The following is a 115,343-nucleotide window of genomic DNA, read 5'->3' on the forward strand; positions in this document are numbered from 1 at the left end:
CTGGCATCCGGGGCCCGGCGTGGTGCTATCCGGGGAGAGCGCCACGGAACGCAGAGACTGGAAGTTCTATCGCGAAGTCGTTGACGAGTCGACCGGCGAGCGCGGCTACACGGTGGACCTCGAGGCGTTTGCGCAAACCCGCACGGAGGCGATCCGGTTCGCCAACATCATCCTGGCCGGAACAGCCACCCGAGCGGCCAATTTCGCATGCTTCGGCCTGCACGAATGGGCCATGGCCTACAAATCGGCCGACAACGGGATCAGGCACGAATACCTGCCCCTGCGCCTGGGTTCGGCGGGAACCGATGCGGTGGTCCAGGAGCACAAGATCCGCTGCACCCACTTCGATGCGTTCAGGTTCTACACCCCCGAGGCCGTGCCGCTCAACGAACTGCAGCCAACCCGTGAAACCCAGCGGGACCTCGAGCAGCCCGGGTGCCTACACGCCAACATGGACCTGTACAAGTGGGCGTACAAGCTGACCCCCGCGGTGCCGAGCGACCTGGTCATGGACTGCTTCGAACTGGCGTGGGACATCCGCACCATGGATATGCAGGCCTCTCCCTACGACCTGGCCGACTGGGGCCACCGGCCCATCGCCATCGAGACTCCCGCGGGCAAGGCCGAGTACGTTCGCTTGCAGAAGGACTTTGCCGATCGGGCGCAGGTGCTGCGCGAGCGCCTACTGGCCGTTGCCCAATCACTGCCGTTGCCACAGACTTAGAGGTACCGGCCGCCACCGGCGGCCGACGCATGATTGGAGGGCAACTCCATGCGGCACATGAACCATTCGCTTCTCCCCGCGCTGCTCCTTGGTGCCGTCGCGTTGCTTTCCGGGTGCGCCGGCGGCGGCGGAACCGGCGGATCGCCGAGCGCGTCGACTTCCAGCCAGGGGCAGGGCCAGGACACCGACCTGCAGATCTCGATCCGGGCCGACGGAAACGCTGAAAGCGCGCACTTCCACCTATTGTGCGACGGGCCCGTCGCCCTGGAACGGAGCAACCACCCGCGGGCCGCTGCGGCCTGCGCGCTGGTGGATGCCCACCCGCAGCTGCTCACCGAGCCCGCGGCGGGCGCCACGCGGATGTGCACCCAGCAATACGGCGGTCCGGCCATCGCACGGGTGACGGGCACGCGGGACGGGCAGGCGGTGGAGCGCACCTTCGACCTGCATGACGGCTGCGCGATTTCCGACTGGACCGCCGCCTTGGCGCTACTGGTCGACCAACCTTCAGGGCAACTGCAATAGGGAGGGGGCCTCAGCCCTGCACCAGGTAGCGGTGTTCGGGCCTGCCCCGGCTGCCATAGGCCAGCTCCAGGCGCAGCGATCCGGCCTGCACCAGGTTGGCCAGGTAGCGCTGGGCCGTGGCGCGGGAAATCCCCACGGCGGTGACCACCTGCATGACGGTGGCAGGTTCCCCCGCGGCGGCAACCGCGGCGAGCACCGCCTGCTCGGTGGGCGTAGCCACGGCCGTGCCACCTTCCTCACCGGCCAGCAGCGTGCGCTGCGCCCGGTCGATGGCCTGTTGGTCCAGCCCGGTTGCGGTGTCCAGTTGCCGGCGGTAGCGGGCGTAGGCCCGAAGGCGCGAGGCAAGGACCTTCGGGTCGAACGGCTTGACCAGGTATCCCAGCGCGCCGCGCCGGATGGCGGTGCGCACCGCATCGACCTCGGTGGCAGCCGAGAGCACGAAGGCGTCCACGTCGAGGGTGGCCAGCAGGTCCAGGCCCGAGCCCTGGGGCAGGTAGACGTCCAGCAGCAGCAAATCCGGCTGCTGCTCGGCCACGGCGCGCGGCACCATGCGGGCATCGTGCACCGGCGCCAGGGCGCGGAAGCCCGGCACCGAATCGACGTAGCCGGCGTGTAGCGCCGCCACCCGGAAATCGTCGTCGACGACCAGGACCTTGTAGTCGGTTGTCTCGGTCATGGTGCTTCGGTCCTTTCGGGAGATCCTGATTCGGTGGACAGCACCCCGGGCAGGCGTGCGGCGAAGACCGCTCCCGCCGCCGGGTGTGCGTTGCTTTCGGGTGCCGCAGGCTCCTGGCGGCCACCGGGATCCGCGATCCAGACCTCGCCGCCGCGGGTGCGCGCCAGGCGGCGCACCAGCGGCAGCCCCACGCCCTGCCCGCGCTCCGGGGAGCCCGGCAGCGCCCCGGTGCTGACCCCTTCGGCGAAGACGTCGAGCCCGGGTTCGACCCCGGTCCCGGAATCTGCGACGGCCAGGTGCAGCGTGGAGCCCTCGGACAGCAGGTCGACCTCGACCCAGCGCGGGGCCGGGCCCTCCACCGCCGCACGCAGCGCGTTGTCGATCAGGTTTCCCAGCACCGCGGTGGCGTCCTGGGCGTCGATGAGGCTTCCGTAGAGCGCGCTGGCATCCCCCACGCGCAGCACCACGCCGCGCTCGTACGCCTGGACGCCCTTGGCCCCGAGGAAGGCCCGCAGGTAGGTGTCCTCGATGGCCTCGAGGTTCTGCACCGGCTCGCGCACCGGCCCGGACTCGATGACCTCGCCGAGGTAGTCGCGGGCCTCGTCCACGTCCCCGTGGTGCAGCAGCCCGGAGATGGTGTGCAGCCGGTTGGCGAATTCGTGGCGCTGGGCGCGCAATGCCGAGGCCATGGTCTCCACCGCGTCCAGCCGCGAGCCCAGGGTCTCGATGGTGGTGACATCGCGCAGCAACACCACCTGGCCCAGGTCGGTGCCGTCGCGTCGCACCGGGTGGACGGTGGCGACCAGCGCTGCGCGCTCGGTTTCCAGGCGAAGCGTTGCACCGTCGCAGGTGGCGATGGCGGCAACCAACGGCGCGGGCAACTTCGCCTCGGTATAGGGCAGCCCGATGATGTCGGAGGATTCGTGGCGGTGCGGCAGCCCCAGCATGATCCGCGCCGCCCGGTTGCGCACGCTCACCCGTCCGTCGGGGCCGATGCCGATGACGCCGTCGGCCACGCCGTAGAGCACTGCGTCGCGGTCCCGCAGCAGCTGCGCCATTTCGGCTGGTTCCAGCCCCAGGGTCTGGGCCTTGAGCCGGCGCACCAGCCAGCGCGTCGACGCCGCGGAAAGGCCCAGTGCGGCGAGCCCCAGCCCCAACACCCAGAAGCCGGCCACGCGCAGCCGGGCCGCCAATTCCTGGATCCCGACCCCGACGCTGACCTCCCCGACCACCGTGTCCGAAGCGGGCGCGAAGACCGGCACTTTGGCGCGCACCGATTCGCCCAGGGTCCCGTGCTCGCGGGACACCGATTCCTGGCCCGACAGCGCGACGGGATCGGTGGAGACCCTTTGGCCCAACAGGGATTCGGTGGGGTGCGCCAGCCGGATCCCGCGGTCCTCGGTGACCACCACGAAGAAGGCCCCGGTGCGCGTGCGCGCCGCCTCCGCCGCACGCTGCACGTACCCGGCGCGCAGGGCCGCGGCGTCGAGCGAGTTGTCGTCGTCGGCATGGCCCTTCACCTGTGCCCGGATCTCAGGGTCGGCGGCGAGCGTGCGGGCGATGGCCAGGGCGCGCTCCTGGGCCTGCTCGTTGACGCGTTCCACGGTCACCCACATGGCGCCGGCGGCAGCGGCGAGGATCATCATTCCCACCACCGCAAATTGCAGGCCCATGATCCGGGCGGCGAAACCGCGGGAGGGCTTTGGCTCTTGGGGCATGAAACCAGTTTAGGACCTTCGTGGGCTTTATGAGCAAAAAAGGATTTAGGGGAAGAAGGGTGCTTTGTGGGCACAACCACACTGGCGTGATGCGCACCACGTAGCGTGTATATCCGCGGTGCATCGGGCGGCCAACGCTTCCGGCCCCCACAGGCACCGACTCCCATCACTCGCGTAGAAATACGCACCATCTTTAGAAGGAGACCCCCCCATGCTGGTAGCACTCGGGTTCCTGATGGTCGCCACGTTCATGGCGCTCATCATGACCAAGCGCATGACCCCGTTGTTGGCGCTGATCATCGTGCCAACCGTCTTCGGCCTCTTTGCCGGCGCCGGCCTGGGGCTCGGCGACATGGTCATGGACGCCGTGAAGTCCATGTCCGGAACCGCCGCACTGCTGATGTTCGCCATCATGTACTTCGGCATCATGATCGATGTGGGGCTCTTCGACAAGCTGGTCGACGGCATCCTGAAGCTGGTCGGCAACGACCCGGCCAAAGTCGTCATGGGCACCGCGCTGCTCACCGGCCTGATTTCCCTGGACGGCGACGGCTCCACCACCTTCATCGTGGTCACCGCGGCGCTGCTGCCGATCTACCTGCGCCTGGGCATGAGCCCGGTGGTGCTGACCTGTGTTGCCGGTTTGACCAACGGCACGCTGAACATCGTCCCCTGGGGCGGTCCGACCGCCCGCGCCGCGGCCGCCCTGCACGTGGACGCCTCGGCAGTGTTCGTCCCGATGATCCCGGCACTGGCAGTCGGCCTGGTTGTCGTCTTCGGCTTCGCCTGGGCCATGGGCATCTCCGAGCGCAAGCGCCTGCAGCGCGAAGACCCGCTGCGCTGGGGCCCGGGTTCGGTCATGACCGGCGGCACGTCCGGCTCCTCCGACTCCGGAAACACCAAGACCCCTGCAGGCGGCCGCGGCGTCGCCCTGCTGGAAAAGGTTGCAGTGCGCGGTGACGGCACCGAAACCGCCACCATGAACGGCACGGTCCTGGACCCGACCCGCGAGACCCTGCGCCCGAAGCTGTTCTGGTTCAACCTCTCGATGACCGTGGCCATCTTCGTGCTGCTGATCCTGGACCTGATGCCGCTGTCCTACCTGTTCATGGTCGGCACCGCCGTCGCCCTGCTGGTGAACTTCCCGAAGATCTCCGACCAGGCCAAGATGATTGCCTCCCACGCCTCCTCGGTGATCGCCGTGGTCTCCATGGTGCTTGCCGCCGCAGTGCTCACCGGCGTGCTCTCGGGCACCGGCATGGTCGACGCGATGAGCGCCTGGCTGGTCGACGTCATCCCCACCTCGATGGGCCCGTACCTGGCGATCCTCACCGGCATCATCTCGATCCCCGCCACGTTCTTCATGAGCAACGACGCGTTCTACTTCGGCATCCTGCCGGTGCTCACCGAGGCGGGAGCCCACTACGGCATCCCCGCCGTGGACATGGCCCGCGCCTCGATCACCGGCCAGCCGGTCCACATGCAGTCGCCGCTGGTTCCCGCGATCCTGCTGCTGGTCTCGATGGCCAAGGTCGACCTGGGCGACCACCACAAGAAGGTCCTCTGGCGCGCACTGGTCGTCTCCCTGGTGATGCTCGCCGTCGGCGTGCTCACCGGCGCCATCGGCATCGGCTAGGAAGCACCTCACGCCGACACGGGAACACACCGCGCCAGAGGGGGCGGAGGACGGGAAACCGACCTCCGCCCCCTCTGTCTGCGTGCGGTGACACAGGTGGCGCTTAACCTCGCCGAAACCGACGTGTGAAAAGCTTAGGGATACGCGAAAGAGTGAGGCGACACCCATGGAATTCCTGCTGCTGTTGGTCGGCCTGCTGTTCGGGACGGTGCTGGTGGTCGGGCTGGGCGAACGAATGCGCCTGCCCTACCCCATCCTGATGCTGCTCTTCTCCGCCGGGGCGGCGTTCCTGCCGTTCATCCCCGAGGTCCACATCAACCCGGAACTCATCCTTCCGCTCTTCCTGCCGCCGCTGCTCTACGCTGCTGCCCAGCGCAGTTCCTGGTCGATCTTCCGGCTGCGGTGGCGCTCGCTGGTGCTGCTGGCCGTGCTGCTGGTCCTCGCGACCACCGCCGCCGTGGCGGGTGTCGCCTGGCTCATGGTTTCGTCCATGGCCTTGCCGCTGGCCATCGCACTGGGCGCCATCGTGGCCCCGCCCGATCCCGTCGCGGTGGAGGCCATCGCCAGCAAGGTCAAGATGCGCCGCCGCCTCATCACCGTTCTGCAGACCGAGGGCCTGTTCAACGACGCCATGGCCATCGTGATCTTCCAGGCGGCCGTTGCCGCTGCCATGAGCGGAGGCGAGGTCGGTTGGAACGTCGTGCCGAAGTTCCTCATCGGCGCGGCCGGCGCCATCGTCCTGGGCCTGGCCATGGCCTGGCTGATCGGCACCCTGAACCGCTTCGTCCCGAACCTGGTGGCCCGCTCGGCCGCGACGCTGGTGGCGCCCTACGCGGTGTACCTGCTGGCCGAGGAAGTCCACTTCTCCGGCGTCGTTGCGGTGGTGGTCACGGCCCTGGAACTGGGGCGCAGGGCCCGCCCGCAGGACTCCGAGGAACGCCTGACCCGGACCGCCTTCTGGGACGTGGTGGAGCTGTTGACCACCGGCGTCGCCTTCGGACTGGTGGGCATCGAGATGCGCTACATCATCCAGGACGAGGGCAAGAACCTGCTGACCTTCATCCCCGGCATCGCGGCCATCTGCGCCACCGTCGTGCTGGTGCGCTTCGGCTGGATGATGGCCATGTACAAGATCGGCGGGACCGAACGCAAGAACAAGACTCCCGGATCGCTCAAGGAAGTCCTGGTGCTCTCCTGGTGCGGGATGCGTGGGCTGGCCACACTGGCGCTGGCACTGGCCCTCCCCTCGACCATGGCCGATGGACAACCGCTCGAGGGGCGCAACTTCGTGGTGGCAACGGCCTGCACGGTGCTGATCGTGACGCTGGTTTTGCCTGGCCTGACGCTTCCGGCCCTGATGCGGGCGCTCAAGCTTCCCAATGACCACGCCGTCGAAGAGCGGACCCAGCGTGCACTGGCCCGGCGGGCGGAGAAGGTCGCGCTGGAAACCATGAAGCGCTCGAAGGCCGCCGCGGCCCTTCCTGCCGAACGCCGCCAGTCCCTGGCCCGGCGCATGTCCTCGCTGCACACCATTCTCGAGGCCGACTTCGAGAAGGACCCGGAAAAGATGCTGCGCCTGAAGCAGATCCTCACCATCATGGACGATGTCCAGCGCGAGGCACTTGATGCCGCACGCGAGGAAATGCTCAAGGCCCGCAACGAACCGGGCAATGACCCCGAACTGGTGGACAGGGTGCTGCGCCGCTTGGACCTGCGCACCGTCACGCTGGACCACTGACAGCTCGTCGGGTCCCACCCTCCAAAGGATCGGGTGCAAGGGACGGCGCACGGTTGAGTGCAAGGTCGATGAAGGCAGGGGCTCGCCCGGGCAGCCGGCTGCCTTCCAGCCATCCAATCGTGGCTTCCGCTGAAATCGGACTGGGCTCCATCTTCAGGGGCTTTACCGGGAGGCCTTCGTAGCTCATGGGAGGGGGGGTCAAGGTCGGTGGTTGCCGGAACAACGAGTACCCGACTCCACGCGCGGCCATTGAACGGATCAGTTCGACGTGCGAAGACCTCAACCCGATCCGGGGAACAAGCCCCCTGCCGGGAAAGGTCGACGAGGATGTCCTCGCCCATACTCCGCCCAGCGAAAAGGGATGGTTGCCGGCGCCAGAGAAGAAAAACAGCCGGCGGCCACCCGGCATTCCGCCAATCAGGCCCCGCGCACGGCCACGAGCAGGGCTCGGGCACGCCCCGCAACATCGGCATCGCGCATGGATAGCACCGAGACCAGGTATTCGAGCTTGTGGATCTGCGCCGTGTAATCCGGGCCGAAGCGCTGGGCCAGCGGGCGGGCGGCGAGTTCCTCGGCCATGCGCCAGGCCACGGCCAGCGCACTTTCGAAGAGTCGTTGGTCGCCGGAGGCCGCCAGCGGGACCGAGCCGCGATCGACCATGAACACCGCATTGAGCCGCGAATCGTCCAACCCCATGGTCAGGGCCTCAAGTTCCCGGCGCACGGTGCGCAACCTGGCAGCGCCCTTGCCGAAGCGGCCCAGGCGCATGGACATGCTGCCGCCGTAGCGAAGCACCTGGTAACCGATGACCAGAACAAGCCCATTGGTCGGGAACAGCAACCAGAACAGGGGATCCAAATTGGAGTCCAGCTCCCGCTGGCCGTTCAGCGGCAGAACCCTCGCCAGGCGATCCAGGGTATTGGACACCGCCCACTCGGGTGACATCTCGGGGGTGAAACGGTTGGTATTCCAGTCGAACCTGCCCAGCGCGGCAGTTACGCCGGTTGCGACCGCCGAGGTCAACCACGCGGGCGCCGTGGTGGATCCGTCATCAAAGAACCACACGGGCAGCACCACCTGTCCGGGGAGCAGTTCCCCGCTGCCCTCGTCAACCAAGTGGGGGTATTGGGCCTTGATCGTCCACATGGATTCCACCAGCAGCTGGGGGTCGAAACGGGTATATGCGAAAGGGTCGGAGGGGTCGTAAATCTTCGCTCGGGCCTCGGGGTCCATGGTGAGCTCCAGCTCATCCTCAGCGTCCCGGGCAACCACCGTCACCACGAGGTCTTCGGTGAAATCGACCGGGAGGCCGCGGCGGATTTCATCCACGTCGAATTTGCTGTCGTCGGGCTCAAAGCGCAATGTCTGCAATGGCCGGTTTCCGGTCGGCACGGCTTCGGCCACGTCTTCGATACCGACGATGACCATCGAGCTCAGCATGGCCGAGGCCAGCACCAGGACGATTCCGGCGAGCACCTTGGCGCTCCGGCGGACGCCCGTGCGGAGTGAGGGATGCAGCGGGGTCTTGCCGCGTGCGGGTTCCGCGGCGTCATCGAATTCAGGGAGCCTGCCGAACGCTTCGCGGGCCATGGCATTCACCTCGTCCACCGCGTTCAGGGACAGCCGCGAACCCTGGGGGGTCAAGCCAAGGCTCGTACGCAACACGCCCAGGTCTTCGGCGGGCCTCGGGGCCGCCAACGGGCGTCGCCGAAGCATGCGGCGCAACCTCCGCGGGCGGCCCAACTTCCGGGAGAGCGCATGCGCCTGGCGCTTGAGTACACGCTCCGCTTGGTCCCAGGCGCGCACGGCATGTTCGGACCCGCCCGCCTTGCCGGTGCTTGCCGCAAGCAGGGCGTCCAATGCGGATTCAAGGTCGGTGACGGCCCGCGGATCGATCGCGCCGGCCGGGGCGGCGCGCAGGCGCGCCAATAGTTCCCTGGTGGCGAATGCCAGCGGTGCGGTCAACCGCTGGAAGGTGTTTTCGCCGCCGCGGAAGCGTCCAATGACGGCACCGGCACCCATCACGGCGTCGGCCGATGCGGCCAATTGCGACACCAGGGATTCGAAACTTTCGAGCTTTCGGGCGGTTTCCGGTGTCATGCCGCTGCCGCGCGCATGCACCGCTGCGACGACCTTTTCCTCGGTTCGCGCCAAGTCCAGCGACGCCTTGCGCACCTTGGCCCAAGCGGCAGTGAACCCGCGGGGGCGTTGCCCCGGGTCGACGGCGAGGTAGGTCACCTCGAGGGCTTCGAGCTCCAGGACCACGCCTGCAAGTTGGCGCTGCGCGGCGGTGAGCCGGCGGAAGCGGGCCTCCCACCGGGAACGGCGGCGTTGTGCCTTGGAGAGGGCGAACGCCGTCAGCGCCAGGCCCAGCGCGGTGGCCATGATCCAGGGCCAGTACGAAGGCGGAGACCCGTGGTCGAGGTGCCGGGATGCTTCTTGTGCCGCGGCGATGACTGCCAGTGGCCCGTGGCCGATTCCGACATTGGCCTGGTATGCATCGTGGATACCCTGGCCGACGGCGAGGTTTTGGGCCGGATCCTCGAAGAAGGGGCGGATTGCCACCTTGTCGCGGGCTTGGGCTCGCCTGATCGAGCCGTCGTAGTTATCGATCGTTGCGGCTTTCGGGAGCTTGGTGCTCAGCAGGATATCGGTGCCCGGGGCGAGGTTTCCCTGCTGTTCCTCGAGACTCAGCGTCCGGTCGGTGACCGTGAGGGTGAGCGGTTGCCAGGAAGCGACGGGTCGGTCCAGTGCGGCTTCGACCGTTTCCCGGGAGATGTTCCACTGCTGCTGGCCCTCAATGACGATCCGGACCTCGGAATCCGGTTGGGTGGCGATGTTCACGAGCCCGGTGGTTCCGAAAACCACGGTGACAGCCCCGAGAAGGATGGATATCCAGGGGAGGCCGAAATTCGGTTTGTTGCCGGAACGGGCGGGCGGTCTGGCTTTGCGGCTCATGGACTCAATCAGGCGTATGCGGGCGTGAACCAGCCAATTCTAACGAAAATTGAATAAATGTCTGGCCGCGGAATACCCGGCCCTACGCTTTTGGAAAACATCAGAACCAGGCGAGCCAACCGCGAAACCCGTGAGCATAAACAACTTTGTGCTGGCGGGAGTCAATATTGCAGAACGAGCCCACCAACATGGACAGGCCAAACGCTGCGGGGTTGGTTCCTCGAGGTGGTCCGGTGCGAACGCGACCGGGCGGTGGTGAATGGCGGAATCGAACATGGTGGCTTCCGTATGGGTGGATCAGTCTTGGAGGACCGAACCACTCAACAGGAGCCACTCCTTTCTGCCCTGGCGACGAACCGACTTGACGTCATGCTCAGAATCTCAACCGAACGGCATGGGGCCCAGCCGCCGTTGCCGGCGGTTATTCCTCGCCGTCGAGGTAGTACCAGCGTCCGCCCTCGCGCGTGAAATTGCTGACCTCTCGCTGGGAACCCGGCTGGTTCAGCAGGCGGTAGTGCGCCTCGAACTCGACGATGCCGCGGGTGTCGAACGGCCCTCCTGCTTCGGTGCGGATGATGGCCAGGTCGCCCCAGACGATCGCTTCGTCCAGCACCAGCTCCGCAGGGCGCGTGTCCGGGTGCCAGGTTGCCAGCAGGAATTCCGGAAGTCCTAGGGCGAAGGCACTGAAGCGCGACCGCATCAGCGACACCGCGGTTCCGGGCCAAGCGGGGGCATTCGAATCTTCGTATCCCCGGTGATATCGGCCACAGCAGGATTCGTAGGTTTCCCCGGAATTGCAGGGGCAACGCGCATCTTTTTCCATTGAACCAGCCTAAGGGCAGTCGGATCGACGGAATAACGGCGGCCAGCCTGCGCTCCGGGACCCCTGCAACCCGACACAAAACCAGAGGAACGACCCCGTGCCGGTAGACTGGGCAGGCAAGCTCGCGGAGCGCCCCCACCCTTGGCGTGAGACGGCACGTCCGCGGGCGATTAACCACCCCTCGCGCACAGGAGAACCCGGATGCCCCGGATCGTTGTTGATGTTATGCCCAAGCCCGAAATCCTTGACCCGCAGGGCAAGGCCATCGTCGGCGCACTTCCCCGCCTTGGCTTTACCGCTTTCAGCCAGGTTCGCCAGGGCAAGCGCTTCGAACTGACCGTGGACGGCGAGGTCACCGAGGAAATCCTCGAGCAGGCCCGCAACGCCGCCGAGAAGCTGCTCTCGAACCCGGTCATCGAAGACGTTGTCAACGTCGAGGTAGTCGCAGACTAATGAGCGCAACCGAACTTCCCCTGATCGGCGACTATTCGACGCCCGTCGCAGCGCTGTCCGGCGCCCGCATCGGCGTCGTTACCTTCCCGGGCACCCTCGATGACCGCGATGCTGCCCGCGCAGTGCGACTGGCCGGCGCCGAGGCAGTGTCCCTGTGGCACGCCGATGCCGAGCTTCAGGACGTCGACGCCGTGGTCATTCCCGGCGGATTCTCCTACGGCGACTACCTGCGCGCCGGCGCGATCTCCCGCTTCGCACCGATGATGGGCAAGATCATCGACGCCGCGAACTCGGATGCCAAGCTGCCGGTCCTGGGCATTTGCAACGGCTTCCAGATCCTGACCGAATCGCACCTGTTGCCGGGCTCCATGATCAAGAACGATCATTTGAAGTTCCTGTGCCGCGACCAGGTCCTGCGCGTGGAAAACAACAACACCGCCTGGTCCAACCAGTACGCGCAAGGTGAGGAAATCACCATCGTGCTCAAGAACCAGGACGGCCAGTACGTGGCCGACGAAAAGACCCTCGACGCCCTTGAGGCCGAGGGCCGCGTGGCCTTCAGCTACGTGGGCTGGAACCCCAACGGTTCGCGCCGCAACATCGCGGGCATCACCAATGCCGCGGGCAACGTCGTGGGCCTCATGCCTCACCCGGAGCACGCAGTAGAGGCCGGATTCGGCCCCGACCACACCGGAACCGACGGGCTGGGTTTCTTCACCTCCGTCCTGACCCACCTTGTTGGAGGCCAGAAGTGAGCGCCGCAGAGCAGACCACCGAGCAGAAGAAGTTCAACATGGACACCGTGGCCAACGCCGCGGCCACCCCGGAGACCGAACTGCCCTGGGCCGAGCTCGGCCTGAAGCAGAACGAGTTCGACGAGGTCGTCAAGGTCCTGGGCCGCCGCCCCACCGCCGCGGAACTGGCCATGTACTCGGTCATGTGGTCCGAGCACTGCTCCTACAAGTCCTCCAAGAACCACCTGCGCCAGTTCGGCGACAAGGTCAGCGAGGAAATGAAGAAGGACATGCTCGTTGGCATCGGCGAAAACGCCGGCGTGACCAACCTGGGCGACGGCTGGGCCGTGACCTTCAAGATCGAGTCGCACAACTCCCCCACGATGATCGAGCCGTACCAAGGTGCTGCCACCGGCATCGGCGGCATCGTGCGCGACATCATTTCCATGGGCGCCCGCCCGGTGGCCGTGATGGACCCGTTGCGCTTCGGTGCGATCGACCACCCGGACACCGCACGCGTGATCCACGGCGCGGTCGCCGGCATCGGCGGCTACGGCAACTCCCTGGGCCTGCCGAACATCGGCGGCGAAATGGTCTTCGACTCCGTCTACCAGGGCAATCCGCTGGTCAACGCGCTGGCAGTGGGCGTGATGCGCCACGAGGACATCCGCCTGGCCAACGCGTCGGGCAAGGGCAACAAGGTCGTGCTCTTCGGTGCACGCACCGGCGGCGACGGCATCGGCGGCGCCTCGATCCTTTCCTCGGAGTCCTTCGACGACACCAAGCCCTCCAAGCGCCCCGCCGTCCAGGTGGGTGACCCGTTCGCCGAAAAGGTGCTCATCGAGTGCTGCCTCGAGCTGTTCAAGGGATCCCTCGTTGAAGGCATCCAGGACCTCGGCGCCGCGGGCATCTCCTGCGCCACCTCGGAACTGGCCTCCAACGGCGACGGCGGCATGGAGGTCGAACTGACCTCCGTCCTGCTGCGCGACCCGTCCCTGACCCCGGGCGAGATCCTGATGTCCGAATCCCAGGAACGCATGATGGCGGTGGTCTCCCCGGAGAACATCGAAGCCTTCGAAGCGACCATGGACAAGTGGGCCGTGGAGTACTCCTGGCTTGGCGAGGTCACCGACACCGGCCGCCTGATCATCAAGTGGGACGGCGAAGTCATCGTCGACGTCGACCCGCGCACCGTCGCCCACGACGGCCCGCTCTACGACCGCCCGTACGCCCGCCCCGAGTGGCAGGATGCGCTGCAGGCCGACACCTTCAAGTCCTCGGAGGCCGGCGCCAACCTGCCGGCCACCGGGGATGAGCTGAAGGCCGCACTGGTTGAGCTGATGGCTTCGCCGAACATGTGCGACAAGTCCTGGATCACCAACCAGTACGACCGCTACGTCGGCGGCAACACCGCGCTGGCCTCCCCGGACGACGCCGGCGTGATCCGCGTCGACGAGGAAACCGGCCTGGGCGTTGCCCTGGCCACCGACGCCAACGGCCGCTACACCTTCCTGGACCCGTACCACGGCGCGCAGCTGGCCCTGGCCGAGTCCTACCGCAACGTCGCGACCTCCGGCGCCGTGCCGATGGCCGTCTCCGACTGCCTGAACTTCGGCTCCCCCGAGGACCCGGATGTCATGTGGCAGCTCGCCGAGGCCATTCGCGGCCTCTCGGATGCCTGCCTGGAGCTCGGCGTGCCGGTCACCGGCGGCAACGTCTCGCTGTACAACCAGACCGGGTCAACTCCGATCCACCCGACCCCGGTCGTGGCGATGCTGGGCAAGTTCGACGACGTCGAGCGCCGCACCCCCTCGGGCTGGCGCGCGGATGCCGACGGCCAGGCCATCTACCTGCTGGGCACCACCTTCGACGAGCTGGACGGCTCGGAGTTCGCGAACATCCGCGGACACCTCGGCGGCCTGCCGCCGAAGGTCGACCTGGCAGCGGAGAAAACCCTGGGCGCGATCCTGATCAACGCCTCGCGCGACGGCATGATCGACTCGGCCCACGACCTCTCCGAGGGCGGCCTCGGCGCAGCCTTGGGCGAGATGGCCCTGCGCTACGGCGTCGGTGCCCGCGTGGCACTGGATGACCTGTGCGAGCGCGACGGGGTGGATGCGTTCACCGCGCTCTTCTCCGAGTCGCAGGCCCGCGCGATCGTCGCTGTTCCGCGTTCCGAGGAGGTCCGCTTCAACGACATGGCCACCGCGCGCCGGTTCCCGGTGGTTCGCCTCGGCGTGGTTGACGCCGCGAGCACCTCGCTGGAGGTCCAGGGCCAGTTCGACCTGGACCTGGCCGAGCTGCGCGAGGCCCACGAGGCGACGCTGCCGAAGTACTTCGGCTAGGCACGTCTGGCCACTGCGGGGCGTCGGGGATTTTTCCCCGGCGCCCCGCCGATGTTTAACTTCATCTTCACCTTTTCGGCCAAGTCAGATTGAGTTCACCGTGCGAGAGATCTGCTTGCGAGCATCTCATAATCGAGCAAAGCGAACTTCAAGCTAGTTTCAAGGTCAAATTTGAACTTGAAACTAGCTTGAAGTTCGAGCTCGACCTATTTTGCCCGAAAGCTTATTGATCAGTTGCGGCGTTGGACGCCAAAGATACGACCTACCTACCTTTTGTTTTGTCAGGTAGCCATGTTTGGTGAGATCGTTAAGATCAGCGCGCGCAGTTTCGTGTGACACCCTGAAGCGATCCCGATACTGCCTCACCGAAACCCGCTCATTCTCATCACGAGCCAACTTCTCCAAAATTTCCGCTTGCCGGAAATTAAACTCAACAGTTTTGCTCGCGAGGGCAGAGCGTATATCGGCGGCCTCCTGGACCTTCGCCTGCAAGTGGTCATCTAGCTCGTCAAGCGCTCGGATAAAAACGTCCAGCTGGTAGTGGATGAAGTAGGTGAGGTCGCGTTCGTCGTCCTCAGTTAGCAAATAGGCAGTTGAGTATCGCGACGGTGCTTTCTTGAAAATCTTGGAGATCGCGACATACTCACTGAGCCAGTATTCTTGCTTGAGCATGCACCAATAGAAGAGAGCTCGAGCGGTTCGCCCGTTACCGTCAGCAAAATAATGGTCGTAGCCAACCATAAAATCGACAATTACCGCCCGCACTACTGGTGGAATGTACGCCCCTTCCGGGGTATCACCGTTGGCAAAATCGCATAACGCCTGCAGTCGCTGGGGAAGTTGGTCTGCACTCGGTGGCTCGTGAACACAAATTTCGTTATCCCATACGGCAACTCGTTGATGATCGAGAGTTTCCAAACGACCTGCGTCGCTAGGGTCTTCCAATGTCCCATCGGTCAGGATGCGATGTAGTTCAATGACGAATTCTGTTGTCAACGGCTCCGCGAGCGAAGTTCGAATCCTCTCCATAGCCTGATAATTGTTGTATATCATGAGCTCAGACTTGTTGCGTGGATCCCGCTTTGAGTCAAGCATCTCGATGGCGACTCGTCGCGACGTCGAAGCCCCCTCCAGCTGGCTCGAAGTAATCGCCTCTTCTACAAGCGATCGCACAATGTACTGATTTCGACCAGTTGTCCCAAAAACGTCGTCCGGCGTTCGAATCTGACCACTTGCGCGACGCGTAATTTGCTCACTCTGCTTGAGCAGGCGATCAGTCATAGTGAATTGAAAGGCCTGACCGTTCTTGTCGGACAAATCAACGGCACGATACTGGCTGCGGCGAGCAAACTTAAGCGACAACCACCATTCCTCAAGAGTCATCGCCTCAGGCGGCGTCTTATAACGAAGCTCGTCCCAATGCATATACCGTGAATCGTCAGGGTGAGCACTCATGAGTTCAAACAGGCGATTAGGTTGAACGGAATAGATCTTTTGCATCGCTGCTTCGATGTTGGGCGCGGACATTGGCAGCTTCATTGGACCTCGCTTCATTCAGATCTACTTCAAATGGGCATCAAAATTTGAAGTTAGATGCAGTCGAGCGAACTTCAAGCTATCTTCAAATCCAAATTTGAACTTGAAGATAGCTTGAAGTTCTCTCCGCGCCAGCACGAATGCTCGACGGGCGAAACTGGTTGAAGTGGATGGCTCCGCGCGAGGAAACCATCAACTCCCGATTTACATCCATACTTCAGTCGCCACGCATCTCGAGGAATCCACAAAGCGATAGGCCTCACGCTCATTTCCGGCCAATCGCCGGAGCGTCCGTACGCAACCGATCGCACACCCAAGCGTCAGACGGCACGCGCATTTCCCGCGCCTCCGCCACCCGCACTTGTGACCCACAACGCCTTGCCGTAGAGTTCTACATCACAGGCCAAAGTTCGACTATAGAATCCAGTGTTCGACTATAGAACACCATGCGGCGGCCGCAGACAGAACTCGACGAAGTGAGGAAAGCCCGTGCAGTTCCACCACCACGGTTACGTATCCGGTGACCCGCGTATCAAGCCAGCAGCCGGCGTCGGCATCAACCGTCCGGAGGAGCTGCCCGAGAACATCGACGTGCTCATCGTGGGCTCCGGCCCCGCCGGCATGCTCACCGCCGCCCAGCTCTCCCAGTTCCCCGACATCACCACCCGCATCGTGGAACGACGCGGCGGCCGCCTGGAAATCGGCCAGGCCGACGGCATCCAGGCCCGCAGCGTCGAGACCTTCCAGGCCTTCGGCTTCGCCGAAGCCATCACAGCCGAGGCCTACCGGATCACCGAGATGGCGTTCTGGCGCCCGGACACCGAGAACCCCAAGAACATCATCCGCGGCGGCCGCGCCCTGGACGACACCGTGGGCATCAGCGAGTTCCCCCACCTGATCGTGAACCAGGCACGAGTGCTCGACTACTTCGCCGAGGTCGCCAAGAACTCCCCCACCCGCCTGGTCCCCGACTTCGGCTGGGACTTCCAGGGTCTCGAGGTGGCGGAAAGCGGCGATTACCCCGTCAAGGTCACCCTGGTGCGCAGCGCGGGCAAGGATGAGGGCACCACGCGCATCGTGAACGCCAAGTACGTCGTTGGCGCCGACGGCGCACGCTCCAAGGTCCGAGCCTCCATCGGCTGCACCATGGCCGGGGACCAGGCCAACCACGCCTGGGGCGTCATGGACGTGCTGGCATCCACCGACTTCCCGGATATCCGCCTCAAGTGCGCCATCCAGTCCCACGACGGCGGCTCCATCCTGCTGATCCCGCGCGAAGGCGGGCACCTCTTCCGCATGTACGTCGACCTGGGCGTGGTGCCCGAGGGCGACAACGGCGCGGTACGCAAGACCAGCATCGAGCACATCATCGAGCAGGCCAACGCGATCATCCACCCCTACACGCTCGAGGTTCGCAACGTCGCCTGGAGCAGCGTCTACGAGGTCGGCCATCGCCTCACCGATCGCTTCGACGACGTATTGCCGGAGGACCGCGGCACCCGCAACCCGCGCGTATTCATCACCGGGGACGCCTGCCACACGCACAGCGCCAAGGCCGGACAGGGCATGAACGTCTCCATGCAGGACGGCTTCAACATCGGCTGGAAGCTGGCCCATGTGCTTGAGGGCCGCAGCCCCGAGTCGCTGCTGGCCACCTACTCGGCCGAGCGCCAGGTGGTGGCGAAGAACCTCATCGACTTCGACAAGGAATGGTCGACACTGATGGCCAAGAAGCCCGAGGAATTCGAGAATCCCTCGGACCTCGAGGACTTCTACGTGCGCACCGCCGAATTTCCCGCGGGCTTCATGACCGAGTACGCGCCCTCCATGCTCACCGGCGAGGCCGTGCACCAGGAGCTGGCCACCGGGTTCCCGGTGGGCAAGCGCTTCAAGTCGGCCATGGCATCGCGCGTCTGCGACACCAACCCGATGCAGCTGGGCCACCACGCCACCGCCGATGGCCGCTGGCGCATCTACGTCTTCGCCGATCCCTCGGCCCCCGGGGCCGATTCCCCGGTGGGCGAGCTGGCGCAGTGGCTATCCACCGCGCCCGAGTCGCCGCTGGCGGCCACCCCGGCGGGCCTGGACATCGACGCTTGGTTCGACGTGAAGGTCATCTACCAGCAGAAGCACGAGGACATCGACATCAACGCCGTCCCCGCTGTTTTCAAGCCGGAGGTCGGCCCGTTCAAGCTCACCGAGTACGAAAAGGTCTACGGCACAGTTCCCGGCAACGACATCTTTGATGTACGCGGACTCTCCCGCGACGGCGTCATTGTGGTGGTCCGCCCGGACCAGTACGTGGCCAATGTGCTGCCGCTGGGCGCGACCGACGAGCTCGGCGAGTTCTTCGCCCGGATCCACTCGGGCGCGCGCGTCTAGCCACAACCCGAACCGAACCACCCGATTCGCGCCAGCGGATCACCAGAGGTAGTGCCCGCGGCCGATGGCCGCGGGCACTACCTGTTTTGCAGGGGGCACGTCTGATCGTCGACGGCGCCAGCCCGCTTTGGCGGCGCCGACGTCTGCCGGCAAACAGTCCCTTCCCCAAAACCCTTCATTCGATCTGCCGAAAGCCGCAGACCCGGCATGGTTCCGCGATACGTTGGAAGCAGCGCGAACCGGCCTGGACTCGCATCGCCGGACGAGCAGGAATAATCCGCAAATTACATGTGTTTGCATGAATACTGGCGGACACAACCGCTGGACCCACTGAAAGGAAGCACCCATGCAGAGGTTTGAAGGCAAGTCAGTCATCATCACCGGCGCAGGCTCCGGCCTGGGACGTGCCGCGGCCATCCAGATTGCCAAGGAGAAGGGCAAGCTGGCGCTGGTCGACCTGAACGCCGCCGGGCTGCAGGAAACCGAGCGGGAGATCCGGGACATCGCACCGGACGCAGAGATCATCTCGGTGACCGCAAACGTCGCCAACGAGTCCGAGGTGCAGAACTACGTCGCCGAAACCCTCAAGAACTTCGGGACCATCGACGGATTCTTCAACAACGCCGGCATCGAAGGCAAGCAAAACCCCACCGAGGACTTCGGCTCGGACGAATTCGGCAAGGTCCTGTCCATCAACCTCACCGGCGTCTTCTACGGGCTCAAGCACGTCCTGAAGGTCATGAGGGAGCAAGGTTCCGGCGCCGTCGTGAACACTGCGTCGGTCGGCGGCATCCGCGGCGTGGGCAACCAGTCCGGTTATGCTGCCGCCAAGCACGGAGTGGTCGGCCTGACCCGCAACTCCGCCATCGAATACGGCCAGTACGGCGTGCAGATCAACGCCATCGCCCCGGGCGCCATCATGACCCCCATGGTCGAGGGATCACTCAAGCAGATCGACCCGGAGAACTGGGAAGCCGTGGGCCAGGCCTTTGTCGAGCCGAACCCCATGAAGCGCTTCGGCAAGCCGGAAGAGGTCGGCCAGCTGGTCGCCTTCCTGCTTTCGGGCGACGCCGGGTTCATCAATGCGGCGGTCATCCCGATCGACGGCGGCCAGTCCTACAAGTACTGAGTCCCAAGACCGGATCCCCGGCAGGCCCCGCGGTGATGTCACCGCGGGGCCGTGCCGTGCCCGCGGTCCCACAGCCCGTGCTCAAGGGCGAAGAGCGTGGCCGAGACGCGATTTGATGCCCCGATTTTCAGGTAGATATGTTCCACGTGGTTGCGTGCGGTCTTCGGGGCGATGACCAGCGCCGCGGCAATCCGCCGGTTGTCCATGCCGCGGCAGAGCAGGCGCAACACCTCGATTTCCCGACCGGTCAGGCCCGCCGGACCGGCGGAGCGCCGCCGGTGTGCCAAGGGCGTGCCGGCCGCGGCGAGCACGGCATCAACGGCCGACGCATCGAGCCTGCCTGCCGCGGCCTCGGAGCGAAGCCGCTCACCGGCCGCCCGCGGGCCCAGCGCCTCCCGGTGCGGCCGCGGCTCGAGGTAGGTCTGGTGGGCCTCGGCGGCGGCGAGCAGTCGCTGGGTCGGATCCAGCTCGGACCCGGTCCTCCCCTGCGGATAGCCCGAGCCGTCGAGCCGCTCCCGGTGGGCGCCGGCCACCTCGGCCACCCGGCGCATGCCGGGCACCCGCGCCAGGATCCGTTCGGTGAGGAACGGGTACATGGCCAGGTGCTCCAGTTCCACCGCCGAGAGCGGCCCCGGCTTGTCCCAGACCGCGTTGGACACCCCCATCCGGCCCAGGTCGTGGACCCAGCCCGATCGGCGCAGCACCACTGTCTCGACCGGGTCCAGGCCAAGGCGTCCTGCGGCCGCGGCGGCGAGCGTGGCCACCGCCCGCGAGTGTCCCGTCGTCCACGGGGATTTCAGGTCGGCAAAATCACCCATGGCCTCCAGCACGGAATCGAGCCCGGCGGCATCCAGCGGTTCATCGGCCGGGGCGGAGGCCAGCACCGCGGGCCAGGGATCGCCCAGCATCAGGCCCCGGGACAATTCCGGGGCGCGTGCGCAAAAAAGGTCGGCGATCTCCGGGTCGAACTGGGTGCCGCGGCGTGCTGCGACCATGGCCACCGCCGCGTCGATGCCGCCGGAGCGCAGGAAGACCTCGGCCGCGTCGGCGAGCTGTGCGATGCGCATCTCCAGCGGGATCTGTGTCCCGGATTTCCCCGCGGGAAGTCCCAGGCCGTCCCAGCGCTCAAAGGTGTGGGCAAGGATCGAGGGCAGGTCCCCGTCCAGCCCCACCCGCGCCGCCAGCTGGCCGGCCGAGGTGCAATGCGAGGCAATGAGGTCCCTGACCGCTGTCTTCGCCCCGAGAGCGAACCGCGCTCGTTCCAGGACCCGCCGCCCGCCGGCATGTTGCGAACCGGTGTGGCGCAGCATCAGCGAGAGCATGGGCAAGCCCTGTGCATCGATGAGGTAGTAGTCGGAGCGGAAGGCGATGTCGTCGTCGAAGAGCGCCGCAAGTTCGAAGGAATCCGCGTGGCAGCCGATCCAGGCCAAGAGGTTCGCGTGGTAGATGCGCTCGCGCGCCGGCTTGTCGACGCCCAGCTGTTCAGCGATCCGCAGGCCCAGCAGCGTCGCGCGCATCATGTGTTCCATGGGCTGGCCGAGCCCCAGGTCGATGGCCAGTGAGAGTGCGGCGAGCAGTTCGCTGCGGCGCGGGGCGCCCGCCCCGGCCCGCGCGGCCGAACCCGCGGACCCCGTGACCGCGGGGATCCGGTCGAAGCCGCGCGCGCCCTGATCCGCCACGCCTTCATTCTACGGCCGCAACCCGCCTCGGGGCCGTGGAGGGGAAGACGAGACTGGTGTCGGCCACGAACACGCCGCGCTGCGGCAGCCAGGCGTCGGCGAGATGCTCCTGGACGGGGAGCGGCTGCGGGATCCCGGCGTCTACTCCGTCGACGGTGGCGACCGAGGCGCGAACCATCCACACCCGCATCGGGCGAGCGCGGAAGGACTGCCCGTTGGGCACGCGCCCGGCCAGCCCCATTCTCCCGGCGCGCAACACCGGTCCCATGACCCTGCCCATGGCGCCGAGCATGGCATCGCTGCGCCACAGCGCGTCGGGCATGGCACCGGCCACCGCACCGAGCATCTTCGTGGCCGGGGTCGAGGCCAGGTCCAGCTGCCAGTCCAGCACTCCGGGAACCGAGACCTCCAGGCGTGCGGGCCCCGTCCAGCGGGCGGATACCGGTGCGAGCACCGTCTCGTCCACGGCCGCCCCGAAGAAGCGGGCGCAACTGGTCTCCGGCGGGGCGTCGGCGTATATGCTCCAGGACCCGCCCGGCCGGCGCAGCCACACCGACCGATAACCGGGGCCGAAGGAACTGCGCGGGAAACGCCGGTAGGCCAGGTAGTGGCCGCTGCTGAAAGGCAGGCCCATGAGCGCATAACCTGCCAGGCGTTCGGCGTCCCCGGGCGGCAGCGTCGCTGCGGTTTCGGCGCGGTGCGCGTAGTGCTGCGGTGTCTTGTCTTTCACGGCGGTCTCCTTGGCTTGTTTTCACAGCCTAGAAATTCCGCGCCCGCGGCGCATGGGGCCGCTGCCCCATGTTTTGGGCGGGCGCTCAGCCTTCCTTGCGGCGAACCATCTCGTTGATCCAGGCCGGCGCGAAGGGCGAGGTGCAGTTCGGCGGCGTCGGGTAGTCCTTGAGCACCTCGAGGCGTTCGCCGATCCGAAGCGCCCGGGCGCGAAGCGCTGGATGTTCGATGCCGATCGTGGCCAGGGCCTGGTTCATGGCCCACTGCAGTCGCTCCGGGGCATCCTTCATCTGCGCCTCGATGACATCCAGCAGCCCCGGCAGGTCAAGGCCCTCGGGCTTCTTCGCGATCCGTTCGCTGGTCAGCGCCCACCCGGCGCTTGCCACCACGGGATCGGCGTCGGCCATCCAGGCGACGCGCAGCTCCTCGGCGTGGGGGCTCTTCTTCACCACGTAGTTCACGAGCCAGTCGTGGACCTTCGGGGCGCCGGCCTCGCGCAGCATGGTGTCCAGCGTGTCGCGGCCGAAGGCCCTGGGCCGGCAGATGAGCAGCGCCAGCAGCCGCGCCGGGGTCTGCCCGGTTGCCCAGAGTTCCACTGCCAGCTCCTGCTGGGTCTTCAGCCGCTTGGCCACGGCCCGCAGCTTGGAGAGGTTCACCCCGTGGTCGTCCCCGCGCTTCTCGTTCACGGCGCGCATTTTCGGGTCCTCGAGCGCCGCCAGCTCTGCCAGCAGCCCGTCCACGGTCGTTTCCGACATCCCAACCTCCAGCTGTTCGTGTGTGTGGCTTCCAGTCTACGAAAGTTGTTCCCCCGACGCGTCCGGGCCGACGCGGCAACTGCGGCGGGCCGATCACCCGTGGCCCAAAACCATGCGGCAGAATGTTTAGGCGGGCAGGCGTGAGGCTTGCCGTTGTCGAGAGGACCTCATGGCCGGTTTCATGCACAGGACCCCGGGGTGGGTGCGCCCCGTTCTGGGCGCTGCCCTGGCGGTCCTCGGGTCCGTCCTTGCGCTGCATTCGGCCGCATCCATCGAGGTGTTCGTGGTCCTGGTCTCCGCCGGGCTGGTGGCGCTGGGCGTTGCCCGGATCGCCGGGGCCCTGGGCCGGGACGGGGACGGAGAGGGAACCTGGCCCTGGCTCGAGGGGGGCAGCGGTGCGCTCCTGGTCGTTGCGGGCATCGCTGCGTTGCTTTGGCGCGGCACCACGCTGCCCGTGCTCGCGGCCTGCGTGGCCGTGCTCCTGCTGGTCACCGGCGCCACGTCCCTCGCCGCGCTGTTCCGCAAAACCCCGGTCCACCGCGCCGCCGCGCTGCTCGGCGGCCTGGCCGCGGTGCTGGCTGGCCTGCTGGTGATGTTCTGGCCCCGGCTGACGCTGTGGGCCTTTGGCGTGGTATTCGGCGGCTGGCTGGTCTTCGCCGGCCTGCACATGCTGGTGGGATTCCTGGCCCGGCGGCGGGGACCCGGGGGTCGCGCCGGGGGCCGGTGGCGGGAGTTCGGCAGGGTGGCGGGTTCCGCGGTGGCGTTGCTGATGGCCGTGGCGATGGTGGCCCTGACCGCGTTCATCCATGCCGGGGACCCGAGGCTGGTGCCCGATGCGTTCTACACCCCGCCCACCGACGTCCCCTCCGAACCCGGCAGGCTGCTGCGCGCCGAGCTGCTGGGTTCCGGGGTCCCGGCCAACGCCGAGGCGTGGCGCATCCTGTATACGACGACGAACCCGGACGGGTCGCCGGCCGTCGCCTCCGGCTCGGTGGTGGTGCCGCGGGACCGCGGCGAGGCGCCGCTGCCGGTGGTTTCGATGGCGCACGGGACCAAGGGCATAGTCCCGCGCTGCGCCCCTTCCCTCTCGCCGCAGCCATTCGAGGACGGTCCCGCCGCGGCACTGCGCGAGCTGGTGTCCCAGGGCTGGGCCGGGGTGATGACCGACTACGTGGGGCTGGGCACCGCCGGCCCGCACCCGTACTTGGTGGGCGAGGCCGAGGGGCGCAACGTGCTCGATGCGCACCGGGCCGCCCGCCGGCTCGAGGGGATCGCGCTGCGCGGGGACGCCGTGATCTGGGGGCATTCCCAGGGCGGGCACGGTGCCCTGTTCAGCGCAGCCATCGCGCGGGACTATGCCCCGGAGATCGGGGTGCTGGGTGTCGCGGCACTGGCCCCGGCCAGCAACCTGGAGGATTTGGCCCTGGGGGTGAAGGACGACGCGGCGGGCAAGGTCGTGTCCTCCTACATTGCCGCCTCCTGGGAGGAGCTTTTCCCCGCGCTCGGCGTCGGTTCCTTGCTGACACCCGGCTACGCCGGAGCGGTCGAACGCATCGGCGAACTCTGCTTTGGCGGCCGCGATGCGCTCTCGGCAATCGTTGGCGGCACGCAGCTCTTCGACGCGGTGCTTCCCGCCTCGGCGCTGCACGGACCGCTGGGCGCGAAGCTGAGGGAAAACTCGGTGGCGATGGACATCGGCTACCCGCTCTTCGTGGGCCAGGGGCTGGCCGACCAGCTGGTGAAACCGGGGATGCAGCGCAACTGGGTTGCCGCGCGCTGCGCGGCGGGGCAGGAGATGGAGTATCGCGAGTATCAGGGACTTGACCACATGCCGCTGGTGCAGGACGACTCCCCGTTGATCCGTGACCTGGTCGCGTGGGCCAATGACAGGCTTCAGGGCCGGGAACCGGTGGACACCTGCCCGTAGCGGGCCGACCGCCCGAAACCCGGGCCGGCTTGCTCAGTTTCCGCCGGCAAGCCTCCGGGCTGCCGCCACGTAGCGGTCCGTGACCATTGACTGGGCGGCCGCGGTCACCGGGGAGCCCAAGCGGTAGATCCCCGGCGAAGGCCGCGAGACGGCCTTGAGCTCCAGGTACACCGCGCCGTCGGGCTCCAGCACGGCGGCGAAGGATTCCTCGCCGGTCTCCGGGTGCCCGGCCAGCGTGCCATAGGCGAAACCGCGCCGAGTGGCGGACTCGATCAGCCGAACAACGCGGCAGGGAGCCTCGATGCGTGCGGCTCCCAGGCCGATTCCGAGCCGGACGCGACTGGCCAATTGGACCATCGGAGTGTCGGCGCGCACGCGCAGTCCCGCACCCTCGTGCAGCTTCCAGGACATGATCCCCGAGGCCAACGCCTCGAAGGCCGCCTGGCCCTGTCCCACGCACTCGCGCACCGCAAGGGTCCGGAATCCCGCGGGTGCCGGGACGGAGTCGGTGATTCCAGCCGCGGGGTAGTCCAGGTCGTTGAGCACTCCGAGGCGGAAAAGCCTGCGGCGTGCGGCCAGTTCCGCCGGGCCGTGCTTGGCCAGGGCCAGGCCCGCCATCCCGAGCGCCGCCTTTCCGCCGAGGCGGGCGGGCAGCGGAATCCCGGCCAGGGTCGGGCGCCGAAGCCCCAGCATCCGCCGGTGGTTTTCGGGCAGGGTGTCAACCACCGCGGCGAAGAGCAACCTGTATCCGGGCAGCACGGCGGGATCCAGCGGCGGGTTCTTCAGGAAGGAGACGACCTCGGCGACCCGGGGACCGCCGGCCAGTTCGCCGCGGGCCTCGTAGCCGGCGATGGCTTCGCGGAGTTCGGCATCGCTGCGCGGAGGGTTGGGCACTCCCATGAGTTCGCCGGCCTTGGCCCACTCGCGCACATAGGCGTCGGCCCCCTGCGGGACGGGGCCGGAAAAGATCTCGTGGCTGCGCAGGAAGGCATCGGCGAAGGCCAGGTGCACCCATGCCGCGAGGCCGGGGTCGTTGGCCGCATACTCGCGTTCTTCCCCGGTGCCGGCGAGGTAGCTCCCGGTGACGGCTTCGTGGCGGCGGGCCACCCAAGCGCAGGCCGCGTCGGCCGCAACGGTGTCGCCGTAGGTGAGGGTGAAGATCCAGCGGATGGTGCCTGCAAGCCTGGCCAGCGGATCCGATTGGTAGTTCGAGTGTTCGGCCACCCCGGCGAGCGCCCCCGGGTGGAGGGCCTGGGTCAGCAGTGCCCGGATGCCGGCGGCGATCGGGCTCATCCCGCCGTGCACCACCCAAACCGCGGAGTCGTGCGGGAAGTACCCCGCATCATCCCCGCGGTCCAGCTCGCGTTCCCACACCGGATCGTAGTGTTCCTGGGCGGAAAAGGTCTGCTGCAGCTTGCGCCGAAGTGGCTCGAACATCTCGGTCTAGCCGATCTGCAATTCGCCCATTTCGCCCCAGGAATCGCCCTCTACCTTGCGTGAGATGATCTTCGGGGTGGCCACCAGGGCCGGGCGCATGGCTTCCAGACCCGCCTTGAAGTGCTCGGAGTTCACGTGTTTGCCGGCGGCATCGTCGTCCAGGAACGCTTCAACGAGCACGAACTCGCTGGGGTCTTCAACGCTGCGGGACCAGTCGAACCAGAGGTTCCCGGGCTCCTTGCGGGTGGCTTCGGTGAACGGGGTCACCAGGTCCATGAATTGGGCGGTGTAGTCGGGCTTGGTCTGGAATTTTACAACGATGAAGTACATGCCATCCAGCCTACCGATTCCGGATCATCCGCGCTCTACGAGGCCCTTCCAGCCCAACGCCGCGCGTTCGGCGGCGGGCAGCGAGGCGACAACCAGGTCGTACGAATCCTCGATCATCGCCAGCATGGTTTCCTCCTCCAGTCCCGGGACCACGGTGTTCCAGTGCTTTTTGTTCATGTGGTAACCGGGGGTGATCTGCTCGTTGGCGGCCCGCAGCTGCTCGGCGAGCGCGGGATCGCACTTGAGGTTCAAGTTCAGCTGCCCGCCGCGGTGCATCAGCAGCCCGAACATCTTGGCGCGGCCGCCCTGCTTCCCGGCAACCTTGAACACCGCCGCGTCCTCACCGAAGGGGAAGTCCTCGAAGGCGCCGGGCATCGACAGCAGCATCCCGCGCCATGATTCGTATTCCACGTTGCCAATCCTAAGCCCGGTGGGCAGGGAATTGCCCGCCTCCCCCGGTGGTTCCCCGCCGTGGCAGGCGTGGGTTGGATCGTGTGGAACTACAGGTAGGGGTACTCAATCTTCGGACAGGTGTCCATAACGACTTCCAAGCCGGCTTCCTTGGCGCGCCTGGCGGCGGCTTCGTCGATGACGCCTAGTTGCAACCACACGGCATCGGCACCCACGGCGATGGCTTGGTCAACAATGTCGCCGACCCTTTGCGAGTTCACGAAACAGTTCACAACGTTGATGTGCCCCGGGATTTCGTCCAATCGCTTGTACCCAACGTTGCCCAGAACGCTTTCGCCGCTCAGGGACACCGGAATGATTTCCATGTCCAGCTGATCCTGCAGGAATCGAGAGACTCCCGGAGCCACACGACTCGGGTTGTTGGTCAGTCCGACCACGGCCCACCGCGCCGGGGTTTGCAGAAGTCGACGAATCACTGCCGGGTCATTGACGTGCCGCTGGCCTTGTTCATTGCTCATGCTCCTAACGCTACCGCGACAGTACGGGGCCCGCACCGTAGGAATATTCTGCGCCCGGATCCAATGTTCGGAATGAATGGAAATCATGCCGAACATTCTGGGAATGGTGCGTGACGGTCTCAGCTATCCCAGGTCTTGCGGTCGGCAACGGGATCGCGGTCCCAAGGAGTTGGGAGCACGCCGTCAATGTACTCCTTAAACCACGTGCGAACCTCATCCGATTGGTAGGCATTTTGCAAGGCCTTGCCTTTCTCAGTTTCGGCGAATCCAGGCTTGGCAGCTACGACGCAGATAAATGGCAGCGCGTCGGCATCCTCTTCAAAGAGCAGCGCATCCTGTGGCGTGAGGCCCAGCTCTGCGCCAAGCCGTACGAATAGGAAGCCTGCGTCAACGTCTGGCAGGGTCTTGGAGAGCGACTGCTGGTCGACTTCCGTGAAGGAAATGCCCTTCGGATTTTCCAAGATGTCATTCTGGGAGAGATGGATCACGCTCTTGTTTTCGTCAACCTTGAGGACCCCTGCCTTGGCCAGCAGCGCCAGTGCACGCCCATTGTTGGCCGGGTCGACGGGAATGGCGATCTTGGCACCCTGTGGCAATTCATCGATGGTCTTGTGCTTCTGGGAATACAGTCCACCGGGCGATCCATACATGTAGAAAGCCGTTTCAACGTCGATGTCCTTATCCTTGGTGAACTGAGCGAGATAAGATGCGTGCTGGAAATAGTTGGCATCGTATTCACCGTTCGCTACGGCAAGGTTCGGCTGGACGATGTCAGTGACATACTTGACCTGAACTTCCCAGCCCTCGGATTCCAGAACCTTCTGGGCAATTTTGGTCGGTTCCTGATAAGGGGCCGATTCGGTGACGATGAGTTTGATGGTCATGTTCTCTGCCCCCGTGGCAGCATTCCCGGTAAGGCCACAGCCTGTCAACACGGCAAGACCGGTTAAGGCGCTTATGCCCAGGGATCCTTTGATAAAGGTGCGTCGTTCCATTGCCAATTCTCCTAACTCTGCCGAGGCCCGCACACCCCAGGTCTGCGTGCTACACGACGGTTTACTTAGACGTTCCAGGCTTTTAGATCCGCTGCGGGATCTCGGTCCCACGGAGTGGGCAACGCACCGTTGAGGTAGCCCTCGAACCACTCACGGACCTCGTCCGAGTGATAAGCCGCTTCAAGCGCCTTACCCTTTTCAGTAGCTGAAAAACCCGGTTTGGCCGCAACAAGATTGATGAACGGAAGTGCGTCCTCTTCCTTTTCAAAGAGAAGGGCATCCTCCGGATTAAGTCCGATCTCTGCGCCGAGGCGAACGAAAAGGAAGCCCGCGTCAACATCCGGCAGAGTCTTGGATAACGACTGCTGATCGACTTCGACAAAATTGAATTTTCGCGGGTTCTCCAAGATGTCGGCCTGTGAAAGGTGAATCAGGTTCTTCCCCTCGGTCAGCTTCAACAGTCCGGCCGTCTGCAAAAGGGCCAGAGCTCGTCCGTTGTTGGACGGATCCACGGGAATCGCGATCTTGGCACCTTCGGGAAGGTCACCGATTTTCTTGTGTTTCGCCGAGTACACACCCGCTGGTGATCCGTACATGTAGAACGCGGTTTCCAGCTCAAGGTTCTTGTCGGTGGTGAATTGCTCAAGATAGGCGGCATGCTGAAAGTAGTTCGCATCGAATTCGCCATTGGCCACGGCGAAGTTCGGCTGGACGATATCGGTGACGTATTTGGCTTCAACCTTCCAGCCTTGGGACTCCAGGATTTTTTGGGCGATTTTAGTCGGTTCCTGCGTTGGGGCCGACTCGGTGACAATCAACTTAATGGTTTTGTTGTTGCCGGTCGCGGCGGTTGAAGCCCCGCCGGTTAGTCCACACGCGGTAAGCGAGGCGAATGCACCGAGACCAAGTGCTCCGGCAAGGAAAGTACGACGCTGCATGATGCTTCTCCTGAAATATTTGCAATGATTTGGTGGCCGATGAAGATCCGACGGTTCTTCATGGGTAATAGTTCTGCTGAGGCGGACGTTATGTGATGGACGGAACCGTCGTCGCATCGCCAATGGCGTTAAGACCCTCCGGGAGGGTTCCGTTGATGAAGTAGTCACCAATCGCTCGGGCACGGAATGCGATTGGATTGTGCGTTGCCACAGTCTGCGCGTTCCGCCAGTGGCGGTCCAATCCCTTTGAGGTGCTGGTAGCCGAGGCTCCCCCGGTTTCGAAGAGTTGCTGCGCAGCGCCGATCGCCAACTCCGGAACAGAGACTTGCGCTTGTTCCACGGCCAATTCAGCCAGATGCCCTTCAAACGTCGTTGGGCGATGACCGTTTTCATCTGGTTCCTGCCCAACAGCCGCATCAATGGCGATATCAAGGGTTCGCGCCGCAGCCAGCACGGTGGCCTCTGCTGTAAACGCTTTCGTGGCGATGCGGCCAACGGTTTCCTGGATCAGGGGATCGTTCCTGAAGGGCAATCCCGATCCGGTGTTGAAGGTGCGGGCCCGTTTGGCGACCGACTGCGCCGCATCATCCCGGGCAGCGCGGGCGATGCCTGCGAGCACCGCCAGCAACACCAATTGGAAGAACGACGCTTCGTGGGTTGCTTCCGCGCCGCTGGCCTCGCGGCCAAATATGTCGACGGCATCCACGTGGACGTTCTCAAAAATAGTGGTGCCCGTGCCGGTCAGCCGTTGGCCAAAACCATCCCAGTCATCGATGACTTTCACGCCGGCTGCCTTGGTTTCAACGACCGCAAACACACGTCCCGGCTTTCCCTGAAGGGCTGCTGAAACGCGCGTGTAGTCGGAAAAAATGGTGCCCGTGGTGTAGAACTTTTCACCGTTTAACACCCACGCCTCATTCTCGTAGGACAGCACCGTGTTGAGCTGGCCGAGCGCATTTCCGCCGCGTTCGGTGGATGCATTTCCAACAGTTTTTCCGGCGGCCGCGAGTTCATACCAACTTCGTCGGATGGGCTCGTCCTGCCACTGCAGGGACTCCACGAAGCCAAAGTGTGATCGATACAAATGGGCAACGTTCGAATCCGCGGCTGCCAGATCAATGAGAAGGCGCGCAAAGGTTTCGATACTGACGCCCGCGCCACCGTACGCCTGGGGTACCCGCAGCGCTCCAAACCCCGCTTCATCCAGCCACGCGACTTGTTTGAATGGGAGGATGCGTTTGAGATCACGTTCCCGGGAGCCTTCGGCAATCCGCGAAAAGAGTTCGGCAAATCGCGCGCGTTGGGTCGAATAATCGGCGGCAACAATTTCGGATGCCTTCAAAGTAATGGTCATGCTGGATGCCTTTCAGGAACTTGCTGTGACCGCGGCGAGATTTTCATTGGCTGCCGAGAATTGGGTGAAGGCTCCGCGGAAAGCGGCTGCCGGGTGTGAGGCCTCGAGCGTCGCTTGTCGCCCAAAGACCTTCTCGCGCAAAGTGCCTGGCGCATATTCGGTTTGGGCAAGGCCGCGGGCTCGCAATTCGGGCACCACACCCTCGATGAAATCCGTGTAGGAGCCAGGCAGAATCTGGTTGATGATGTTGATGCCGTCGGTTCCTGCGTCCTGCCACAGTTCGAGCTGATCAACGATTTGTTCAGGGGTCCCGGAGATCTGCATGGACTTCGCCCGGTACCGGGCGAGATCGGCAATCGTGGGGTTTCCTCCCGGAACCGAAGCGCGAATGGCTTCAAGCACACCCTTTCCGCCCTCTGTATCGATTTCACCAAGTCGGGTGTCCAATGGCCTGCCGCCGAGGTCAATACCGAGCCCTCCGCCTATGTGCGCAACCACGGCGTCCAGGTCGAGATACTCGTCATAGTCAGCTTGCTTGCGCAAGACCTCTGCTTCTGTACTTCCCACTACGAAGGAGAGTCCGGCAAAGATTTTCACATCGGATGCTTCGCGCCCGGCGTCAACTGCCAGTTTCCGAATGACCTCAGAGTTCTTGCGAACGTTTTCGGGGTTCGGCGCGAAAAGGAAGGTGGCTTCCGCGTTGGCGGCCGCGAACGATCTGCCACGTGGAGAACTCCCGGCTTGAAAAAGAAAGGGGGTTCGCTGCGGGCTGGGTGAAGACAAGTGCGGGCCGTCAATTGAGTAGCGTTCTCCCCGATGGTAGATCTTGTTCACCAAGGCCGGATCAGCGTGGATTCCTGCAATTTTGTCGGCCAGCAACGCGCCGTCTTCCCACGAGCCTTCCCACAGCTTGAACGCAGCCTGAACGTATTCTTCGGCCCAGTCATAGCGGTCTGCGTGTTTGGCTAGCCCGTCAGCCCCAAAGTTGCGGTGTGAATTCTCCAGCACGCTTGTCACGATGTTCCAGGCAACTCGACCGCTGCTCAGGTGATCGAGCGTCGAGAGCTGACGTGCCAACTGGAAGGGATCGGACTGGATTACCGAGGACGTGAAGGCCAGGCCGATTTCTTCGGTCACTCCTGCCAGGGCCGAAGCAAGCACTAGCGGGTCATTGGACGGCACCTGCAGTCCGCGCTTGATGTGCGATGCCCAGCCCCCGTCGTGGTCGCCGTAGAGCCCAACAACATCCGCAAGGAAGATTGCATCGAACCTTGCGGCTTCCAGGTCCTTGGCCAGATCCACCCAGAGCTTGAGCTCGTTGAAGCGATGTTGTTGTGCCTCGGGGTGGCGCCATTGGCCACCAAGGATGTGGCTGGTGGTGTTCATCAGGAAGGCGCTCAACAGCAGGCGCGGTCGCCGTGAAGTACTCATGGTTGGGGTCTCTCCAAAAGAAGCAGGTCGGTTCAAGAAGGGCGATGGTTACTGCCGCTTGTCCAGACGGGATGCGATGCGGGTGCCCGAGATCTGCACAATTTGGACCATCAGAATCATCAGCACGATGGCGACGACCATCATGCCTGTTTCATATCGGTAGTAGCCATAACGGATGGCAAAGTCACCGATGCCTCCCCCGCCGACCAGTCCCGCCATTGCCGAATAACTGATGAAACTCACCGTCATGATCGTGATCGAACCAATCAGTGCAGGCTTCCCTTCCACTAGCAACACGTCGCGGACGATCTGGCCGCGGGTCGCACCCATGGCCCGTGCAGCTTCAACGACGCCGCTGCCGAGCTGCGTGAGATTCTGTTCAACGAAGCGTGCAAAGTAGGGAATCGCGTTGATCGTCAGCGGGACAATCACGGCTGCCGTACCGATGGTTGTTCCAACGACGAACCGGGTGAAAGGAATGATCGCGATCAGCAAGATCAGGAACGGAAAGGACCGCATGGTGTTGACGAAACCATCGACAATGCGATGCAGCTTCGGCCGGGGTCGGAGGCCTTGGGGGGCCATTGAATAGAGCCAAATACCCAAGGGCGTTCCCACCAGGATCGCGATGGGGATGGACACGACGAGCATGGCCAAGGTCTGGCCGATTGCCGCGGCAATTTCAGGCCAAAGCTCGATAACGCGGTTGAGGTCGAAGGCCGCTGCACCGCTGCCGTTGGTGGAGGAAGCAGGCACGCTGACGGCCGCAGCAAACTTAGACAAGGGAGGCCTCCTTCAAAGGTGCGCCGAAGCTTGCGGATTCGGTGCCGCGGACCTGGCGCTTGCGGTCCAAGGTGATGTCATCGGAAATGAGGTACCGGCCGATGGCGGTCGCCGGTGTAAACGAGGGATTCCGAAGTGCGCTGATGTCGAATTGTTCGACGACTCGGCCTTCTTCCATGACGGCGACGTTATCGGCGATTGCCTTGACGACGTTCATTTCATGCGTGACGATCACGGTGGTGATTCCCAACTGGGCGTTGATGTCCGAAAGGTACTGCAACACCGACGCAGTGGTCCGCGGATCCACGGCTGATGTCGGCTCGTCGCAAAGCAATACCTTTGGCTCGGTGGCCAGCGCACGGGCAATGGCCACGCGTTGCTTCTGTCCGCCTGACAGCTGTCCCGGATAAGCCTTGGCTTTGTCGGCCAAGTCCACAATTGCCAAGGCTTCGTGGGCGCGGCGGCGGCGTTCTTTCTTGGCTACTCCCGCGAATTTAAGGCTAAGCTCGACATTTTCAACGGCGTTGCGGTTGTTCAGGAGGTTGAAATGTTGGAAGATCATCCCGATCTGATGCCGAGCCCTGCGCAATTCCTCGTCGTTCAGCGACGTAAGGTCCGTACCGTCAACCACCACGCGGCCGTTCGTCGGGCGCTCCAAGAGATTGATATTGCGAAGCAACGTTGATTTGCCCGCACCGGAAAATCCAATGATTCCCTGGATCGAGCCCCGCGGGATTTCCAGCGAGACGTTGTCCACCGCAGTGAAGGGTGCCTCCGCCGGAGGGAAAACTGTTGACACGCCTTGAATGCTGATCATGTCCTACTCCTCTCGGTTCACCCGAGGAACGCCGCGACATGGCAAATCAGTCAAATACGTGCGTAAGAACGAAAGTATTCGGCGGACCGCGCAGAGTTTGGCTATCTCCATCGGTCCTGGCGGTAGCACCGGATCCCAAGGACGGGAGTGGTTGCTGCGGCGTCAACGAGCCAGGTCTCTCAGCCGCTCTGGATGGCGTGTGTTGGCGTTGGTCGATTGCCAACGCCGAACAGTTCAAGTGTGTCGCAGAATCTTCGATCGAACCAAGACTAATCGCACTCCGGTGAAACAAATCGACTCACAGAACGATTTCCGCGCTTGATTTGCTTCATGAACCGTCATAAGTCGGAAAATGAAGCGTCGATCCGCCCTACCTTGCTTCATGATTGCGTCATGTTGAGAATGCGCCCCACGCGCGCGCCCCGGTCTTGCCGAGCCAATTCCAGCCCATAGGTGAACCCTCGTCTGAGCACCACCAAGGTTCGCCACCCGTGGGATTTGCGAAACAACAACCGGTGACCCACTGCTGCGTCACCGGCGGCGACAAAGATTGCGCGACGTCAAAGACACCCGCGGCCGTCACCATGTCCGATCGCTGCAGACCGAATTCCGAGGGCAACCGCGCGGCGACCAACGGGCCAATTTTCGTGGTTACCCCATGGATCGCCAGAGGTATTTACACGATGACCCGCAACCGCCCACAGCAAACCCGCAGGTACCGGGAGCCGCGTGGGCGGAAGGTACCTGCGGGTTCATCGTCGTCGGCTCACTTGGCCAAATAGCCACCATCGACCGGCAACGAAACGCCGGTGACGTAAGTATTGGTGGCACTGGCAAAATAACCCACCGCTTCGGCAACGTCTTCCGGCATCGCCACTCGACCCAGCGGAATCGCTTCGGAGACCGCTCGCTCCGCGGCCATGGGATCCTCGTGTCCGGCCAACCAGTCCTCAAACATCTGGGTACGTGTCATCCCCGGGGCCACGGCATTGACCCTGATGTTGTGCGGTGCAAGTTCCACCGCCGCGGCCCGTGTCAGCGCCAGCATCGCGCCCTTGCTCGCGCTGTAGATCCCCATGGTGGGAACCCCAATGCTTGCCAGCCGCGAGGTCACGTTGATGATCGCGCCGCCACCGGCACCACGCATGACCCGCCCCGCAGCTTGGAGACAGAAAATCGCCGCGAAGGTGTTGATTTCAAAGGTTTCCCGCACCTCCTCCTCCGGGGTGTCGAGTAGGGAATTGATGTGGTCAATGGCCGCATTGTTCACCAGAACATCAAGCCTTCCGGTGCGTTCGAGCACCGTGTCCATCAATGACTGCGCGGCACCCGAAGCGGTCAGTTCAGCCCGCACGAAGAAGCCGGACTCGCCGAGTTCTTCGGCCACCTGCTCTCCGCGTTCCTCATTTCGTCCGGTCACCACGACCTTCATTCCATCTGCCACCAGTCGTCGGGCAATCTCGATTCCGATTCCCGAGGTGGCGCCGGTAACCAGTGCGACGCGTTGGTTTTCTCCCACTGCGCTCTCCTCCTTCACTTCGCTGTTTGTCCTACTTTTTTGCGGGACCGATCAATTCCTGGCCCGGGCGGCTGTCGCTTAGGGGCGTCCCGCCCCCACCAGCCTTTCACCAAGCTTTCGTCGCTGCTGGTCGTCGCTGCCTGGAATGACGTTGCCCCGAAGCGAACGCCCCGCGGTCTCCTTGAAAGTGAGCACCGAAATCAGCCCGATCACGCCCGCAGCCATCAGGTACCACCCCGGTACCAGCGAATTTCCGGTCGCACCGATCAGCGCCTCGTTGGCCACCGCCGCGGTGCCGCCGAAGACGGCCGTGGACAGGTTGTAACCAATGGCGAATCCGGAGTAGCGCACCGAAGTCGGGAACAACGCGGGCAGCGTCGAGGAGATCGTCGAGAGCAGCATGACCAGCAAGAGACCCAGGGTGCCGATGCCAACGATCTGCCCCCACAATCCGGCCGACTGCATCAATTGCACCGCCGGCACCGAAAGCAGCACGAAGCCAATGCTTGCGGTCACCAGCAGCGGTTTACGTCCAATCCGGTCGCTGAGTGCCCCCAACGGCACGATCAATGCGATCATCACCAGCTGGATGAGAACCAGCGTCATGTTGGACTCCACCGAGCCATGTCCCAAGGTCGTCGTCAGGTAACTGGGCATATAGGTCAGCACGAGGTAGAAGGCGACGTTGACCAGCACGATAAAACCGAAGAGCTTGAAGAGCTGACCGGGATACTTGCGCAACAATGTTCCCAGTGCCTGCGGCGCGGTGCTGACTTCGTTGTCCTTGGAACTGTCCTCGGTAAAGGTTTCGGATTCCTCAAGGTGGCGTCGCATCCACAATGCAATCCCCCCAAGCACGAGGGTGAGTGCGAAGGGCAACCGCCACCAGCCAGCCATCATGCCTTCCTCGCCAACCACCAGGGTCAGCCCGGTGCACAGGATCGCCGCCGCGCTGAAGCCGGCCAAAGTGCCGAATTCAAGGAAGGAACCATAGAAGCCACGGCGGTTATCCGGGGCATGTTCGCTCATGAACACCGCGGCTCCGGCGTATTCGCCGCCGGCGGAGAACCCCTGGACCATGCGCAGCAGGACCAGCAAGACCGGAGCCAGGTAGCCGACCTGGTCAAAGGTGGGCAGGGCGGCGATGCACGCGGTGGACACACTGATCATCACAATGGTGAAGATCAAGACCTTCCGTCGGCCAATCCGGTCACCGAGCGGGCCGAGCACCATGCCACCGAGCGGACGGATGAGGAAGGAAATCGCGAAGGTGGAAAAGGCGAGGATTCGAGGCAGGGTTCCCCCTTCTTCACCGAAGGTGAAGAACAGTTGGGAGATGTACACAATCAGGTACCCGTAGATCCCGTAGTCGAACCACTCGATCGCGTTTCCTATTGCCGATCCGGCCACGGACTTCCGGGCCTGCTTCAGTTCTGTCGGGCTGAAATCGGCTTCGAGTCTCAGGGCAGGCGGTTGGGTTTGGCTGGTCATGGTGTGCTCCTTTGGCGGCCTTAATTAATGGGAGGGAGTCGGTGCGTTGTTTGAGGCATGGCGCAGGGCGAACAGTGCATACGCGCGGGCGGCGGTAAGCAGGTCATCGATCTCCACCGATTCGTTTGGCTGATGGGCCTGGGTGTTGATTTCCCCGGGACCGAGGACCAGGGTGGGGACCTGATGGTGCTCGGCCATGTAGCCGCCCTCGCACGAAGCTGTCCAAATGCCGAGCTCACCGGCGCCGGAGACATCGCGGACTGCCTGGCGCATACCGGCGACGACGGCGCTGTCCGCGTCGGTGAGGAACCCGGGCATCTGCATCTGCAGCTGGCCGCGGACGGTGATCTTCTCGCGCCCCGGCATCGAAGCGGTCTGCAGGCGCTCACGGATGCGATCCAGCAGATGTTCAAGGATAAGGTGCGCGTCCTCGCCGGGCAGCAGACGCCGGTCAAGGCTCATTTCGCAGGTGTCGGGCACAATCGAGGTTCCGTGTCCGCCGGCGATGGTTCCGATATTCCATGTTGCGGCCCCAAGCACCGGGTGGGCGGCCGCCGCCAGTCGCTCCGTGTCCTGGCCTATTTCGGCAATGATCTCTGCCGCGGCCTGGATGGCGCTGGCCCCGTCGGCCGGGCGTCCGGCATGGGCGCTCGCCCCGGTAATCTGCAGGCCGAAATTCGCAGCTCCCCGACAGCCGACAATCGCCACCAAGTCGGTGGGTTCGGCGACCACGCAGCCCGTGTACGAGCCAACGGGCTCGGTGGCCACGTAGTGTGCGATGCCGATCGCGTCGGCTTCCTCATCCACGGTGCATACCAAGGACAGCGGCAGCTGCGGATGGTGCGCATGGACAGCGGCCATGGCCGCGATCACCGCGGCCAGGCCACCCTTCATGTCCGTCGCGCCGCGTCCTATGAGCCGCCCCTGCTTCTCTCGTGGCGTGAAGGCATCGGCGTCCCAGCCGTGGCCGGCCGGAACAACGTCGCTGTGACCCAGGAAAAGCAGTCCCCCGCCGGTTCGGTCCCCGCCGAGATGAGCCGTCAGGTTGGCTCGTCCCGGGGCAACCTCGTCGAGGTGCACAATCGCACCGAGCCCGGTGAGCACCCGATCCAGGATGGCCACGGTGGCTGCTTCGGTGCCACCGGGGTTTTCCCCGCCGGCGGCAATCAGCTCTCCGGTCAGTTCGACCAGGCGGGCCCGGTCGATCTCGGCCAGCACGCTGGTCTCCAGCGGCCTCAAGGGTGCGGTAGCCATCCGGTTCACCGCGCGTCCCGGCTGGCCAAAGCCTCTTCCAGCGCGGCGTGCAGCCGTTGCACGCCCTCGGCAATCCGTGCCGGGGTGGAGGTCGCGAAGCACAGGCGCAGTGCGTCGGCAAACGCCCCCGAGTCCGAGAATGCCGGACCGGGAATATATGCGACGCCGTGCGCCAAGGCGATCGGGAAGAGCTTTTCGGAATGGATCGCGGCGTAGCGTCCGCGCAGGGTGAGCCACAGGAAGAACCCGCCCTCGGGATCCGTGGCTTCCACGTCCTGCCCGAAGGCCTCGGCGAGTGCGGCCAGCATCGCCTGCTTGCGTTCCCGGTAGACCTCGCGCAGTGTATTCAAGTGCGCGTCGAGCCGGCCCTCGGAGAGGTAGTCGGCAATCAGCTGTTGCATGGGCCCGTTGGTGCAGGTATCCATGGACTGCTTGGCGTTCACCGCCAGGGCACGCAGCGCCGGATCCATGTCCATCCAGCCCACGCGCAGTCCCGGGGCGAGGACCTTGGAGAAGGTGCGCACCGAGACCACCCGTGGATTGCCCGGGCTGAGTTCGGCGAAGCTTGGCTCTTCGGATCCCTCGAAGCGCAACAGGCCGTAGGGGTCATCATCGATGATGAAGGCGTCCCATTCCTCGGCAAGTTCGAGTAGCTGCATGCGGCGCGCTCCGCTCAGCGTCCGGCCGGAAGGATTTTGGAAGTTCGGGATGGTGTAAATGACCTTGGGGATCTGGCCCGTGGCGGCGACCAGCGCGGGAAGGGCTTCGACTATCAATCCCTGCTCATCCACCGGGGCTTCCAACACGCGGCCCTGGTAGCTCAGTGCCGTGGCGATTCCGTTGGTGTAGGTCGGCGACTCGACAATTACCAGGTCTGACGGGTCAACGAAGAGCTTGAAGGCGATATCCAGGCCCTGCATGCCCCCGGTGGTCACCAGCAGCCGGCTGGGATCCAAGTCCACGCCCCTCCTGGAATGGTAGGCCACGATCTGCTCAATCAGCTCCGGGTTGCCCTCTGTGGCGGCATAGTCGTAGCGGCCTGCCGCCGGATAGGTCGCGAGCCGGGCGAACTCCGCCTCGGGGATCAGTTCGGCATTCGGCGCGCCCATCGCGAACCGGATGATGTCATGCTTCTGGCTTGCCAGCAGCGACGTCGAGGAGTCAATGATCGAGCCCTTTAGCAGGCTAACCCGCGAGGCCAAGCGGGATGTTGGGGATTTGAGCAGTGGTTCGATGGACATGAGGAGTACTCCTTGTATTAATCGTGGTTAGTTCGCGCGGGACGTCCGCGAAGAACTCGAGGCCGGTGGCGGTGACGCGGATGGGTTCGGAAACTTCGAAACCGTACCCATCGAGCCACATCCCGGCGATCAGGTGGAAGGTCATGTTTTCTTGGAGCTCGGTATGTTCCCCGGCCCGGAAGCTGACGGTGCGTTCGCCCCAGTCCGGTGGGAATCCCACGCCGATCGAGTAGCCCAGTCGGGATTCCTTGTCGAAGCCGGCGGCCTTGATGACCCTGGTAAAGCGGTCGGTCACCTCGTGGATCGTGATTCCGGGGCGGACCAGCGAGAAGGCAGATTCGAGACCCTCGATGGTGGCGGCCGCGACTTGTTCCAGCTCCGAGCTGGGTTTGCCGATCACCGCGGTGCGGGCCATCGGTGCGTGATAGCGGCGGTGGACCCCGGCCAATTCAATGGAAATCGGGGAGTCGACCGGCAATGGGTCATCAGTCCAGGTCAGGTGGGGGGTGTCCGCCCCTTCCCCGGTGGGAAGCATCGGGACGATGGAGGCATAGTCTCCCGCAATTCCATCGACACCCCGGGCTTGGGCCGCCATGATCTCCGCGGCAACCTCATTTTGCGGCCGGCCAGGACCCAGGGCCTGCAGAGCGGTGCGCATGACCGTCGAGCAGACCTTCCCTGCAGCGCGCATCAGCTCAATCTCGTACGGGGACTTCACCAGGCGGACCCAGTTGACCAGTTCACGTGATTCCTGCAATTGCCATTCGGGAAGCATCGCGGACAGTGCCATAAACATGCGCACGGAGAAGTAGTGGGCATCGCCTTCAAACCCGACGCGCAGGTTGCGCCCGAATCCGAGATCGCGCAGGTGCTTGGCAATCCAGTCACCGGGATGGATGTCGGGGCGGTGCACGATCTGTTCCGGGTAGCCATGGATGTTTGATTCATCCATGCAGATTGCAGTTCGGTGGGCGCCATGGGCATCCATCTGACGCATGTAGAGGAGGGGAGCTCCCTCCAGGGGAAGCACGAGTATTTGTGCGGTGTAGAACGACCAGGCGTTGTACCCGGTCAAGTAGTACAGGTTCGCTGGATCCGAAACCAGCAAAACATCCAGCGCCTGGTTTGCCATGCGCTGACGAACACGCTGCTGACGCGCCGCATATTCGTCGATTTCGAGGTCGCGGTGACCTACCGGATTGTGCACCATCGTCGCTTTTTGTTCCTAACGGTTTAGCGGGAAATTTTTGCCAGTGACGTAAACAATAGGGGTCGCTATCCCATCAGATAAAGTAGGTAAATCTTGTTCGTACCATTAAGTTGAACTTACGCTTTGGTGGCTCGAATATTCCCTGACCTCGGAGGGGCCATGCTCGATTTCAAAAGACTGACCTTGCTGCGTGAACTAAAGCTGCGCGGGAGCATTGCAGCAACTGCCCGCGTCCTGGGAATCAGCGCTTCGGCGGTCTCCCAGCAATTGGCAAAACTCGAAACCGAGGCCGGCCTGCCCTTGCTGGAACAGGTCGGCCGGAACATCCAGCTGACGCCGGCCGCACGGCAGCTGGTGGCACGCGTCGACGAGGCGGTGACGGTCCTCGAAGGAGCGTCCGCCGAGTTGGAGGCCCGCAGCAGCCGGGTCCAGGGCGTCATTCGCTTCGCCGCCTTCGGGACCTTTGCCCGCACGTATCTCCCGGAAACCTTGCGCCGGCTGAGTCTGGTGTACCCGGACGTGGACGTGGAGTTCACCCAACTTGAGCCGTTCGAGGCCCTGGATGCCCTGGCCAGCCGCCGGGCCGATATTGCGATGGTCGACGAGTTCGTCCATGTTCCCCGGCGAACGGACGAGGGTCTCGTGCGCACCCTGGTCACCCGAGACCGGGTTGACATTTATCTGCCACACCCGATCTCCGATCCAATCGAGCTGGGGGAACTTCACTGGGCGTTCGAACCGCGTGGCACCGACGCCTACCTGTGGACCCAACGCTTCTGCCGCAAACTGGGGTTCGAACCGAAGGTCACCTTCGATTCGCCGGACCCGCGACTGCATTACGAATTGGTCGCCGCCGGGGTTGCCGCGGCGTTCTTGCCGCACATGGTTTTTCACGGCGAGATACCCACCCCTGGCACGATGACCCGATGGGTTCCGGAGGATGCCGAGACGGAGCAAGCATTGTTCCGCGACATCTACGCCGTGGGTCGACGTGGTAGCAATTTGCGACCGGCCGTGAAAAGTTTCCTACAGATCCTCTGCGAGGTCGCCGCCTAGCCCGGCGGCCCGCCTAATCAGGGAAGGACAGAATGCTCGATATACACCGGCTCACCTTGCTCCGCGAGGTCAATCTGCATGGGAGCATGAGCGCCGCCGCCCGCAATCTCTCCTACAGCCACTCGGCGATTTCGCAACAGCTCGCCCAGCTCGAACGTGAGACCGGGGTGCGTTTACTGGAGAAGGTTGGGCGCAATGTCCAGCTAACCACCGCCGGCCTTGAGCTTGTGCGCAACACCGAGGCGATCCTCGCAGCGATCGAACGGGCCGAGTCTGATCTGGCCACTTCGCATCAGCGCGCCCAGGGCACCGTCACCGTGGCGGCCTTTGCCAGTATCAGCCGGTCGGTGCTGCCGACGGCCTTGGTCCTGTTGTCCCACGAGCATCCCAGTCTTCAGGTGAACATCCACCGCTACGAACCCGAGGAAGCGGTCCTGCGCCTGGTCTCCCGCCAGGTGGACGCGGTCATCACCGATTCGTTCCCGGGAACCGCTGCCGGCGGACATGCCGGCCTGCACACCACCGTGTTGGGAACCGATCCGATGCGCGGCTATCTGCCCCTGGGTTTGGATCCGGATGACACCGCGGCCATCGCAGTGGTGCCCTGGGCCATGGAACCACCGGAAAGCGCCGCGGCACACTGGGCATTGCGGGTGTGCCGCGAAGTGGGTTTCGAGCCGCAAGTCGCCCATGTCTCCTCCGACTTGCTCTTCCATTTGCGACTGGTGGAGCGTGGCCTGGCCGCCGCTTTCCTGCCTGACATGCTGATGCGTGAAATGCAAAGCGAGCTGCAGCCCAGCCCCTGGCTACCCGTGGACCAGCACCGCACCATCCTCTTCGTGGCACGCAGCGGCGCTGAGCAGAACCTTGCCTTGAATGCCGTGCGCCAAGCGGTCCTGCAGGCTATGGAACACCCCGAAATAACGTAAGTAAAACTTACAGTAATCCGTTGGTATCATTCGCTTTTCTTTACGGGTACGGCTCTCTAGATTGGAACTACGACGCGATGAACACTCGCCGCGCACGTCCTTTATCTTCAGCCGATCCGCACCGGAAAGGAGCGATTCCGAATGACAGTCACCGACATTTCCCATCCGGCACCCGCCAGCCCCACCCTCCTCGATGGGCCGGCCCTCTGGCCAGCCCAGGCCCACACCCCCACGGTGCTCGGGCGTCAGTTGGTGGTGGAGCGCGGCGCAGGGTCGTGGCTGTACACCACCGACGGACGCCGACTTTTTGACGGCACCGCGGGACTCTGGCACGCCAATGTGGGACATGGCCGCCCCGAGCTGGCCCAAGCGGCCTACGACCAGATGCGCCAGCTGGAAACCTTCCACATCTTCGCGCGCTACGCCAACGACAAGGCGCTGGAACTTGGCGAAGTCCTCGCCGAGATTTCCCCCATCGACCGCGCGAAACTCATCTTGAACTCCGGCGGCTCGGACGCCATCGATGTGGCCTGCAAGTTGGCCCGCCGGCACTGGCAACGCGAGGGCCGCGGATCAAAGAAGATCATTCTCTCGCGTGAATTCGCCTACCACGGGCTCCACGCCTTCGGCACGAGCATCGCGGGACTCGAATTCAACCGCGAAGGCTACGGAAGCGAATCGCTGGTTCCCGAGACCGCCCGCATCTCACTGAACGACCCGGCGCAGGTCGAGGCGCTGATCACCGAGCTCGGCCCGGAAAACATCGCGGCGCTTGTGACCGAGGCCGTGCAGGGCACTGGCGGCGTGAATCCGCCGGCGCCGGGGTACCTCGAAGCCATCTCGCGGTTGTGCAAGGAGCACGACATCCTTTTGATCCTGGATGAAGTCATCACCGGCTTCGGACGAATGGGAACCATGTTCGCGGCCGAATACTACGGCCTCGAACCTGACATGATCACCTTCGCCAAGGGCGTCACCAGCGGCTACGCACCACTGGGCGGGGTCATGGTGGCCCCCCGGTTGTGGGAACCGTTCTACCAGGACTCCCCCAACACCCCGATCTTCCGCCACGGGGCCACCTACGCTGGACATGCGACTGCCTGCGCCGTCGCACTGAAGCACATGGAAATCCTGGAGAGCGAACGGCTCGTGCCGCGGGTGGGCGAACTGGCTGGAGTGCTGGGCAGTGCGCTGGACAACCTCGCCAGCCAGAACCCGCTGGTTGCCCAGGTGCGCTACGCCGGACTGCTCGGCGGCGTGACGCTCAGCGACCAGCTCTCGGCCGAGCAGGTCTGTGACGATCTGGTCGAGCTGGGGTTCATAGGCCGTCCGCTTCGCGGGAACACCATCCAGATCAGCCCCCCATTCATCACCACCGACTCCGAGCTACTGGACTTCGTCGCAGCAATCTCGCAGGCCATCACCGAACGAGGCGCCAAATGAACCTCACCGCCACCGTTGGCACCGAACTGATCGAAGCCGACCCAAAAGCGCTGGCCCTGGCCGACGCAGTCATCGACACCCTGCACCTGCCCTCCGACGGCATCCAGGTTCATGACCCCGCCACCGGCCAGCTCATCGCCCACGTCCCGGACCTGAGCAGCGACGATGCACTGCACGCCGTAGCCTGCGCTGACCAGGCCGGACACGCCTGGGCCGGGCGCACTCCACGCCAACGAGCCGACGCACTGCATGCGTGGTACCAACTGCTGGTGCAGAACACCGAGGAAATCGCGCACCTGATTTCCCGTGAAATGGGCAAGACCCTGGCCGAGTCACGTGGCGAGGTGAAGTATGGAACCGATTTCGTGCGCTGGTACGCCGAGGAAGCTGTTCGTCCCAGCGGTGATTACCGCCCGGCACCGGATGGGGCAGCCGACATCCTCACGCGTCGCTCCCCCGTGGGCCTGGCAGTGCTCATTACCCCGTGGAACTTTCCGTTGGCCATGGCTACCCGCAAGATCGCCCCGGCCTTGGCCGCCGGGTGCCCGGTTGTGGTCAAGCCTGCAACAGCGACGCCGCTGACCACCTACTTCGCGGTGCAGCTCGCGGTGCAGGCCGGCATTCCAGCCGAACTCATCCAGGTGGTCACCACCTCGGATTCCGGGGCCTTCAGCCGCAGCGTGCTCACCGATGAGCGGGTGCGCAAGGTGTCGTTCACCGGTTCGACCCCGGTCGGAAAACAACTGCTGGAACTCGCCGCGAAGAACGTGCTGCGCACCTCCATGGAGCTGGGCGGCAACGCGCCATTGATCGTCTTCGACGATGCGGATCTGGAACGCGCCCTTGAAGGCACCTTTGCCGCCAAACTCCGCAACGGCGGCCAGTCCTGCATCGGCGCCAACCGCATCTATGTCCAGGACGGGATCGCGGATCGGTTCGTCTCCGAGCTCACCGCCCGTTTCGCCCGAGTTCCCGTGGGATCGGGGCTCGGGGCCCACACGGCACTCGGAGCGCTCATTGACCACCGTGCCGTCACGCAGATGCATGCGCTGACCGAGGACGCGCTGGCCCGCGGTGCCGAACTCCTCACCGGCGGCCATGGCTACGATTCGCTCGGAAACTTCTATGCACCCACCGTCTTGGATCGGGTACACCCCGACTCCCGGGTGGTGCGCGAGGAGATCTTCGGTCCGATTGCCGCCATTCAGCGTTTTTCCACCGAAGCGGAGGTGATCTCGTTGGCCAACGACACCGAGTTCGGTCTCGCCGGCTACGTATTCAGCCAGGATCTGGATCGCGCGTTGAACGTCGCGGACCGGCTGCAGACGGGAATTCTCGGCATCAACCAGGGAGTCCCTTCCAACGCCGCAGCGCCCTTTGGCGGAGTCAAACAGTCCGGTTTAGGCCGGGAAGGCGGCGCCGAAGGCCTGGAGGAATACCAGAACGTACGGTTCTACAACATTTCCCGCCGCACCACCGGCTAAATCCCACAATTTGTCTCGCAACACTTTCACGTCAACAACCAAACACGAAGGCACAAGCTCAATGAAGATCTCAGTCGTCAAGGAAATCAAGGCCCAGGAACAGCGCGTGGCACTGCTTCCAGCCGGAGTCGCCGCGCTTACCGGGCGCGGACACACCGTCTATGTTGAACACGAGGCCGGACGGGCCGCAGGCTTCCCCGATGAACAGTACGCCGCGGCCGGTGCCATCCTGGTCGACCAGAACGAAGCCTGGGCCAACGCCGAACTCCTGGTCAAGGTCAAGGAACCCGTCGCCTCCGAATACGGTTTCCTCCGCGAAGACCTCACCCTGTTCACCTACCTGCACCTGGCCGCCGACCGTCCTCTGACCGAAGCCCTGCTGGAGGCCGGCACGCTCGGGATCGCCTATGAAACGGTGCAGGACGAGACCGGGCTGCCGTTGCTGACCCCGATGAGTGAAATCGCCGGTCGACTGGCAGCCCACGCGGCGGCCAACTATCTAACCGGTCCCAACGGTGGGCCGGGACGCCTGCTGGGCGGTTCACCGGGAGTGGCTCCCTGCCGGGTGCTGGTCATCGGTGGTGGCGTGGTCGGCACCCAGGCAGCGCAGTTGGCCCTGGGCATGCAGGCCGAGGTCACGATCCTGGAAATGTCCCCGCGCCGCATCCGCCAGCTCGATGAATTGCTAGGTTCCCGGGCCCGCGTCCTCATGAACGACCCGCTGACCCTCGAACAGGAACTGGCGCAGGCCGATGCGGTCATCGGTGCCGTGCTGGTTCCCGGGCGGGCCGCACCCAAGGTAGTCAAGCGCTCACAGCTGGGCCTGCTCAAGCCCGGAGCCTTGCTCGTGGATGTCGCCATCGACCAGGGCGGCGCGTTCGAAACGTCCCGCCCGACGACCTACCAGGATCCCATCTACGAGGTGGACGGGGTGCGTCACTACTGCGTGGCAAACATGCCAGGTGGCGTCCCGCAAACCTCGACCAAGGCACTGACCAATGCCACCCTGCCATACGTGCTGCAGCTGGCTGACCAGGGAGCGGAGCAGGCGGTGGCCGCCAATCGCGCGTTGGCCGCCGGAGTCAACACCAGGGCCGGCCGGATCGCCTATCCGGGGGTGGCCGCGGCCTTCAGCGATCTCCCCGGCGAGGACCGGGAACTGTTCGCCGTGGCAAGCAACTGACATCCGACAAGTTTGGGACAGGTGACATCACCTGTCCCAAACCGTCTGCCCCGAACGTCATCGTCGCTCGGGGCTTTTTGGTTGGATCCCCTGCCCTCTGGATCCGTGGCTTTCTTGGGGCCCGCGAACTTCCGCCTGTCCACCGCCAATCCGTGCGGCGCAACCCGACCTCACCCCGGTTGCTGAAGACGGTGCTTCCCGGCCAAGACGTACATTGCGGAAGGATCTGCGGGTTAAAGAGTTCGGACGGCGGTGCACCCTGCAGGGTGCAACGCCGCCCGACCCCCCCGTACGGGGACGACTACAGGTTACTTGACCTCGGCGTTGGCGAACCGGTAGTTGGCCGCGCGGTGGGAGTCCTGGACGCGGTCTCCCTTGCCGAAGAGCTTGTTGCGCAGCGTGCCCTCGACGTATTCGGTCGGGTAGGCACCGCGGGCCTGCAGCTCGGGAACGATGAACTCCACGATGTCCTCAAAGGTTCCCGGGGTGATGGCATAGGCCAGGTTGAACCCGTCTACGTCGGTGTCTTCGACCCACTCGATGAGCTTGTCGGCAACCTCGGTCGGCGAGCCGACGGTGATCGGTCCGAACCCGCCAACGCCCACCCATTCGGCCAGCTGGCGGATGGTCCACGGGTTCCCGTCGTCTCCGCTGGCCTTTTGGAAGGTCGTGACGGTGGACTGGATGGCGTTGGACTTCACGTTGGCACCAATGACGTCGTCCGGGCCGTAGGTGGACATGTCCACGCCCATCCAGCCGGAGATCAGGGCGAGGGCCCCGTCGATGTCGGCGTAGGACTTGTAGTCCTCGAACTTGGCCTGCGCTGCCGCGGAGTCCACATCCGTGATGATCGTCTGCATGGCGTAGATGCGCACGTCGTAACGGCCGCGGCCCGCGGCCTCGGCGGCGTCGCGGATCTTGGTGACGGTGGCCTTGAGCATTTCCTTGGTCGGGGAGGTCACGAAGACCGCCTCGGCGTTCTCCGAGGCGAACTTCAGTCCGCGCGGCGAGGCGCCGGCCTGGAACACCACGGGGGTGCGCTGCGGGCTGGGTTCGGTGATGGCAATGCCCGGGACCTTGAAGTACTTGCCCTCGTGGTTGATCTCATGGACCTTGGTCGGGTCGGTGAAGATGCCGCGCTCAACGTCGCGCACCACCGCGTCCTCTTCCCAGGAGCCCTCGAGCAACTTGTAGATGACCTCCATGTACTCGTCGGCCTGGTTGTAGCGCTCGTCGTGCTCGAGCTGGTCCTCCTGGCCCATGTTCCGTGCGGCGGAGGGCAGGTAGCCGGTCACGACATTCCACCCGACGCGGCCCTTGGTCAGGTGGTCAAGGGTCGCCAGGCGGCGGGCGAAGGGGTAGGGGTGCTCGTAGGACGTCCCGGCGGTGACGCCGAAGCCGAGGTTCTCGGTCACCGAGGCCATGGCCGAAACCAGCATGAAGGGGTCGTTGACCGGGACCTGGGTGCCGGCGCGCAGCGGCACCTCGTTGGAGCCGCCGAAGACGTCGTAGGTGCCCAGCACGTCGGCGATGAAGATGCCGTCGAACTTGCCCTTTTCCAGGGTCTTGGCCAGGTCGGTCCAGTAGGACAGGTCCTTATAGCGGGCCGACTGGTCCTTGGGGTGCTTCCACAGACCCGGGGACTGGTGTCCCACGCAGTTCATGTCGAAGGCGTTGAAACGGATGTGGCGGGGGGCGGGTGTCTGGCTCATGTTTGTCCTTCGCGAGGTGGTGGGAGTTTGCGGATCCGATGGTGCGCGGATCAAGTCAGTGGTTCGGTGGCGGTTGGCGGTTTTAGGGGAGGCCGGTTGCCGGTATTGCACCCACGTCGCCGATGGCGTTGAGCTGCTGGGGTGCCGTTCCATTGACCTCGTAGTCGCCGATGATGCGCGCCTTGTAGATCGCCGGGTTGTGGGTGGCAACGGTGCGCGCGTTGCGCCAGTGCCGGTCCAGGTTGCAGCCCTTGGCGGTTGCCGAGGCGCCCAGTCCGTCAAAAAGCTTGGTCGCCGCCGAGAGAACCAGCGGCTGGACCACGGCTTGCGCCCGATCCGCGGCGAGTTCACACACCGCAAACCGCTCTGCCGGGCTCAGCGAGGCATCGGCAAGCGCGATCTCGATCTCCGCCACGGCGGCCAGGACGATGGAGTCGACGGCGAACGCGGTGCCCGAGATCTCGCCGACCAATTGGAGCACCTGGGGTTCCTCGCGCACCGGAACGCCCGTTCCGGTGCTGAAGCTTCGAGTGCGGGCCTGGACCGACGAGCGCACGTCATTGAGAACCGCGCGCGTGATTCCGGCTTGGACCCCCAGGAGCACCAGCTGGAAGATGGCGGATTCCGGGTCGTTGACCTGCTGTTCGTCGGGCAGGATCGTGTCCACCGGGACGTTCTCGAACGTGGTCGAGCCGGTGCCGGTGAGCTGCTGCCCGAATCCGTCCCAGTCGTCAAAGATCTTGACCCCGGAATGCTGCGTGGAGACCACCGCGATCTGGCGGCCGGCGCGGGCCGGATGCGCCACGGCGACGGCGACCCAATCGGCGTAGATCGTGCCGGTGCAATAGTATTTCTCGCCATTGAGGATCCAGCGTTCGCCCTGCTTGGCAATGGTCGTGTTGAGCGTGCCCAACCGGTTCCCGCCGCGCTCGGTGTAGGCGTTGCCGACGATCTGGCCGGCAACAATGCGCTCGATCCAGCGGTGCCGCAAGGCATCGTCCTCAAGCAACAGCACGGATTCGACGAAGCCGATGTGTGAGCGCCACAGGTGCGCCACCTGTGAATCCGCCTCGGCGAGTTCGATCAAGAGGCGGAACAAGTCGGACACGCTTGCCCCATAGCCACCTGCTGCCACCGGGATGCGCAATGCCCCGAATCGCACCCGGTTCAGCCACCCGACAGGTTCAAAGGGGAGGGTCCGGTTGGCATCGCGCTCGCTGGCCCCGACCGCGATCTTGGCGAAGACCGGGCGGAAAATCGCAGCCAACTCGTCATAGTGACCGTTCAGTGGAACGCCCGGCGTGAGTTTGAGCAGGTGTCGGGCGGGGGTGTCGCCGGTGAATGCGTCGAGGTTGACGGCGCCAAAGATGTTCGGGTCCGCCTCGACGGCGTGCGCTAGTGCAAATGAATCGATAGCCATGAATTCTCTCCATCGGTCCTGGCGTGAGCACCTACCGCCCAATTAAGGGGAAGGGGTTGCTGCGGCGTCATGGAGCCAGATCTCTCGGCCGCTCTGGATGGTTGTTGGACATATTTCTACACGCCCCGGCGAAGCGGAGACAACCCGGTTCGTCACAAATGGCACGTGCGTCACAGGGCACAGCGGGCTTCCTGGCCCGCCGCGGCATCGGCTCGGTAGCGACCCAACGCCGATCCGACAACCATTCCTTCGACGAGACACCAGCCTTGGCGCGGAGGTCAGGCGACCCGGGGCCCCAGGTTCAGCCGGCCCGCCCGACAGCGGGTTCACGCGGCTGGACGCGTGATACGCGGGCCGGGAGGGCGGTCCCCCGCCGGCACTTTGGCGCTCGTGGAAAGAAGATGAAAATTCCCTATTTCATCAAATTTCATTCGATGGATTGCCGATTCTTTCCGGCTTGTCGAACGTTCCGTCACATTACGGCCGGCTTGCCTCCATGACGCCGGATCGACTTTGATGAAGGTAACAACCCATCCCGAGCGGCCGAGAGATCTGGCTCCATGACGCCGCAGCAACCACCTCGACCGAGGCCGGTGCTACCGCCAGGAACGATGGAGAGAACATGACTTCCACGCTTGACCACCCCACGCTTTCCCTACCGGCACGCGGCTCCAACCCGGCGCTTCGCGTGACGTTCAAAGGCGTTGGACGCAGCTTCGACGGTCGCAAAGTGTTGGGTGATGTCGACCTCGAGATCGCGGGCGGCGAAGTCGTGGCAATCCTTGGCCCTAGCGGTTGCGGCAAGTCCACGTTGCTTCGCTCGGTCTCCGGACTGGACCGACCCTCCACGGGCCAGGTCCTGATCGACGGCACCGCCGTCAACGGCCTGGACGCCCGATGCGCCGTGGCTTTCCAGGAACCGCGCTTGCTGCCGTGGCAATCCGTTGAAAAGAACGTGGCTTTGGGGCTTCCCCAGGGTACGGACCGTTCCATTGGCGCCACCCGCGTAGCCGAACTCCTGGAACTCGTCGAGTTGGATGCCCACAGCACCTTACGGCCGCGGGAAATTTCCGGCGGCATGGCCCAGCGCACCTCGCTTGCACGGGCACTGGCCCGACGCCCCGGAGTCCTGCTGCTGGATGAACCATTCGGCGCGCTGGATGCACTTACACGCCTGAAAATGCAGGACCTGCTGCTGGACATCCACGGCGCCTACCCGACGACCGTCTTGCTGGTCACCCACGACGTCGACGAGGCGCTCCAGTTGGCCGACCGCATCGTGGTGTTGGGTCGCCCGAACGGCGCCACCTCCGCCACCGTCACCCAGGTCCTCACGGTCCCCGGCGCACGTCCGCGCCACCGCAGCGATGAAGCCCTGGCCCGAATGCGCAGCTCGCTGCTGGCGTCGCTCGGCGTTGACGCGCACCGCCACTAGCACCGGCCCCCAATCACTTCCACTCCACTCGCTTCTTAGAACCAGCGCCGCACTGGCGTGCGGTCGAACACTCAAGGAAACCACTTATGAACCGCAAATTCTTCTCGCGTCGCGCGCTCATCGCCACCACCGCGCTGGCAACTGCCACCGCACTGCTGACCGGTTGCGCCGGCGAAGGCTCCGGCGGCGCCAGCGCCAACGAAGCCACGACCCTCAACATCGACTTCGCCACCTACAACCCGTTGAGCTTGGTGCTCAAGGAAAAGGGCTGGCTGGAAGCATCGCTGAAGGACCAGGGCGTCACCGTGAACTGGGTGCAGTCGGCCGGTTCCAACAAGGCCAACGAAGCGCTCCGCGCGGGCGCCATCGACGTGGGATCGACCGCGGGCTCCGCCGCCCTGCTGGCCCGCTCCAATGGTTCACCGATCAAGACCATCGACATCTACTCGCAGCCCGAGTGGGCTGCCCTTGTGGTCGCCAAGGACTCCCCCATCAAGGAGGTCTCCGACCTGAAGGGCAAGTCAGTGGCTGCCACCAAGGGAACCGATCCTTACTTCTTCTTGCTGCAGGCCCTGGAACAGGCAGGGCTTGGTCCCGACGACGTGACGGTGGAAAACCTCCAGCACGCCGATGGGCGCGCTGCCTTGGAAAACGGCTCCGTGGACGCCTGGAGTGGACTGGACCCGATCATGGCCGGCGCCGAGGAAAACGGCGCCACGCTGATCTACCGCAACCTGGACTTCAACACCTACGGCGCGCTGAATGCGACCGAATCCTTCCTCAAGGATTCCCCGGAAGTCGCACAGGCCGTGGTGGATTCCTACGAAAAGGCCCGTGAGTGGGCTGCGGACAACCAGCAGGAAACCGCGACCATCCTGGCCGACGTGGCCGGGCTGGAAACGCCGGTTGCCGAAAAGGTGATCCTCGAGCGTTCCAACCTCGATGTTTCGGCGGTACCCGGTGAAAAGCTGATCGACGTCCTCACCGTCGTCGGGCCGATCTTCGTTCAAACCCACGACGTCACGGACCAGGCCGCCGTAGATGCCGCACTCAGCACCCTGATTGACGACTCGTTCGCCAAGAAGGCCGATTCATCCAAGGTCAAGGCCTCCTAATGTCCGCTGACCTGTCCCTGGACACCAGCGAATCGACCAACGGCAACGGCGCGTCCATGCCCGGGGGCCCACTGCTGGCATCCCGGCTGGGCCGCATCGGCCTGGGCACGTTGGTGCCGCTGTTCATTCTCGCCCTGTGGCAGGGTGCGACCTCGTTCGGGTGGGTCACCCCGGCTCAGTTGCCGTCGCCGGCCTCGGTGTTTTCCGCCGCGGTGGATCTTCTCGGTCGCGGAGAACTGGGCAACCACATTGGCATCTCAACCCAGCGCGTCCTGGTCGGCTTTGCCATCGGCGCGGTGCTGGGCCTGGCCATCGGCGCCTTGGTCGGCTTGTCGCGCATAGCCGACGCTTTGCTGGCGCCGACCATCGGGGCATTTCGCGCGGTGCCATCCCTGGCCTGGGTCCCGCTGTTGATCCTGTGGATGAAGATCGGTGAGGACTCAAAGGTCACCCTGATTGTCATTGGTGCGTTCTTCCCCGTATTCACCACCGTGTACCTGGCCCTGCGCCACGTGGACAAGAACTTGATCGAGGCCGGCCGCGCTTTCGGACTCAAGGGCGTCAAGCTGTTGACGACCATCCAGCTTCCCGCGGTGGTTCCGGCAATATTTTCCGGCCTCCGGCTGGCCCTGGCCCAAGCCTGGCTTTTCCTGGTGGCCGCCGAATTAATCGCATCCTCCATGGGCCTGGGGTTCCTGCTGCTTGATTCTCAAAACAACGGCCGCATCGATCGACTGATCCTCGCCATCATCCTGCTGGCCGTGCTGGGCAAGACCACCGACGCGTTGGTGGGCTTGGCCGAACGCTGGGCCATCAAACGCTGGGCCTGACCCGGCAAACCTGCCCAAGAACCACCGAAGAAAAGCATCCCGAGCGGCCAAGAGAACCGGCTCCGTGACGGCGCAGCAACCACATATGCGGTGGAGTGCCAGCGCCAGGACCGATGGAGAAGACAATGACTGAAACCCTGAACACGACCGCCCCCGGCATCGCCAACGAGGCCACCTGGAACGAAGCCGAACGCCTGGCCTTCTGGGACGCCGCGGCGCGGCGCCTGAGCTGGTCCGACCAATGGCACACCGTCCACAGCAGCACCGGCGTGGACCCGGAGACGCGGCGTGGACCCGAGTTGCGCTGGTTCGAGGGCGGCAAGCTCAACGCCGCCTACAACTGCGTGGACCGCCATGTGGAAGCCGGTCGCGGCGACAAGGTGGCCCTGCACTTCGAGGGCGAGCCCGGCGACACCACCACCGTCACGTACAAGGACCTGCAGGACCGTGTTTCCCAGGCCGCCAATGCGCTGGTCGCCTTGGGCATCACCAAGGGCGACCGCGTGGTCATCTACCTGCCGGTGTTGGTGGAAACCATCGTCATCACCCTGGCCTGCGCGCGCATCGGCGCAGTGCACTCGCTGGTCTTCGGCGGCTTCTCCGCCGAAGCCCTGAAGTTCCGCGTCGAGGACACCGCCGCCAAGCTCCTGGTCACCACCGACGGCCAGTTCCGCCGCGGCACATCGGTCCCGGTCAAGGCGCACGCCGACGAGGCCGTTTCCGGCGAAAACTCGATCGAGCACGTCCTGGTCATCAACCGCACCGGGCACACCGACATCAACTGGGTGCAGGGCAGGGACGTGTGGTGGCACGAGGCGGTTGACACCGCGAGCACCGAACACACCCCCGAGGCCTTCGACGCCGAAACGCCCTTGTTCATCATGTACACCTCCGGCACCACCGGCCAGCCCAAGGGCCTGGTCCACACCACCGGCGGCTACCTGACCCAGGCCTCGTGGAGCCACGAGTTCCTCTTCTCGAACCCGGATCCGGCCAAGCGCGAGAACGACGTCCACTGGTGCACCGCCGACCTGGCCTGGGTCACCGCGCACACCTATGAGATCTACGGACCGCTGTCCAACGGCGTCACCCAGGTCATCTACGAGGGCGTGCCCAATGCCCCGCACCCGGGCCGCCACTTCGAAATCATCGCCCGCTACGGCGTGACCAGCTACTACACCGCGCCCACGTTGGTGCGCTCGCTGATGGGCTGGTTCCCCGAGGGAATCCCCGAGGACTACGACCTGTCCTCGATCCGGTTGGCAGGAACCGTCGGCGAAGCCGTGAACCCCGAGGCGTGGCGCTGGCTGCGCAGCCAAGTCGGACGCGACACCGCCGCCGGCATCCCCATGGTCGACACCTGGTGGCAGTCCGAGACCGGTGCCACGATCCTCTCCCCGCGCCAGGACGACACCGCGTTCAAACCCGGCTGCGGCACCCGCGCGCTGCCCGGCGTAGCCGTGGACATCGTCGACGATGCGGCGCAAACAGTGGAGAAGAACCTGCAGGGCTACATCGTGCTGACCAAGACCGGGCCGTCCATGGCCCGCACCGTCTGGGGCAACCCCGAGCGCTACTACACCTCCTACTGGGAGAAGTACGCGCAGCAGGGCTGGTTCCTGGCCGGTGACGGGGCGCGCTTCGATGAGGACGGGGACATCTGGATCCTAGGCCGCACGGACGATGTCATCAACATTTCCGGGCACCGGCTTTCCACCATCGAAATCGAATCGGCACTAGTCACGCACCCGGCAGTCGTCGAGGCCGGGGTTTGCCCGACCAGCGATGCCAAGACCGGCCACGCGGCCACCGCGTTCGTGGTGCCGTTCGACAAGTCCTTGGTGGGAACGGACCTGGCCGGCGAAGCGCTGGCAAAGCAACAGGCCCTCATTGCGGAGCTTCGCAACCACGTGGCAACCCAGATCGGCCCCATCGCCAAGCCGCGCGAGATAGTCTTCGTTCCCGATGTGCCCAAGACCCGCTCGGGCAAGATCATGCGCAGGCTGCTGACCCAGCTCTTTGAGCGCAGCGCCCTGGGCGACACCACCAGCCTGCAGAACGAGCCGTGCATCGCACAGATCAAGGAGATCTGCGACGCCTAACCGGCTACCGCGAAATCTCCACGTAGGCCATCGCCCCGCGACGGGCCAGCGTGACGGATCCAAGACCGCTGGCCCTGACTTCGTCGAAGAGCTCGGTGCCGGATCGGATCCTGGCAATGTCTCCGTGCGCCTTCAGCAGCGCAAGATAGGCGTTGGACCGGGCCGATCCCCTGACCAATGAGGCCAGGAACAGCTTCCCGTGATCTTCGAGTTGCCTGCCCAGCTCCCGGACGGTGGCGGTGACATCCGGGACCAAGTGCAGCAGCCCCAGGCCGAGAATTGTTTCGTACCTCCGGTCTCCCGGGGGCGCGAGCATGTCCCGGCATTCCAGGGTGATTCGATCGGGCAGTGTGCCACCGGCGGCAGTGACGATGGATTCACCGGCCAACTTCAACATCGGTCCGCTCATGTCCACCAACGTCGTCGTCCGGGCACTTGCCACGTGCAGTGTCGCCGTGGCCTGCGCCGTGCCGACCGCAACCTCCAGCAGCGGACCTTTCCCGGAGGCAATGGCCTGGGCCGCGAAGATTGAATATTGCCGGGGGTCGGTGCCCCAGAACACCTTGTTGTACACCTTTGAGCCGATCATGGCGTCGTAGGCCTTCGCACACCGGGCATAGTATTCGGGATCCCCAAAAAACGATTCGCTCATGCACACATGGTGCGCCCGCGCGGGCAGTGTTTTCTAGGCGTGGACCACGCCGATCTTCACGCGGTCCCGTCCACACGCATTCGCCACATGGTATTTGCCCTCCGGCACCTCACGACGTCGTGCCCCCGGGCGCGAACGCCGCGATCGCGCGGCTTCACCCTTCCCCATCCAGCCGTTCGGTGAGGATTCGCTTCGCCCTGCCCTGCAGGATCCCGAGCGATTCCTTGATCAGCGGTGAGCCGAGGCTGCCTTTGCGCACCGCCGCGACAATCCTGCGCGACGGTTTTCCGCGGCCCGAGATGGGCAGTCGGGTCACGTTTTCCGCGTTTCCCAAGGTCGCCAGGCGCGGCAGCAGTCCAACTCCAAGGCCAGCTCCGACGAAGGCGATCTGGGTTTCCCACTCAACGGCCTCGTGGGCAATTCTCGGCGTGACTCCGACGGCCGTAAACGCCGCAGTGAACAGGGAATGATAGGTGGAACCCGGGGCTTCGGTGATCCAGGGTTCGGTCGCCAGCTCTTCGAGCGTTACCGTTGCCCGCGTTGCCAGCGGGTGGTCGGAGGGGAGGATCACGTCGAGGGGATCGTTGAGCAGCGTGGTCTGCTCGAAGCGCGGATCTTCCTCAACATGGGTCTGGGACTGCATGGCCACGATGACCGCCAGGTCGATTCGTTCGGCGACCAGCAGGTCGAAGCAACGTGCCGGATTCGCCTCGAGCACCTGGACGTCCACCGAGGGACGTGCCGTACGCAGGGTGGCGGCCAGCGGCGCGAGCAGCTGGGCAGCCGCGGTGGAAAAGCCGCCCAGCCCGAAGTGGGACTGTACCTGGTCGCCGGCCTGGAGCGCCGCGGCCCGCAGCCGCTCCCATTCCGTCATCAACACGTCGGAGCCCGTCACGAGGAACCTGCCGGTGGCCGTCAGGCGCACGCCCCGCCCTTCCTTCGCCAGCAGCTCCATGCCCAACACGCGCTGCAGCTCACGCAACTGTGCCGACACCGCTGAGGGCGAATATCCGGTGAGTTCCGCGGTTGCCCCGACGGTGCCGGTCCGGGCAAACACTCTGAGCGTGGTGAGTCGCGGATCGATCATGCACCTATTCTGCATCATTATCCCCAAAATCTTGCGCTTTTATTGCAGGGCATCGATCCATACCCTCGTGAGTAAGAAGTTTCCGGCATTTCGGTGACCTGGATCACCAACCGGGACCCCGGCCCGCATGCCCGCCCCATTCCCCCGAGGAGTAAACACATGTCTGCATCAGTGAACGTGCCCCTGTCTTCACGCGGCAAGCTCGCTTCGTCATTGCCTGCGGAGCAGCTGGCCGAGATCACCGAGTTGTTCGACTTCCGCCGCGAAGGCCATTCCCTTGACGCGCCCTTCTACACCGATCCGGCGATCTTCAAGATCGACATGCAGGCCATTTTCGGCGAACACTGGCTCTTTGCCGCGAGCGTCGCCGAGCTCCCGGAACCGGGCGACTATGTGACCGTCGACTACGGGCCCTACTCCCTGATCGTGCTGCGCAACGACGAGGGCGGCGTGAACGTCCTGCACAACGTGTGCCGCCACCGCGGCGCGCGCGTGTTGACCGAGTCCACCGGAACCACGGGGAACCTGGTGTGCGGCTACCACTCCTGGACCTACGCCCCCAGCGGAGACCTGATCCACGCTTCCGCACCCGGGGAAACGAAGTTCGACAAGGGCTGCTTCGGGCTCAAGCGCGCCCACAGCCGCGAATACGCCGGCCTCATCTTCGTCTGCATGGCCGAGGAACCGCCGGCCGACTTCGACGAAACTGCGAAGATCTTCGAGCCCTACCTGGCCCCGCACGACCTCTCGAAGGCAAAGGTCGCCTACCAGCAGAACATCATCGAGGAGGGCAACTGGAAGCTCGTCATGGAGAACAACCGGGAGTGCTACCACTGCGACGGGCACCCGGAACTGGCCTGTTCCCTGTTCCCCACCTGGGGTTTGACCGAGGGCCTGATCCCACCGCACCTCGAGGAGGTGTGGGACCGCAACACCGAGGCGCAGGCCGCGCTCGAAGCCCGCTGCCGGCGCTACGGCATTCCCTACGAGGTCGTTGAGGAGCTAGACACCCGGGTGGCTGGCATCCGCATCTCGCGCGAGTCCCTCGACGGCGACGGCGAATCGTTCTCCCCCGACGGACACCGACTCTCCAAGAAGCTGCTCGGGGACCTGCGCGACTTCCGCCTCGGCCGCTGCTCGATGCACCTGCAACCCAACAGCTGGTTCCACTTCCTCGGCGACCACGTCATCACCTTCGCAGTGTTCCCCGTCAACGAGCACCAAACCCTGGTGCGCACCACCTGGCTGGTCGCCGACGATGCCGTGGAAGGCGACGACTACGACCTGGAGAAACTCACGCACACCTGGAAGCAGACCAACCTGCAGGACAAGGAATTCGTCGAACTCTGCCAAAAGGGAGCCGGCAGCCCCGCCTACGAACCCGGCCCGTATATGAAAAGCGAATACCAGGTCGAGGCATTCATCAACTGGTACATCCAGCGCGTGCAGGAACACCTGTCGTGACCATGACCACGACCGAGCCCACAATCATGACCGAGACCACGACCACGACCATTACCGCGCCCCACCAGGAGCCACAGCGCATCCGCGGCCTGGAAATGCCGTGGAACCGCGTGCTGGGCAGCACCGAGGGACCGGCCAGTGCCGCGCGCGCCCTGGGCCCCTGGCACCCGCAGGAGTTCCTGGCCGAATGCGTCGAGATTGTTCCGGAAGTCGGTGGAATGCTGACCTTCGTGTTCCGCCGCGCAGACGGCGCGCCCCTCGCGTTCCGCCCGGGTCAATACGTGAACATCGCCTTCCCCGTGAACGGCGAGGGCGGGGACCCGATCGACCGCAGCTACTCCCTGTCCAGTTCGCCCACGAAACCGTGGACCTTCGACATCACGGTGAAGCGCGACCCGGCCGGCCGGGTCTCGCCGTGGGTGCACGAAAACGTCGGACCCGGCACGGTGCTCGAGATGCTCGGACCCGTCGGCGCCTTCCACCTGCCCGACGCCGACCGGCGGGCGCGCTACCTCCTGCTGGCCGCGGGCTCCGGCATCACCCCGATCATGTCCATGCTGCGGACCATCCACTCGCTGCCCGGACAGGCAGACGTGGTGGTGCTCTATCACGGGGCCGCACCTGGAGGCTTCGCCTTCCACCAGGAACTGGGCTACATCGCCACCGTGGATTCGCGCGTCACCGTCCACTTCTCCCTGGGCGACCGCAGCGCGCCCGCGGACTGGGAAGGCCTCACCGGACGGCTGTCCACCGCGATGCTGGATGAGGTGGCGCCAGATGCCAACGGACGCCAGGTCTACGCCTGCGGCCCCGAGGGCTACCTGAACAACGTGTCCGAACTGCTTGCCGCGGTCGGCGTCGACGACACCTCCATCCACATGGAATTCTTCTCCGGAGACTGCGAGACGACCCTGGAATACCAGACAGAGGTTGCCCTGGCGGAGGAGATTGCCGAGGAAATCGCGGAGGAAATCTCCGATTCGGCGGAGGACTACTACGAAAGCCAGCCTTCCGCCCTGGGCATGTACGAACCGGCCTACGATGACGAGGGCCCGCTGGAGGCCACGGGACTGCCGCTCCAGGCGGCCGATCCCGACTTTGCCGAACCAGGCCCCGTCGATTCCGAGGTTCCGGCCGCCGAGGCAGAAACAGCGGAACCCTCCGCCCCCGACGTTTCGGCATTCGACACCGTCGGCACCGGAAGCCTCACCCTGTCCTTCATGCGCACCGGCATCAATGTCCGCATCGACCCCGAGGAGAAGATCCTCGGCATTGCCCAGCGAGCCGGAGTCAGGATCGGCGCCAACTGCCAGGAAGGCATGTGCGGCTCGTGCAAGATCGTGAAGCTTTCCGGTGATGTTGAGATGAACCACCAAGGCGGGATCCGCGCACGGGAGATCGAGGCCGGCAAGTTCCTGCCGTGTTGCTCGACCGCGCGGACCGATCTGGTGATCGACGCCTAGCTGGCTGGTTCCAGGAGGTGACCTCGGAAGCATGGATGGCCGGGATGGAGGTCATCGGCCCTCGCCGCGCAAGGCCAGGGGGTCGCCAAGGAGGTTCCAGCCATGCCAACGTGGTTCATGTTGGAGGGCGGAATTTCCTAGTGTGCGGCGGCGGACAGGTGCCGCTGCAGCAGGCTGATGTCCACTTCGACGATCTGGCCATTGCGCAGCGGTTTGGTTCGCACGCCGCCCTGCAGCTCATCAACAGTCAGTCGGATCAATGTCCCGTGGGCCACGGCAATGATGTTCTTGCCCTCGTAACGCAGCACCAGCTCACTGAGGGCGGAAATCCCGCGCTTCACCACGTCTTCCTCGGGCTCTGCCGAGTGCAGCAGGAGGTCGATCTCCTCGCGGGGCAGGTCGCGGACCACACGGCCTTCGGCATTGCCGTAGTGGCGTTCCTGGAGACCGCCCAATTTTTCGGTCAGCGTCAACCCCAGGTCATACCCGATGAGTTCCGCCGTTTCCGCTGCGCGGCCAAGCGTCGATGAGACCAGTACATCCCAGTGGCGGGTTACCAGTTCCCGGCCCGCGCCACGTGCCTGCTCACGTCCCAGCTCATTGAGCGGAATATCCGTCTGACCCTGAAGTCGACCTTCGGCATTCCATGCCGTTTCACCGTGACGGACCAAAACCAAGGTTGCACTCATGGCCACAAGCCTAACCCGGCAGGAACGCCGCCGGGATCCGGTGCAGATCCTTCGATTCCCATCCCCCCGGACGCAACCTAAGCACACATTCTTTGGCTACAGGCAATTTTCTTGCCACAATGGATCCCAGACCCCCATCCCGAGCGGCCGAGAGATCTGGCTCTACGACGCCGCAGCAACCTTCCACACTCCGGTGGACAAGGTGCTACCGCCAGAAACGATGGAGAACGCACCAGCGATCTTGGGTGTCGATGCGCCCGCAGGGAAACCCCTCCCCGAGGGCACTTCGGCACCGCATTCATCCGGGAGAAGCACCACCCGCCCCACCACAGGCGAGGACAGTCCGCACCCAGGGCTGCCCCAGCCATATACGCAAGGAGTCAGCCACCCTCATGGCCGAACACCAATTTGGATTCCGCACGCGCGCGCTGCACGCCGGCGGCACCCCTGACGCCGAGCACGGCTCGCGCGCCGTTCCGATCTACCAGACCACGTCGTTTGTCTTCAAGGATTCCGACGACGCCGCGAACCTCTTTGCGCTGCAAAAGTACGGCAACATCTACTCCCGCATCGGCAACCCGACGGTGGCGGCATTCGAGGAGCGCATCGCCTCCCTCGAAGGCGGCATCGGCGCGGTGGCCACCGGCTCGGGCATGGCAGCCGAATTCATCACCTTCGCCGCACTTGCAGGCGCTGGGGACCACATCGTGGCCTCCTCCAAGCTCTACGGCGGCACCATCACCCAGCTCGACGTGACGCTGCGCCGCTTCGGGGTGTCGACGACCTTCATCGACTCCACGGATCCGGCCGAGTTCGCCGCCGCCATCCAGGAAAACACCAAGGCCGTCTACACCGAAGTCGTGGCCAACCCTTCCGGCGACGTCGCCGACCTCAGGGGCCTGGCCGAGGTCGCCCACGCCGCGGGCCTCCCGCTGGTTGTCGATTCGACCCTCACCCCTCCGTACCTGTTGCGCCCGATCGAGCACGGTGCCGACATCGTCATCCACTCCGCCACCAAGTTCCTCGGCGGCCACGGCACCACCCTCGGCGGCATCGTCGTGGAGGCCGGCACCTTCAACTGGGGCAATGGCAAGTTCCCCGCGATGACCGAGCCCGTGGCCTCCTACGGCAACGTCTCCTGGTGGGACAACTTCGGCGAGTACGGCTTCCTGACCAAGTTGCGCAGCGAGCAGCTGCGCGACATCGGACCGGCACTGCCGGCACAGTCCGCGTTCCAGCTGCTGCAGGGCGTCGAGACCCTGCCCCAGCGCATGGACTCGCACCTGGCCAATGCCAAGGCCGTGGCCGCATGGCTGGAGGCCGACCCGCGCATTTCCTACGTGAACTACGCAGGCCTGCCCTCCCACCCGCACTACGAGCGTGCCCAGGAGCTGTTGCCCCTGGGCGTCGGCTCCGTGTTCAGCTTCGGCGTCAAGGGCGGCCGCGCCGCCGGCAGTGCCTTCATCGAGGCATTGCAGTTGGCCAGCCACCTGGCCAACGTCGGGGACGTGCGCACCCTGGTGCTGCACCCGGCTTCCACCACCCACCAGCAGCTCTCCGCCGACCAACTGGTTGCGGCAGGCGTTCCCGAGGACCTGATCCGCTTCTCGGTGGGACTGGAAGACATCGATGACATCCTCTGGGACCTGGACCAGGCCCTGACCGCCTCGCAGCTGGTGGCCGACGCCCCGGCCGAGGAAGCCTACGACGGGGCAGCCTGCTCCATCGACGCCGCCCGCGCGGCCGCCGTGACGGGAGCCAAGTAATGAGCAACGCCGTGGAAACCCGCACCTGGGAAGGCCCGAACGCGGCCGAACGCCTCGAGATCCTGCGCAACACCAAGTCGATCGCGATCGTGGGCGCTTCCAACAAGCCCTCGCGCGCCAGCTACTTCGTGGCGACCTACCTGTTGTCCTCCTCCAAGTACAAGGTCTACTTCGTCAACCCGGTGCTCGATGAGATCCTGGGCCAGCCGGTCTACAAGTCGCTGGCCGACCTGCCGGAGACACCGGACCTGGTGGAGGTCTTCCGCAAGCACGACGACCTGCCCGGCGTCCTGGACGAGTCGATCGCCGTGGGAGCCAAGACCCTGTGGCTGCAACTGGGTTCCTGGCACGAGGAGGTCGCGGCCAAGGCCGAGGCCAACGGCCTGAATGTGGTGATGGACCGGTGCGTGAAGATCGAACACGCACGCTTCCACGGCGGGCTGCGCCTGGCCGGGTTCAACACCGGCGTCATCTCCTCCAAGCGCCAGCTGCTCGCCTAGCAAGACAGTCCGCCCCATGCGAAGGGTCCGTGCCCGAAACCCCATGGTTTCCGGCACGGACCCTTCCCATTGGAGGGAACCGCGGGACGGCCCGAGCGATTCCCGTAGGCAACCCGCCATTCAGGGGCGGCCCGTGGTTCTCATTACCACCCGGTGTCGTCCTCGTCGTCGGCCTCGGAAACCCCGAGGTCCGGCTGCTGGTTTGAATCGAACTCCGCCCAGGCCTCGGCAAAGCCGAGGATGTCCTCGAGCGCTTCTTCCTCGTCGTCGTCCAACAGTTCCAGGGCCTCGGGGGTGTCGAGGATGATTCCGATCGCCGAGGCAGGGTGTTCCTCGAAGTAGTCGATCGGTGAGTAGTCGGCGTTGAAGGTCATGTCCTTGCTCTGCCCATACAGTTCAATGAAGGCCCGCACAGCCTTCGGCACACGAGCCAGGTCCAGGCCGGACAATGAGTCGTTGTAGGCCTGCGCCGTTGCCTCGGCCCATTCCTCGATGATGGCTTCATTCATTTGCGTGTCGGTGGTGCCCACTGCCCTATCCTGCCTAATTGGAGTTACATCGAGCACCAATAGTAGTGGGCGGAACCCGAAGCGTACATGCCCAGAACTGTGAAATTCGTTGGGTCGCGGCCGGCGCTTCGGCGGCCGGGTTCAGACTGCCCGCGGGAGACGCAAAGGGAGCCCGTGCGGGCGCCTGGACGGCACACGCACGGGCTCCCGGGCATTCCTTTTCCTACAGCCTGCGGTTGGCCAGCACCGGCAGGAACTCGCGCACCTCGTCGATGCGCCGGCGCGTGACATCGGTCGTCACCAAGCCCTCGGCATCGTCGCCCAGGTACTCGATCGGCACACCCATGGGATCCAGGATCGCGGAGTGGCCGATGGTGTGGCTCGAGCTGGTTCCGGCGGCCGCGACCCACACCGTGTTCTCGATCGCGCGTGCCCGCAACAGGGTTTCCCAATGCTCGATCTTGTGCTCGCCCTTGAACCAAGCGGCGGCCACCAGCAACAGTTCGGCGCCCTCGTTGACCAGCCTCCGGGCGATTTCCGGGAAGCGCAGGTCATAGCAGGTGAACACCCCGACCTTCATGCCGGCGATGTCGAAGACGGGGACCTCGGCAACATCTCCGGCCTTGATCGACTTCGATTCCTGGTAGGAGAATGCGTCGTAGAGGTGGATCTTGCGGTAGGTCCCCAGGATCGCGCCATCCTCTCCGAGCACCACCAGGGTGTTGTAGGGCAGTTCGTCGCCACTTTGCTCGTATCCCCCGGCCACAATGGCAATCTTGTGCTCGGCGGCCATGAAGGAAAGCTGTTGGACGAATTTGGTCCAGTTCCCTTCGAGGGCGTCATTCAACGGGCCCGTCACCTGCGAAACGGCGAGCATGGCCTCTTCGGGAAAGAGCACCAGGTCGGCGGCCTCGGCCTTCGCCTTGGCAACCAGTCGTTCCATGGTTTCCAAGTTGTCGGTGACCGACCCTGTGGGGGCAAATTGACCAACGCTGACCTTCATGGCGATTCCCTTCGTCGCTGAGTTCTTTCACCCAGCCTAACGACAATCGCCAACTCGGCGAGTCAGCTGCAGTGATTTTTGCCCCAACCCGAAGAATGTGACGGCAAAACGGTCGACAGGGGGACGGTTCGGCATCCCGAGGCAGGTCAAGACGGCATCCGTGCCCCGGACACGGCAAGGGCGCGGTGCCGGGCCAGGTGAATGTCATTCATCCTGCCCCACACCGCGCCCGAGCGCGTCGCTGTCAGTCGTTGATCAAATCGTGACGGACGATCGTCTGCTCACGGTCCGGTCCCACGCCGATGGCGGAGAAACGGGTCCCGCTTATGGCTTCGAGCGCCAGCACGTAGTTGCGTGCATTCTCCGGCAGGTCATCGAGGGTGCGGGCACCGGTGATGTCCTCGGTCCAGCCGTCGAAGTATTCGAAGACGGGCTTGGCGTGGTGGAAGTCGGTCTGCGTCATCGGCATCTCATCGTGGCGCACCCCGTCAACGTCGTAGGCCACGCACACCGGGATCTTCTCGATGTTGGTCAGCACGTCGAGCTTGGTGACGAAGTAGTCGGTGAAGCCGTTCACGCGCGAGGCGTGGCGGGCCAACACTGCGTCGTACCAGCCACAACGGCGCGGACGGCCGGTGTTCACGCCGAATTCCCCGCCGGTCTTCTGCAAGTATTCGCCCATGTCGTCAAAGAGCTCGGTCGGGAACGGCCCTGCACCCACGCGGGTGGTGTAGGCCTTGATGATGCCGATCGAGCGGCTGATACGGGTTGGGCCGATGCCCGAGCCGACCGAGGCGCCGCCGGCGGTCGGGTTCGAAGACGTCACGAACGGGTAGGTGCCGTGGTCCACGTCCAGGAACGTGGCTTGGCCGCCTTCCATGAGCACGACCTTGCCGGCGTCCAGCGCATTGTTCAGCTCGAGCGTCGCATCGATGACCAGCGGGCGCAGGCGCTCGGCGTAGGAGAGGAAGTACTCGACGATTTCGTCGATCTCGACGCTGCGGCGGTTGTAGACCTTGACCAGCAGTTCGTTCTTCTGGCGCAGTGCGCCCTCGACCTTCTGGCGCAGGATGGATTCGTCAAAGACGTCCTGCACGCGGATGCCCAGGCGCCCGATCTTGTCCATGTAGGCCGGGCCAATGCCGCGCCCGGTGGTGCCGATGGCGCGCTTGCCCAGGAAGCGTTCGGTGACCTTGTCCATGGTCTGGTGGTACGGGGCGACCAGGTGCGCGTTGGCCGAGACGCGCAGCTTCGAGGTATCGGCACCGCGTGCCTCCAGTCCCTCGATCTCTTCGAAGAGCGCCTCGAGGTTGACCACACAGCCGTTGCCGATGATCGGGATGGCATTTGGCGAAAGAATACCGGCGGGAAGGAGCTTGAGCTCATACTTTTCACCGCCAACGACAACTGTATGACCTGCGTTGTTGCCGCCGTTTGGCTTTACAACGTAGTCAACCTGGCCACCTAAAAGGTCTGTGGCCTTGCCCTTGCCTTCGTCGCCCCACTGGGCGCCGACGATCACGATTGCTGGCATGGGATCCTCCCCCTTGCTCGATTCAGCGCGGCCGGCAAAAATGCCGGGTCCCGGCGGTGCCGGGCGCAGAAATGCCCCTCGCTCTTCGATTGGCCCAAGCAGGATCAGGAAGAACAGTAAGGGGCTCTTACGTCACGAGTTTACCCGATGCAGCATCAATGAGTGGATTTATGCTTCCTTGGGCTCGTCTTCTGCTTCGACCGCCGCCGCCAATGCGGCGCGTGCCAGTGTTTCCCAGTGCTCGATCGATGTTTCGGGAACGGATACCCAGTCGCGGAAGGGCCGCCCCTGACCCGAGGGGTCGAAGAGGCCGGCACCGGGATATTCCAGGGCCTTGCGCATGATTTCACTCGCGCGTCCCACCTTGAATCCCATGGTGTCCTCGATAAGGCAGGCGATGGCCTTTGATTCGTACTTCAAGGCGTCCTTGCCAAACATCTTTCCGGCAGCCACTCCCTCGCCAAGCAGGGCACGGGTGAGCCGCTGGAACTCTTTCATGGCCTCTGGTGTAGGAAATTGCATACTCATGCCCCCATCAAACCCCGCCTTTGCCCCTTGCGTCGAGGGATCGACCAAAAGTCTTTTGACGACTGCGCCTCCCGCCTGCAGCTGCTCCAGATGATGACGCGAAGAAATGCGCCCACATTCAGACTTGCTTGGAGTGCCGCCTAGACTGGGAGCCATGGCCCTGACGCGTGAACAACTCATTGATGCCGCCGTGGGCGTGCTCTCGGAGTTCGGCCTGGCCGACCTGTCCATGCGCCGGCTGGCACGGGAACTGGATGTTCAGGTCGGGGCGCTGTATTGGCATGTGAAGTCCAAGCAGGAACTGCTCGTGGATGTTGCCGCCAGGCTCCTGGACGCGGTGCCTCGCCCCGAATCCCCCACCCCTGCGTTGGCACCGATGGCCATCGCCGCGCTGCTGCGCCAGCTGCGCACCGCGCTGATCACGGTTCCGGACTCGGCCGAGGTCATGCAGCTTGCTCAATCCATGCGTCCCGAGTCCTTGGATCCGTTGGGCTGGATCCTGGATTTCCTGCGGATCGCGGGCGTCCCGGAGAGCGATGCCACCTATGCCCGGCACGTGCTGGTCAATCATTTGCTGGGGTCGATCGGCGCACACCAGGAGGCGCTGGCATTGGCCGCAGGCACCGAACCGTCCGAGTCATCATCCGACTGGGGCGACGAGGCCTTCGACTACGGTGTTCGGGTGATCCTGCGAGGGATGGCACTGGAACCCATCGCCGGTTAGCTGCCCAGACGCCCGTTCGAAGCTTCCAGGTAGCAAGCTCCGCAGAGGGATTCGTACCAAACCTCGTCCCCGTCGATGGCCACCTGGTCTCCATCGAAAATGATCTCGGTGCCGATCCGGCGGGTGTTGAACACCGCCTTCTTTCCGCAGCGGCAAATCGTCTTGAGTTCCTCAAGGCTGTGCGCGATCTCCAGCAGGCGCCGCGACCCGGGAAACGCATGGGTGCGGAAGTCCGAGCGGATCCCGTAGGCCAGCACGGGGACGTTATCCAGGATGGCGATGCGGAACAGGTCATCGACCTGTTCCGGCGTCAGGAACTGGGCCTCGTCAACCAGCAGGCACGCCACCGGAGGCGCATCCACGTGCTGCAGCAGGGCATCCGGGTCGTCCCCGGCGACTTTAGTGGCAAAAAGTTCCCGGGCATTCGCTGACGGCGGGATGAGGAAATCCACGTCGCGGCTCATTCCCAGGCGGGAAACTATTGCCGAGTCGCCCTTCGTATCGATCCCCGGCTTCGCCAAGAGGACCCGCTGTCCGCGCTCTTCATAGTTGAAGGCGGTCTGGAGAAGACCCGTGGACTTGCCGGAATTCATTGCCCCATAGCGGAAGTACAGCTTCGCCACATCGTTCCTTTCGAGTTGGACACCGTGGACGATTCTATGCGCATCGGAGCGCCTGTCCCTTGGATCCCCCGCGTTTCCGACGAGAATGCCCGGCACCGCGCGAAGGCCGCATCAGCGTACCGTCCGGCGTTGCCGGGCATCTTCACCGGGAGCAGGAAATCACTTGTGAGTTATGCCAAGTCCCCCACGGCAGCCGCTTCCCGGAGCTCCTCCTCGGCAGGGACCATTCGTTTGCGCAGTAGGAAATAGAGTGCCGCAACCACCAGCGCGAAAGGGAGGCCGAATATCAGTGTCATCTTGAATTCCTGGGTAAACAGCGTGGTGACCAGAAGGGCCGCCATCAGCAATGCGCCCAGCAGCGAACCCAGCGGATAGAAGGGCAGCTTGTAGGAAAGTTCCTCGCCGCTGCGCTTATGGTGACGACGGAAAAACAGGTGGGTGGCGAAGATCAGCATCCACGTGGCCATGGCACCAAACATGGACAAGGCCATCATCACGGTGAATCCCGTTTCGGGATTGGCGGCATAGATCAGCGTCGCCACGGCGATGCCTCCGGCCGAAAGCAGCAGTGCATTGACCGGGGCGCCGTTCTTACGCACCTTTCCGAACACCCTCGGGGCGTGGCCACCGCGCGAGAGGGAAAACATCATGCGGGTGGAGATGTAGAGCTGCGAGTTCATGGCCGACAAGGCCGCCACGATGACCACGAAGTTCAGGATGGAATCGGCGTAGGGAATGCCGATGACCTGCATGACCGTGACAAACGGACTGCCGCCTTCAAGGATCTTGCCCACCGGCGCGATGGCAAGAATCAAGGAGAGGGTCAGGATGTAGAAGAGGAAGAGGCGCAACAAGGTGACCTTGAAGGCCTTCTTGACCGCCACCTCGGGCTCCTTGGCCTCGCCGGCAGCCACCGCGATCATTTCGATGCTCAGGTAGGAGAAAATCGCCACAATGACGGCAAACCACACTCCCTTTGCACCGCCCAGGAAGAAGCCGCCGTCGGCGTTGTAGTTCTGCATGCCGAAGTCCGGGTTCGATCCACCAAAAACCAGTGCCGCGGCAACAACAATGAATCCCACAATGGCGAAGACCTTGGTTGCGGAGAACCAGTATTCGAGGGTGCCGAAGGCCTTGACGTTGAACATGTTGACACCGATGAGCAACGCGGAGAATCCGAGGACCCAAACAATCGGCGGAACCGAAGGGAACCACATCTGCATGTAGTCGCCTACCGCAGTGACTTCCGTTCCCACCGCCAGCACGATGCATGACCAGTACAGGTACTTGATCATGAATCCGGCAAACGGGCTGATGTAGTGCTCCGCGAAGGCGCCGAAGGACCCGGTGGTCGCGTGGGCAACCGTCATCTCCGAGAGGGCTCCCATGAGAAGGAGGGCAATCAAACCGCCAATGACATAGCTGATGATGACGCTGGGGCCGGCAAAGGAGATGGCAAACTTGCTGCCCAGGAAAAGACCTGTGCCGATGGCGCCGCCCAGGGCAATCATGCCCAGCTGGCGGGACGTCAGCTGCCGGGACAAGCCGCCTTCTCGTTTCTTGATGTTATCCAACGACGAGCTCATAAGTATCCTCGAATCATTGTGTGCGAGTGAAGCAGTGCAGTTGTTTTTGGGTACGACAAACCCGCGGGCGGTCCGCGTTTTCGCCAGACGGCCCACTGGGCAGGTTTGGTTGGGCTGTTGCCCTCTTAGGTGACGGCTTGGCGCGTTCGGTAGGCGGGGACGTCCCAGGCTCGGGTTTCCAGGATGTCGCGCAGGATTTCGACCGCATCCCAGATGTCCGTGTAGGAAAGGTAGAGCGGTGTGAGACCGAACCGCAGCACCTCGGGCTCTCGGTAATCGCCAATGACGCCCCGGTCGATCAACGCCTGGATGATGGAGTATCCCTCGGGGTGGCGGAAGCTGACGTGGCTGCCGCGTTCGGCGTGGTTCTCGGGCGTCACCAGCTCGAGGCCGAATTCACCGCAGCGCTCGCGCACCAGGGAGATGAACACGTCTGCCAGTGCGAGCGACTTGGCCCGCACCAGGCCCATGTCGGCTTCCAAGGACACATCCAGCCCGCATTCGACCATGGCCATGGACGTGATCGGCTGGGTTCCGCACAGGAAGCGGCGAACGTCGCTGGCGGCCGTGTAGCTGTCGGACATCGCAAACGGCGCCTCGTGGGACCACCAACCGGTCAAGGGCTGCCAGAAGCGGCCCTGGTGGCGCGCATTGACCCAAATGAAGGCCGGGGAGCCCGGCCCGCCGTTGAGGTATTTGTAGGTGCAACCAACCGCATAGTCGGCGTTGGCCCCGTTGAGGTCCACCGGGACGGCGCCTGCCGCGTGGGCAAGGTCCCAGATCACCAGCGCACCGGATTCATGGGCGGCCGCGGTGACGGCGTCCATGTCCCACATGGCGCCGGTGCGGTAATTGACATGCGACAGGGCGAGAACCGCGACGGAATCATCGAGCGCCTGTTCCAGCGTCAGGTTCTCGTCAATGAGGCGCACCTCGTAGTGCTCGTTGGTTTCGGCGTTGACTGAGTTCAGGAAATCGCTGATGCCCTCGGCAATGTAGATGTCGGTGGGGAAGTTGTCCCGTTCGGTCAGGATGACCCGGCGGGCCGGCGCGTCCTGCTGCTGGATGCGCACCGCCGAAGCGAGTGCCTTGAACAAGTTCAGGCTGGTCGTGTCCGTGACGACGGTTTCGCCGTCGTTTCCGCCGATGAGTTTGGAGAGTTTGTCCCCAAGCCGGCTGGGCAGCTCGAACCACCCAGAGGTGTTCCAGGAACGGATCAGGCCCTGGCCCCACTCGTTGTTGATGACTTCAGTTGCCCGTTCGGCTGCACCGCGCGGAAGGGGACCCAACGAGTTTCCATCGAGGTAGATCAGCCCTTCGGGAAGTGAGAATCGCTCACGAAAGCTGGCGAGGCCATCGATCTTGTCTGTTTCCTGCAAGCTCGCGCGATCGGTGGGGTGGGTGGGCGTGCTCATTGGCTATGGGCCTTTCTTGGCGCATCGTGGATCTTCGACGCAAATAAAAAATACATGATATCGACGCACCCCATCATAGAATTATCAGTCGGCAGCTTGATAGCGTTCTGAATAAATGCTCAAACCTACAGGGGATCCTCGTGCTAAATTCGAAATCCATCAAGAATCACTACAGTCAGCAGAACACGGTTCGGCTCGATGACATCGACTTGGTTATCTTGCGGGAACTGGGCAGGGATGCACGTACGCCCAACAACTTGTTGGCATCGCGTGCCGGGATTGCCCCCTCGACATGCCTGGGGCGCGTTCGAGCGTTGCAGGATTCGGGGGTGATACGCGGATTCCACGCCGATATCGACCCCATGATGCTCGGCCTTCGAATCACGGCGATGATTTCAGTGATGGTGCACCCGGAATCGCGCAACGCCATGCTTGATTCAGCCCAAGCCTTGCGGGCGCTTCCAGGGGTGCAGGACGTGTTTGTGCTCGGCGGAACACCTGACATCCTTGTTCATGTCGTCAGCGATTCCATCGAAACACTGCGGGATTTCGTGGCCGAGCACCTAGGCTCCAATCCCACTTTCTCCTCGACGCAAACGAACATCGTCTTCGAGCATCTATCACCGGCTGGCTAAGCAAGTCGATACTCCGGCGGACCCGGAGCTAAGGCGCGGATTCCGCATAAGCCCGCAATGATTTCAAGGTATCCGCTTCGGAACCGGCAATCGCCGCCAGGAGACCCCCGACTTCGTTCCGAAGTTTCTTGGCTGCTTCCACGGTGATGACTAGTCGCACCTGGGTCTGCCCGGAATCCTTGGCGAGCGCATATCTATAGTGCACGCTGATGTCCCCGCCGCCGGAAGTGAGGGTGATGGCCTTCTCATCGACCAATTCCGAAATCAGCAACTGACGTTCATGGGATCCGGAACGGTAGTCGAGGACTGTCCCGAGGCTCGTGAGCTGCTCGGCCTCCATCGAATCAACCCCGGGCATCCATTTGGGCGCGGCCACCCAATCGGTAAGCAGTTCCCACACTCGCGGCACCGAGAGGTGAATCAGCTCCTGGGAATCCAAAGCCTGAAACTGTGTCATAGCCGAATCGTGTCACGCCGCAGCCCAAAATGAAACGCCTATAGGCCCTTTTGCCTCTTGCGCGTCCCGAGCATCAAGGCGCCGCCCAGCAGTAGTGCCACCCCGAGCCCACCCATGACGACGGTGCCGTTGCTGCCGGTATTTGCCAGTTCATGCCGTTGGGAATCGACGAGGGGTTTGGCGACTGCCTGGGCAACTTGCTTTTTCTGGACCACGGGCTTGGTGACGGTCGCAGCGGGCTTGATTTCAATATCTCGCTCTTCTGGCTCTTGCGTCGGCGTGGTCGGCTCCGGCGATTCTTGTTCGGTGACTTCCCATTCGCCCAAACCCGCCAGGATTCCGTCGTATGCTTCCTGCGCCCATTCAGGGTTGTCCGGGAAGAGTCCGTTGAGGTACTCCCACAATTCGTCCAGATAGTACTCGTCGCCGGTCGTTGCAAAGTCAGTCACAATGTCGATGATCGTCTGGAGTTCAGGTGAATCCATCATCGCGTTGTTGTATTCATCGATGAATTCCTGGCCTTCGTCTGAATCCAGGAATTCATTCCACTGGCTCTCGTCCCACGCCTCGGAACCTTCGGGCATCGTCAGGGTCGGCATCCAGGCCGGCATTTCTGGTCCCTCTGCAGGGTCCTCGGCCATCGGCGGAGAGGCCGACTCTTCAACGATTTCGATGGTACTGCCTCCCTCAGCGCCCTCCGATTCGGTCGTTCCAGTTGGGCTCGCAACTTTAACGACCTGACCGCTGACTTCCACCGAAGGGCCGGATGGCACGGCGTCTAATAGGCCGGGTTCCTCCGTGACGGCGTTTTCTTCTTCCACGGTCGGCAGGCTCAGATCGTCACTACCAACCTGAACGGGAACCTGCGTTTCGACGACCGATGAATCCGCAGCCTCCGGGGAGACGGTCGTGGCAATCACTTCTGCCGTGCCCGGATCGTCTTCCGGGATCTGTGGGGCGCCAGCCGGCACATCCTGCCCCGCACTGAGAGCATCACCCGACTGCTGCACGGAATCTCGGGCCGATTCGGTGTTCCCAGCTGCCGCTGCGCTATCTCCATCGTTCGCGCCAGCTATCTGGGGGTTCTCAGTCGCGGTGATTGAGCCCTCCTCTAGCGGCAAGGCTTGAGCCACCAAGGGGCTAAGCATCAGGCCCGAGGCCATCACGGTTCCGAGCAACGCAATACGAATTCGAGGTGCCATGTCAGTCCTGTCCCAGAGATTGGTGCGGTGGAAACAGGATCCGGTGCCACGTGACGTCCCCTTGGACCGTGCCCTGCAGTCAACGTGGAACGTGCGCCACGTGTCAGATCAATCTATGGCAATGACAGGGTTTCGCCTAGTCACGATTTGAAAACTAATTCGTCGGGCTGACCGGGCCAGTAACCCGCTCCATCCAGGACACGAATCCGGTGCTCGAGAGCGGATAGTTTTCTGCGACGTCCTCTAATAGCCTGCTGCCAGTCCGCCATTGAATGCAAAGGACTCATGAGCCGTCGGGTGCCGGGCCGCCGGTATTCTCGCGGTTCACCCAGACACCACAGCAAGAACCTATCGGTCCGGGTGGGAGCCATCGCCCGGGCAGCCGACGTCAATTGGCGCTGGCCGAGAATCACGAGGCCAATGGCCGTCGTTCGCATACGTCCTTTGAGGCATACCACGTCAGAGTCGGATCTGCTTGACCCGTGGAAGCAAAATGGCGCGCAGCGGCAATCGCACGCTCCACTGTTGTCGTTTCCCAGTTCTCGAACGAACCTTTCAAATCCCCGATCGCGACCTCGGTCTGGCCGTGCTCGGACCCTGGCGTTGTCATCATGCTCCACAGCCGGTCATCCGATGTGTCGGGACAGAAATAGACAACCATCGCGCCTTCCGCACCCCCACAGAAGTCCATCCGCGCACCGCCACGCATCGCGCTGACAAGCGTCCGTTTCTTGCCATCCAAGGACCGTACGCGGCCTTCGAGGGAAGTAGCGGACGGGGCCTCCTCCTCGAACAGCTTTCTCCCATCGTTCCCGGTGACCAGAAGTGCACCCGAGGCTAGTTTCTTCGCCTTCTTCTTTTTGTCAGGTCGAAAATTGGCGCCAATAATGGTTCCGGCAATCACGCATGTGAACCAAGTCAGGCCGAGGCCACCGGTTCCTCCCTGAATGCTTTGGATGTTCCGGAACCACAGCAGAACCCCAAAAAAGACGACGAAAAAAAGCAGGATTGGCAACCTGCCTTTGGCGAACATGAAGGTACCCGCGCCAGCGGCGAAGGCAACCAACAAAACCATGAGGACGATGGAAATATTGGCGTCCCACCAGATAACCGGGATTAAGAAACCACTCAGGACGCCGATCGCCGCCATCGCCATTCCGACGAAATCAGCATTCTTTGAGGAACTACGCGCCACGATTGAATTCACCTACACGATTCATATACACATCGACCATCATTTCAGACCTTCGGTGAATTGATCTACCCCAAATCCGGCGGAGCTGCTTGTAAAGGCTTCCGACCACAACCCATTGGTGTTGGTTCGCGCGACGTCAAAAGCTCCACCGAGGGTTCTGGGGTGGAAATTGGGCATTTGCCTTAAGGTACTGACCCCGTTCATGCCAACGCCCGGGATCTTGTCCACCGGAATTGCAGACGCCATGCCTCCGGAGAGAGCACTCACGCCGGCGTTGCGGAGGTTAACGTCTTTTCCTCCGACAAGATCCGTTGTGATCGACCCTGCGGCGCCACCACCAGCGGAAAGACTGATCGTTGAAATCTTGGCCAGGCCACCCGTGGCCGTCTGCCCGAAGGATCGCGCGATCGACCCTCCGGCCGGGCCGGCGAGACCACCGACCGAACCGGCCACGAAACCGCCAGCCATGGAACCGGCGAATCCCCACCCGTCCTCGATCTTCCAGTCGTTCTTCATCAGCTCCGAGGTCCCGCCAGCGATTGCGCCAAAGGAACCGTTGACGCCGGCATTTACTGAGGCAGCAGCCACGAATTTGCTTGTGTTTGACGCCGCGGCCGAGGTGGCAGCGACACGCGTCGCTCCGAATCCCACTGTCGCGGCCCGCGTGGCCAGGGCTCCTGCCCCGCCACCGACTGCACCCAAGGCGCCGGCGACTGCAACATGGCCCCAATCGACAGAGCCGTTTTGCGCCTTCTCCATGATTGTCTGGGCGCCAGCAGAAACCAGCGCCCCGCCGACCATCATGCCCACCGGCCCACCGAAGATCACCAGCCCACCACCGACAAGCACCGCAGCACCACCCGCGATATACTCCCAGTTGTCCGCGAACCAATCGCCTGCGGCTGCCATCGCACCGTTGTTGCCGTCGCGGTACGCCTGCAGTTCATCCTCGGTGACCGGACGCAGGCCCAGCGGATCGATCGCATGCAACGGGTCGTTCCCGGCATACGAATACGGGTTTCCGGACCAACCGGAACCCACCACCGGATCCAGCGGATCAACCGACAGGAACCCGCGCGTCATCGGGTCATAGGCCCGGGCGCCGAGCCAATCCAGCCCGCCCACCTGCAAGCCGCCGGACGCACCCACGGCCAGCCCGGAAGGAAGGCCCGGAATCGCGTCCGATGCCATCCCCCACGGGCTGCCTGCCTTCGTCGGATGCGCACTGCGCCACCCGGCGGAAAGCACCGTGCCGCCTATCGCCGTCACGCCGCCGGGCAGTGCCACCACAGATTGGTCACCGGCGGACATCACCCGGGGAGCGACCTCCGCCGAATCCCACCACACCTCGGCGCCGTCCACGTCCGCCAACTCGCCGAGGGCGTCAACCCACAATTCGCTGCGCGAGGGAGCCCCGGAGGAGTCTTCCGCGGTCACCGCGGTCAACCAACCGCGCAAGGACCATTCAAATGACCGCACCGAGCCATCGGGCTCCACTGATTCGATCCGACGGCCCAACCCGTCGTAGGCATATGTGCTGGTCCCTGCGCCGTCCGTGCGGGAACGCAACTGGCCGGCAGCATCATAGGCAAGCTCGGCGGTGAACCCGTCAATGGATTCATTAACCAGGCGGCCGGAAAGGTCATAGCGCCACTGGGACACTAGACCGTCCCCGCGCACCGAACGCTCAAGCTGGCACGCCGCGTCATAGGAGAAACGGGTTTCGATGCCATCGGCAAGGATCGCGGCAATGCGCCCGTCCCCGTCCCGGCGAATGACGGTCTCGGTCACACCCTCAACCGTTGTCGTGGTGTGGCGCACCACGACGCCTTCGGCATAGTCCCAGTTTTGGACCGCATTGCTGGCGACTGCGCCCACCATGCGTCCGGCGGCATCACGCTCGTAAGAAATCCGCCCGAAGACCGGGTGCTTCACAACCACCACGCGTCCGGCGGCGTCATGGCCGAACTCGGTGCGCGTCCCGTGCGGGTCGACCATTGCCGTGCGGTTCCCGTCCGCATCGTATTCCCATGACGGGCCGCGCCCGTCACGCAAGCGCTGGATGAGCTGCCCGCGGCGGTTGAAGCGCAAGAGTTGCTCGACCTGCACGCCGTCCTCCCGGGTGTGGTCGGTGATGCGCACGCTCCTGGAACGTGCATCCCGGTTGATCTGCATCAATGAATGCCCATCGACGCCGAGGGAGACCTGCCGCCCGGCTGCATCATAGCTCCATTCGGTGCGCCGGCCCTCCGGGTCGCACTGCCACAGCTGGCGGCCGGCCGGGTCAAAGCCCGCCGTCGTGGTCCGGCCCAGCGGATCGGTTTCCGCAACGACCTGGTCTGTCTCGTTGTAAATCCGGCGCGTGGTGGCGCCCAGCGGGTCGGTGACGGTGGTGAGGCGCCCGCGCGAGTCGTACTCAAAGCGGGTCTTGCCGCCCAGTCCGTTGACGGCCTCGATGAGTTGCCCCGCCGCATCGTAGCGGAACCTGCGTCGGCCAAAGGAGGAATCCACGGCCCGGACCATGCGTCCGGCCAGGTCGTATTCGAAGCGCGAGGTGCCGAGGCCCGGGGTATAACGGGAAACGACTCGGCCGACGGCGTCGTATTCCAGGCGCTCGATCTCCCCTCCAGGGAAGACGCGGGCCACTACGCGGGACTCGGCGTCGTATTCCAGGGTGGTGCGCGCACCGGTCGGGTCGATGCTTGCTGCCGGCCGCCCGGCGGCGTCGAATTCGAAACGGGTGACGGCCCCGCCCGGGGAACGGTGTTCGATGACCCGTCCGGCCGCGTCGCGGCGCAGCAGGGTGAGACCTCCCTCGGCGTCGACCAGTTCCACGGGGCGTCCGCACGCATCGTAGGTGGTCAGCTCGGTGCTGCCGTCCGCGCGCTCGGAGGCCACGGGGCGTCCGAACTCGTCGCAGCGCACGCTGCTGCGCTCGAACGCATCCTGGACGGTGACGGTTCCGGTGGCCGCGTCGGCGGAAATCTGCTGCCGCACGCCGGTGGGGTCCACCACCGCGGTGAGCTCGCCGTTCTTGTTGTACTCGCGGGACCACGCGTGCCCCGCGGGGTCGGTGACCTGCGTCAGGCGGGCCAGCGCATCGTGGACGAAGCTCCATTGGGCGCCGTCGGGAAGCTCGAGGCCGGACACGTTGCCCAGGTCGTCGAAGCTGCGCGTGACGGCCCGCCCCAGCGGATCGACGGTTTGGGTGAGCTGCCCGTGGGAACCGTAATGCATCTCGGTGCGGGACCCGAGCGGGTCGATGACCACAGTCAGGGCTCCGCCCGGGGCGTACTCGAACTTCCACAGGGCGCCGTCCGCGTCCCGGCGGGAGCGTAGCTGTCCGTTGGCGTCATACAGGTAGGTGGTCCGGGCCCCGCCGGGGGACACCGCCTCGGTGACCCGTCCTGCGTCATCGCGGTCCAGCGTCGCGGTGTTCCCGAAGGAATTGGTGATGGTGGCCAGGTCGCCGAAGCCGTCGTAGCCGAAGCGCACGGCCACCCCGACCGGGTCGACGATCTTCTCCAGCAGGCCGTCGCGCCAGTGCAGCTGCGTGCGGCCACCCTCCGGGTCGATGACCAGGGAGGGGTTGCGGGAGGAGTCGTCGGCATATTCGTAGGTCACCAGGGCGCCGGACTCGGTCACCACGGTCACCGGACGGTCGGCGTGGTCGTAGCCGTAGGTGATGTCGGCACCGCTCGGGGTGCGGGTGCGGACCTTGCGCCCGCGCTGGTCGTAGGCATGCACCGTGAGGGCACCGTCGCGCTCGGTGACGGAGACCAGGTTGCCGTATCGGTCATAGCTCATCGACTGGCGCGCGTCGTTGGCGTCGATGACGCCCACCAGGCGGCCCCGGGCATCGGCGATCCAGGCGTTCGAACGCGTCCCGTCCGCATCGGACACCACCGTCAGGCGGCCCGGCAGGTAGGCGAACCGGGTCACGCGGCCGAAGGCGGAGACCTGGGTGAGCACCCGTCCGTGCTCGTCATAGGTGTTGACCGCCTCCTCGACGCCGGCGGCGTCGGTGACAGCCTCGATGAGGCCTGCGTCGTTCCAGCGATAGCTGCGCACCCCGCCCGGCCCAGCGGCGGAAATCAGGTGCCCGTTCTCGTCGTACTCGAACTCCACGCGGCGCCCGTCCGAGGCCATAAGCACGGCGATCCGATCGCCCGCGAATTCGGTGCGCACCCAACGGCCGCGTTCGTGGGCAAGCTCGGCGATGCGGCCCTCATCATCCCGGCGCACCAGCAGCGCGGTCCCGGGGCCGGTGTCCGAGGACAGCCAGGTCCCGGCCGCGGTGAACACCCAGCGGGCTCCGGCATTGTCGCGCACCACGAGAACCTCGGCGGAATCCGCCGCGTATTTGTCGAGCTCCTCGTCATTCAGGGTTTCGCGATGCAGCCAGGAGCTTTCCCCGTCGGCCCGGTCCCACCCCTCGCCGAGGCGGGGGAACCACAGGTGGCGTCCATCGGCCAGGACCATCCATGCGCCCTCATCCTCCAGCTCTAGGCGGGTGTCGAACACCGAGGCCCAACCGGTCCCGAAAGCACCGACCCGCTCGTCCAGGGAGTTGTAGGTTCGCGTGGCCACCAGTGCCGCCGCGGCGCCCGCGAAGCCGAGGTCCACCTCGGTTTCCAGGAAGTTGCCGGTGGAGGTGTTGACCGGGTCGTTGGAGTAGCCGGTCGTCGGATCGGCACCGAGGGCAAATGCCGCGTCGATGGCGATGTCCTGGCGGGTCGCCCCGACCCCTTGGGTGGCGAGGGCAGCCAAGAGCGCCGAGTCGGCCAGCCGCGAAACGTTTCCTTCGCCGCCGGCGGCAGCGAAGGCGTTGGCGATGGTCAGGGCCCACGCCACGTCCTGGTCGTTGGCCTCGAGCCACTTGTCGAAGCCGTTGACTACCCCATTGGCGTTCAGCGAGCCATGGCTGCAGCGGGCGGCAAAGTCCGCGAGGTGGCTGCGCAAGGCCGCGGGCTTGCCCGAAAGCTCGCCATTGAGGTTCGCCGACCCGGTGGCAAAGGAGCGCAGGTCGCTGGGGCGTGCCGCGGAGACGCCGGCATTGGAACCGCCGCCCGGGGCGGGTGTCTGCCGGACCCCGGTCACGGGGGCCGAGGCCTGGATGCTCACTTCCTGGGCCGGGGGCCCCACGGGCGGATCCTCCTCGCCGAAGACCATGTCCCAGCCCCTCAGGAGGGCGTTTTCTTGGCGCTCGTCTCGACGCTGCTTCCATTCGCGGGCCAGCCGGCGCCGTTCGTTTTCCTTGCGGGCTTCTTCCTTCAGCGATTTCGCGCCGGTGGCAGCCTCGCGCAAACGTGCCGCGAGCTCGGTCGCGTCAGCGGACGCGACGCGGGCGTTGTCGGCAAAAAGCTTTGAGAAATGCCCCTGGAACTCGGCTCCCGCCGTCGCCACCAGGGAGGACCGGGAACCGGACTGTCCCTCAATATTGGATGCGGCGAGGTTGAACGCCGAAATCAATGCGTCTGCCGTCCCGTTGTCAAACACAACGTCATGTTCAAAGGCACCCAGATCGGCCACGCAAGAACTCCCTCATCAGACCAGTGGGACCCGGAGGTCCCGAAAAACGATCCGAGGCACCGTCGAAACCTCGGTAAAGGATGGAAAACGCCCCCGCCGCCTGCGCGGCATCACGGCCGGAGACAACGGGGGGCGAAGCCCAGAACTGGCTAGTTGCCGCCGCCCGCGGTGAAGATGTTCGTCGAGATCTGGTTCAACTGGCCACGCAGCTGCTCCAGCTCGGTGCGTGCCTTGTCCAGCGCGGCCTTCGTCTCCGGCCACGTTGAACCGCGGAACTGGGAAGCAAGGGGCCCGTCCCACACGTTCGGGTCCGACAGGACCCGTCCCTGGGCATCCAACTGGCTGATCTGGTCGGTGAAGCCACCGTTGATGATCGCCTGAATCTGCTGAATGGCAGTCTTTGCCTGCTCCGTTGATAGGACACGCGACATGAAATCCTCCAAGAATCCTGGTGATGTCCCCGCGCAAACGCGCTACTAGGAGACTCGAACGAGAATAACTCTAACAAGATGACATGCCGCGTTCCAAGTAATGAGCCCATAAATTTCTCGTGTTGGCGAGAAATACAACCGCCAGACAGACACAGCCGTTTCGACTACTCACGTTGGTGTCCGTACGGTTTCGAACGACGCGAAAGCCGCCAAGGAGTGACCGTCATGCATTGGGGCATGATCGGGTAGGCGGAATGACTTGCCGATCAACGCATCAACATGAACCAACGTGCCCCTAGCACCTGTCCCCCGAATCTATTGGCAAGCGATCGGACGCCCCTGATGGCATGCCTGGCTCAGTGTCTTCGAATGCAACCCGCTGATGGCCTGACCCATCTTTCTTGGATCCCTGAGGCTTCCTCGATCAGTCTGCGCGGCGGCTTGCCGACCAGACAACATCGCGCGAACGCGATCCGGACACCGCGAAATAGCGCGCAGCCACCTGCGCCCGGCGCAACGACTCGCCTTTCGCCTGACCATCCGGCGAACCGACAGTAGTCACTTGCCCACCCAACATCGTTTGCCCCGCAGGAAGCGGCCTGTGCCACTCCGCGGACTCGACGTCGTCGGTCACATAGACCTCAACGGAGTCCGGCGCGAAACCAACAGCATCCAACCGCGCCGACCCCCGCCGAAGTGACAAGGCCGAAAAGTTGCCATTGAGCTGAGCCAACAGCTCGTCGAGCTTCTCCCCCTCCGGGTCGATCTCCTCGAAGCGGTCCTTGCCGATCGCCCAAGTGGCCACGGTCCTACCCGGAACGGCCAACGGATCCGTCGGAGGATCGGGCAGAACCTCGGTCCCCTGCCTCGCCGCCCGGAGTCCACGCCCGAGGGTCATTCCGAGAACGGCACAGCCCACCAGCGCCGCAATCGTCCAAGTGATCGGCCCGAAATTGATCAACAAAACCATGGAAAGAACGATCACCAGTGGATAGGCCATCATGCGCTGGTAGGGGTCCTGCCGTGCTCCGGAAAGAAACGAGAGCAGCAGGACAACTGCAGAGAAAAGGACGACGAGAATCGGAAACGCACCAAACAAGAATGAAATCGCCAGGCCCCCAGCCGCCGCAGCGAACGCAAGGACGTAACGTCCCGGCGTGGGCGCCGCCACCCGAGCAACCGGCGTCAGTCGACGCTCCTCTAAAATCATGAAGCCAAGGTCCTCCAATCAGCAATCGTCGGCGATCTAAACCACGTCATTTGGGGATCGGCACCGCCCTTTCGGTGGAAATACCGTACCGCAGCCAACGTTTTCTCCAGAGTCGTGGTTTCCCAGGACGCTTGAGAAAGAAGCATGTCCCCAATCATCACCTCGACCTGTCCCGGATCGCTACCGGGCGATGTCAACACGCTCCACTAAGTCCGCGAGGTGGCTGCGCAATGATGCGGGCTTGCCGGCAAAGTTCACTATTGAGGTTCGCCGATCCGGTGGCGAATGACCGAAGGTCGCTGGGCCGCGCCGCGGAAACGCCCGCGTTGGCGCCTCCGCCCAGGGCGGGTGTCTGTCGCACCCCGGTCACCGGGGCCGAAGCTTGGATGCTCACTTCCAGCGCCGGAGGCCCGACGGGCGGATCCTCAGCACTGATCCACCAATCCACTGTCCGGTCGATCCAGTTTGCTTGGCGTTCGTCCCGGCGTTGCTTCCATTCCCTGGCCAGCCGGCGCCGTTCGGTTTCCTTGCGGGCTTCTTCCTTCAGCGACCTGGCTCCAGCGGGGGCGAGGCCCAGAACTGGCTAGTTGCCGCCGCCCGCGGTGAAGATGTTCGTCGAGATCTGGTTCAGCTGGCCACGCAGCTGCTCCAGCTCTGTGCGTGCCTTGTCCAGCGCGGCCTTCGTCTCCGGCCAGGTTGAACCGCGGAACTGGGAAGCAAGGGGCCCGTCCCACACGTTCGGGTCCGACAGGACCCGTCCTTGGGCATCCAACTGGCTGATCTGGTCGGTGAAGCCACCGTTGATGATCGCCTGAATCTGCTGAATGGCAGTCTTTGCCTGCTCCGTTGATAGGACACGCGACATGAAATCCTCCAAGAATCCTGGTGATGTCCCCGCGCAAACGCGCTACTTGGAGACCTGAACGAGAATAACTCTATCAACATGACATGGCCCACCCCAAGCAACCGAGGCATGAACTCCAGGGATCAACGTCATGAATGGATTTCGTCGCGCACCGGACCCCCTTGGTGATATGAACGCGGGGCACCTTGTCCGTTTATTCATTTCGGTGGCGTACCGCCTATTATTCAATAGGAATTTGCAAACGAAGGGACCCCAGTGGCCAGTACGCGCACACGCCAGCAGCATGTCGACACAACCAAACGCACCCTCCGACTCCGTCGTGGCGCGGGCGCGGTACTCACGGTTGCTGCCTTGGCTTTCACCACATCGTGTACCAACGCACCACAGGCCATCGACAACCCCACGAGGGTGCTGCAGTCGGTTAACGTGGATCTTGCCTCCAACGGCTCTATCTCGGCGGTGAACGGAACCGCCATCTCCGTGGACGACGCCACCGGCGGTTCCTCGAGCGCAGATACCGCCTATATTCCGGGTGAAGTCGCCAACGACCTTCCCGTTCGCGTGAGCACGCAGTACCGCACCGCGGAGAAGACCGGCACCAATCTCGAGGAGCTGGCCGGCTACACCGGCCGGATCGAGATCGGCCTGACCGTGGAAAACCTCACGGTGGCGCCCAACGACGTGACATTCGACGTCGCGGGCCAGTCCCGCACCGAACCTGCACTCGTTGGCGCACCGATGACCATTGCCGCCTCGACGGTGCTTCCCGAGGTTTCGCCCGGCGCCATTGTCGCCGAATCCGGTTCCGGCGCGGCCGGGACCAACGGCATCGTCAGCGCTTCGCCCGACGGGGAGACGGTCATCCAGTGGGCAACTCTTCTGGCACCTCCGGCAACCAGCGCCAGCACCACGCTGCGGCTGGTCGCAGACGTCACCGATTTCGCCACCCCGAGCATCGACCTGGCCGTGCAGCCTGGCATGTCCACTGACCTCTCGGTGGACGGCGTGCTGGCCTCCGCGTTCGACACCAGCCCGACCTCCGAGCTCGCCCTGCAGCGGCGCACCATCGACCTCATTGCCGAAGTGAATGACGTGTTGAGCCGTGCGGGCTCCACCATCACCGACGTGCGCGGCAACCTGGAGAGCACCTCACAGACCCTGGGCGTGAGCACCGCCGCCCACCTGAAGGAGAGCAGCGACTCCTTGGCCGGGACCCTCAGCGGCTTGAAGGACCAACTCGGATCGCTCAAGACCGACCTCGATTCCACTGTCACCGGCGCCGAGACCACGACCCTTGCGCAGCTTTCCCAGACCGTGAACACGGTCGACGCCATGCTGGGCGACACCTCGGTCGGCGTGCCAAAGGCAACGATCAAGGGCAACGGCTGCGCCGCCATCGTTGCACCCGCAGGCGAAACCGCGACGGTCTACTCCAGCCTCGTGCTGATGTCCGCCCAGCTGGACGGCTATGCCCGCTCGACCGCCGGTTGCCGCGACGAAGTTGCCACCGCACTGCAGAGCACCGTTGGCCCTTCCGAGCCCAACGCCGAGAACTGCGCCGTCGCATCACTGACCTGTGCGTTCCACGCTTCGTCGATCACCGTGACCGGCGCCCTGCTGAAGTTGGTGGACCAGGGCGACAAGCTGGTTGCCTCTTTGGATCCGGAGATCATCACTGGCGCGCTGGCACGCCACAGAAGCCTTTCGGATGGAATCGATGAGCTTTCCAACCAGCTCACCGCACTGGACCAGGCCGAATCCAACGGAAAAGCCAACGACGAGAAGGCCTTCGATGACGCCGTCAAGGCGCTCCGGACCACTGTCGACGACGCCGGGACACCGTTGGCCGACCTGAATGGAGACGTCGACTCCTTCGTCTTGGCCGAACAGACCAGGTTCAATGACATTCGTACCGCCAGCGAGGCCGCCGCGAAGCTGGTCAAGGGCGGCGACCACAAGCTGACCAATCCTTGGATCTACAAACCGATCGAAGAAGAAAATCCCCTGGGCGCCATGCTCGGGCGGAACAAGGACATGCTTAAGCAGAATGCGGCCATGGAAACGAAGACTGTGGACATGGACGAGCAGGCCGCTACGTTGGCCAGGGACCTTTGCACCCGGATCGAGGGAGAGGACCGCATTCCCGAGAAATTGGCCCTCGAGAAACTTCGTGCGTACGTGACTTCCGTCCCCTGTGACGACGGGACCGGCGGCAAGCTAAGGCTGATCGCCGATCCGTTGGACGAGCAATTGGCCGAGCAGAAAGCTGCTCTGGCCGAGCAGAAAGCCGATCTGGCCAACCAGATCCAGGATTTGACCGACCACGCCAGCGAGCTGGAGAGGCAAGCTGGCGCTCGCGCCAAACAGGCAGAGGACCAGGCCGAGGCCTGGGATACCTGGGTAAGCAAGCAGGCCAAGATCTGGGATGACCGTGCCAAGGAGCAGACCCTGGCACTGAATAAGGTGACCTCATTGACCGATGCGCCTGTCGACGGCGAGCCGCTCAAGGAATCCATCAAGGACGCAGAGGCCAGTCTCGAGGCCATCAGCGAGAGCATCGATGAGCTGGAATTCACGGTTAAGAACGGTGGCAGCATCAAGGGTGACATCGCCAACCTGCGCAAGACGCTGGAGGCTGCCCAGGGAAGTCGGGATCGACTCGGCGAGGGCTTGCTGGTCTTGGACAAGCAGCAGGACGAGCTCGAGTCTGGCATCAAGAAGGCCTTCGCGGACACCCAGAACGCCATGACCGAAGAGGTCACCGTGCTGATCGACAGCCAGATCCGCGTGGTCTCCGCCCAAGGCGCCGAAGGCAGCGACGCAGTCGTAAAGGCCTTCGACCGCTCGGTTGCGGGTCTGTCCGCGACTGCCGTCGACGTTGAGGCCAACGCCAAGACGACCGTTGACAAGCAGCACGCCGAACTAGCCAAGCAGGACGCCGGCCTTTCGGAGGCAGTCAGCAAGCAGACCGCTGCCTCGCTCGAGGGCATCGCGCAGAGTACAGGAGCCTCGACGCGGGATGTCGAGGTTGCCTCGAAGCTGCTCGCCGCCGGCCTGTCCAAGGTCATGCTCGACCTGGGCGACCGCAAGGTGAACGGGTCCGGACTGCTCGGATCCATGGCCACCAGCGCGGCGAAGGCCGACACGGCCGACTACCAGCTGGCCCTGGCCACCAAGAACGCCCAGGGCTACGCCAACGTGCGCGCCGAGGACGTTGCAGGGATCCTGCTGCGCCAGGCACAGTTCAAGGCTTCGCTCGAGGCCGTCTCGGCCCTGCCGACCTTCCACCTCGAGGTGCCGGCGGGCACCGCGACGCAGACGCTGTACGCCTTCCGCCTCGGAAGTGCCAAGTGAGCCGTCTCGCCACGCGCCGGAACCTGATTTCCGGCGCGGTGGCCATTGTGGCCGTGGCCGCGATCATCGCGATGTCCGTCTTCCTGTTCCGTCCTTCCGACGCGGCCATGGGCGACCCTGTGGAGGCAAGCGTCCCGGTGGCATTGTCCGCAGCCAACGTCCCTGCCGAGACCAAGCTCGGTGTCGTGGTGACGCTCGGGTCCAGTTCCGGCGCCGCGTGGAAGGATGCGGCACAGGGCGCGGCGGTTGCCGCGCACCGCTTCTCCCTCTCGGGCACCGCCATCGCCCTGTCCACCGCAGATGACCGCGGAACGACCGAGGGCGCACGCAAGGCCGTGGAGAAACTGGTTTCCGAGGGCGTCTCGGGGATCATCGTGGCCACCGACGGCGAGCAGGTGGACGGAGCCCTCGAGGCCGCCGCCAGCGCCGGGGTCCCGGTACTGCTGCCCTACTACGCCGACAAGGTCGATGGCGACGGCGCCGCCTGGCGCACCGCACCCACCGAGGCCCAAGTGTCCAAGTCACTGACTTCCGCCCTGGCGGGCGCGAAGCGGACGCTGCTGATCGACGCCGGCGGCGGTGCCCCGGCATCCGTGGACGTCGCGGCGAAAATCTCCTTCGAACCGGGCGCCGATGCCGAGCAGCTCGCTGCAGATGTCGCCCGCCGCACCGGCGTGGTTGAACCGGCGAAGGCCGACGGCACCCCTGGACGCGCCCCGGTGGCCAACCCCGCCGACGCGGTGCTGCTCTCGGGCAACCCGACGCAACAGGCAACGGTCGTCCATGCCCTGCAATCGGCCAACGTCACGGTCCCGGTCGTGCTGACACCCGGGGCCACCAGCCCCGCCTTCGCCTCCCGGTTGGCCCAGGCCGGCGGCACCGCCTCCGGACGGCTCTCCACCGTCGGCCCCGACGCCGGCGACGCGGCCGCCCTGCGGCCCGATGCCTCCGGACGGGCCATGTCCGGGTTCCTCGCCGGCCTGCGGGTCCTCGCGCAGGACAAGGAAGCCAAGAACCTCACCGGCGACGTGCCCTTCAGCGAGGTCGCCAACGCCGCCGATTCGCGCAGCCACGACGCCGTGGTGGCTCTGGTGCGGGCGGTATCAACCGCCGGCAGCGGCGATCCGGCCAAGGTGGCCAAGGCACTCGGTACGCTGAAGCTTGGCCCGGCCGACGGCATCGCCGGCCCCGGACTGGACTTCACCCGGCCCGATAGCATGGACGGGGAACCTGCGGTGCTGCACTTCTCGGCCCAGGACCTGGGCTTGCGCCCGCTGGTATCCGGGAGCGGCGGACCGGCTTCCTGGTTCTCGAGCCCCGCCGCCGACTGACCCCACGTCCCAACGACGAAAGGAGCGCGCGGTGCGCGTGCTGATCCGGCTGGATGGCCAGCGACTTGACCGGGAGCTGGGAACCTTCGCTCCCGGCACGACACTCGCGCAGCTGGTCACCGCCGCAGGCGGCACCGCTCCTCCCCCCGGCTCCACGCTGTACGTGGACGCCGCTGCGGTGCCCGCCGATACCCCGTTGGAGGAGTTGCTGCTGCTGGAGGGCAGCACCATTTCGCTGGCACCCCTCCCCCGACCCGAGCCCTTGCGCGGCTGGAGCGCCACCCTATCCGGCGGCCTGGATGCGGGTGCTGTTATTCCGCTTCCCGCGCACCGGCCGCTGCTCATCGGCCGTTCCCCGCAGGCGGATCTGGTCCTGCAGACCGAAAGCGCCTCGTGGAACCATGCCAGCCTGGAACTCGAGGGCGACGGCGTGCGGGTCCGCGACTCGGGCTCGACCAACGGAACGCTGCTGGCCGGGGAAGCGGTGGATGGGGACGGCGTACTTGTCACCGCCGGCGCCACCCTGGTCATGGGCGGAACGACGGTGCTGTTGCGGCCGGAGATCACGGAGAACCGCGCCCCGGAACCCGGGTCGCTGCACAACCTCACGCCCGCGGCCACCGCGCCGTTCAACCGGCCCCCGCGCCCCGGAAACCCGCCGGAACCCGATCCGCTGTCCCCGCCGGTGCGCAAGGACGTCCCCCCGGCCTCCAAGTTCAGCTACATCACCGTGCTGGCCCCGCTGCTGCTGGCCGGGGCCATGGTGATGATGCTGGGAGATGCCCGCTTCGCCATGTTCGCCGCGCTGAGTCCGGTCATGGCCGTGGGCATGTGGTTCGAGCAGAAGCACCGCCGCGCCAAGAACCTCAAGGAAGAGGACGAGCGCTTCACCGCGGCCCTGGCCGACTTCGCCACCGAGATCGCCGACGCGGCGGCGGTCCAGGCCACGCGCCGCCACAGCGAAATCCCCGACCCCGCCACGACCATGCGCATCGCCGCGCTGCCCACGACCGGGCTGTGGCAGCGAAGAGCCGGCTCCGCGGGATTCCTGGCCCTGAACGCAGGGATCGGCGACGTGCCCTGGGCCCCCCGGCTCGATGACCGATCCGCCCCCGTTCCCGACCGCCTGGTGCGCGAGGCACTGGAGGCCAGCCGGATCCCCGCGGCCCCCGTGCTGGTGGACCTCACCGATGCCGGCGTCGTGGGCATCGTCGGGGACCGCGCCGGAGCCTTGGCCCTGGCCAGGTCCCTGCTCACCCAGGCCGCCGTGCACGCGGGGCCCGCAGATTTGTCCATCGCGGTGTTCTGCGACCGCGGACGCCACGAGGAATGGTCTTGGGCCTCCTGGCTGCCGCACACCCGGCGGCTGGGCACCGGCACCTCCGAACGCTGGCTCTCCGATGAGCGCCGGCGCAGTGCGGCACTGTTGCGCGCCCTGCGCGATGGGCTCGAGGAGTCCACCGGCGGCACCACGCTGCTGGTGCTGGATTCCGAGGTGCTTACCGAGGGCCGCGACGCCCCGGCACGCGAGCTGCTGGGCCACGGCCGCTCGGTCCCGGGACTCGGCGGTCGCGGCACGGCGCAGGGACCGCGGGTCTCGGGCATCGTGATCGCCGCCTCCGAGCAGCAGCTGCCCGCCTCCTGCACCACCGTCATCACCGTGGGAACCGACGCCGCGGCATCCGTGCACGACCTCGGCGAGCTCACGAACGTGGGCGACACGGTGTTGGCCGGCATCGGCCTCGAGGCCGCGGAGCGCTGCGCCATGGACCTGGCGCGCTTCGACGACCCGGAGCTGGTGGTCCCCGGGGCCGCGCTGCCTTCCCTGGTGCGTCTGCCCGAGCTGGCCGGCATGCCGGCCAGCGACGCCGAGTCGATCCGCGCGCAGTGGGCCAAGGCCAACGGTTTCTCCGCCCCGATCGGCACCTCCGAATCCGGGCCGATGTCCCTTGACCTGGTCAAGGACGGGCCGCACGGGCTGGTCGGCGGCACCACGGGTTCGGGCAAGAGCGAATTCCTGCGCTCCCTGGTCGCCGGGCTCGCCGCCCGCAACGACGCGACCCGGCTGAACTTCATCCTCATCGACTTCAAGGGGGGCGCCGCGTTCGCCGCCTGCGAGGCCCTGCCGCACACCATCGGCACCATCTCCAACCTCGACGAGCAGCTGGCCGACCGGGCCCTGCGCTCCCTCGAGGCGGAGATGGCCCGCCGCCAGCGCATCTTCGCCGCCGCCGGCGAGGACATCGACAACCTCGATGCCTACCTGGCCACCAACCCGGAAGAGCCGATGCCCCGGCTGCTGCTGGTGGTCGACGAATTCGCGATGCTGGCCAAGGACTTTCCCGAGGTGCTTTCCTCGCTGGTCTCCGTCGCCGCGGTCGGGCGCACCCTGGGCGTGCACATGATCCTGGCCACCCAGCGTCCCGCCGGCGTGGTCAACGACGACATCCTGGCCAACACCAACCTGCGCGTGGCCCTGCGCGTCCAAAGCCGCGACGACTCTTCCAACGTCATCGGCGTCCCGGCAGCCGCCGGCATTTCCCGCGCGCAGACCGGGCGGGCCTACATCAAGCTGGGGCAGGACGAGATCACCCCGGTGCAGACGGCACTGGTCACCGGGCGCGCCTCGCGGGCATCCTCCGACGAACTGGTGCTCGATGAGATCGGGCACTTTGGCATCGCGGTTCCGCCGCGGGCCCCGGCGCCGGGAGCCGAATCCGAGGACAGCGACCTGGACGAGCTCATCGAGGCCATCAACCAGGCCCACCGGGCTGCCGGGTTCGGGGAGCCTCGGCCGGTCTGGCCCGTGGCGCTGGGCGAGCGCGTCCCGCTGGCCGGCTTCCCCGCCGACGGCACCGGCTCCGGTCCCGCCCACCGGGCCTCAACGATCCCGGTGGTGGGTTCGGTGCGCGCGCGCTGCATCGAGGTCGCGCTGAAGGACGAGCCCGAGGCCCAGCGCCAGTCCCCCGCCGGCTGGGACCTGGCCATGGGCAACCTGCTGTTGCTGGGCATCGCAGGTTCCGGCACCAGCACCACGCTGGCGTCCCTGGCCCTGGCCGCTGCGGCCGCCAAGGACCCGCGGGAACTTGACCTGCTGGTGCTGGACATGGGGTCCCGCGCCCTGGCCCCGCTGGCGGCGCTGCCGCACACCTCCGCCTACGTGGGCACCGGACCCGGCGCCAAGGAGCAGCAGGCCCGCTTCCTGCGGCACCTGCGCACCGAGCTGGCGCGCAGGCGCGCCGACCCCGGTTCACGCCGCGAGACGCTCGTGCTCATCGACGGGCTGGCCACGCTGCGCGACGAATTCCAGGACTACGACGGCCAGGGGCTGTTGGATGCCCTGAACCGCGCCTATGCCGACGGACCGGCCCTGGGGCTGTACTTCGCCGTGGCCACCACCCGCGCCAAGGCGGTGCCCTCGGCGATCGACGAGGTCACCATCCAGAAATGGCTCTACCGGCTGGCCGATCCCTACGACTACTCGGCCCTGGGCGTGCGCGGGAGCAACATCCCGGCTGCGGTGCCCGGGCGCTGCGTGGATGCCGGGACGCTGCGGCAGATGCACATCGCCACCCCCGGCACCGACCTGGCCGCAGCGGTGGAATCCGTCGCCGCGCGCTGGCCCGGCACCGCGCCGAAGGCCGCCGCCATCGGCCGGCTGCCCGAGGAGCTGACCGTCGCCGAACTCGGCATGCCTGCGCAGCTTCAGGGCGAGCCATGGCGATTCCCGGTCGGGTTGCGCGAGGAGGACCTGGCCCCGGGAGTGCTCGAGGTCTACGAGGGCGAACACGTGCTCATTTCCGGGCCCGCACGCTCGGGCAAGTCGACGCTGTTGCTGGCCCTTGCCGAGTCGATCCGCGCCTCCTCCGCCGCCGACGGGGAGCCGGTGGCAGTGTGGGGCGCCTGCGGCCGGCGTTCCCCGCTGGCCAACGCCGGCCTGGACAAGGTGTCCGTGGGACCGGAGGACCTGCCGGCGCTGCTGGCCTCGATCCGGCTAGAGCGCGGACCCGTGGTGTTGCTGGTGGACGACGCCGAACGCTTCGAGGATTCCGATGCATCCCTGGCCAACCTGTTGGCCTCCGGGCAGCGGGTCTGCGTGATCGCCGCGGGCCGCTCAGCTGACCTGCGGGCCCTGTATGCGCACTGGACCAAGACGCTGCGCAAGTCCCGTTGCGGGGTGCTGCTGCAGCCCGACGTCGACTACGACGGGGAGCTGCTCGGTGTCACGCTGCCGCGCCGCGCCCCGGTGGCGGTGACCCCCGGCCGCGGCTACCTTTGCGTGGGAGGGACGCCGGCGTTCATCCAGTCCATGGGGCCGGGGACAACGCCCGGCGCCTGATGCCTGCCCCCAGGGATACGAATAACCGATGCCCAGGAAGGCCCGCGAAAGCGGGCCTTCTCAGCCCGACATGGGTAATAAGGCGAAAAGGCTGACCATCGCCCCCACGACGGCCCCGGCAAAGACCTGGCTGCTGGTGTGGTGCCTGAGCTGAACCCGTGACCAGCTGAGTATTCCCACCACGGCCACCGCCACGGCCGCCCCAAAAGGCTGGTCTTCAAGGATGTGGAGGGCCACGAAGGCGGCCACGGCCACATGGATCGAAATCTTCCAGCGCAGCGTGATGCCTCCGGTGATCAGCAGGCCCGCCAAGATCAGCAACACCTCACGCAAGAGGACCGGTTCGACCCGAAGCCACACCATCAGCGCCAGGCCCAGCAGGATCGGCCAACGCGGTCAACAGCAATGGCCACCGCTGTTCGCGCCGGGTGATGTGGATGTCACTGACTTTCCCGGTCTTGCGGGCCCAGACGAGGGCCGCCCACGGGATGAGCATGGTGAAGGTGGTGGCCACGAACGCGTGGGGCCAGGAGACCTGCGGGAACCTCAGCGGGGTGAACATCAACAACGCGGTGACCAGGACCGTCGGGCACAGCGATGGGATATCAGCCATGGCAGTTGCCTGGAACGGGGAAGGGGCATGGTTTCCGGGTTTCCTGGAATCGGAGGTGGGCGCGGGTCACTGATCCTCCGTCCCGGTGCGCCGGGTCATCGAGACCGTGAGGGTATCAATCGCTGCCTGTTCGGCAGTCCGCGACTACCGGCTACCCGCGGGTGGTGATGCCAAACGGGTCGCTGGCCAGGTCGGTGAAGTTGCCGACCCCGGCCCGTAGGATGCAGTTCGGGGTGACGGACAACGCGGTGACCACCAGCCCGTCGGCGGAGACCGCCAGGGAACCGGAACAGCCGTCGGAGAAGCGCACGCCCTTCTCGCCCCCGGCCACCGCGGCGAGCATTGCCGAGGCCTTGCCCGTGGACGGGGAGGTGTAGAGCGGGTTCAGGACGTCTTCGCCGCCGGGCCACACCGGCACCAGGGTGACCGGAAGCGCGGTCTGGCTCACCGTTCGCGCCGGGGTGATGACCTTGATGTCCCGCAGCCGCTGCACCGGATACGCCGAGCCGGCCGCAGCAGGGTCCGACACCGCTGCGGTGGTTGCCGCGGCCGAAGCTTCCAGCCATTGCTCCAGGGCGTTCTCACCGACCAGTTCCACCGGAATCCTGGCGCTGGCCTCGACGCTGCCCTTGGCCGGGACGGTGATCCCGGCAAGACTCCACCCGCAGGTTGCGGAGATGCCACTCAGGCTCGGCTGGTTGCGTGTTGCCTCGAGCTTCTCCCAGGTCGCCGGTGGACAAGAGGCTGACGCGGACGCGCCTGGGAGCACCTCGAGGAAGGGCCCGCCCAGCGGTGATTTTTGCGCCGCATAGGTGATCGTCAGCGTCACTTCGTGCGCCTGGGCGTCGTATTGGGCGCTGCGGCTGACGGACAACCCACTGGGCAACGGGGCGTCCTGCTGGCTCGCGGTGGAATCTGCTGCCGGTGCCGCCGCGGGGGCCTCGGGCTTCGCCAGCGCCACGGCCCCGATGACGATGGCGATGGCCGCCACGAGGCCGCCGGCGATCATCGCGATGGACTTGCCGTGCAGCCATGCAGGCCGCGACCCGGCGCGTACAGGGGTGGGTGCCTGCTGTGGGCGGGGCCGCAATTCGGGCCGCGGCATCGACCGCACCACGGTGTGCTGGCCCACCGGACCCAGTTCGGGAAGCGCGGAGGCACCGTATCCGGAATCCGGAACCTCCTCCGACACTGGATCCGGCGCCGTGGCCGCGCCGCGCAGCACCGTGGCCGGACGCTCAAGGGGTTGGAAGTCCTCGGGTTCGGCGGCCAACGGCAGGGCCGGCAGGTCGTCGAATTGGGCAGCCAGCCGGCGCAGCCGCGCCGCGGCCTCGGGCGCGCCGGGCCGTTGGCGCGGGTCCTTGCCGAGTAGCGACTCGAGCGCCTCCCACAGAGCGTCGGGCACCGCCAACCGCGGCGGAAAGGTGGTCACGTGGCGGTAGGCGAGGGTGAAATCGGTTCCCGTCCCGGCGTACGGAGTCCGTCCGGAAAGCATCTCGTAGAGCATGATGCCGGTGGCGTAGAGATCGGCGGCGGGCCCGATCTCGCCGGTACTGAGCAGTTCGGGCGGCATGTAGGCGGGAGTTCCCACCATGCCGGTGGTGTGTCGGGATTTCTCGTGCATGACCGAGGCGATGCCGAAGTCCGAGACCCGCACGGCTCCTGCAAGTCCTGGCCTCCACGGTTCGGCCAGCAGCACGTTGTCGGGTTTGATGTCCCGGTGCGTCGTGTTTCGGGTGTGCGCATACGCAATGGCGTCCAGCATCTCGGCGCAGATGGCCAACGCGTCTGAAGCGGGAAGCGTACGGCGGTCTTCGAGCAGGTCGCGGAGGGATCCTCCGGGCACCAGGTCCATGAGGATGGCGAGCCTTTCACCCTCGACCACCAGGTCCCTGACCGCCACGATGTTCGGGTGCCGCAGTGCCAAAAGCACCGAACGTTCCTTCACGAAGCGCTCAACGAGGGCGGGGTCGTGGGCGTGTTCCGGGCGCAGCACCTTGGCCGCGAGGTCGGGGTCGCCCGGGAGCGCGCTGACCCGCCACACCTCGCCCACCGCACCGGAGCCGAGGGGCTCGACGAAGCGGTAGGAGGCGCCAAGCGCGTCACCGGGCTGCACGTTTGCCATTCTTTTTCGTCTGCTCCTTGGTTAAGCAGCAATTGTTCGTGCCGGACCCGGGGGTCGGCACGAACAATTGCCAGCGGGGCCTAAGGCGGCCCGACGGGATTACTCCGCTTCGAGCGCTGCGGCCGCGAGCGGATCGGAATCGTTGAGGAAGCGGCCAATGCGATCGACTTCCTCGGCCTCGCCGATGGCTGCGGCGGCGCGCTGCAGCGCATACAGCGAACGCAGGAAACCGCGGTTGGGCTCGTGCGCCCAGGGCACCGGGCCCTGGCCGCGCCAGCCGGCCTTGCGCAGGGCGTCCAGTCCGCGGTGGTAGCCGACGCGGGCGTAGGCGTAGGACTCCACGGTGCGGCCCTCCGCATGCGCGTCGTTGGCCAGCAGGGCCCAGCCCAGCGAGGATGCCGGGAAGGCAGCGGCAATGTCCACCGCTTCGTCTCCGGCTTCCAGCCGCGCCTTGACCTCGGTCTCCTCCGGCAACAGGGTTGCGGGGATGCCGAGCAGGTTTGCTCCAAGATCTGCCATGGTTACTTCAGCGCCTTTCCGGCGGAACCGAGCTGACGTGCGGCCTCCACGATGCGGGCGGCCATCGAAGCCTCGGCGGCGGCACCCCAGACGCGCGGGTCGTAGGTCTTCTTGTTGCCGACTTCGCCGTCGATCTTCAATACGCCGTCGTAGTTGGCAAGCATGTGGCCGGCCACCGGGCGGGTGAAGGCGTACTGGGTGTCCGTGTCGATGTTCATCTTGATGACGCCGTAGGAAACCGCGTCGGCGATTTCCTTGTCGGAGGAACCCGAGCCACCGTGGAAGACGAGGTCGAACGGGTTGGCCTTGCCAAGCTTGGACCCGACCTGCTCCTGGATGTCCTTGAGGATCTCCGGACGCAGCTTGACGTTGCCCGGCTTGTAGACGCCGTGCACGTTGCCGAAAGTCAGAGCCGTGATGTAGCGGCCGTTTTCGCCGGCGCCCAGGGCCTCGATGGTGGCCATGGCGTCCTCGACGGTGGAGTACAGCTTGTCGTTGATGGCGTTTTCCACGCCGTCTTCCTCGCCGCCCACGGCACCGATCTCGACCTCAAGGATCTGCTTGGCCGCGGCGGTGCGCGGCAGCAACTCCTTGGCGATGCGCAGGTTCTCTTCGAGGGTCTCTGCGGAACCGTCCCACATGTGCGAGTTGAAGTACGGGTTGCGGCCGGCGGCGACCTCGGCCTCGGAGGCCGCCAGCAGCGGCAGGACGAATTCGTCGAGCTTGTCGGCCGGGCAGTGGTCGGTGTGCAGCGCGATGTTCACGCCGTAGCTCTTGGCCACTTCGCGCGCGAACGCGGCAAAGGCCAGCGAACCGGTGACCATGTTCTTGACGGAGGCACCCGACCAGTAGGCTGCGCCACCGGTGGACACCTGAATGATTCCGTCGGATTCTGCTTCCGCGAAGCCGCGGATTGCGGCATTCAGGGTTTGCGACGACGTCACGTTGACTGCGGGGAAGGCGTAGCCGCCGGCCTTCGCAGAATCAATCATGGCGTTGTACTTTTCCGGTGTTGCGATGGGCATACTGACTCCTATGTAGAAAAGGAATATGTGGGGAGTAGACCTCGTTGGCTGTTCCCATCCTATCTACTTGTGTGCTGGATCGCTTACGGGATGACGCGAGGCCACCGAAGGGCGGCTCTGCGTGGTGGGTTTGTGTAGTTTGTCCGTGATCGCCTCGACCCCGAGCGAGGACACGTAGGTGACCGATCGGCCTTCCCACCCACTGATCTTTTCCGTATTACCGAGGGTTTCCCCCCGTCCTCGCCCAGGACTGTTGCGTTCTAGCCCCAAGCGCGCGTTGATCTTTTCAAAGAGAAGGATAGCAATTGCGGCTAACTTTAGTGGGCCGCTTTTTCTTCCCGAAATTGAGTCCGGGAGGCCCCGGCCAGCCCGGATGCGCCGGTCACTTCAGCGGCGGATCTGGGTCAGGCCCGGGTCGCCGAAAACCAAAAACTACGGCTATTTCGCTGTGCTTGCGGACGAAGACAGAGTCTCCATGCCGCCACTTGTGGTCGACGCGCCACTTGACGATTCCGTGGCCGGAGTCCCGGATCGCGATTCAGGCAATTTACTCGATGACTCGGTCGAGGTGCTCGTCGACGACTCGGTCGAGGTGCTCGTCGACGACTCGGTCGAGGTGCTCGTCGACGACTCGGTTGACGCGCTGCTTGACGACTCGGTCGGTTCGACGGACGGTGAAACCGTGGGTTCCGTGGTGGCCGGGGATGAACTGGTCGGCGGAGTAGTTTCGTCGCTCGGCGTAGGCGTCGGACTCGTTTCGGGTGTCGCCGAATTTGTGGGAGAAGGATCGGGAGTGTCGGTCGGTGAGGGTGTGGAGCTCGGCGTAGGCGTCGGACTCGTTTCGGGTGTCGCCGACTTTGTGGGAGAAGGATCGGGAGTGTCGGTCGGTGAGGGTGTGGAGCTCGGCGTAGGCGTCGGTTTTGTCGAGGGCTTTGTGTCGGGCGTGGGCGTGGGCTTTTGGCTCGGTTTCGGCCGTGGGGATTCTTTGCCTGGTGCCGTTGACTTGGGCGGGGTCGTGGTCGGTTCCGGCATCTCCACCTCGATGTCGTGGCCGTTCCGGCTCTCGGTCCGCGGCGCCCCCAAGTTGCGGATCGGTTCGGCGGCAATGGTGGTACGGCGCGAATCGATTTTCGCACTTGGCTGGCCGGGGATGACGGGCAGGAAGTTCCGGGGATCGTTCCAGCGTCCGTTGATGATCACTTCGTAGTGCACGTGGCAGCCGGTCGAGTTGCCCGTGGTGCCGCTGAGCGCAATGAGCTGACCCTGGCTGACGGTGTCGCCCGCCCTGGCGATGAGCCGCGAGTTGTGGCTGTAGCCGGTGCGCACCGAGGAGCCGTGGTCGATCGTCACGCGCATCCCAGAGTGGCCGGCCCAAGCCGACTGGACGACCACCCCGTCCGCTGTCGCATACACCGGGGAACCGCAGGGCAGGCCGTAGTCCTGTCCGATGTGGATCTGCGTCCCCGGACCGGTCGGGTTGTTCCGCCAGCCATACGGGCTGGTGATGAATCTCGAGGAAACCGGGTGGATCAGTTGGATCCCACCTGGTAGTACACCCAACGGCCCCACATTTTGTCCCACGAGTTGACCGGCGAATTGCCCGGTTGTCCCCCCGGAGCCCTGTGCCGATCCCGGGTCGGAGGCATCGGGCAAAGGCAGGCCTTCGGCCGCGCTGGTGATGTTCTCCGTGTCCCAGGCTATGGCGTCGATCCCGCTCAGCAGCGAGAGCTCGACAGGTTGCCTGTAGGCGGCCCCCTCGATCGCAAGCGGGGACGATGCCACGGGAATGGAGGCCACTTGGCGGTCGGCCAGTGTCGGTGTGCTCGAGACTGCAAGTGCGGCAACGATGGCGATTCCCGCGGCAGCTACTCGGGCTGACTTCGGCTGCCTACGTATCTGGGATGGCTTGGGTGTTGAGCGTCGCGTTGTTTGGGGATGAGCCGTCGAGTTCGGTGCCGATGCAAGGTTTCGACTTGTAGGTCTTGATCTTCGGTTATTGGCGGCGGCAAGCTGACGATAACCAAACTTAAGGCAAACGACCCAGCGCCAGATTTCGAAGGCTGCGCCGGGTCGTTCTAACGCGAAAGAGTCGCGCTAATGATCACGGTAAGTTATGCGCCCGCCGCTGTCGAATCTGATCTGCGTGGCGGCCTCCTTTCATGCCCCGAATGCGCCGGGGCATTGCGTCCGTGGGGCCATGCACGGGAACGACGGATCCGCATGGGAACCGCGGGGCCGTCCGTGTCGGTGTTTTGCCCGTTGCGGGCCCGGTGCACCGGATGCCGGATGACTCATGTGCTGTTGCCGGTTGTTCTGGCGGCACGGAAGGCTGATGAGGCTTTGGTGATCGCCGCAGCCATCGAAGCCAAGGCCCTCGAGGGGCTCGGCCACCGCTCCATCGCGGATCGGGTGGGCCGGCCGGTGAGCACGGTGCGTGGTTGGCTGCGGTCTTTCGGCTCTTCCGCCGCGTCCCTGTGTTCTTGGTTTCGGTCTCTGCTGCTCCGGGACGCGTCGGATGCCGCGTCGCTCTGGCCGCAGTCCGCCCGTGGAATTCTTGCCCAGGCCTTGGGGGTTCTGTTGGCCTATGCCCGGGTGGTGGGCGAGCGTTTTGCGGTCCCGGAAGCCAGTGCGGTTCCTTGGCATGCTGCCGCGTTGGCCAGCGCCGGGCCGTGGGTGTTCAGCGGCACCTGGTGGGTGAAAAGGCTTGCAACACCAATTGGCCCTGATAGGGCGGGGTGTTGATGGGCGAAAGTGGGCAACAAGCATGACCTGCGCCCCGGTGCAGGTGGTGCCGATAAATACCGTTTCCCTGAAAGGACACCGCCTTGATGCCACTTGCCCTGATCCCGGAACAGCGTCCGGAAACCTTCGTTGCAGCCGACCCTCCACCGGCAACACCGGCACCGTCCTCGGCTCCGGTGAAAGGACCGGTGAAACGCAGCGAACGCGCCGAGCAGATCGCCCTGTTCCGCTACCAGCTCATCCGGGAAGCAGCCGATGACCAGCTCGGTGCCAAGGCCCGAGGTGTCATGGTGCGCGCACTGGCCATCCAATACCATCCCTGGCCTTTCGGGGGCACCAAGCGGTTCTCCCGGGAAAGTATCGATCGCTGGATCAAGGCCTGGAAGAAGGACGGCTTTGACGGGTTGAAGCCAACCCAACGCGCCCAAGGCCCGATCACCGAGCCCCGGGTGCTGCTGCTGGCCGAGACCTTGAAGCGGGAGAAGCCTCACCGCACTGCCGCCCAAATCAAAAGGATCATCGCCACCACGCTGGGCGATGCACCCTCGGAAACGACGCTGCTGCGCCACTTCCGGTCCCTGGACATTTCCACCGGCGTTCCCGGGGCCGCCACCGGCCGCTTCGAAACCGAGGAATCCAACGAAATCTGGGTGGGAGATGCCCTGCATGGGCCGCGGATCGAGGGACGCAAAACCTATTTGTTCGCGTTCCTCGATGACCATTCCCGGATGGTGGTCGCCTCCCGGTGGGCCTTCGCCGAGGACACCGTCCGCCTGGCCGCGGTGCTGCGTCCGGCCCTGCAAACCCACGGAATACCACGTCAGGTCTATGTCGACAACGGCAGTGCCTTTGCTGACAAGGCACTTCAGCGGGTCACGGCGAAGCTGGGGATCAGGTTGGTTCATTCGGCCCCCTACCGCCCGCAGGGAAGGGGCAAAATTGAGCGGTTCTTCAATACCGTGACCCAGCAATTCCTGGGTGAAATCACCGTCACCAACCAGCCCTCGCTTCCGGGCACCGGGCAGGGATCGGAGATCTCCACCCTGCAAGAACTGAACGCGCTCTTCACCTCCTGGGTGCAGGTTCTCTATCACCGCACCATCCACTCCACCACCGGGCAAACACCGCTTGAGCGCTGGGATGCCAGCTGGGTCAAACGCACCCCGGTACGCAAATCCCCGGACCAGGTCAGTGAGGCATTCCTCTGGTCCGAGAAACGTAAGGTCACCAAGACTGCCACGATCTCCCTGCTGGGCAACACCTACCAGGTGGACCCGGTGCTGGCAGGAACCCGGGTCGAACTCATCTATGATCCCTTCGACCTGGCCGCCCCCATCGCCGTGCACTCCCACCTGGGAGTCCCGGCCGGAACCGCGACCCTGCTTCAGATTCGTCGGCACGTGCACCCGAAGGCCAAGAATGCGGCCGCCGACCGGGACGCCGGAGCCCAAAACGTTTCCACCGGTATCGATTACCTGCGCCTGCTCGAGGACCAACACAAACACACCATGAGCGGGGCTCCGATCAGCTTCGAGAAACTCGCCACCCCGTCCAGAAACACCGACACCGCCAAAGCGCACCACCGCCAGGAGAACACGCCGTGAGCATCACGTCACTGCAAAGCCATTACGGTTTTTCCCGCATGCCCTTCAGCGCGGACATCCCGCCCCAGGCGCTGCATCCGCACCCCGGGCACCGCGAGGCGATCGCCCGGATCCACTGGTGCATCGGCCAACGCCAAATGGGTGTGATCACCGGGGAGGTCGGTGCCGGGAAAACCGTCGCGGTGCGCGCGGCACTGGCCGGGCTCGAGGCCTCCCGCCACCAGGTCATCTATCTTCCGGACCCGACCATCACCATGCGCGGCATCCATGCCACCATCGTTTCGGCCCTGGGCGGCCAGCCATCCTTCTATTCCGGGGTACTGGCCACCCAAACCGCGGCACTGCTGGCCGGGGAGCTGGACGAGCGTTCCCGCCTGCCGGTCGTGGTCATCGACGAGGCGCACCTTTTGAGCAACACCGAGCTGGAATCCCTGCGCATGCTCACCAACACGGCCCTTGATACCGGGTCCCACTTCGCATTGCTGCTCATTGGGCAACCCACGCTGCGCAGGCGCCTGAAGATGGCCGTCCTGGCCGCGCTGGACCAGCGCATCGGCACCCGTTTCACCCTCACCGGCATGAACCTTGCCGACACAGCCAGCTATATCAAAGCGCATCTCGGTTTTGCGGGCAGATCGGACACGCTGTTCTCCGAGGATGCCGTTACCGCCATCCACCAGGCCTCCCGGGGTTACCCGCGAGCGGTGAACAACCTCGCCGTCTCCGCGTTGATCGCCACCTACGCCGGCAACAAGACCATCGTCGACCAGGCCGCGGCGCAATCCGCGATCACCGAAAACAGCGAATAGGAGCCCGGCACCGACGACGACCACGCCGTCAGCAAGACAACGAATGCCCTGCCGAAACCCCTCGGCAGGGCATTTCCATGGGCGGCTCGTCGTCAAACCCGGTGACGCGAAGATCGTCAAACAACGCGACGGTCAACACTTGGGCAGCGGAAACGGATGATTGACGCGATGCTTCTTCACCAGCGGGCCTCTCCGTTCCCCGGTCCGACACCAGGGCCGGTCCCGTCGCACGAGCGTCGGCGTCGTCCCGCTTTGGGAACGGTGACTGCACAAGCCCACCGCACGGGAACGAGCGCCCAATATTTACGCTAACTGAAGGACGGCACGGAAAGAAGGGATATTGGCCATGGGCCTGGCATTCTGGCCAAGCGGCTACGTTGGGCTAAACCGTCTGGTTAAAAACGTGGCGTCGGATCCACGCATGCATGGCGATTCCGGCTGCCGAAGCAGCGTTGATGGATCGGGTGGAACCGAATTGTTCGATTGACAATGTTGCCTCGGCGCTTTGGTGGACTTCCTCGCTCAGCCCCGGCCCCTCTTGGCCGAAGACGAGCACGCAATTGCGTGGCAGCTCATAGGTCTCCAGCTTCTGGGAATCCGGGAAAATGTCGATACCGATGATCGCCAACCCTTCACCCTGGGCCCACGCAACGAAATCCTCGACCGTCGGGTGGTGGCGGACGTGCTGGTAGCGGTCGGTGACCATTGCCCCGCGCTTGTTCCAGCGCCGTCGGCCGATGATGTGCACCTCCTTGGCCAGAAAGGCGTTGGCGGTGCGCACCACGGTGCCAATGTTCATGTCGTGCTGCCAGTTTTCGATGGCAATGTGGAAGTCGTGGCGGCGCTCGTCAAGGTCGGCGATGATCGCCTCCATGGACCAGTAGCGGTACTTGTCCGCCACATTGCGCCGGTCCCCCAGTTCCAGCAGCTCACGGTCGAAGTGCTCGCCGGATGGAAACTCGCCCTCCCACGGGCCGAGACCCACCTCGGGGCGTTCCTCATAGACGGGATCGTACTCGGTGGGTTCTGGTGCGGGGGTTTCAACGGCGGAAGTCACTCCTCAAGGGTAGTCGCCAATGGTCCCGCACCGGATCCCGGCCCTAAAACACCAGGTCGGGAAACCACGCGTGCAATGGCGTGCGGCCGGTTGATGGCAAACTTGGCTAAGGCACGATTGGTTCGCCGGGTTTTCCTCCGGCCCGGAACGCAAGGAGGATCCATGCCCATCATCGACAACGCGATCTACGTCAAGGGCAAGCGAGTGATCCATCCCCCGGACCTCAGCTCCACGTTCGAGTCCATGAAGGAGTCCGGCGGCATGGCCTGGCTGGGACTCTATCGACCCGACGAGGCCGAAATGCGGGAAGTCTCCGAGGAACTGGGCCTTCACGAACTGGCGGTGGAAGACACGCTCGCCGGCCACCAGCGTCCCAAGCTGGAGCACTACGGCGACCACCTCTTTGTGGTGCTTCGACCGGCCCGCTACATTGACGAATCGGAAAAGGTCGAGTTCGGGGAACTGCACGTCTACGTCGGTGCCGATTTCGTGGTGACGGTACGCCACGCGGAGTCTCCCAAACTGGCGCAAGTGCGCCACCGGCTCGAGGACGAAGCCGGGCTCTTGGCGATCGGTCCCGAGGCCGTCCTTTACGCCGTCGTTGACCAGGTCGTGGACGAATACGAGCCGGTGTTTGCGGGCCTGAGCAACGACATCGACGAGATCGAGGACCAGCTGTTCTCCGGGACCCCGAACGTCTCGCGGCGCATCTACGAGCTGTCCCGGGAGGTCATTGAATTCCAGCGCGCGCTCGCGCCGCTGGAGGACGTCCTCACCCGTTTGCGCAGGGACTTCAGGCTCAGCGACATTTCCGAGGACGACGCCCTGGAACTTGACCGCAAGCTCATCGACGTCCAGGACCACGCGATCCGGCTCACCGAGCGCATTACCTCCTTCCGCGCCCTGCTGACCAACGCCCTGTCGCTGTCCTCGACGCTGGCTTCCCAGCGGGCCACGGAGGCGGGACTGGCGCAAAACGAGCAGATGAAGAAGATCTCGGCGTGGGCCGCCATCCTCTTTGCCCCGAGCCTGGTCACCGGCGTGTACGGCATGAACTTCACGCACATGCCTGAATTGGACTTCACTTTTGGCTATCCGGCCGCGATCGGGCTGATGGTCGCCCTCGGAGTTGGACTCTTTGCCATCTTCAAGAAGAACAATTGGCTCTAGGTCTGCCCGGGGCTTCGTGCAATGCCGGGAAACCTGAAAGACTAGTGGCAGCAGGAAACCTCTCGAAAGGAACACCCACACGTGTCAACGCATGAACCACGCAACGTCCATGACATTGAATGCTGGCTCACGGACATGGACGGGGTGCTCGTCCATGAAAACCAGGCCATCCCGGGCGCCGCGGACATGATCGCGCATTGGGTCTCTTCCGGCAAGCGCTTCCTGGTGCTGACCAACAACTCGATTTACACCCCACGGGACCTGCGCGCGCGATTGCTTTCCTCCGGGCTGGACGTCCCCGAGGCCAACATCTGGACCTCGGCCATGGCAACCGCGGAGTTCCTGCGCCGCCAGCGGCCGGGCGGCCGGGCCTTCGTGATCGGCGAGGCGGGGTTGACCACCGCGCTGCACGATGCCGGTTTCATCCTGACCGACCAGGATCCGGAGTACGTGGTGCTGGGCGAGACCCGCACCTACTCCTTCGAGGCCATCACCAAGGCCATCCGGTTGATCGCCGGCGGCGCCCGCTTCATCACCACCAACCCGGATGTCACCGGCCCCTCGCCCGAGGGCCTGCTTCCGGCCACCGGTTCCGTGGCGGCGCTGATCACCCAGGCCACCGGCAGCGCCCCATACGTGGTCGGCAAGCCGAACCCGATGATGTTCCGCTCTGCACTGAACCGGATCGACGCGCATTCGGAAACCACCGCGATGATCGGGGACCGCATGGACACTGACATCGTCGCGGGCATGGAGGCAGGGTTGCTGACCATCCTGGTCCACACGGGAATCACCCGTCCCGGCGACGTGGCATCGTTCCCGTTCCGCCCGGATGTGGAACATGATTCGGTGGCCGAGATCCTGGCCGAGCTTCGCGAGGGACGCGTCGGCGAGGATTCGTTCGTTACCTCCGGGCCGCACGAAGACTGATCCGTAGCCAAGACACGGTGGACGTGCCCGGCTCATCCGGGCACGGCCACAGCTGCACCGGCGACCCCGGCTAGGCAAGCTCCAGCTGGTCCGCCACCACGCGCCCATCGTGGATGACGGTGCGGTCGGACCCGCGGTCCATGACGGCGCTGGTCACGGTTTCGCCCGCGAGCAACACCAGGTCGGCGCGATCCCCCACGGCCAGGCCCGGGCGGTCGGTCGTCGAACCCAGCCGGGCCAGGCCCCGGTCCATGATTCCCGCCCCGCCCCAGGTCGCAATGGCCGCGGCGTGTTCGATCAGTTCGTCCTGCCGCAACCCGTGTGTGAAGGCCAGCTGCCAGGTGCGCGAGAGCAGGTCGCAGTCCCCGTAGGGGCTCCAGTAGTCGCGCTGGCCGTCCTCGCCCAGCCCCACCCGGATGCCCGCCGAGGTCATCGCGGCCAGGTTGAACTGCCTGCCCGAGGTCGCCGGGGCCACTGTTGCCCAGGAAATGTCCAGGTCCCCCATGCCCTCCATCACCCGGGCCGTGGCCGCCTCCGAAATATTGCCCAGCTCGTAGGCGTGGGAGAGTGTCACCCGTCCCTCCATGCCCAGTGCCCGGGTGCGTTCCATGACGAGTTCGGTGCTGAAAAGCGCCAGGTGGCCGGGCTCATGGAGGTGAATGTCGACATCCACCTGGTATTTTTCCGCCAATTCGAACACGATGTCCAGGTGCCGCACCGGGTCCCGGTCCAGATGGCAGGGGTCGATGCCGCCCATCACGGTGGCACCGAGCCTCAGCGATTCCTCCAGGTAGGGAACGGTTCCGGGCTCGAGCAGCAGCCCGGCCTGTGGGAAGGCCATGATCTGCACGTCGACGCTGGCGGCAAGTTTTTCCTTGGCGGCGAGCACCGCCTCGAATTTTTCCAGCTTGCAGTCGACATCGATCTGCGCGTAGCTGCGCACCCGGGTGGTGCCGTGGGCGATCATGCGCCGGAGGGTCCCCTCGACCCTCTCGGGCAGCGGAACCTCGGCGTGGCGCCAGTTGTTGCGGTCGTTGAGCATCATGCCCCAGACCCCCGGGGCCCCGGTGTGTTCGCGGAACGGCAGCCCGATCCGGGTAGAGTCCAGGTGCACATGGACATCGGAGAACGCCGGAAGCGCCAGCTGGCCCCGGCCGTCGATTCCCGCGGCCACGGGGAGATCCGGGTTGTGTGGGGCGATGCCGCCGATCCGCCCGTCTGCGAGCTCGAGGTCCACCGCGTCCCGGCCCCATGGCCTCACGTTGCGCACGAGCATTGCCCATTCCCCTTCGTTCGGTGGCCCGTCGGCGTCCGGCGGCGCGGTTTCCACTCTTCCATGCCGCATCGGCCCGGGAATGCAAGCGAATTGGCGTTGCGCGGTCGCCGGGCTGCCGCGGAGATTGGCGCTGGTGCTACTCCCAGCCCTCTGTGGCATCCCGAACCACGGCATAGCGTTCGTAGATGTCCGGCCGGTGCGCCGCTTCGTAGCGCTTCGAACCCACAGGCTCCCACGAGGGAGGCACTGCCGCGCCACTCATCGCCCAGGCTGCCTGGCGTGCCGCGCCCAGGGCCACGTATTCGGCGGTGGCCGGCACGTCGACTGCGACCCCGAAGACTTCGGGGGCGATGCGGCGCACGGCCTCGGATTGCGCCCCGCCGCCGATGAGCAGGATCCGCCCGGTGGAAACGCCCGTGGCGTTTTCCAGGGCCGCCACCGCGTCCTTCATGGAGCACAGCAGGCCCTCGACGATGGCGCGGGCGAATTGTTCGCGGCTGGTAGTGGCCCGCAACCCGTGCATCAGCCCGCTGGCGTTGGGCCGGTTGGGTGTGCGTTCGCCGCCGAGGTAGGGCAGCAGCACCGCACCTCCGGAACCGGTCTGTGCACCCAGTGCCAGGCGGGTGAATTCCTTATGGTCGACCCCGAGCATGCGTGCCCCGAAGTCCAGCACCGGGGCCCCGTTCAGGGTGCAGGCCAGCGGCATGTAGCGCCCGGTGGCATCGACGAACCCGGTGACCAGCCCGCTGCCGTCGTGCACGCTGTGCTCAACGACGGCCGAGGCGACACCCGAAGTGCCGATGGATACACAGACGTCGCCCGGGCCCAGGTCTAGTCCCAGAGCCGCGGCCATGTTGTCCCCGGTGCCCGCAGCGATCTTCGCGCCGCCGCGCGTGTTCCCGACGACCTCGCGGGGACCGGCCAGCCGGGGCAGGATCACCTCGTGACCCAGTGCGGAGGCCGCCAGGTCCGGCCGGAATTCCCGCTTCGAGGTTGAGTAGTACCCGGTGCCGGAGGCGTCCCCGTGGTCGGTGGTCATCTCCTGGCGGCCGCCCAACTGCCAGGTGAGGTAGTCGTGGGGCAGCAGCACCGAGGCGGTGCGCCCTGCGTTGTCGGGTTCGACCTCGCGCATCCAGCGCAGCTTGGAGGCCGTCAGCGAAGCGACCATGACCGAGCCCACCGCGTCGGCGCAACCGGCGGGCCCGCCGAGTTCAGCAACCAGGTCCTTGGCCTGCGGTGCGGAGGAGGTGTCGTTCCACAGCATCGCGTCGCGCACCGGTTCCCCGTCGGCATCCAACGCCACCATGCCGTGCTGCTGGCCGGCCACGGACACTGCCGCTGCCCGCTCCAGCAGCCCGTCGGTGGCGCCATCCATGGCCTCGAGCCAGCGGGCCGGGTCGATCTGGGTACCCTCGGGGTGCGGCATGCGGCGCTGGTCGACGACCTCGCCGGTCCCGGCGTCCACCAGGACCGCCTTGCAGGATTGGGTGGATGAATCAATTCCCAGGACGTACTGCGAACCCATCGAAGGCCCCTTCGTTACTGTGCGGTGGCGACATGGATGGTGACACCGAGCTCGCGCAGCCGGGCGCGGTGGTGTTCGGGCAACGCGTCGTCGATGACGACATCGTCAAAGCCCTCCACGTCCATGACGTGGTAGAGGCCGGTGGACTCGAACTTCGAGCTGTCGACCAGCAGCACCTTGCGCGCGGCCATTGCGATCATGGCTCGCTTGGTCAGCGCGGCCTCTGCATCGGGGTGGAACAGCGCGTCGTTCTTCACCGCCGTGGTGGACACGAAGACCACGTCGGCGGTGATGCGGTGCAGTTGCTCGACCACGACGGAGCCGAGGAACGAGTCCGTTTCCGTGTAGTACTGGCCACCCAGGCCAACCAGGGCGATGTCCGGCTGGCAGGCGACGATGTTCATCAGCGGCAGCGAATGCGTGATGACGGTGGAGGGACGCCGCCCGGCCAGGTAGGCGCCCATGGCACCGACCGTTGTCGAATCGTCCAGTCCCACCACGGCGCCGGCGGGGATCAGCGCGGCGGCTGCCCGGGCCAGTGCATCCTTGGCGGCCGCGTTCATGTGCCGGCGCAGCCGCACATCGCGTTCGGCCATGCGGCTGGTGATGGCGCGGGCTCCCCCGCGGACGCGTTCGAGGCGGCCGTCCCTGGAAAGAAGCTCGAGGTCGCGGTGGATGGTCATGGCGCTGACGCCGAAGCGCTCGGCCAATTCCTCGACCTTGACGTCTTGGGCCTTGGCAACGTATTGCGTGACCTCGTCGCGGCGGGTTTCCGGGGGCAGGCCGATGCGCGCGGGCTGCGCCGAGGCCTCCACACAAAACTCTTCAATAGTCACAACATTCATGATAGATCCGTCACCCGGTGAAACAAAAAGTACAAGACATCTATCTAATTTAACAGATTTCTTGTGATATTTGTCTTGTTTGGTGTTAGATTGAGGCGATCACCACGACGAAGTGCAGGACGCAAGGGAGCGACATGACCGTGAAAGCGCAGCCAGAAACGCACAACGGTGCGACAGGTGCCCGCGAGGGCATCCTCGAACGCATGGGCCTGCCCCGGCCACTGCTCTGGGGCTTCGTCGGGCTGATGCTCTTCATGATCGGTGACGGCGTGGAGACCAACATCCTCACCCCGTTCCTCACCGCAGACCACGGATTCTCCATCCCCATGGCCGGCACCCTGGTCACCGTCTACGGCATCGCAGTGGCCATCGCGGCCTTCCTTTCGGCCTCGCTTTCGGACCTTTGGGGACCGCGGAAGGTCATGTTCATCGGTGCCGGCATCTGGGTGGCCTTCGAGCTCCTTTTCCTCGTCGTGGCCCTGAATTCCGCCAGCGTGGCGCTGATCTTCATCGCCTACGGCCTGCGCGGCTTCGGCTACCCCTTCTTCGCCTATGGGTTCCTGGTCTGGATTAGCGCCACCGCCAATGCCAAACGTCTGGCCGTGGCCATTGGGTGGTTTTATGTCGCCTTCAGTGCCGGGCTTCCCACCCTCGGCGCCCTGACGGCGAGCGCCTCCCTGACCATCTTCGGCCTGGACTACTACCAGACGCTCTGGATCTCCCTGGCGCTGGTGGTTGCGGGTGCCGCGGTTGCCCTTCTCGGCGTGAAGGAAAAAACCGGCCGCGGCCCGCTGGTGGCCGACTCCGAGAAGGTCTTCAAGACCCTGGTCTTCGGCTTCACCCTGCTGCGCACCAACCGCAAGGCCCTGATGGTCATGCTCACCCGCACCATCAACTCGATCCCCACCTACGGCATGGCGATCTTCTTCCCGGCGCTGTTCGTCGACCGGTTCGGCTGGACCGTGGGACAGTTCCTGATCCTGACCACGGTCATCTACGCGGTAAACATCCCGTGCAACCTCTTCTTCGGCGCCCTGGGCGACAGGCTCGGCTGGAGCAAGACGGTGACCTGGTGCGGAGCGGTGCTCTGCGCCGTGTCGATGCTCGGCCTCTACGTGGTGCCCGCCTATGCCGTGGACCGGGGCTGGGACTCGGCCTACGCCCTGACCCTGCTCGTCGGCGCATTCTTCGGGATCGGGCTGGCAGGGTTCGTCCCGCTCTCGGCCATCGCCGTGTCCCTGGCGCCGAAGAACCCGGGCGCCGCCATGGCCTCCTACAACCTTGGCATCGGGGCTGCGGTATTCGCCGGCCCGCTGCTGGTGGCGGTGCTCTACTCGGTGCTTGGCGCCGCCGGCATGGTCTACCTCTTTGCCGCCCTGTATCTGGTCGCGGCACTGATGTCCCACGCCCTGCGCGGCACCCAGCCCGGATTCAACGGAGTGCCTCTTCCGGCCCCGGAGCGTTTGTCCTAGCCCCGCGCCTCTCCGCCTTCGTCCTTTCCCCGCAGACCTGATCCAAGGAGCACCCCCGAGAATGGAACTGAAAAACAACGCCCTGGCGCACATCGCCTCCCCCGTCGCCGTTCCGGCATACGACCGTTCCGCGGTGCGTGCCGGCATCATCCACTTCGGTGTCGGCGGCTTCCACCGCGCCCACCAGGCCATGTACCTGGACAAACTGATGAACCAGGGCAGGGCCCTGGACTGGGGCATCCGTGGGATGGGCGTGATGCCCTCCGACGCCCGGATGCGCGACGCGCTGGCCGCGAGCGACGGGCTCTACACCCTGGTGGTGAAGAACCCCGACGGTACCCGCGAGGTCCGCGTCGTCGGATCCATCGTCGACTACGTCTTCGCCCCCGAGGATCCGAAGGCGGCCATCGAGGCCCTAGCCGACCCCGCCATCCGCATCGTCTCGCTCACCGTGACCGAGGGCGGCTACAACGTCCACCCGGTCACCGGCGAGTTCGACCTGGAAAACCCCGCCATCGCCGCGGACCTGGCAAGCCCCGCGGCCCCAGCCACGACCTTCGGACTGGTCAGCGCCGGGCTGAAGCTGCGCCGCGAGCGCGGCATCGCCCCGTTCACCGTGATGAGCTGCGACAACATCCAGGGCAACGGCGAGGTCGCACACAAGATGTTCGGCGCCTTCGCCACTGCCCTGGACGCCGAGTTCGGTGCCTGGGTCGAGGCCAACGTGCCCTTCCCCAACTCCATGGTCGACAGGATCACCCCGGTCACGACCGACGCCGACCGCGCGGACGTGGCAGGGACCTACGGAATCGATGACGCCTGGCCGGTGGTGTGCGAGGACTTCACCCAGTGGGTGCTGGAGGACAAGTTCGTTTCAGGCCGGCCGCCCTACGAGGAGGCCGGGGTCCAGCTCGTCGCTGACGTCGTCCCGTACGAGTTGATGAAGCTGCGCCTGCTCAACGCCACCCACCAGGGCCTGTGCTACTTCGGGCACCTGGCCGGATACAGCGCGGTGCACGACGTGGCCCGCAACCCGCTGTTCGCCAACTTCCTGCTGCGCTACATGGATGAGGAGGCGACCCCCACTTTGGCGCCGCTTCCCGGCGTGGATCTGGAGGCCTACAAACGCAAGCTCATCGAGCGTTACAGCAACGAGTACGTCGCGGACACCGTGGCTCGCCTGTGCGCCGAGTCCTCGGACCGCATCCCCAAGTGGCTGATCCCGGTGGTCCGCGAAAACCTGGCCGCCGGCCGCCCCGTGGGCCTCTCCGCCGCGATCGTCGCCTCCTGGGCCCGCTACGCCGAGGGCGTGGACGAGCAGGGCAATCCCATCACCGTGGTCGACCGGCTCGCCGGGCAGCTGCAGGCAACGGCCGCGAACAACAGGGAGAACCCCAACGCGTTCATCGAGCAGCGCGAACTCTTCGGCGACATCGCCGACGACGAGGCCTTTGCCGCGCCGTACCGCGCGGTCCTCGCCGCGCTGCACGAGCACGGCTCGCTAGCCACGCTCGAGGCGGTCATGGCGGGCCAGCCGGCCGCCGGGTAGCCGCGTACCCCTGCACAGGGCGCTCGATGCAACAAGGTCCGGCCCAAGGAATTTTCCTGGGGCCGGACCTTGTATGTGGAATCAGGCCTGCGCGTCCAGCCAGGCGGCGGCTTCCTGCGCCAGCTGTGCCGGCGTGGCCGCGATGTCCAGCACCACACCTGCCTCGTCGCTTTCCAGCGGCTCAAGCGTGGCAAGCTGGGATTCGAGCAGGCCCACCGGCATGAAGTGCCCGGGGCGGGCGCCCATCCGCTCGGTGAGCAGTTCGACCGTGCCATGCAGGTGGATGAACACCGTGCCAGGTGCCTGGGCCCGGATCAAGTCGCGATACTTCCGCTTCAGGGCCGAGCAGGCAATGACCATCGACTCGGATTCGGCCGAGCCGAGGCGTTCGCCCACCTCGCGCAGCCACGGTTCGCGGTCCTCGTCGTCCAGCGGGTGTCCGGCGGCCATCTTGTCGATGTTCGCCTGCGGGTGCAGGGAGTCCCCGTCGAGGAATCCCGCACCCAGTTCCGCGCCGAGCAGCTCGCCCACGGTGGACTTGCCGCAGCCGGAGACACCCATGACGATGACCCGGTGCAGCGTGACCGCCGCGCCGTTGACGGCGTTGTCGGTGGCGGCTTCCATGGTTTCGGCGCTCACCAGTCGTGAACGGTGCCGTCGATGAGACGGTTGTAGGGCAGGTAGGCCTGCTGGTACGGGTAGGACAGCGCGGCTTCTTCGTTGAACTCGACGCCCAGGCCCGGCTTGTCGCCCGGGTGCAGGTAGCCGTCCTTGAAGGTCATGGACTGCTCGAAGACCGTGTTGGTGGCGTCCGAGTGCTGCATGTATTCCTGGATGCCGTAGTTGTGGATGGCCAGGCCCACGTGCAGCTGGGCGGCGAAGCCCACCGGGGAGATGTCGGTCGGGCCGTGGAAGCCGGACTTGACCTGGTATTGGGCAGCGTAGTCCATGACCTTCTTCAGCGGCGAGATGCCGCCGAAGTGGGTGGAGGCTGCACGCACGTAGTCGATGAGCTGTTCCTTGATCAGCGACTGGAAGTCGTAGATCGTGTTGAAGACCTCGCCGATGGCGATCGGGGTGGTGGTGTGCTGGCGGACCAGGCGCAGCGCTTCCTGGTTTTCGCCAGGGGTGCAGTCCTCGAGCCAGAACAGGTCGTAGGGCTCCAGCGACTTGCCCAGCTTGGCGGCCTGGATCGGGGTCATGCGGTGGTGGCCGTCGTGCAGCAGCGGGATCTCGGGGCCGAATTCGTTGCGCACGGCTTCGAAGACGGTCGGCAGGTGGCGCAGGTAGGCGCGGGTGTCCCAGTCCTCTTCCTGCGGGAATGCGCCGCGGCCGGCGGGCTCGTAGTCGTAGCGTTCGCCCGAGGCCTGGGTCTGGGCGGCAACGCCGTAGACGGCCTTGATGCCCGGGACCGCGGTCTGCACGCGGATGGACTTGTAGCCCAGTTCCAGGTGCTCGCGGATCGAGTCGAAAAGCTGCTCGGTGTCGGTGCCCGAGGCGTGGCCGTAGGCGCGCAGGCCGTTGCGCGACGCGCCGCCCAGCAGCTGGTAGACCGGCATGTTGGCGGCCTTGCCCTTGATGTCCCACAGGGCCATGTCCACGGCGGCGATGGCTGCCATGGTGATGGGCCCGCGGCGCCAGTAGGACGAGCGGTAGAGGAACTGCCAGGTGTCCTCGATGCGATGTGCGTCCTTGCCGATGAGCAACTGCGCGACGTGGTCCTTCAGGTAGGACGCGACGGCAAGTTCGCGGCCGTTCACGGTGGCGTCGCCGATGCCGACCAAGCCGGATTCGGTGGTGACCTTGAGGGTCACAAAGTTGCGTGACGGGCTGGTCACAAATACTTCTGCCTTGATGATTTTCATGGCAATCCTTTCAAATGCGCGGTGCAACGGTGCACCGGTGGTGACGGGGAGAAAAGTTAGTTGGTGAAGCTTCCGCGCAGGGCGTGGACCGAGGCGATCGTGTCGGCGTCCCGGGACAGTTCCGCATCGACGACGGCCACCAGTGCCGCGGTCTGCTGCGGGGTCCCGGTGCCGATCTGCGAATCGGCGAGAACCGCTTCCAACTCGGCTGCGTTCGCATCGGCAACTGCCGTGCCGGAGGCGTGCTGCGCGGCCAGCTGGTCGCACCAGGCTGCCAGCAGGCGCAAGGCCGCATTGCCGTCGCGCTCGGCATCCCGCTCGGCGCGGAACACCGGCAGCGCCCGTGCGGCGAGCTTGATCGATCCGTCGGTGGCGATCTGGGCCAGGTTGTGGGCGATGCGCGGGTTTTCGAAGCGTTCGCGCAGGGCCTTCCGGTACTCGGGGACGGCGAGTTCCGGCTCGTTGAGGTGCGCGGAGGCGGCATCCCAGAATTCCTCGACCCATCCGGAAACCGCCGGGTCGGCCAGGGCCTGGGCGACGGTGGCGTGTCCGCGCAGCTGCCCGGCGAAGGACATCAGCGTGTGGGCGCCGTTGAGTAGCCACAGCTTGCGGCGCTCGAAGGCCTCGAGGTCATCGACGAACTGCGCTCCGGCTTTTTCCCAGGCCGGACGCCCGGCCGGGAATTCACCGGAGAGCACCCAGGAGGAGAACGGCTCGGTGACCACCGGGGACACGTCGGCGAAGCCGGTCTGCTCCGCGACGGTGGCGCGGTCGGCGTCGGTGGTGCGCGGGGTGATGCGGTCGATGGAGGTGTCGACGAACGACACGTTCGCGTCGATCCAGCGTGCCAGCTCGGCGTCGATTTCCCGCGCAAAACCCAGGATTCCGGCGCGGGTCACGGTGCCGTTGCCCGGCAGGTTGTCGCAGGAGACGATGGCCAGCGGCCATCCGTCCCCGGAGCGGCGGGCCGCCAGGCCCACCAGGATCCGCGCCGCCGGGGTGGAGAGCTTCAGCTGCCCGAAGTCCGCCGCGGAGCTGGCGAAGAGACTGGCGTCGTAGCGCTCGCGCAGCACCGAAAGGTCGGCCTGCACAGCCGCGTCGTTGAGGTCAAGGGCCGGTTCGCCGGCGCCGGCCGCCATCTTGTAGCCTGCCTCGGTGATGGTCAGGGTGAGGATCGCGGTGGAGGGGCTGGCCAGCAGGGTGGTCAGGGCCGCCATGTCATTGCCGTCGTGCGCCTCCACGATGGAGTCGATGACCTCGAAGGTATCGCCTTCGGCTTCACGCCGGATGAGGGTAAATAGTCCGTCTTGGGCGGCAAGCTCGGTGGCTGCCGTGGCGCTGCGTCCGGTGAAGGCGGCGATCCCCCAGCCGTCGTTCGCCCTGGCGGTGTACCAGGCCTGGTGGGCGCGGTGGAAGGCGCCCAACCCGATGTGCACGATGCGGACCTCGGCCTTGGCGGCCGGGTGCGTTCCGCGATTCAGCTCCCGGGCTTTCAAGGTTCCGGCGCTCACAGCTTGAACGCCCGGCGCGGTGCGGCGTCGACGATGTCGACGATGATCTCGTGGGCGCGTTCCTCGGTGATCCGGTGCTCGGCGACCAGGCGGGCCAGGAAGGAGGCCTCCACACGGCGCGAGGCGTCGTGCCGGGCGGGGATGGAGCAGAAGGCACGGGTGTCGTCGATGAAGCCCGAGGACCGGGAGAACCCGGCGGTCTCGGTGACGGCTGAGCGGAAGCGCATCATGGCATCCGGCGCATCCAGGAACCACCACGGCGCCCCGATGAACACCGACGGGTAGAACCCGGCCAGCGGTGCGATCTCGCGGGAGAACACGGTTTCGTCGATGGTGAAGGGGATGAAGTGGAATCCCTTGGCGGTGCCGAAGTCGTTGAGCAGCGGCTGCAGTCCGGTGGCGAAGTCCACGGCAAAGGGGATGTCATGCCCGGTGTCCGGGCCGAATGCCTCCAGCGTGGCTGCGTGGGTGTTGCGGTGCACGCCCGGGTGCATCGTCATGACCAGTCCGTCTTCCACTGCCATGGCGGCCTGCTGGTACATCATGTGCGCCTCGAAGGCGAAGGCCTCGGCGGTGGAGGCGGTGCCGGCCATGCCCTTGGCGAAGAGTGCGGCGGCCTCGTCGCGGGAAAGCTTCAGCGTAGCGGCCGAATGCGAACCGTGGTCGGAGGACACTGCGCCGTGTTCGACGAAGTAGGCACGGCGGTTGGCCATCGCGGCCATGTAGCCGTCGTAGCCGGTGGCCCCTTGGCCGGCGGCCTGGATCAGCGCGTCGGCCTTGGCGGCGAAGTCGGCGCCCCAGAACTTGATGTAGGCGTCGGGGCGGAAGGTCGGCAGCACCCGGGAGGTGAAGGACGCGTCATCGGCCAGTGCGCGGTGCGCTGACAGGTCGTCCAGTGGGTCGTCGGTGGTGGCCATGACCTCGATGTTGAAGGAGTCCATCAGTGCCCGCGGGCGGAAGCCCGGCTCGTCGATCTTCGCCTGCAGCGCGTTGAAGGTTGCCTCGGCGGTTTCCTCGCGGATGTCAAGGTCGTCGATCCCGAAGACGTCGACGAATTCCTGGCGCAGCCAGTACCCCGATGCGGTGCCGTCGAAGGCCTTCCAGTTGGCGCAGAAGGTACGCCAGGCATCCAGGGCGCCGATCTCGGAGGTGCCGCCGACCCGCAGCTGTTCAAGCGGTACGCCGTTGGCGTGCAGCAGGCGGGTCACGTAGTGGTCCGGGCTCAGCAGCAGTGCGGTGGGGTCCGGGAACGGGGTGTCGTTGGCGATCATGGCCGCGTCCACGTGGCCGTGCGGCGAAATGATGGGAAGGTTTTCCACGTCTTTGTGGAGCGACCGGGCTATCGCGCGGACACCGGGGTCTGCGGGCAGAAGCCGATCGGGGTGGTTCGCAATCGAGGAAGACATGTATTGATCGTCCGTATCCCTGGCACGTATTGGCAACAAGTTGCCATGAGTTGCACCACTACCGCGGAGGCGCGGATTTCCGCTAGCCGCGGGGGCGTGCCGTGGAGCCGCGCAGCACCAACCGCGTCGGCAGCACCACGGCCTGTTCGTGCGTGGAGACCGCGCCCCGCGAGATCGCCAAAAGGCTGCGCACGGCCGTGGCCCCCAGGGCGTGCAAGGGTGCCGCCACACTGGAAAGTCCCGGCACGATCAACGAGGCGCCCGAGGAGTTGTCGAAGCCGATGATCGAGAAGTCCTCGGG

The 115,343-nt window shown here is 65.0% G+C and carries 92 protein-coding genes, 2 pseudogenes and 4 riboswitches (2 of these 98 running past the window's edge); of the genes and pseudogenes, 36 read left to right on the plus strand and 58 right to left on the minus strand.

Annotated elements, in window-relative coordinates; all coding sequences use genetic code 11:
- Together Q2T94_RS05285 and Q2T94_RS05290 are read left to right on the plus strand one after the other, a co-directional pair.
- Positions 1-724 carry the 3' portion of a 3-methyladenine DNA glycosylase gene (locus Q2T94_RS05285; protein ID WP_302263159.1) on the plus strand. The gene continues 182 nt to the left of window position 1, outside the view, so 724 of the gene's 906 nt are visible here — the last part of the coding sequence; its start codon lies beyond the left edge, outside the window; the stop codon is at positions 722-724.
- Positions 725-772: 48 nt separating this feature from the next.
- Positions 773-1,249, plus strand: a complete 477-nt coding sequence (locus Q2T94_RS05290) for a hypothetical protein (protein WP_302263160.1) — start codon at positions 773-775, stop codon at positions 1,247-1,249.
- 10 nt (positions 1,250-1,259) lie between these two features.
- Here the strand turns inward: Q2T94_RS05290 and Q2T94_RS05295 are convergent, their stop codons facing one another.
- Both Q2T94_RS05295 and Q2T94_RS05300 read right to left on the minus strand, forming a co-directional pair.
- On the minus strand, positions 1,260-1,925 hold the full coding sequence (locus tag Q2T94_RS05295) for a response regulator transcription factor (RefSeq protein ID WP_264269858.1): 666 nt from the start codon (positions 1,923-1,925) through the stop codon (positions 1,260-1,262).
- Positions 1,922-3,643 carry a sensor histidine kinase gene (locus Q2T94_RS05300; RefSeq protein ID WP_302263161.1) on the minus strand — a complete coding sequence of 574 codons (1,722 nt, stop codon included), beginning with the start codon at positions 3,641-3,643 and terminating at the stop codon, positions 1,922-1,924. The genes Q2T94_RS05295 and Q2T94_RS05300 overlap by 4 nt, the downstream gene beginning before the upstream one ends.
- 211 nt (positions 3,644-3,854) lie before the next feature.
- Here Q2T94_RS05300 and Q2T94_RS05305 point away from each other — a divergent pair, with 211 nt between their 5' ends.
- On the plus strand, positions 3,855-5,279 hold the full coding sequence (locus tag Q2T94_RS05305) for a CitMHS family transporter (protein ID WP_264269856.1): 1,425 nt from the start codon (positions 3,855-3,857) through the stop codon (positions 5,277-5,279).
- Positions 5,280-5,445: 166 nt separating this feature from the next.
- Complete coding sequence (locus tag Q2T94_RS05310) at positions 5,446-7,017, plus strand: Na+/H+ antiporter (RefSeq protein ID WP_264269855.1); 1,572 nt, start codon at positions 5,446-5,448, stop codon at positions 7,015-7,017.
- Between the two features lie 417 nt (positions 7,018-7,434).
- Here the strand turns inward: Q2T94_RS05310 and Q2T94_RS05315 are convergent, their stop codons facing one another.
- The 3 genes and pseudogenes from Q2T94_RS05315 to Q2T94_RS20525 form a co-directional block, all read right to left on the minus strand.
- Entirely contained in the window at positions 7,435-9,885 is a 2,451-nt protein-coding gene (locus Q2T94_RS05315) for a hypothetical protein (protein WP_302263162.1), read from the minus strand.
- A 511-nt stretch (positions 9,886-10,396) separates the two neighbouring features.
- Entirely contained in the window at positions 10,397-10,684 is a 288-nt protein-coding gene (locus Q2T94_RS05320) for a YchJ family protein (protein ID WP_367281527.1), read from the minus strand.
- A gap of 51 nt (positions 10,685-10,735) precedes the next feature.
- Positions 10,736-10,798 (minus strand): annotated as a pseudogene (locus tag Q2T94_RS20525) (SEC-C metal-binding domain-containing protein); the annotation flags it as partial.
- 201 nt (positions 10,799-10,999) lie between these two features.
- Here Q2T94_RS20525 and purS point away from each other — a divergent pair.
- The 3 genes from purS to purL are packed head-to-tail and all read left to right on the plus strand — an operon-like array spanning position 11,000 to position 14,330.
- Positions 11,000-11,251 carry a phosphoribosylformylglycinamidine synthase subunit PurS gene (gene purS / locus Q2T94_RS05325; protein WP_264269852.1) on the plus strand — a complete coding sequence of 84 codons (252 nt, stop codon included), beginning with the start codon at positions 11,000-11,002 and terminating at the stop codon, positions 11,249-11,251.
- Positions 11,251-12,006, plus strand: a complete 756-nt coding sequence (gene purQ / locus Q2T94_RS05330; RefSeq protein ID WP_264269851.1) for a phosphoribosylformylglycinamidine synthase subunit PurQ — start codon at positions 11,251-11,253, stop codon at positions 12,004-12,006. Before purS ends, purQ begins: the two co-directional genes overlap by 1 nt.
- 38 nt (positions 12,007-12,044) lie before the next feature.
- Positions 12,045-14,330 (plus strand): phosphoribosylformylglycinamidine synthase subunit PurL, encoded by a 2,286-nt coding sequence (gene purL, locus Q2T94_RS05335; protein WP_302263368.1) that lies wholly within the window; start codon positions 12,045-12,047, stop codon positions 14,328-14,330.
- Positions 14,331-14,513: 183 nt separating this feature from the next.
- On the opposite strand, the gene Q2T94_RS05340 is transcribed toward purL, so the two are convergent.
- Positions 14,514-15,869, minus strand: coding sequence for a Fic family protein (locus tag Q2T94_RS05340; protein WP_302263164.1), 1,356 nt, complete (start codon positions 15,867-15,869; stop codon positions 14,514-14,516).
- A gap of 486 nt (positions 15,870-16,355) precedes the next feature.
- Between Q2T94_RS05340 and Q2T94_RS05345 the strand changes: the two genes are divergently transcribed.
- Positions 16,356-18,248, plus strand: coding sequence for an FAD-binding monooxygenase (locus tag Q2T94_RS05345; RefSeq protein ID WP_302263165.1), 1,893 nt, complete (start codon positions 16,356-16,358; stop codon positions 18,246-18,248).
- Between the two features lie 346 nt (positions 18,249-18,594).
- Positions 18,595-19,377, plus strand: coding sequence for an SDR family oxidoreductase (locus Q2T94_RS05350; RefSeq protein WP_302263166.1), 783 nt, complete (start codon positions 18,595-18,597; stop codon positions 19,375-19,377).
- A 38-nt stretch (positions 19,378-19,415) separates the two neighbouring features.
- On the opposite strand, the gene Q2T94_RS05355 is transcribed toward Q2T94_RS05350, so the two are convergent.
- The 3 genes from Q2T94_RS05355 to Q2T94_RS05365 all read right to left on the minus strand — a co-directional run bounded on the left by Q2T94_RS05355 (position 19,416) and on the right by Q2T94_RS05365 (position 22,540).
- Positions 19,416-21,056, minus strand: coding sequence for an HD domain-containing phosphohydrolase (locus Q2T94_RS05355; RefSeq protein ID WP_302263167.1), 1,641 nt, complete (start codon positions 21,054-21,056; stop codon positions 19,416-19,418).
- 4 nt (positions 21,057-21,060) lie between these two features.
- Positions 21,061-21,786, minus strand: coding sequence for a hypothetical protein (locus Q2T94_RS05360; RefSeq protein ID WP_302263168.1), 726 nt, complete (start codon positions 21,784-21,786; stop codon positions 21,061-21,063).
- Positions 21,787-21,871: 85 nt separating this feature from the next.
- Positions 21,872-22,540, minus strand: a complete 669-nt coding sequence (locus Q2T94_RS05365; RefSeq protein WP_302263169.1) for a DNA alkylation repair protein — start codon at positions 22,538-22,540, stop codon at positions 21,872-21,874.
- Positions 22,541-22,721: 181 nt separating this feature from the next.
- On the opposite strand from Q2T94_RS05365, the gene Q2T94_RS05370 reads away from it, so the two are divergent.
- Positions 22,722-24,467: a lipase family protein gene (locus tag Q2T94_RS05370; protein ID WP_302263170.1), complete on the plus strand. Its 1,746-nt coding sequence runs from the start codon at positions 22,722-22,724 to the stop codon at positions 24,465-24,467.
- A gap of 33 nt (positions 24,468-24,500) precedes the next feature.
- On the opposite strand, the gene Q2T94_RS05375 is transcribed toward Q2T94_RS05370, so the two are convergent.
- From Q2T94_RS05375 to Q2T94_RS05445, 15 genes are all read right to left on the minus strand, one after another.
- Entirely contained in the window at positions 24,501-25,904 is a 1,404-nt protein-coding gene (locus tag Q2T94_RS05375) for a DUF1990 family protein (protein WP_302263171.1), read from the minus strand.
- Between the two features lie 6 nt (positions 25,905-25,910).
- Positions 25,911-26,234 carry a putative quinol monooxygenase gene (locus Q2T94_RS05380; protein ID WP_264269842.1) on the minus strand — a complete coding sequence of 108 codons (324 nt, stop codon included), beginning with the start codon at positions 26,232-26,234 and terminating at the stop codon, positions 25,911-25,913.
- Positions 26,235-26,258: 24 nt separating this feature from the next.
- The gene (locus Q2T94_RS05385) at positions 26,259-26,645 is read right to left on the minus strand and encodes an MmcQ/YjbR family DNA-binding protein (RefSeq protein WP_367281521.1); all 387 of its coding nucleotides are present in this window, start codon (positions 26,643-26,645) and stop codon (positions 26,259-26,261) included.
- Between the two features lie 89 nt (positions 26,646-26,734).
- A complete protein-coding gene (locus Q2T94_RS05390) occupies positions 26,735-27,163 on the minus strand; it encodes a CoA-binding protein (protein ID WP_302263172.1) in 429 nt (142 codons plus the stop codon).
- A 119-nt stretch (positions 27,164-27,282) separates the two neighbouring features.
- Positions 27,283-28,158 (minus strand): MetQ/NlpA family ABC transporter substrate-binding protein, encoded by an 876-nt coding sequence (locus Q2T94_RS05395; RefSeq protein ID WP_302263173.1) that lies wholly within the window; start codon positions 28,156-28,158, stop codon positions 27,283-27,285.
- Between the two features lie 65 nt (positions 28,159-28,223).
- Positions 28,224-29,096 carry a MetQ/NlpA family ABC transporter substrate-binding protein gene (locus Q2T94_RS05400; RefSeq protein WP_302263174.1) on the minus strand — a complete coding sequence of 291 codons (873 nt, stop codon included), beginning with the start codon at positions 29,094-29,096 and terminating at the stop codon, positions 28,224-28,226.
- Between the two features lie 88 nt (positions 29,097-29,184).
- Complete coding sequence (locus Q2T94_RS05405; RefSeq protein ID WP_302263175.1) at positions 29,185-30,450, minus strand: acyl-CoA dehydrogenase family protein; 1,266 nt, start codon at positions 30,448-30,450, stop codon at positions 29,185-29,187.
- A gap of 12 nt (positions 30,451-30,462) precedes the next feature.
- The gene (locus tag Q2T94_RS05410) at positions 30,463-31,881 is read right to left on the minus strand and encodes an NtaA/DmoA family FMN-dependent monooxygenase (protein WP_302263370.1); all 1,419 of its coding nucleotides are present in this window, start codon (positions 31,879-31,881) and stop codon (positions 30,463-30,465) included.
- 48 nt (positions 31,882-31,929) lie between these two features.
- A complete protein-coding gene (locus Q2T94_RS05415; protein ID WP_302263176.1) occupies positions 31,930-32,664 on the minus strand; it encodes a methionine ABC transporter permease in 735 nt (244 codons plus the stop codon).
- The gene (locus Q2T94_RS05420; RefSeq protein WP_302263177.1) at positions 32,657-33,481 is read right to left on the minus strand and encodes a methionine ABC transporter ATP-binding protein; all 825 of its coding nucleotides are present in this window, start codon (positions 33,479-33,481) and stop codon (positions 32,657-32,659) included. The genes Q2T94_RS05415 and Q2T94_RS05420 overlap by 8 nt, the downstream gene beginning before the upstream one ends.
- Positions 33,482-33,585: 104 nt before the next feature.
- A riboswitch (SAM riboswitch) is annotated at positions 33,586-33,680 on the minus strand.
- A 567-nt stretch (positions 33,681-34,247) separates the two neighbouring features.
- Positions 34,248-35,018 carry an SDR family NAD(P)-dependent oxidoreductase gene (locus tag Q2T94_RS05425; RefSeq protein ID WP_310289917.1) on the minus strand — a complete coding sequence of 257 codons (771 nt, stop codon included), beginning with the start codon at positions 35,016-35,018 and terminating at the stop codon, positions 34,248-34,250.
- Positions 35,019-35,078: 60 nt separating this feature from the next.
- On the minus strand, positions 35,079-36,491 hold the full coding sequence (locus Q2T94_RS05430) for an MFS transporter (RefSeq protein ID WP_302263180.1): 1,413 nt from the start codon (positions 36,489-36,491) through the stop codon (positions 35,079-35,081).
- A gap of 24 nt (positions 36,492-36,515) precedes the next feature.
- Positions 36,516-37,745 carry a M20 family metallopeptidase gene (locus tag Q2T94_RS05435; protein WP_302263181.1) on the minus strand — a complete coding sequence of 410 codons (1,230 nt, stop codon included), beginning with the start codon at positions 37,743-37,745 and terminating at the stop codon, positions 36,516-36,518.
- Positions 37,746-37,750: 5 nt separating this feature from the next.
- The gene (locus tag Q2T94_RS05440) at positions 37,751-38,986 is read right to left on the minus strand and encodes an aminotransferase-like domain-containing protein (protein ID WP_302263182.1); all 1,236 of its coding nucleotides are present in this window, start codon (positions 38,984-38,986) and stop codon (positions 37,751-37,753) included.
- Entirely contained in the window at positions 38,931-40,196 is a 1,266-nt protein-coding gene (locus tag Q2T94_RS05445; RefSeq protein WP_302263183.1) for a M24 family metallopeptidase, read from the minus strand. The genes Q2T94_RS05440 and Q2T94_RS05445 overlap by 56 nt, the downstream gene beginning before the upstream one ends.
- Before the next feature lie 159 nt (positions 40,197-40,355).
- Between Q2T94_RS05445 and Q2T94_RS05450 the strand changes: the two genes are divergently transcribed.
- The 5 genes from Q2T94_RS05450 to ald all read left to right on the plus strand — a co-directional run bounded on the left by Q2T94_RS05450 (position 40,356) and on the right by ald (position 46,291).
- The gene (locus tag Q2T94_RS05450) at positions 40,356-41,252 is read left to right on the plus strand and encodes a LysR family transcriptional regulator (RefSeq protein ID WP_302263184.1); all 897 of its coding nucleotides are present in this window, start codon (positions 40,356-40,358) and stop codon (positions 41,250-41,252) included.
- A gap of 32 nt (positions 41,253-41,284) precedes the next feature.
- Positions 41,285-42,181, plus strand: coding sequence for a LysR family transcriptional regulator (locus tag Q2T94_RS05455; protein ID WP_302263185.1), 897 nt, complete (start codon positions 41,285-41,287; stop codon positions 42,179-42,181).
- Between the two features lie 141 nt (positions 42,182-42,322).
- Positions 42,323-43,624 (plus strand): aminotransferase family protein, encoded by a 1,302-nt coding sequence (locus tag Q2T94_RS05460; protein ID WP_302263186.1) that lies wholly within the window; start codon positions 42,323-42,325, stop codon positions 43,622-43,624.
- Positions 43,621-45,108 (plus strand): NAD-dependent succinate-semialdehyde dehydrogenase, encoded by a 1,488-nt coding sequence (locus tag Q2T94_RS05465; protein ID WP_302263187.1) that lies wholly within the window; start codon positions 43,621-43,623, stop codon positions 45,106-45,108. Before Q2T94_RS05460 ends, Q2T94_RS05465 begins: the two co-directional genes overlap by 4 nt.
- A gap of 61 nt (positions 45,109-45,169) precedes the next feature.
- The gene (gene ald / locus Q2T94_RS05470; protein WP_302263188.1) at positions 45,170-46,291 is read left to right on the plus strand and encodes an alanine dehydrogenase; all 1,122 of its coding nucleotides are present in this window, start codon (positions 45,170-45,172) and stop codon (positions 46,289-46,291) included.
- A 308-nt stretch (positions 46,292-46,599) separates the two neighbouring features.
- On the opposite strand, the gene Q2T94_RS05475 is transcribed toward ald, so the two are convergent.
- Positions 46,600-48,003 (minus strand): LLM class flavin-dependent oxidoreductase, encoded by a 1,404-nt coding sequence (locus Q2T94_RS05475; RefSeq protein WP_264269834.1) that lies wholly within the window; start codon positions 48,001-48,003, stop codon positions 46,600-46,602.
- Between the two features lie 82 nt (positions 48,004-48,085).
- Entirely contained in the window at positions 48,086-49,423 is a 1,338-nt protein-coding gene (locus Q2T94_RS05480) for an acyl-CoA dehydrogenase family protein (RefSeq protein WP_302263189.1), read from the minus strand.
- A gap of 6 nt (positions 49,424-49,429) precedes the next feature.
- Positions 49,430-49,527: riboswitch (SAM riboswitch) on the minus strand.
- Positions 49,528-49,950: 423 nt separating this feature from the next.
- Positions 49,951-50,041, plus strand: a riboswitch (SAM riboswitch).
- 4 nt (positions 50,042-50,045) lie between these two features.
- Between Q2T94_RS05480 and Q2T94_RS05485 the strand changes: the two genes are divergently transcribed.
- The 4 genes from Q2T94_RS05485 (at position 50,046) to acs (ending at position 54,905) form a co-directional block, all read left to right on the plus strand.
- The gene (locus Q2T94_RS05485; RefSeq protein ID WP_264269832.1) at positions 50,046-50,858 is read left to right on the plus strand and encodes an ABC transporter ATP-binding protein; all 813 of its coding nucleotides are present in this window, start codon (positions 50,046-50,048) and stop codon (positions 50,856-50,858) included.
- 86 nt (positions 50,859-50,944) lie between these two features.
- Positions 50,945-51,973 (plus strand): aliphatic sulfonate ABC transporter substrate-binding protein, encoded by a 1,029-nt coding sequence (locus Q2T94_RS05490; protein WP_264269831.1) that lies wholly within the window; start codon positions 50,945-50,947, stop codon positions 51,971-51,973.
- Positions 51,973-52,803, plus strand: a complete 831-nt coding sequence (locus tag Q2T94_RS05495) for an ABC transporter permease (RefSeq protein WP_372342900.1) — start codon at positions 51,973-51,975, stop codon at positions 52,801-52,803. Before Q2T94_RS05490 ends, Q2T94_RS05495 begins: the two co-directional genes overlap by 1 nt.
- 125 nt (positions 52,804-52,928) lie before the next feature.
- Positions 52,929-54,905 carry an acetate--CoA ligase gene (gene acs, locus Q2T94_RS05500; protein ID WP_264269830.1) on the plus strand — a complete coding sequence of 659 codons (1,977 nt, stop codon included), beginning with the start codon at positions 52,929-52,931 and terminating at the stop codon, positions 54,903-54,905.
- A 4-nt stretch (positions 54,906-54,909) separates the two neighbouring features.
- Here the strand turns inward: acs and Q2T94_RS05505 are convergent, their stop codons facing one another.
- Positions 54,910-55,557: a class I SAM-dependent methyltransferase gene (locus Q2T94_RS05505; protein WP_302263190.1), complete on the minus strand. Its 648-nt coding sequence runs from the start codon at positions 55,555-55,557 to the stop codon at positions 54,910-54,912.
- 154 nt (positions 55,558-55,711) lie between these two features.
- The gene (locus Q2T94_RS05510) at positions 55,712-56,644 is read right to left on the minus strand and encodes a LysR family transcriptional regulator (protein WP_302263191.1); all 933 of its coding nucleotides are present in this window, start codon (positions 56,642-56,644) and stop codon (positions 55,712-55,714) included.
- 159 nt (positions 56,645-56,803) lie between these two features.
- Here Q2T94_RS05510 and Q2T94_RS05515 point away from each other — a divergent pair, with 159 nt between their 5' ends.
- Both Q2T94_RS05515 and Q2T94_RS05520 read left to right on the plus strand, forming a co-directional pair.
- Positions 56,804-58,108: an aromatic ring-hydroxylating oxygenase subunit alpha gene (locus Q2T94_RS05515; protein ID WP_302263192.1), complete on the plus strand. Its 1,305-nt coding sequence runs from the start codon at positions 56,804-56,806 to the stop codon at positions 58,106-58,108.
- A gap of 26 nt (positions 58,109-58,134) precedes the next feature.
- Positions 58,135-59,571 (plus strand): ferredoxin reductase, encoded by a 1,437-nt coding sequence (locus Q2T94_RS05520; RefSeq protein ID WP_302263371.1) that lies wholly within the window; start codon positions 58,135-58,137, stop codon positions 59,569-59,571.
- A 137-nt stretch (positions 59,572-59,708) separates the two neighbouring features.
- Here the strand turns inward: Q2T94_RS05520 and Q2T94_RS05525 are convergent, their stop codons facing one another.
- Positions 59,709-60,260 carry a histidine phosphatase family protein gene (locus Q2T94_RS05525; protein WP_302263194.1) on the minus strand — a complete coding sequence of 184 codons (552 nt, stop codon included), beginning with the start codon at positions 60,258-60,260 and terminating at the stop codon, positions 59,709-59,711.
- 131 nt (positions 60,261-60,391) lie between these two features.
- Positions 60,392-60,487: riboswitch (SAM riboswitch) on the plus strand.
- A 165-nt stretch (positions 60,488-60,652) separates the two neighbouring features.
- Between Q2T94_RS05525 and Q2T94_RS05530 the strand changes: the two genes are divergently transcribed.
- Positions 60,653-62,026, plus strand: coding sequence for an O-acetylhomoserine aminocarboxypropyltransferase/cysteine synthase family protein (locus Q2T94_RS05530; protein WP_264269825.1), 1,374 nt, complete (start codon positions 60,653-60,655; stop codon positions 62,024-62,026).
- Positions 62,026-62,526, plus strand: coding sequence for a CoA-binding protein (locus Q2T94_RS05535; RefSeq protein WP_264269824.1), 501 nt, complete (start codon positions 62,026-62,028; stop codon positions 62,524-62,526). Before Q2T94_RS05530 ends, Q2T94_RS05535 begins: the two co-directional genes overlap by 1 nt.
- Before the next feature lie 143 nt (positions 62,527-62,669).
- Here the strand turns inward: Q2T94_RS05535 and Q2T94_RS05540 are convergent, their stop codons facing one another.
- From Q2T94_RS05540 to Q2T94_RS05555, 4 genes are all read right to left on the minus strand, one after another.
- Positions 62,670-63,056 (minus strand): hypothetical protein, encoded by a 387-nt coding sequence (locus tag Q2T94_RS05540; protein ID WP_264269823.1) that lies wholly within the window; start codon positions 63,054-63,056, stop codon positions 62,670-62,672.
- 202 nt (positions 63,057-63,258) lie between these two features.
- Positions 63,259-64,038, minus strand: coding sequence for a carbon-nitrogen hydrolase family protein (locus Q2T94_RS05545; RefSeq protein ID WP_302263195.1), 780 nt, complete (start codon positions 64,036-64,038; stop codon positions 63,259-63,261).
- A 244-nt stretch (positions 64,039-64,282) separates the two neighbouring features.
- A complete protein-coding gene (locus tag Q2T94_RS05550; RefSeq protein ID WP_264269821.1) occupies positions 64,283-65,572 on the minus strand; it encodes an adenylosuccinate synthase in 1,290 nt (429 codons plus the stop codon).
- Positions 65,573-65,740: 168 nt separating this feature from the next.
- The gene (locus Q2T94_RS05555) at positions 65,741-66,100 is read right to left on the minus strand and encodes a hypothetical protein (protein WP_302263196.1); all 360 of its coding nucleotides are present in this window, start codon (positions 66,098-66,100) and stop codon (positions 65,741-65,743) included.
- A gap of 154 nt (positions 66,101-66,254) precedes the next feature.
- Here Q2T94_RS05555 and Q2T94_RS05560 point away from each other — a divergent pair, with 154 nt between their 5' ends.
- Positions 66,255-66,824, plus strand: a complete 570-nt coding sequence (locus tag Q2T94_RS05560; protein ID WP_302263197.1) for a TetR family transcriptional regulator — start codon at positions 66,255-66,257, stop codon at positions 66,822-66,824.
- Here Q2T94_RS05560 and Q2T94_RS05565 read toward each other — a convergent pair.
- The 3 genes from Q2T94_RS05565 to kynU all read right to left on the minus strand — a co-directional run bounded on the left by Q2T94_RS05565 (position 66,821) and on the right by kynU (position 70,448).
- A complete protein-coding gene (locus tag Q2T94_RS05565; protein WP_264269818.1) occupies positions 66,821-67,447 on the minus strand; it encodes a thymidine kinase in 627 nt (208 codons plus the stop codon). The two genes, Q2T94_RS05560 and Q2T94_RS05565, sit on opposite strands and share 4 nt — an antisense overlap.
- A 170-nt stretch (positions 67,448-67,617) precedes the next feature.
- Positions 67,618-69,033: an amino acid permease gene (locus Q2T94_RS05570; protein ID WP_302263198.1), complete on the minus strand. Its 1,416-nt coding sequence runs from the start codon at positions 69,031-69,033 to the stop codon at positions 67,618-67,620.
- A 125-nt stretch (positions 69,034-69,158) separates the two neighbouring features.
- Complete coding sequence (gene kynU, locus Q2T94_RS05575) at positions 69,159-70,448, minus strand: kynureninase (protein ID WP_302263199.1); 1,290 nt, start codon at positions 70,446-70,448, stop codon at positions 69,159-69,161.
- Positions 70,449-70,588: 140 nt separating this feature from the next.
- On the opposite strand from kynU, the gene Q2T94_RS05580 reads away from it, so the two are divergent.
- Positions 70,589-71,083 (plus strand): Lrp/AsnC family transcriptional regulator, encoded by a 495-nt coding sequence (locus Q2T94_RS05580; protein WP_302263200.1) that lies wholly within the window; start codon positions 70,589-70,591, stop codon positions 71,081-71,083.
- Positions 71,084-71,111: 28 nt separating this feature from the next.
- Here Q2T94_RS05580 and Q2T94_RS05585 read toward each other — a convergent pair whose 3' ends face one another.
- The 7 genes from Q2T94_RS05585 to Q2T94_RS05615 all read right to left on the minus strand — a co-directional run bounded on the left by Q2T94_RS05585 (position 71,112) and on the right by Q2T94_RS05615 (position 81,975).
- The gene (locus tag Q2T94_RS05585) at positions 71,112-71,540 is read right to left on the minus strand and encodes an SRPBCC family protein (RefSeq protein ID WP_302263201.1); all 429 of its coding nucleotides are present in this window, start codon (positions 71,538-71,540) and stop codon (positions 71,112-71,114) included.
- A gap of 38 nt (positions 71,541-71,578) precedes the next feature.
- Positions 71,579-72,742 carry an LPXTG cell wall anchor domain-containing protein gene (locus Q2T94_RS05590; protein WP_302263202.1) on the minus strand — a complete coding sequence of 388 codons (1,164 nt, stop codon included), beginning with the start codon at positions 72,740-72,742 and terminating at the stop codon, positions 71,579-71,581.
- A gap of 409 nt (positions 72,743-73,151) precedes the next feature.
- Positions 73,152-73,949, minus strand: coding sequence for a hypothetical protein (locus tag Q2T94_RS05595; protein WP_264270581.1), 798 nt, complete (start codon positions 73,947-73,949; stop codon positions 73,152-73,154).
- Positions 73,950-73,976: 27 nt separating this feature from the next.
- Positions 73,977-79,469, minus strand: coding sequence for a DUF6531 domain-containing protein (locus Q2T94_RS05600; RefSeq protein ID WP_302263203.1), 5,493 nt, complete (start codon positions 79,467-79,469; stop codon positions 73,977-73,979).
- 149 nt (positions 79,470-79,618) lie between these two features.
- On the minus strand, positions 79,619-79,900 hold the full coding sequence (locus Q2T94_RS05605; RefSeq protein ID WP_071214649.1) for a pyrophosphorylase: 282 nt from the start codon (positions 79,898-79,900) through the stop codon (positions 79,619-79,621).
- A gap of 424 nt (positions 79,901-80,324) precedes the next feature.
- Positions 80,325-81,110 (minus strand): hypothetical protein, encoded by a 786-nt coding sequence (locus Q2T94_RS05610; protein ID WP_302263204.1) that lies wholly within the window; start codon positions 81,108-81,110, stop codon positions 80,325-80,327.
- Between the two features lie 583 nt (positions 81,111-81,693).
- Entirely contained in the window at positions 81,694-81,975 is a 282-nt protein-coding gene (locus Q2T94_RS05615) for a pyrophosphorylase (protein WP_071214649.1), read from the minus strand.
- A 351-nt stretch (positions 81,976-82,326) separates the two neighbouring features.
- Here Q2T94_RS05615 and Q2T94_RS05620 point away from each other — a divergent pair, with 351 nt between their 5' ends.
- From Q2T94_RS05620 to Q2T94_RS05630, 3 genes are read left to right on the plus strand one after another with little or no spacing between them, the layout of a single operon-like run.
- The gene (locus tag Q2T94_RS05620) at positions 82,327-85,329 is read left to right on the plus strand and encodes a coiled-coil domain-containing protein (protein ID WP_302263205.1); all 3,003 of its coding nucleotides are present in this window, start codon (positions 82,327-82,329) and stop codon (positions 85,327-85,329) included.
- On the plus strand, positions 85,326-86,660 hold the full coding sequence (locus tag Q2T94_RS05625) for a type 1 periplasmic-binding domain-containing protein (protein ID WP_302263206.1): 1,335 nt from the start codon (positions 85,326-85,328) through the stop codon (positions 86,658-86,660). Before Q2T94_RS05620 ends, Q2T94_RS05625 begins: the two co-directional genes overlap by 4 nt.
- 31 nt (positions 86,661-86,691) lie before the next feature.
- On the plus strand, positions 86,692-90,999 hold the full coding sequence (locus tag Q2T94_RS05630; RefSeq protein ID WP_302263207.1) for a type VII secretion EssC family protein: 4,308 nt from the start codon (positions 86,692-86,694) through the stop codon (positions 90,997-90,999).
- A 60-nt stretch (positions 91,000-91,059) separates the two neighbouring features.
- Here Q2T94_RS05630 and Q2T94_RS05635 read toward each other — a convergent pair whose 3' ends face one another.
- From Q2T94_RS05635 to fbaA, 5 genes are all read right to left on the minus strand, one after another.
- Positions 91,060-91,332 carry a hypothetical protein gene (locus tag Q2T94_RS05635; protein ID WP_302263208.1) on the minus strand — a complete coding sequence of 91 codons (273 nt, stop codon included), beginning with the start codon at positions 91,330-91,332 and terminating at the stop codon, positions 91,060-91,062.
- Positions 91,325-91,612 carry a hypothetical protein gene (locus tag Q2T94_RS05640; RefSeq protein WP_302263209.1) on the minus strand — a complete coding sequence of 96 codons (288 nt, stop codon included), beginning with the start codon at positions 91,610-91,612 and terminating at the stop codon, positions 91,325-91,327. The genes Q2T94_RS05635 and Q2T94_RS05640 overlap by 8 nt, the downstream gene beginning before the upstream one ends.
- Positions 91,613-91,763: 151 nt before the next feature.
- Positions 91,764-93,737 (minus strand): serine/threonine-protein kinase, encoded by a 1,974-nt coding sequence (locus Q2T94_RS05645; RefSeq protein WP_302263210.1) that lies wholly within the window; start codon positions 93,735-93,737, stop codon positions 91,764-91,766.
- 99 nt (positions 93,738-93,836) lie between these two features.
- On the minus strand, positions 93,837-94,256 hold the full coding sequence (locus Q2T94_RS05650; protein ID WP_264270570.1) for a DUF3151 domain-containing protein: 420 nt from the start codon (positions 94,254-94,256) through the stop codon (positions 93,837-93,839).
- A 2-nt stretch (positions 94,257-94,258) separates the two neighbouring features.
- Entirely contained in the window at positions 94,259-95,281 is a 1,023-nt protein-coding gene (fbaA, locus tag Q2T94_RS05655; RefSeq protein ID WP_302263211.1) for a class II fructose-bisphosphate aldolase, read from the minus strand.
- A 475-nt stretch (positions 95,282-95,756) separates the two neighbouring features.
- On the opposite strand from fbaA, the gene Q2T94_RS05660 reads away from it, so the two are divergent.
- Positions 95,757-96,488 (plus strand): hypothetical protein, encoded by a 732-nt coding sequence (locus tag Q2T94_RS05660; protein ID WP_302263212.1) that lies wholly within the window; start codon positions 95,757-95,759, stop codon positions 96,486-96,488.
- A gap of 23 nt (positions 96,489-96,511) precedes the next feature.
- Here Q2T94_RS05660 and Q2T94_RS20530 read toward each other — a convergent pair.
- Positions 96,512-97,078, minus strand: a pseudogene (locus Q2T94_RS20530) (M23 family metallopeptidase); the annotation flags it as partial.
- Between the two features lie 300 nt (positions 97,079-97,378).
- On the opposite strand from Q2T94_RS20530, the gene Q2T94_RS05665 reads away from it, so the two are divergent.
- The 3 genes from Q2T94_RS05665 (at position 97,379) to Q2T94_RS05675 (ending at position 100,436) form a co-directional block, all read left to right on the plus strand.
- Positions 97,379-98,023, plus strand: coding sequence for a DUF6431 domain-containing protein (locus Q2T94_RS05665; protein ID WP_302263213.1), 645 nt, complete (start codon positions 97,379-97,381; stop codon positions 98,021-98,023).
- A gap of 86 nt (positions 98,024-98,109) precedes the next feature.
- Positions 98,110-99,627, plus strand: a complete 1,518-nt coding sequence (locus Q2T94_RS05670; RefSeq protein WP_302263214.1) for a DDE-type integrase/transposase/recombinase — start codon at positions 98,110-98,112, stop codon at positions 99,625-99,627.
- Positions 99,624-100,436, plus strand: coding sequence for an ExeA family protein (locus Q2T94_RS05675; protein ID WP_302263215.1), 813 nt, complete (start codon positions 99,624-99,626; stop codon positions 100,434-100,436). The genes Q2T94_RS05670 and Q2T94_RS05675 overlap by 4 nt, the downstream gene beginning before the upstream one ends.
- A 382-nt stretch (positions 100,437-100,818) precedes the next feature.
- Here the strand turns inward: Q2T94_RS05675 and Q2T94_RS05680 are convergent, their stop codons facing one another.
- Positions 100,819-101,493, minus strand: a complete 675-nt coding sequence (locus tag Q2T94_RS05680; RefSeq protein WP_302263216.1) for a TrmH family RNA methyltransferase — start codon at positions 101,491-101,493, stop codon at positions 100,819-100,821.
- Between the two features lie 162 nt (positions 101,494-101,655).
- Here Q2T94_RS05680 and corA point away from each other — a divergent pair, with 162 nt between their 5' ends.
- Together corA and Q2T94_RS05690 are read left to right on the plus strand one after the other, a co-directional pair.
- Positions 101,656-102,663, plus strand: coding sequence for a magnesium/cobalt transporter CorA (corA, locus tag Q2T94_RS05685; protein WP_302263217.1), 1,008 nt, complete (start codon positions 101,656-101,658; stop codon positions 102,661-102,663).
- A 135-nt stretch (positions 102,664-102,798) separates the two neighbouring features.
- On the plus strand, positions 102,799-103,593 hold the full coding sequence (locus Q2T94_RS05690) for an HAD-IIA family hydrolase (protein ID WP_302263372.1): 795 nt from the start codon (positions 102,799-102,801) through the stop codon (positions 103,591-103,593).
- A gap of 70 nt (positions 103,594-103,663) precedes the next feature.
- On the opposite strand, the gene Q2T94_RS05695 is transcribed toward Q2T94_RS05690, so the two are convergent.
- The 3 genes from Q2T94_RS05695 to Q2T94_RS05705 all read right to left on the minus strand — a co-directional run bounded on the left by Q2T94_RS05695 (position 103,664) and on the right by Q2T94_RS05705 (position 107,239).
- Positions 103,664-104,869 (minus strand): amidohydrolase family protein, encoded by a 1,206-nt coding sequence (locus Q2T94_RS05695; RefSeq protein ID WP_302263373.1) that lies wholly within the window; start codon positions 104,867-104,869, stop codon positions 103,664-103,666.
- 136 nt (positions 104,870-105,005) lie between these two features.
- The gene (gene xylB / locus Q2T94_RS05700; protein WP_302263218.1) at positions 105,006-106,394 is read right to left on the minus strand and encodes a xylulokinase; all 1,389 of its coding nucleotides are present in this window, start codon (positions 106,392-106,394) and stop codon (positions 105,006-105,008) included.
- A 14-nt stretch (positions 106,395-106,408) separates the two neighbouring features.
- Positions 106,409-107,239 (minus strand): DeoR/GlpR family DNA-binding transcription regulator, encoded by an 831-nt coding sequence (locus Q2T94_RS05705; RefSeq protein WP_302263219.1) that lies wholly within the window; start codon positions 107,237-107,239, stop codon positions 106,409-106,411.
- A 134-nt stretch (positions 107,240-107,373) separates the two neighbouring features.
- Here Q2T94_RS05705 and Q2T94_RS05710 point away from each other — a divergent pair, with 134 nt between their 5' ends.
- Both Q2T94_RS05710 and Q2T94_RS05715 read left to right on the plus strand, forming a co-directional pair.
- A complete protein-coding gene (locus Q2T94_RS05710) occupies positions 107,374-108,711 on the plus strand; it encodes an MFS transporter (protein WP_302263220.1) in 1,338 nt (445 codons plus the stop codon).
- Positions 108,712-108,772: 61 nt separating this feature from the next.
- Entirely contained in the window at positions 108,773-110,260 is a 1,488-nt protein-coding gene (locus tag Q2T94_RS05715) for a mannitol dehydrogenase family protein (protein ID WP_302263221.1), read from the plus strand.
- 81 nt (positions 110,261-110,341) lie between these two features.
- Here the strand turns inward: Q2T94_RS05715 and Q2T94_RS05720 are convergent, their stop codons facing one another.
- The 5 genes from Q2T94_RS05720 to Q2T94_RS05740 all read right to left on the minus strand — a co-directional run.
- Entirely contained in the window at positions 110,342-110,899 is a 558-nt protein-coding gene (locus Q2T94_RS05720) for a gluconokinase (protein ID WP_310290018.1), read from the minus strand.
- On the minus strand, positions 110,896-112,125 hold the full coding sequence (manD, locus tag Q2T94_RS05725; protein WP_264270566.1) for a D-mannonate dehydratase ManD: 1,230 nt from the start codon (positions 112,123-112,125) through the stop codon (positions 110,896-110,898). Before manD ends, Q2T94_RS05720 begins: the two co-directional genes overlap by 4 nt.
- Positions 112,126-112,181: 56 nt before the next feature.
- Entirely contained in the window at positions 112,182-113,636 is a 1,455-nt protein-coding gene (locus Q2T94_RS05730; protein ID WP_302263222.1) for a mannitol dehydrogenase family protein, read from the minus strand.
- Positions 113,633-115,042 (minus strand): glucuronate isomerase, encoded by a 1,410-nt coding sequence (gene uxaC / locus Q2T94_RS05735; RefSeq protein WP_302263223.1) that lies wholly within the window; start codon positions 115,040-115,042, stop codon positions 113,633-113,635. The genes Q2T94_RS05730 and uxaC overlap by 4 nt, the downstream gene beginning before the upstream one ends.
- An 82-nt stretch (positions 115,043-115,124) precedes the next feature.
- A protein-coding gene (locus tag Q2T94_RS05740; protein ID WP_302263224.1) for a LacI family DNA-binding transcriptional regulator crosses the window boundary here: on the minus strand, positions 115,125-115,343 show its 3' end. Its footprint extends 798 nt past the window's final position; only the last 219 of its 1,017 coding nucleotides appear in the window; its start codon lies beyond the right edge, outside the window; the stop codon is at positions 115,125-115,127.

The organism is Paeniglutamicibacter sulfureus (assembly GCF_030512175.1).
In the GTDB taxonomy this organism is placed as follows: Bacteria; Actinomycetota; Actinomycetes; order Actinomycetales; family Micrococcaceae; genus Paeniglutamicibacter; species Paeniglutamicibacter sulfureus.

Coding starts and splice junctions, on each gene's coding strand:
- Q2T94_RS05370 (WP_302263170.1), top strand. CDS start 22,722: ATGCACAGGACCCCGGGGTGGGTGCGCCCCGTTCTGGGCGCTGCCCTG.
- Q2T94_RS05455 (WP_302263185.1), top strand. CDS start 41,285: ATGCTCGATATACACCGGCTCACCTTGCTCCGCGAGGTCAATCTGCAT.
- Q2T94_RS05650 (WP_264270570.1), bottom strand. CDS start 94,256: ATGGCAGATCTTGGAGCAAACCTGCTCGGCATCCCCGCAACCCTGTTG.
- Q2T94_RS05460 (WP_302263186.1), top strand. CDS start 42,323: ATGACAGTCACCGACATTTCCCATCCGGCACCCGCCAGCCCCACCCTC.
- Q2T94_RS05545 (WP_302263195.1), bottom strand. CDS start 64,038: ATGAAGGTCAGCGTTGGTCAATTTGCCCCCACAGGGTCGGTCACCGAC.
- Q2T94_RS05350 (WP_302263166.1), top strand. CDS start 18,595: ATGCAGAGGTTTGAAGGCAAGTCAGTCATCATCACCGGCGCAGGCTCC.
- Q2T94_RS05440 (WP_302263182.1), bottom strand. CDS start 38,986: ATGTCCATCGAACCACTGCTCAAATCCCCAACATCCCGCTTGGCCTCG.
- Q2T94_RS05430 (WP_302263180.1), bottom strand. CDS start 36,491: ATGACCAGCCAAACCCAACCGCCTGCCCTGAGACTCGAAGCCGATTTC.
- fbaA (WP_302263211.1), bottom strand. CDS start 95,281: ATGCCCATCGCAACACCGGAAAAGTACAACGCCATGATTGATTCTGCG.
- Q2T94_RS05400 (WP_302263174.1), bottom strand. CDS start 29,096: ATGCAGCGTCGTACTTTCCTTGCCGGAGCACTTGGTCTCGGTGCATTC.
- Q2T94_RS05605 (WP_071214649.1), bottom strand. CDS start 79,900: ATGTCGCGTGTCCTATCAACGGAGCAGGCAAAGACTGCCATTCAGCAG.
- Q2T94_RS05505 (WP_302263190.1), bottom strand. CDS start 55,557: ATGAGCGAATCGTTTTTTGGGGATCCCGAATACTATGCCCGGTGTGCG.
- manD (WP_264270566.1), bottom strand. CDS start 112,125: ATGAAAATCATCAAGGCAGAAGTATTTGTGACCAGCCCGTCACGCAAC.
- Q2T94_RS05450 (WP_302263184.1), top strand. CDS start 40,356: ATGCTCGATTTCAAAAGACTGACCTTGCTGCGTGAACTAAAGCTGCGC.
- Q2T94_RS05410 (WP_302263370.1), bottom strand. CDS start 31,881: ATGAGTACTTCACGGCGACCGCGCCTGCTGTTGAGCGCCTTCCTGATG.
- Q2T94_RS05695 (WP_302263373.1), bottom strand. CDS start 104,869: ATGCTCGTGCGCAACGTGAGGCCATGGGGCCGGGACGCGGTGGACCTC.
- Q2T94_RS05305 (WP_264269856.1), top strand. CDS start 3,855: ATGCTGGTAGCACTCGGGTTCCTGATGGTCGCCACGTTCATGGCGCTC.
- uxaC (WP_302263223.1), bottom strand. CDS start 115,042: ATGTCTTCCTCGATTGCGAACCACCCCGATCGGCTTCTGCCCGCAGAC.
- purL (WP_302263368.1), top strand. CDS start 12,045: ATGGACACCGTGGCCAACGCCGCGGCCACCCCGGAGACCGAACTGCCC.
- Q2T94_RS05535 (WP_264269824.1), top strand. CDS start 62,026: ATGAGCAACGCCGTGGAAACCCGCACCTGGGAAGGCCCGAACGCGGCC.
- Q2T94_RS05395 (WP_302263173.1), bottom strand. CDS start 28,158: ATGGAACGACGCACCTTTATCAAAGGATCCCTGGGCATAAGCGCCTTA.
- Q2T94_RS05715 (WP_302263221.1), top strand. CDS start 108,773: ATGGAACTGAAAAACAACGCCCTGGCGCACATCGCCTCCCCCGTCGCC.
- corA (WP_302263217.1), top strand. CDS start 101,656: ATGCCCATCATCGACAACGCGATCTACGTCAAGGGCAAGCGAGTGATC.
- purQ (WP_264269851.1), top strand. CDS start 11,251: ATGAGCGCAACCGAACTTCCCCTGATCGGCGACTATTCGACGCCCGTC.
- Q2T94_RS05310 (WP_264269855.1), top strand. CDS start 5,446: ATGGAATTCCTGCTGCTGTTGGTCGGCCTGCTGTTCGGGACGGTGCTG.
- Q2T94_RS05485 (WP_264269832.1), top strand. CDS start 50,046: ATGACTTCCACGCTTGACCACCCCACGCTTTCCCTACCGGCACGCGGC.
- Q2T94_RS05710 (WP_302263220.1), top strand. CDS start 107,374: ATGACCGTGAAAGCGCAGCCAGAAACGCACAACGGTGCGACAGGTGCC.
- Q2T94_RS05670 (WP_302263214.1), top strand. CDS start 98,110: ATGCCACTTGCCCTGATCCCGGAACAGCGTCCGGAAACCTTCGTTGCA.
- Q2T94_RS05515 (WP_302263192.1), top strand. CDS start 56,804: ATGTCTGCATCAGTGAACGTGCCCCTGTCTTCACGCGGCAAGCTCGCT.
- Q2T94_RS05510 (WP_302263191.1), bottom strand. CDS start 56,644: ATGATCGATCCGCGACTCACCACGCTCAGAGTGTTTGCCCGGACCGGC.
- purS (WP_264269852.1), top strand. CDS start 11,000: ATGCCCCGGATCGTTGTTGATGTTATGCCCAAGCCCGAAATCCTTGAC.
- Q2T94_RS05560 (WP_302263197.1), top strand. CDS start 66,255: ATGGCCCTGACGCGTGAACAACTCATTGATGCCGCCGTGGGCGTGCTC.
- Q2T94_RS05420 (WP_302263177.1), bottom strand. CDS start 33,481: ATGATCAGCATTCAAGGCGTGTCAACAGTTTTCCCTCCGGCGGAGGCA.
- Q2T94_RS05525 (WP_302263194.1), bottom strand. CDS start 60,260: ATGAGTGCAACCTTGGTTTTGGTCCGTCACGGTGAAACGGCATGGAAT.
- Q2T94_RS05445 (WP_302263183.1), bottom strand. CDS start 40,196: ATGGTGCACAATCCGGTAGGTCACCGCGACCTCGAAATCGACGAATAT.
- Q2T94_RS05570 (WP_302263198.1), bottom strand. CDS start 69,033: ATGAGCTCGTCGTTGGATAACATCAAGAAACGAGAAGGCGGCTTGTCC.
- Q2T94_RS05480 (WP_302263189.1), bottom strand. CDS start 49,423: ATGGCTATCGATTCATTTGCACTAGCGCACGCCGTCGAGGCGGACCCG.
- Q2T94_RS05705 (WP_302263219.1), bottom strand. CDS start 107,239: ATGAATGTTGTGACTATTGAAGAGTTTTGTGTGGAGGCCTCGGCGCAG.
- Q2T94_RS05665 (WP_302263213.1), top strand. CDS start 97,379: ATGATCACGGTAAGTTATGCGCCCGCCGCTGTCGAATCTGATCTGCGT.
- Q2T94_RS05495 (WP_372342900.1), top strand. CDS start 51,973: ATGTCCGCTGACCTGTCCCTGGACACCAGCGAATCGACCAACGGCAAC.
- Q2T94_RS05615 (WP_071214649.1), bottom strand. CDS start 81,975: ATGTCGCGTGTCCTATCAACGGAGCAGGCAAAGACTGCCATTCAGCAG.
- Q2T94_RS05690 (WP_302263372.1), top strand. CDS start 102,799: ATGGACGGGGTGCTCGTCCATGAAAACCAGGCCATCCCGGGCGCCGCG.
- Q2T94_RS05660 (WP_302263212.1), top strand. CDS start 95,757: ATGCCGCCACTTGTGGTCGACGCGCCACTTGACGATTCCGTGGCCGGA.
- Q2T94_RS05640 (WP_302263209.1), bottom strand. CDS start 91,612: ATGGCTGATATCCCATCGCTGTGCCCGACGGTCCTGGTCACCGCGTTG.
- Q2T94_RS05300 (WP_302263161.1), bottom strand. CDS start 3,643: ATGCCCCAAGAGCCAAAGCCCTCCCGCGGTTTCGCCGCCCGGATCATG.
- xylB (WP_302263218.1), bottom strand. CDS start 106,394: ATGGGTTCGCAGTACGTCCTGGGAATTGATTCATCCACCCAATCCTGC.
- ald (WP_302263188.1), top strand. CDS start 45,170: ATGAAGATCTCAGTCGTCAAGGAAATCAAGGCCCAGGAACAGCGCGTG.
- Q2T94_RS05555 (WP_302263196.1), bottom strand. CDS start 66,100: ATGAGTATGCAATTTCCTACACCAGAGGCCATGAAAGAGTTCCAGCGG.
- kynU (WP_302263199.1), bottom strand. CDS start 70,448: ATGAGCACGCCCACCCACCCCACCGATCGCGCGAGCTTGCAGGAAACA.
- Q2T94_RS05585 (WP_302263201.1), bottom strand. CDS start 71,540: ATGACACAGTTTCAGGCTTTGGATTCCCAGGAGCTGATTCACCTCTCG.
- Q2T94_RS05405 (WP_302263175.1), bottom strand. CDS start 30,450: ATGACCATTACTTTGAAGGCATCCGAAATTGTTGCCGCCGATTATTCG.
- Q2T94_RS05475 (WP_264269834.1), bottom strand. CDS start 48,003: ATGAGCCAGACACCCGCCCCCCGCCACATCCGTTTCAACGCCTTCGAC.
- Q2T94_RS05550 (WP_264269821.1), bottom strand. CDS start 65,572: ATGCCAGCAATCGTGATCGTCGGCGCCCAGTGGGGCGACGAAGGCAAG.
- Q2T94_RS05380 (WP_264269842.1), bottom strand. CDS start 26,234: ATGTACTTCATCGTTGTAAAATTCCAGACCAAGCCCGACTACACCGCC.
- Q2T94_RS05520 (WP_302263371.1), top strand. CDS start 58,135: ATGACCGAGACCACGACCACGACCATTACCGCGCCCCACCAGGAGCCA.
- Q2T94_RS05375 (WP_302263171.1), bottom strand. CDS start 25,904: ATGTTCGAGCCACTTCGGCGCAAGCTGCAGCAGACCTTTTCCGCCCAG.
- Q2T94_RS05465 (WP_302263187.1), top strand. CDS start 43,621: ATGAACCTCACCGCCACCGTTGGCACCGAACTGATCGAAGCCGACCCA.
- Q2T94_RS05530 (WP_264269825.1), top strand. CDS start 60,653: ATGGCCGAACACCAATTTGGATTCCGCACGCGCGCGCTGCACGCCGGC.
- Q2T94_RS05490 (WP_264269831.1), top strand. CDS start 50,945: ATGAACCGCAAATTCTTCTCGCGTCGCGCGCTCATCGCCACCACCGCG.
- Q2T94_RS05390 (WP_302263172.1), bottom strand. CDS start 27,163: ATGAGCAATGAACAAGGCCAGCGGCACGTCAATGACCCGGCAGTGATT.
- Q2T94_RS05365 (WP_302263169.1), bottom strand. CDS start 22,540: ATGTCGGAAACGACCGTGGACGGGCTGCTGGCAGAGCTGGCGGCGCTC.
- acs (WP_264269830.1), top strand. CDS start 52,929: ATGACTGAAACCCTGAACACGACCGCCCCCGGCATCGCCAACGAGGCC.
- Q2T94_RS05295 (WP_264269858.1), bottom strand. CDS start 1,925: ATGACCGAGACAACCGACTACAAGGTCCTGGTCGTCGACGACGATTTC.
- Q2T94_RS05290 (WP_302263160.1), top strand. CDS start 773: ATGCGGCACATGAACCATTCGCTTCTCCCCGCGCTGCTCCTTGGTGCC.
- Q2T94_RS05435 (WP_302263181.1), bottom strand. CDS start 37,745: ATGGCTACCGCACCCTTGAGGCCGCTGGAGACCAGCGTGCTGGCCGAG.
- Q2T94_RS05340 (WP_302263164.1), bottom strand. CDS start 15,869: ATGAAGCTGCCAATGTCCGCGCCCAACATCGAAGCAGCGATGCAAAAG.
- Q2T94_RS05610 (WP_302263204.1), bottom strand. CDS start 81,110: ATGATTTTAGAGGAGCGTCGACTGACGCCGGTTGCTCGGGTGGCGGCG.
- Q2T94_RS05645 (WP_302263210.1), bottom strand. CDS start 93,737: ATGGCAAACGTGCAGCCCGGTGACGCGCTTGGCGCCTCCTACCGCTTC.
- Q2T94_RS05590 (WP_302263202.1), bottom strand. CDS start 72,742: ATGGCACCTCGAATTCGTATTGCGTTGCTCGGAACCGTGATGGCCTCG.